The sequence below is a fragment of the Aeromonas rivuli genome, assembly GCF_000820045.1.
Lineage (GTDB): Bacteria > Pseudomonadota > Gammaproteobacteria > Enterobacterales > Aeromonadaceae > Aeromonas > Aeromonas rivuli.
Genome location: NZ_CDBJ01000027.1, coordinates 331247 through 443975, shown reverse-complemented (window position 1 = coordinate 443975; position 112729 = coordinate 331247). Strand labels below are relative to the sequence as shown.

Here is a 112729-nt window from a genome sequence, read left to right as displayed (position 1 = left end):
GGCGCCTGATGGCGCCGTTACTTGACAACATTTTACCCTGCTTGTCCGGCGTCAGCTGGCCAGCTGCAGGGCCATGACTTAGGCCTCGCAGGCTGACGCACTTACCCGAGCCTTACTTGAACCAGCTGGTCACCAGCAGGACGACATAGTCCCACAGACGGCTCATCAGGCCACCCTCTTGCACATCTTCCAGGGCAACCAGGGGCACTTGCTTGATCTCTTTGTCACCCTGCTTGAGGAAGACGGTTCCGACTTTTTGTCCCTTGGTCAGCGGTGCCTTCAGCTCGCTGTCGAGCTGGAAGTCCGCTTTCAGGTTGCTGGCCTGACCGCGGGTCACCACCACAGAGACATCCTGATCCACCCCCAGCTTCACCTCCGGCTTGTCACCCATCCAGATCTTCTGGCTCACCAGCTCGGTACCCGCTTTATAGGGGGTGGCGCTTTGGAAGAAGCGGAAGCCGTAGGTGAGCAACTTCTTGCTCTCGGCGGCGCGGGAGGCCTCGCTGTTGGCACCGAATACCACGGCGATGAGGCGCATGCCCTCATTGTTGGTGGCGGAGGAGACCAGGTTGTAACCGACCTGGCTGACGTGGCCGGTCTTGATGCCATCGACCTGCAGGGATTGGTCCCACAGCAGGCGGTTGCGGTTGTGCTGAGTGATGCCGTTGAACACGAACGACTTCTGGGAGTAAATCTTGTACTCCTCCGGCAAGTCGCGGATCAGGGCCTGGCCCAGGCGCGCCATGTCGTGGGCGGTACTGTAGTGCCCCTCGGCATCCAGACCATGGGGGTTCATGAAGTGGCTGTCGTTCATGCCAAGCTTGGCGGACCAGGTATTCATCAGGCTGGCGAAGGAGTCGGTGCTGCCTGCCAGGAATTCGGCCATGGCGACACAAGCGTCATTGCCGGACTGGATGATAATGCCCTTGTTGAGATCGTCGACGGAAACCTGTTTGCCAACCTCGATAAACATCTTGGACGAATCGGAGTAGTTCTTGGACCAGGCGTTTTGGCTGATGGTCACCATGTCGGTGCGCTTGATATTCCCCTTGAGCAGCTCCTGACCAATGATGTAGGAGGTCATCATCTTGGTCAGACTGGCAGGCGGCAGGCGCTCTTCGGCATTCTCCTCGGCGAGGATCTGACCACTGGCGTAGTCGATCAGGATATGGGCCTTGGCCGAAATGGTCGGCGCGGCGGGCACTACCACCGGCATGCTGTTGGGGGTGGGCAGTGCATCCGGCACCGGGGTATTGGCCTGGGCGGTTGCGCTGATCAGGGCGGCGAGGATAACTGAATGAGAAAATTTGGACATCGTGAAAATTCCTGCGGGCCTGGTCGGGGGGTGACCCCTGGTAAATGTAAATGAAAAAGCGGGGCTAACTATACCAGAAGCGCGCAGCGGTTATAGTCCGGCATGGCGATCGGGGGGGATTTTTTAACAATCCAGCTCAGCAAACGCGTCGTAATCAGGCGCGCCCCCGCCTTGCTGTGGTCGCGGGGGAGGGCCTGAAACGAGCGCATCAGGGGAGCAAGAAAGCCTGTTCGAATCCTGAGCTGCGTAACTGTTGCAGCAACTCAGCCTGCTTGGCCGCAGGGATGGGGCCCAGCAGCACGCGAAAGACGTGGCCGGCGGCCTCAATCTGATGAGGTACCCCATATTGTTTGCCGAGGCTCTCGGCCAGGCTCTGGGCCCGCTGCTGGGACCCGCTGGCGAGCACCTGCATCCGCTTGTCAGACCCTGTCGCCGGGGTTGCCGCCGTGCTGGCCACAGGTGTCTGGGCCTTCACCGCCGGTTTGGCTGGGGGCGCGACTGGAGGCTTGGCCGCTATCAGGGGCTCGGGGGCCTGGGCCGCGAGGGTGTCCGTCATGGGAATGTCTGCCACCCGTTCAATCTGTTGATCCGGGGTATCGGTGATGAGATCCAGCCTGACTCGCGCCGTGCCGTTATCGACCATGCCGAGTTGATGGGCGGCGGCATGGGAGAGGTCGATGAGTCGCGATGGCGTGAAGGGACCACGGTCGTTGACCCGCACTATGGTCTCTTTGCCATTGTCGAGGTTGGTGACCCGTACATAGCTCGGCAGCGGCAGGTTGCGGTGGGCCGCACTGAACTGGCTGCTGTCCATGATGTCACCGTTGGCGGTCTTGTTGCCGTCGAGCCCCTGGTCGAGCCAGCTGGCGGAGCCCTCCTCGCTGTAGTCCTTGATGTCGCGCCACACCTGATACTTCTGCTTGCCTATCCAGTAGTCGCGGTTGCCGCTCGCGCTCAGGGGCTCATGGCGCGGTATGGCGCCAGTGGCCTGGGGGAACTCGATGACCGGCGGTTTCTCCACCTGCACTGGGGGGGAAGGGGGGGCCGGGGGCTGCTCGGGTTGGCTGCTACAGGCGGCCAGCAACAAGGTCAGGCTGAGAAGGAGGGCTTGGTTGTGCTGCATAGGCATCCTGAATGGCTTGGCTGAGTTGATAGACCGCCATGCCGTACAAGGGGCTGCGGTTGTAGCGATTGATCACGTAAAAATTGTGGCGGGCGACCCAGTAGCTGGGGCCGTCCGCCTTATCGAGGGCTAGCAGACGGACCCTGGTATTGGCATCCGGTGGCGTGGCGAGGCGCAGCCCGGCATCAAACAGGGTCTGCCATGACAGGGTCGGTTCGGGGGCTTTGCCTATCAGAGACTCGGCGACCGGCAGGGTCGCTTCGGCGGGCTCGACCACGGGCTCCTGCCAGCGCCAGCCATGCTCGGCAAAATAGTTGGCCACGCTGCCGATGGCATCGGCCTTGTTATTGAAGAGATCCCGTTTGCCATCACCATCAAAATCCACGGCATAGTGGCGGTAGCTGGAGGGCATGAACTGACCCATGCCCATGGCGCCCGCGTAGGAGCCCTTGAGGGTCTGGAGGGACAATCCCTCCTCCTGACCGAGCAGCACCAGCTGGGCAAATTCCTTGGCGAAAAAATCGGCCCGTTCCGGGTAGTAGAAACCCAGGGTATAGAGACTGTCGAGTACCCCGTGGCGGCCCATCTGCTTACCGTAGGCCGTTTCTACCCCCAGGATGGCGGTGATGAGGGCGGCGGGGACTCTGTAGGTCTGTTCCGCCTGGCTGAGCTGGGCGTGGTTTTCTTGCCAGAAGCGCACACCGGCCTGAATGCGTTGTTCGGTGACGAACAGCGCTCTGTACTGATACCAGGGCTTGGCCTCCCAGGGACGCTGCATCAGCGCCAGTATCTCGGGATTGAGTCGGGCGGCCCCGGCGGCAGCCTGCAAGTCGGCCAGAGGAACGGCCTGACGTTCGGCCAGGGTGGTGAGGGTGGCCATGCTCGGCGGCGCAGTGGCGACGGGAGCCGCCATGGCTGGCAAGGTCACTGCCAGCAACAGCAGGCGGGAGGCGCGCCGCAGCATCAGGCCAGCAGCCTTCTGTGAGTCTGAATGGACATCAGGATGCCGAAGCCGGCCATCAGGGTCACCATGGAGGTGCCGCCGTAGCTCACCAGCGGCAGCGGCACGCCGACCACCGGTAGTATGCCGCTGACCATGCCCATGTTGACGAACACATAGACGAAGAAGGTGAGGGTCAGGGCGCCGCCAAGCAGGCGCTCGAAGCTGCTCTGGGCCTGCATCGAGATATAGAGGCAGCGGCTGATGATGTAGAGATAGAGTGCGAGCAGCAGCGCGACGCCCACCAGGCCGAACTCCTCGCTGAACACCGCGAAGATGAAGTCGGTGTGGCGCTCTGGCAGGAACTCAAGCTGGGATTGGGTGCCCTGCAGCCAGCCCTTGCCAAAGACGCCGCCGGAGCCGATGGCTATCTTGGACTGGATGATGTGGTAGCCGCGGCCGAGGGGGTCTTTCTCCGGATCGAGCAGCATCAGCACCCGCTGACGCTGGTAGTCGTGCATCAGGAAGAACCAGAGTACCGGCATGAAGGCCGCCGCCAGCAGCACGGCCAGGCCGATGAGCCACCAGCTGATCCCCGCCAGGAAGATGACGAAGAAGCCGGAGGCCGCCACCAGGATGGAGGTGCCAAGATCGGGCTGAGCCGCGATGAGCAGGGTCGGCAGCAGCACCATGATCAGGGCGACTATCACGTGGCTGAGTTTGGGAGGCAGCGAATGCCGGCTGAGCCAGGTCGCCACCATGATGGGCATAGAGACCTTCATCACTTCGGAGGGCTGGAACTTCATGAAGCCGAGATCCAACCAGCGCTGCGCCCCCTTGCCGATATGACCAAAGACATCGACCGCGATCAGCATCAGCACCACCACGGTGAACACGGGGATGGCCCAGCGGGCATAGAGGGTCGGTGGCAGCTGGGCCAGGGCCAGCATCAGCACGAAGGCGAGGCCGCCGCGCACCAGCTGGCGCACGATGGAGTCCATGTCCTGACCCGAGGCGGAGTAGAGCACCACCATGGAGAGGGCCATGAGGCAGAGCAGACCGATCAGCAGGGGCAAATCGATATGCAGCCGGTACCAGAGGCTGTTCTGGCGGGCCGAGTTACTCATGGGGGCTTACCTCTGTGGCGTTGGCATCGGTCGGTTTGGCTGCCGCCGCTTTGAGCGGGGCCGGGGGCAGTTCGGGCTCGGGGGGCAGCAGATAGGAATCGAGCATCTGACGTGCCACAGGGGCTGCGTTCTTGCTGCCGCCACCGGCGTTCTCCAGCACCAGGGCCACCACGGCCTTGGGCGCCTCGAAGGGGGCATAAGCGACAAAGAGGGCATTATCCCTGTGCTCCACCTTGGTGGTGGCCGCGTTATAGATCTGGTTCTCCTTCAGACCGACCACCTGGGCGGTGCCCGATTTGCCACCGGAGACGTAGGGGGTATGGGCAAAGGCATGACGGCCACTGCCTTCCTTGCCCTGGTTGACCCGCCACATGCCCTGCTGGGCAACTTGCCAATAGCTGTCGCTCTTGGTCTTGAGCGCCACCTTGGTATTGATCGGCGCAGGCACCGAGCCATCCAGGGAGACGGTGCTCTTGAGCAGGTGCGGCGTCACGTCATGACCATTCTGGGTCAGGATGCTGATCGCCTTGGCGAGCTGGATGGGCGTGGCACTCCAGTAGCCCTGGCCTATGCCGATGGAGATGGTGTCACCCTGATACCAGGGTTGGCGCCAGCGTTTCATCTTCCACTCCCGGGAGGGCATGACCCCTCGGGTCTCCTCGTAGAGATCGACGCCACTGTACTGACCGAAACCGAACTGGGTCATGTATTCGTGGATCTTGTCGATGCCGACCCGGTAGGCGAGATCGTAGAAATAGGTATCCGCCGATACTTCGATGGCGCGATACACATCGAGCCAGCCATGGCCCCAGCGACGCCAGTCCCGGAACTTCTTGGTGGTACCGGGAATGGAGAAGGTGGGTCCGCCAAAGTAGCGGTATTGGGGGGTGATGGCCCCCTCGTTGAGCCCCATCACCGACATCATCGGCTTGACGGTGGAGGCGGGGGCATAGATGCCCTGGGTGGTGCGGTTGACCAGCGGGCGGGCCGGATCGTTGAGCAGACCCGAATAGTTGGTGGTGGAGATGCCAGTCACGAACAGGTTGGGGTCATAGCTCGGGCTCGACTCCATGGCCAGGATGGCACCGGTCTTGGGATCCATCATGACGATGGCCCCCCGCTGGCCAGCCAGCAGTTGCTGGGCACGTAGCTGCAGGCGGATGTCGATATTGAGGTAGATGTCCTTGCCGGGCTGGGGGGCCTGGAACTTGAGGGTACGCACCACCCGGCCACGGTTATTGACCTCGACCTCCTGGTAGCCAGCGACGCCGTGCAACTGATCCTCGTAGAACTTCTCCACCCCCTGCTTGCCGATATCCTTGGTGGCCGCGTAGTTGGCGAGTTTGTCCTCTTTATCGAGACGCTCCACATCCCGGGTATTGATCTTGGCCACATAACCCAGGGCATGGGTGAGGGTATCGCCAAAGGGGTAATAGCGCTTGAGGTAGGCCTCGATGCTGGCCCCCGGATAGTTGTGCTGATCGACGGAGAAGACCGCGACCTGCTTCTCGGTCAGCTTCTCATAGAGGGAGACCGGCTTGAAGCGACGCTGACGCTTGACCTCCGCCAGGAACTTCTCCTTGGTCCCTTCCGGCAGCCCCAGCAGGGCAATGAGTTCATCGGCCATCTTGTCGATGTCCCCGGCCTCCTCCGGCACGATTTCCAGGCTGTAGACCGGGCGGTTTTCCGCCAGCAGCACGCCATTGGTGTCATAGATGAGGCCGCGCGGAGGGGCCACCGGCACGACCCTGATCCGGTTGTCATTGGAGCGGGTCTGGTAGGTGTCGAACGATTCTACCTGCAGGTAGTAGAGATTGCCGAGCAGCACCAGCATCAGGGCGACCATGCCCAGGTAGGCGACCAGGGTGCGACGGAAGAAGAGGTTGCCCTCTGCACTGTGATCGCGCATCTCGATGCGTTGGTTCAGCATGGGGATGCCTCAACCTTGGGGGGGAGCGAAAACATAAAGCGCTATTCCCTGTGATAAGGGTGGTTGGTGGTGATGCTCCAGGCCCGGTAAAGGCTCTCGGCCACCAAGACCCGCACCAGGGGATGGGGCAGGGTGAGTGGCGAGAGGGACCAGCTCTGCTCGGCAGCCGCCTTGCATTCAGGGGAGAGCCCCTCGGGGCCGCCTACCAGCAGGGCGACGTCGCGGCCATCCAGCTTCCAGGCTTCCAGCTGGCCTGCCAGCTGCTCCGTGGTCCAGGGCTTGCCGGGAATATCCAGGGTGACGAGGCGTGAACGACCCGCAGCGGCCAGCATGGCTTCCCCCTCCTTTTGCAGGATACGGGGGATGTCGGCATTCTTGCCGCGTTTGCCTGCGCTTATCTCGACCAGCTCAAATGGCATGTCTTTGGGAAAGCGGCGGCGGTATTCCTGGAAGCCGTGCTCGACCCAGGCGGGCATCTTGGTGCCCACGGCAATTAACTGAATCTTCATGGGGATCAGGCTTGTACCGGAGCACTGCCCCAGAGTTTCTCCAGTTGGTAGAAGTCGCGATACTCGTCTTGCATCACATGCACTATGACGGAGCCCAGATCGACCAGCACCCACTCGCCGGTCTGTTGTCCTTCCACGCTCAGCAGATTGAGCTTGGCATGGCGCGCCTCGCTCGCCAGGTTACTGGCGATGGCACAGACATGACGACTGGAGTTGCCGGAGCAGATGATCAGGGTATCCGTGATGGTGGATTGACCGCGCACATCCAGGGTAACGATGTCGCGGCCCTTCATGTCATCGATCTTGTCGATGATGAAGGCGTGCAGTTGTTGCTCTTGCAATAGTGTTTCTCCTCTGGATCCGGCGCGGCTTGCTTGGGCATGGGGCGGCGGATTATATCATGGGTGGCTTCATTTCCTACCAGGCTGGGTAGGGGAAGCAAGGGGGATCTTTGCGCTGGCGCGATAGAGCCCTTGTTGATCAATATAGTGCGCGACAGAGGCTGGCAACAGATAGCGGGGATCCTGTCCCTTGGCCAGCAACTCCCGCAGCGCCGTGGCAGAGAGATGGATGGGCAGGTTGTCTGCCAGCCAGATATGACCGGCCAGGTGCTGGTGCAGGGCACCGGGATCCCGAGTCTGATGGCGGGCCAGCAGCTCGGCCACCGGGGCGGGGTAATCCGGCTGCCAACCCGGGCGGCCGCTCACCACCAGATGGGCATGGTCGAGCAGTGCTTGCCAGCGATGCCAGCTCGGCAGACTGAGCAGGGAATCCATGCCCATCAGAAAGCAGAGTGGCGTATCGGGCAGCTCGCTCCTCAGCTCGATAAGCGTCTCTATGGTGTAGGAGGAACGCTCTCTCCTCAGCTCCCGCTCATCGACCACAAACCCCGGATTCTCTGCCGCCGCCAGCCTGACCATGGCTAGGCGCTGCTCGCTCGAGCAGAAGGGGTTGGCCCTGTGGGGGGGGATATGGTTTGGAATGAGCCGGATCTCGGCCAGTGACAGCGCCTGTTGCGCCTCGATGGCTGGGCGCAGATGGCCGATATGAATGGGATCGAAGGTGCCGCCGAGCAGGCCGATAGCTGGATTCAACATGCTGCCCACCCCTGTGGCACTGTCCTGATCGTCGGGGGCCGATGACAAGTGGACTCGAAGGTGGCCTTTGTCGCGCGCAGGCCGATTGGTTTGCTTAGCATGCGGCTGCCTCTGGCAACGGCAGCGGCGCACCATCGCGAAATCCCAGGGCCAGGGTTTGCAACAGCAGCCAGGCACGCTGTGTCTCGAAGTGGCTCAGGGCGGCGTCGAGCTGGCTCATCAGCTGCCAGAGCTGCTGCAACTTGGCAAAGGGCAAGCGGGTCAGTGCCTGCTGGATCAGCTGCTGGCGGCTCTGCCAGATACGCAGGCGGGAGAAGTGCTCCCCCAGGGGTTGGCCACTGCGCATGGCCAGCGACAGCTCGGTGAGCTGTTCCAGCTCGCGAGTCAGGGTCCAGGCGAGCATGCCGGGCTCGGTGCCCTCGGCGCGCAGGGCCTGCAAGATGCGCTGGGCCCGGTTCACTTTGCCCTCCAGCAGGGTATCGATCAGCTGGAAGGGGGTGAAGTGGGCGTGACGAATGATGGTCTCTTGCAGATAGGGAACGCTGATCGGCTGAGGTGGATCCAGCAGGGTCAGCTTCTCAATCTCCTGACTCGCCGCCAGCAGGTTGCCCTCATAGGCATGGCACATGAAATTGATGGCATCGGGCAGGGCCTTGAGGCCGAACTTCTGAAAACGGGCCCCCATCCAGCGCGGGAAGAAGCGCGGCTCCGGGTGGTTGACCGGCACATAGGTTCCAAGTTGGTAGAGCTTGTCGAACCAGGCTGCCTTCATCTGGGTCTGGTTGAGCCGGCCACCGCTCAGCACCAGCAGCAGGTCGGGATGCAGCTGCTTGCCGATTTCGCTGATGCGGGCGGCGAGATCCTTGTCGACCTTGGGGGGGAGCTCCAACTCGATGAGCTGGCGGGCCGAGAACAGGCTCATGGCCTGGCAGGCATCGTAGACCTGGTTCCAGTCAAGCCCCGGCTCGACCACGAAACTGTGGCGCTCATCGAACCCCAGCTTGCGTGCGTGCTGGCGGATGCTGTCGATGGCCTCCTGTTTGAGCAGCGGCTCGTCACCAAAGACGAGATAGCAGGGCCTGAGCCCTGTCTTGAGATGATCCGCAAACTGCTCGGGGTAAATCCTCATCAAGATACTCTCATCAGAACTGGCTCTGGCTGGGTCGATGGATGGGCAAGGTCGATGGCCTGCTCTGCTGTCTCGAGCCGCGGCTCGGCACCAAAGACGAGATAGCAGGGCCTGAGCCCTGCCTTGAGGTGATCCGCAAACTGCTCGGGGTAAATCCTCATCAAGATACTCTCATCAGAACTTGACCTGGCTCAGCTGCCGCACTATCAGGCTGGCGGCCTGTTCCTGCATCTCCTTGCCGAGCTGCTCCTGCTCACGGGATGAGGCAAGGGCCGCGTCCGGTTTGTTCAGGAAACTGCGGTTGAAGGTGATGGGGAAGATCTGGGTCGGTTGACCCGGCATGGAGATGGTAAAGCTGGTGCTGTAGCCGAGCACATACTCCCTGTCCTGACCGAGGGCATCGACCGAGGCGACCTCGCTGCTGTTGCCGATGCTGCCCAGGGTCAGCACCGGAATGCCTTCCTTGTCGTCCAGCACGACCCCTGACGCCTTGAGGCGGGTGGTCACCAGTCGATAGAGATCGCTCTTGGTGTCACCGACCACCTTCATGGTCATCAGTTCGGGGGGAATGGCCTGGCCGCGCATCTGGAAGCCGCAGGCCGAAAGCAACAGTGTGGTCAACAGTATGCTGATCCAGCGAATGAGGGGCGAACCCATGGCATGTCCTCTCCAACAAGGAGGCGGCGCGCACCGGCGAGCCGCCTCCTTTGATTATACGAGGGTGCGCGACCTTGCGGCCTTGCACCCGGTGATGGCATCGGGAAGGATGCCTGATCAATCAGTTAGCGACTATGTTGAGCAGCTTGCCCGGGATATAGACAATCTTGCGCACCGTCAGGCCGTCGATGAACTTCTGCACGCTGGCATCATTCATGGCCTGGCGCTCGATCTCGGCCTGACTGATGTCGGCGGGCACCGTCAGCTTGCCGCGCATCTTGCCGTTGATCTGCACGACGACCAGCTTCTCGGTCTCGACCATGGCGGCCTCGTCGGCCACCGGCCAGACGGCGTGGTCCACATCGTCACCCTTGCCCAGCATCTTCCACAGCTCGAAGCCGATGTGCGGGGTGATGGGGTAGAGCATGACCACCACGGCTTCCAGCGCTTCTTGCATCAGGGCGCGGTCTTGCGCATCCGAACCCAGCTTGGCCAGGTTGTTCATCAGTTCCATGATGGCGGCGATGGCGGTGTTGAAGGTCTGGCGGCGACCCACGTCATCGCTCACCTTCTTGATGGTCTTGTGCAGTTCACGGCGCACCGCTTTCTGATCGCCGGTCAGGGCGGCCAGGTCCAGCGCAGGCACGGCACCGGCCGAGACGTGTTCGAAGGTGAGGCGCCACAGACGACGCAGGAAGCGCTGGGCCCCTTCGACGCCGGAGTCGGACCACTCCAGGGTCATGTCGGCCGGGGAGGCGAACATCATGAACAGACGGACGGTATCGGCGCCGTAACGCTCCACCATCAGTTGCGGGTCTATGCCGTTGTTCTTGGACTTGGACATCTTGGTCATGCCGGAGTGGATCACTTCGCGGCCTTCCAGATCGACGGCCTTGGTGATGCGGCCCTTCTCGTCACGCTCGAGCTTGACCTCGGTCGGGCTGACCCAGACGTTGCCGCCCTTCTCGTCCTTGTAGTAGAAGGCGTCGGCCAGCACCATGCCCTGGCAGAGCAGGCGCTTGAACGGCTCACTGCTGTTGACCAGGCCCGCATCGCGCAGCAGCTTGTGGAAGAAGCGGGCGTAGAGCAGGTGCATACAGGCGTGTTCGATACCGCCGATGTACTGATCCACCGGCAGCCAGTGGTTGGCGGCAGCGGGATCCAGCATGCCCTTGTCGTAGTCCGGGGAGCAGTAACGGGCGTAATACCAGGAGGACTCCATGAAGGTGTCGAAGGTATCGGTCTCGCGGAACGCTTCCTGGCCGTTGTAAGTGGTCTTGGCCCAGTCGGCATCGGCCTTGATCGGGCTCTGGATGCCGTCCATCACCACGTCTTCGGGCAGCAGTACCGGCAGTTGATCTTCCGGGGTCGGCACCACGGTGCCGTCGGCCAGAGTCAGCATGGGGATGGGGGCACCCCAGTAGCGCTGACGGGAGACACCCCAGTCGCGCAGGCGGAAGTTGACGGTGCGTTTGCCGCGGCCCAGCGCCTCGAGCTTGTTGGAGATGGCATCGAAGGCGGCCTGGAATTCGAGGCCGTCGAACTCGCCGGAATTGAACAGCACACCCTTGTCGGTGTAAGCGGCGTCGCTCACATCCACCTCGCCATCGGCAGGCTTGATGACCGCCTTGATGTCGAGGCCATATTTGGTGGCAAATTCATGGTCGCGCAGATCGTGGCCGGGGACCGCCATGACGGCGCCGGTGCCATAGTTCATCAGTACGAAGTTGGCGACCCAGACCGGCACCTTATGGCCGCTCAGAGGGTGAATGGCGTACAGACCGGTGGCCATGCCCTTCTTCTCCATGGTCGCCATCTCGGCTTCGGCCACCTTGGTGTGCTTGCACTCTTCGATGAAGGCGGCCAGTTCCGGATTGGTGGCAGCAGCTTGCAGGGCAAGCGGGTGACCGGCCGCGATACCAACGTAAGTCACGCCCATCAGGGTGTCGGGACGGGTGGTATAGATGTCGAAGGAGGCATCGCTATCGGCGACCTGGAAGGTCATGTTGACCCCTTCGGAGCGGCCAATCCAGTTGCGCTGCATGGTCTTGACCATCTCGGGCCAGCCATCCAGGTTCTCTATATCGTCCAGCAGCTCCTGGGCATAGTCGGTGATCTTGATGAACCACTGGGGGATCTCTTTCTGCTCCACCGGGGTGTCACAACGCCAGCAGCAGTTGTCGATCACCTGCTCGTTGGCGAGCACCGTCTGATCGTTCGGGCACCAGTTGACCGAGGAGGTCTTCTTGTAGACCAGGCCCTTCTCATGGAGCTTGGTGAAGAACCACTGCTCCCAGCGGTAGTAATCCGGCTTGCAGGTGGCCAGCTCCCTGTCCCAGTCATAGCCCAGACCCAGCATTTTGAGCTGGTTCTTCATGTATTCGATGTTTTCATAGGTCCAGGGGGCCGGCGCCGTGTTGTTCTTGATGGCGGCGTTTTCGGCGGGCAGACCGAAGGCATCCCAACCGATGGGTTGCAGCACGTTCTTGCCATTGAGCCGTTGATAACGGGAGATCACATCACCTATGGTGTAGTTACGCACGTGCCCCATGTGTAGACGACCAGACGGATAAGGGAACATGGAGAGGCAGTAGAACTTCTCTTTGTCTACTTTCTCCACTGCCTTGAAGGTTTTCTTGGCATCCCAGTGCTGTTGCACTGCTGGTTCTATGGACTGGGGAACGTATTGCTCTTGCATTTGGTGACATCCGGATCTGTGAAATGGGTAGATAAATCGGCTGGGAAATCCCGATAGAATACCCATATCCTGCGGCGGCAACAACCGTCAGCGTCCCGGGTTATCAGTCGGGCAAAGCATCCATCCGTCATTCGAGAGGAGTAATGCCATGGACAAACGTCGAAAAGGTTATGAGGCCTTCATCGCCCAGCTCAGGCAGCAGTGGGAGGAGACGGAAGCCTTTCAGGGCGAGCGCCTCAATCGCATGATTGCCAAGGTACAGGCTTATATGGAAGCCGCCGGTGACCTGACCCAGGATGAGCTGGCCCTGATCGCCGAATACGTGAAGCGGGATCTGGGCAACTTTGAGGCCGGTCGGGCCGAGGCACCGGAGTCGGCCTTCATGCTGGCGCTCAAAGATACCGCCTGGTCCTGGCTCGCCGATGTGACCGACCGATCCCAGGTGGAATGGCAGGAGCTGGCCGACGAACTGGAGCACAAGGGCGTTTATCGTGTTGGTGATTGGGTCGGCCTCGGGGTGGTGGTGTGCGAGGATTGTGAGTGGCGCCATACGGTGCTTCATCCGCAGCAGCTCGGCCCCTGCCCGGAATGCGGGGCGAGCGAGTTCCATCGCGAGCCCCTCTCGCCCTGAGAGTCCGCATATCCCAGACATAGAAGAAGGCGCCCTTTGGGGCGCCTTCTTCATTTATCGTTCGGCTATCACAGTTCACGAGCCCAGGGGTGGGCGCGGGGTCTCAGCACCAGGGCCAGCCCCAGCCCCAGGGCGCAGAACGCGTAGAGGGGCCAGCTGCCAAAGCGGTGATAGGGAGTCTGACCATGGGCGGGACGCACTTCACTGCGCAGCACCTTGGCTTCGAACTGCGGGATCTGGCCTGTGATGCTGCCATCGATCTCGGTGGTGATGGTGATGCCGTTGTTGGTGGCACGCAGCAGCGGGCGAGCCAGTTCCAGGGCGCGCATGCGAGCGATCTCCATGTGCTGCCAGGGACCTATGCTGCTGCCAAACCAGGCGTCATTGGAGACGGTCAGCAAGAAGTCGGTGTCCGGCTGGACGGTGCGGCGCAGCTCCTCCGGGAAGATGATTTCGTAGCAGATGGCCGCTGCCAGCTTGAACCCCTTGGCGATCAAATTGGGTTGCACCTCATCCCCTGGGCTGAAGGAGGACATGGGCAAATTGAAGAAGGGGGCTATGGGGCGCAACCAATCTTCGAACGGCACATATTCGCCAATGGGCAGCAGATGATACTTGTTGAAGCGGTTCTCATGCTCATAGTGGTAGCTCTGCTTGCCGTCCGCATCCTGTACCCCCATGCCGAGCACCACGTTATAGAAACGCTGCTGCTTGGTGTCGTAGTTGATGATACCGGCCAGCAGGGCGGTATCATTGATCTTCATCGCCTTGTCCAGGCTCTCCAGATAGTTGCCCATCTCTTTTTCGAGTGCTGGAATGGCGGATTCCGGCCAGATGATGATGTCGGCATCCTGGTTGTCGCGGCTGAGATCCTGATAGGTGCGAATGGTGGGCACCAGAGCCTCGGGATCCCACTTGAGAGACTGGGCTATGTTGCCCTGCACCAGCGCCACCTTGACCGGCTCGCCCCGGGTCACCCAATTGAGCTGCATCAATCCATGGGCGCTGGCGACCAGGGCGACCGGCAACAGCAGCCAGGCCGGTTTGCGACTCTGCCACAGCAGCCAGAGGGCTGAGGTACAGAGCAACAGCGCGAGGGTGATGCCCTGCACCCCGAGGATGGGGGCAAAACCCTTGAGGGGGCCATCAATCTGGCTGTAGCCAAACCAGAGCCAGGGGTAGCCGGTCATCACCCAGCCGCGCAGCCAGTCGGCGATGAGCCAGAGCGCCGGGAAGGCGAGCAGCCAGCGGCTCCAGTGGCGGGCGGTGAAGAAGCGGGCGAACAGCCAGCAGGCCAGGGTCGGGTAGAGGGACAGATAAGCCGCCAGTGCGGTTAATAGCAGGAAGGCCGCTGGCAGGGGGATGCCACCAAACTCCGTCATGCTGACATGGATCCACCACTGCCCCGGCAGGAACATCCCCATGGCGTAACCAAAACCGCGCCAGGCGGCTTGTCTGGGGTTGGCCTTGTCCAGCAGGGCATAGAGGCCAAGCAGGGAGGGGACAACCACGGGCCAGTAACCGAAGGGCGAGAAGGCCAGCACGGCGAGGGCGCCACAGGCAAAGGCACAGAGGCTTGTCAGGAGTTTTGATTTCACGGGTAATTGGGGCTCAAATTGGGCTTCAATGATATTGGCCGCTATCTTAACCCGTAATGGCGGGCAACGGCGAGCCCGGGGGCTCGGCATTGACCGATCGCCAACGAAAACGCCCCGCGGTGCGGGGCGTTTTTTACAGTCAGCCAGGGCAGAGTGCGCCGGCTTACTGGGTCTCGGATTGTGCCGCGATATGATTTTCGGGGATCCTGACCTGCAACTGCTGCAGACGACGACGGTCGGCGTGCATCACCTTGAACAGATAGCCATCGAGCTCTATCTCTTCCCCTTTCTTGGGCAGGTGACTGAAGGCGTGCATCACCAGGCCGCCCACCGTATCCACCTCTTCATCGCTGAACTGGGTGCCGAAATAGTCGTTGAAATCTTCTATCTCGGTGAGGGCGCTGACCGCGAAGACCCGCTTGCTGATGCGGCGGATCTCATCGGGTTCGTTGTCGTCATCGTCGAACTCGTCATCTATCTCGCCGACGATGAGCTCGAGAATGTCTTCTATGGTCACCAGACCCGAGACACCGCCGAACTCGTCCACCACTATGGCCATGTGGTAGCGCTCCTCACGGAACTCCTTGAGCAGACGGTCGACCCGCTTGCTCTCGGGTACTATCACGGTCGGGCGCAGGATGTTTTCGAGCTGCAGGGGCTCGCTGGCGTGGTGAGAGCCAAAACCGAATGGCAGCAGATCCTTGGCGAGCAAGATGCCCTCCACATGATCCTTGTCTTCGTTGATCACCGGAAAACGGGAGTGACCAGATTCTATGATGACAGGCAGCAGTTCATCCACGGATTGGGATTTTTCGATGGTCACCATCTGGGAGCGGGGGATCATGATATCGCGCACGCGCAGCTCGGCAATTTCGAGCACACCTTCAATCATGTCCTTGGTGTCCTGGTCGATGAGGTCGCGCTCTTCGGCGTCGGCAATCACATCTACCAAATCATTGCGGTCTCTTGGCTCGCCCTGGAAGAGTTGGCTGAGTTTATCGAGCCAGGTTTTCTTCGGCGAGCCGGTACTAGGGTGATCGTCGGTCATGATGTCTCTTGATTACTCATTAAAGGGTCAGCGACCCGAATAGGTCAGGCCCGAAGGCCTGCGTCGTCAACGGGGTTGACGTCAGTCGCCGTTATGCTCGTCACCGAGTATATCGTCCTGATAAGGATCTGGGAAACCGAGCTCGGCCATGATGTCGCGCTCAAGCCCCTCCATCTCTTCGGCTTCCTCATCCTCGATATGGTCATAACCTAGCAGATGCAGACTGCCGTGCACAACCATATGGGCCCAGTGGGCTTCCAGGGTTTTACCTTGCTCTGCGGCCTCGCGCTCCACCACCTGACGACAGATAACGAGATCGCCGAGCAGGGGCAGCTCCATGCCTGGTGGAGCCTCAAACGGGAAGGAGAGCACATTGGTGGGCTTCTCCATGCCGCGATAGGTGTGGTTGAGCTGCTGGCTCTCGGCCTCATCGACGATGCGGACCGTCACCTCGGCCTCTGGCTGGAAGCCGAGGATGGTGCCCTCCAGCCAGCCTTGCAGCTGGGCTGCACTCGGCAGACCCGTCTCTTGCTCAGAGGCCAGTTGCAGATCCAGGGTCAGGCTCATTGGGCGCTCTCTTGTTTGGCGTTGGCTCTATTGGGTTTGGCAGTGGCGGACTCGGCCTGCGCGGCGTCGAACGCCTCGTAGGCTTGCACTATGCGGGCCACCACCGGGTGGCGCACCACGTCTTTGGATTCGAAGAAGTTGAACGACAGGCCATCGACCCCCTGCAGCACCTCCAGCGCGTGGCGCAGGCCGGACTTGGTGCTGCGCGGCAGATCCACCTGGGTGATGTCACCGGTCACCACCGCCTTGGAGTTGAAGCCGATGCGGGTCAGGAACATCTTCATCTGCTCGGTGGTGGTGTTCTGGGCCTCGTCGAGGATGATAAAGGCATCATTCAATGTTCTTCCGCGCATATAGGCGAGGGGCGCCACCTCGATGATGTTGCGCTCGATCAGCTTCTCCACCCGCTCGAAGCCCAGCATCTCGAACAGGGCGTCGTAGAGCGGACGCAGGTAGGGGTCCACCTTCTGGGAGAGATCCCCCGGCAGGAAGCCGAGCTTCTCCCCCGCCTCCACCGCCGGGCGGGTCAGCAGGATGCGGCGGATCTCCTGGCGCTCCAGGGCGTCCACCGCCGCGGCCACGGCGAGATAGGTCTTGCCGGTACCGGCCGGGCCAATACCGAAGCTGATGTCGTGGCGCACTATGTTGGCGATGTACTGCGCCTGATTGGGGCTGCGGGGCTTGATGAGGCCGCGCTTGGTCTTGACCGTCACCTCCTTGCCATGGGGCTGGCTCGGGGTCTCCTCATCTTCCTGCTCCAGCACTCGGGACTCCTGCACCGTCAGGTGCACCATCTCGGGGGTAATGTCGGTCACCTTGCCCCCCTTGAGCGCCTGGGTCTCCACATAGAGATGCTTGAGGATGACGGCGGCGGCATCCACCTGGGCCTGTTTGCCGAGCAGCTGGAAGTGGTTGTCACGGTAGCTGATTTCGACGCCGAGGCGGCGCTCCAACTGTTTGATGTTGTCATCGAAGGGGCCGCACAGGCTGGCGAGACGCAGGTTGTCGGCGGGTTCCAGGTGCAGGTTCAGGGTCGAGATGTGTCGGCTCAAGGTGTCCTCGTATCGGCTGTTCCCCCCGCCCTCGGGAGGGGGAAGAAAATTAGTGGGGCCTGAAGGCGGCGACGCCCAGTTCATTGGGCAGGTTGTCGGGCCGACGGGCCAGGATGTCACTCGGCGCGGTGGCGATGCGCAGATTCATTTCGTCCTCGCCGCGGATGAAGCGGCCACGCAGGGAGTAGGGGCGCACGTCGGTGATCTCCACGTCGGCGAAGCCGCCGATGAGGCGGTGCGGCCCCTCGAAGTTGACCACCCGGTTGTTCTCGGTGCGGCCACTGAGCTGCATGGGATCCATCTTGGAGGGGCCCTCCACCAGGATGCGCTGCACCGAGCCCAGCATGGCGCGGCCGATGAGCATGGACTGGTGATTGATCTGGTTCTGCAGGCGGGTGAGGCGGGCCTTCTTCACCTCCATGTCGACGTCGTCCGGCAGATCGGCGGCCGGGGTGCCGGGGCGCGGGCTGTAGATGAAACTGAAGCTCATGTCGAAGTTGATCTCCTCGATGAGCTTCATGGTGGCCTCGAAATCCTCGTCCGTCTCGTTCGGGAAGCCGACGATGAAGTCGGAACTCATGGTGATGTCGGGACGGGCGGCGCGCAGGCGGCGGATCTTGGACTTGTACTCCAGCACTGTGTGCGGGCGCTTCATCATGGTCAGGATGCGATCCGAGCCGCTCTGCACCGGCAGGTGCAGGAAGCTGACCACTTCCGGCGTGTCCTTGTAGACCTCGATGATGTCGTCGGTGAACTCGATGGGATGGCTGGTGGTGTAGCGAATGCGGTCGATGCCGTCGATGGCGGCCACCAGGCGCAGTAGCTCGGCGAAGGTGCAGTCATTGCCATCGAAGGTCGGGCCCCGGTAGGCGTTGACGTTCTGACCGAGCAGGTTCACCTCGCGCACCCCCTGCTGGGCGAGCTGGGCGATTTCGTAGAGCACGTCGTCGAGCGGTCGGCTCACCTCCTCGCCGCGGGTGTAGGGCACCACGCAGAAGGAGCAGTATTTGGAACAACCTTCCATGATGGAGACGAAGGCGCTGGCTCCCTCGGCACGGGGTTCCGGCAGGTTGTCGAACTTCTCGATCTCGGGGAAGGCGATGTCCACCTGGGCACCACGCCCCTCCTGGACCTGCTTGATCATGGCGGGCAGGCGGTGCAGGGTCTGGGGACCGAACACGATGTCCACATAGGGCGCACGTTGGCGCAGGGCTTCCCCTTCCTGGGAGGCGACACAGCCACCTACGCCGATCACCAGTCCCGGTTTTTTCAGCTTGAGCTTCTTCCAGCGACCGAGCTGGTGGAACACCTTCTCCTGGGCCTTTTCACGGATGGAGCAGGTATTGAGCAGCAGGACGTCTGCCTCCTCGGGCTCTTCGGTCAGCGTGTAGCCATTGCTGGCGTCCAACAGGTCGGCCATCTTGGACGAGTCGTACTCGTTCATCTGGCAGCCCCAGGTCTTGATGTGAAGTTTCTTGCTCATTGCTACTCTTGACGGTTTTTGGCTGTTTCTAAAATTTGACAGGGTCAAACGACCGAGCATTTTACTCCGCAATGGGGACGCTGACCAGTTAATATCCAGCTGGCACCAGGCTTGGCGTGATGGAACTTGCCCTGTTGCCATGACCGGGCCCTGGCGAGCCAGGTCACTGCTTGCCACCGCATCTTGGGGTATCATGGCCACAGCGACGCTTGGCCGGTTGCCAAGCCTTTGTCACAGAGCCCACCCTCGTCGGTTGGCGCCGCGCCTCTGGGCGCCCGTTTTCAGGAAGCACCCATGTTTGCAAAGTTAGATGTCCCCAGCCAACGGCCCAATGACGCCGATGTGATCATCGTTGGGGCCGGCATGGTGGGCGCCGCCATCGCCTGTCTGCTGGCGAGTCAGGGGCGCTCGGTGCGGCTCATCGAGACGCGCCTGCCCGAACCGTTCAGCCCAGAACAGCCATTGGACTTGCGAGTCTCCGCCATCAGCCAGGCTTCGGTGGCGCTGCTGGACAAGGCCGGTGCCTGGCAACACCTGCAACAGATGCGGCTGTGCCCCTACCGCCGCTTGGAGACCTGGGAGCAAGCGGGTTGCGCGACCCGTTTCTCGGCCGAGGAGCTGGGCCTGCCCCAGCTCGGTTACATCATAGAGAACCGCCTCATCCAGCTCGCTCTGCTGCGCCGCATCGAGGATTTTGCGAACATCCAGACCCATACCCCGGCGGCGGTGCAGAGTCTGCAGCAGAACGGTGATCACGCCACCTTGCTGCTCGATGATGGTACCGAGTTGCAGGCCAGCTGGGTGCTGGCCTGCGACGGTGCCGAGTCCCTCACCCGGCGCCTGGCCGGGATAGGTGTGTCGCGCTTCGAGTACCGCCAGCACTGCATGCTGATCAATATCGATACCGAGTTCGAGCAGGAAGATATCACTTGGCAGCAGTTCACCCCGAGTGGCCCGCGCGCCTTCCTGCCGCTGCCGGGTCAGCACGGCTCCCTGGTCTGGTATGACAGCCCGGCCCGGATCCGCGCCCTGTCGGCCCTGGATAACGAGGCCCTGGCCGCCGAGGTGCGTCAGCACTTCCCGACCCGGCTCGGCGGTTTCAGGGTGACCGGCAAGGGCAGCTTCCCGCTGGTACGCCGTCATGCCAACGACTATCACGCCGGGCGGGTGGTGCTGCTCGGCGATGCCGCCCACACCATCAATCCGCTGGCGGGTCAGGGGGTCAACCTCGGCTTCAAGGACGTGGCCTGCTGGAGTGAACTGCTAGAGGCGGCGGGAGACAATTGGCAAGATCCTGCCTTGGCAAGGCGTTATGAGCGGCGCAGGCGCCCGGACAATATGTTGATGCAGTCGGGGATGGATCTCTTCTACGCGGCCTTTAGCAACGACATAGGGCCGCTGCGCCTGGCGCGCAATCTGGCTCTCAATCTGGCCGACAAGGCGGGCCCCCTCAAGGAGATGGCGCTACGCTACGCACTGGGGCTGGTGTAGGCCACTCGTTCACATCTGGAGACGCAACCATGACAGACAAGGCACTGCTGGTCATCGATTTCATCAAGGATCTCGCCCACCCGGATGGCAAGATAGCGGCCTCTGCCCGCCACGTGCAGGAGCAAGACGCCATCACTCATGCCAATCAGGCACTGAAATATGCCCGGGCCCATGGTTGGCTGGTGATCCAGGTCAAGGTAGGTTTTGAGGCCAACTATCATGTCCAGCCCAAGGGCTCCCCCATGTTTGGCCGCGCGCAGGCGTTTGGTGCCCTCTGCCTCGATGGCGAGGGGTGCGAGTTTCACCCGGAGCTTGATGTGCAACCGACCGATCTGGTGATGGAGAAGCCAAGGGTCAGTCCCTTCTATGGCACTCTGCTTGAGCCTGCCCTGCGGGCCAATCGCATCGAACATCTCTACCTGTGCGGGCTGAGCAGCAGCTGGGCCATCCAGGCCGCGGCGCGGGATGGCCATGACAGGGATTACCGCATCACCATTTTGGAAGATGCCTGCGCCGCGGCGGATGCCAACGAGCACCATGCATCCTTGCGGATGCTGAGCCGCATCGCCGAGGTCATCAAGGTCGAACAGCTAACGGCGGATGGGCAAGGCTAACGCCTCTGGGCGGCTTTCGCTCATAACAGAAGGCCGATCCTCATGCTCGGCCTTCTGTTTTTGCGGGTGGGCATGAGGGCAACTGCACCTACCGGGATTGCTGGGCTGCCCGGTAGAGGGTCCACTCTTCCATGACGGTGCCATCTGGCAGATGGCAATATCCCACTGTCCCCCCCGCTTCTTCTTCTTCTTCTTCTTCCATGACTAACTTGCCATCCTGCTCGGTGCAATAGACCGAGGCTGGATTGGCCATGCCTATCTTGGCTGGTGTGGGTGCAGGGCCCTGCTGGGCGCAGCCCGCCAGGGTCAGCAAGGGGAGCAGGGGCAGGGCGTTGTGCCATCTCAATTTCATATCAAACCTCTTGGCAGTGTCAGTGTCGCAGACGATACACCCAGGCTTGGCCGGGTCGCAACTCAGGCATCCCCGGATCTCGTCACTGATCCCGGGCGCTGTGGTGCCATGGTCGTCATCATTTTCAAGAAGTTATCCCGGATGGGATCATGGAAACCCGGGTTCCACACCAGGCTTATCTCCCATGCGGAGTGGGGACCCGAGAGGGGATAGAGGGTCACATTGGGGCCAGCGATGAAGCTGACACTCCTCGGTAATATCGCATTGCCGATGCCGGCGGCGACCAGGGCCACCAGGGTCTGGATATCTTCCGCCTCTTGAATGGTACCTGTCAGCCGATTGGCGCCGAGGAAGCTGGCAATCTGCTGGCTCAGGCCCGGACAGCGATGCCCCACCATCTGCAGCAGCGGTTGCCGAGTCAGCGCCTGTTCCACATCCAGCCCGGTAGCGTCACCCTGAATGCTTTGGGTGGGCACCGCCAGTACCAGCCGATCGGTCAGCAATGGGATCTCGTGAAGCTGTTCACGTTGAGGGCGGCGCATGAAGCCGAGTTGCAATTGCCCCGACAGCAGTTGTTCATGCTGGACGGCCGAGGGCATGTCCCGCAGATGGACAAGCACTTCGGGGGCGTGCTGGCGAAAGCGAGCGACCAGAGTTGGCGCCAGTTCGAAGCTCGACAGGCCGAAGCCAATATTGAGCCGTCCGGCGATGCCGCTGGCCAATGCCAGGGCGTGGCGCTCGAATCCCTGTCCATGCTCGACCAGGGCGCGGGCCTGGACGAGCAACTGGGCGCCGATGGCGGTTAACGCTGCCCCGTGGCGACCGCGATTGAACAGGCTGGCCCCCAGCATCAGCTCCAGCCCCTGGATCTGCTTGGTCAGGGCCGGTTGCGTGATGAAGAGGCGTGCCGCTGCCTCCCGGTAGTTGGCGCTCTGGGCCAGGGTCACGAAGGCTTGTAGCTGTTTGAGGTCGAATTTCATTCCGTTTGATTATCGAATGTTGAGTTTTATTGATTATAAATTATCTATTGCCCTTGTTCTAATGGTCTCGAAACGGGCCTGTTGTCCGTCACGCTGCCCAGAGGGAAGAGACCATGAGCACAGAAACGTATCTGTTATTACGCAAAGAAGGGACTGTGATCGCTCAGCCCCTGGCGGCCCCGGAGACGGGAGAGCTGCTGGTCAGTCTGTTGCAACAGGGATTTGTGCTGGATCCCCGGCAGATCCTGGCGGGCAACAGTCGACAGGCGTTGGCCTGCCATGAACAGGAGATAGGGGAGCTGCCCGGCATTCAGGGCACCCCCAGGGCGGGACGCCCGTCATGACCGGGCTCACGTTGCAGGCGGCGGCGCTGCTGCTCGACATGGACGGTACCCTGGTTCACTCCACCACCGAAGTGGAGACGGTGTGGCGGCTATGGTGTCGACGCCACCGGCTCGACCCCGACCCCATCCTGGCCGCCTGTCATGGGGTGCGATCCTTTGAGGTGATCCAGGCCCTGGCGCCCGACCTGGATCTGGCCCGGGAGATAGCCCTGCTCGATGAGATGGAGATCCAGCATACAGGGGCCGCCGAACCGCTGGCGGGTTGTCGCGCCGTCTTGCAGGGGCTACCCATGACCCGCTGGGCGCTGGTGACCTCGGCCAGCCGTCGGGTGGCCTTGCACCGTCTGGCCTCGGCGGGTTTGCCCGTGCCGCTGCAACTGATTGGTGCCGCCGAGGTAGCCAGAGGCAAGCCGGATCCCGAACCCTATCTGCTGGGAGCCAAGAGCCTGGGAGTGGCGCCTGCCGACTGCCTGGTGTTTGAGGATGCGCTGGCTGGAATACAGAGTGCTATCAGAGCGGGTTGCCGGGTCGTGCAGATCGGTGGAGATCGCGCGCTCGATCCTGCGGTGGCGGCCCGAGTGCGGGATTGGCGGCAGATAAAGGTGACAGAGCAAGAGGGAGGGCTGGCGATCAGCCTGCACGCTGACAGCAGCTGGTGGTAGTGCACATCCTGCCAAAGCGAGTGTTCGCCGCTGCAGAGATCGGCTTGGGGAGACGATGGACAGTGGCAAGCGGTTGATGCAGAAGGGGGCCCATGGGATGGGCACAGAGTCCGATGAGAATGGGTTGTGAGCCCCCTCATGGGAGGGGGCGGTGGATCTCAACCAAAGACGCGGAAGCGCTCGGCATCATCCATAAAGGTCTTGTCGCCGGCGGGCTGCTCTATGCTGCCAAAGGGCATCTGGGCACGCAGCAGCCAGCTGGCGGGGAGCTCCCAACGCTGATGAACCTGATCGTCAATGATCGGGTTGTAGTGTTGCAGTGAGGCGCCAATGCCTTCCTGGGCCAGGGCGCTCCAGACTGCAAACTGGGCTATGCCGGTGGCATGTTCGGACCAGATGGGGAAGTTGTCGGCATAGAGGGCGAACTTCTGCTGCAGCTCCTTGATGACGGCGGTGTCTTCGAAGAAGAGCACAGTGCCAAACCCTGCACGGAAACTGCCGTTGATTTTGTTTTCCGTCTGGGGGAAGGCCTCGGTGGGAACGAGTTTGCGCAGCGTCTCCTTCGTCAGGTCCCAGAGGGCGTGGTGCTGATCACCAAAGAGAATGACCACCCGGGAACTTTGGGAGTTGAACGAAGAGGGACTCTGCTTGACCGCCTCTTGAATGAGGGCGGTCAACGCGTCCTGACTGTGGGAAACCTTGTCCCCGAGTGCATAGATGGTGCGGCGTACTTTCATCAGTTCGATAAATGAATTGCTCATAACCTCTCCTTGCGTAACGAAAATGCGTGGTTCAACGGCATGGCGGACCCAAGGGCCAAGCTGGCCTCGTGCGCAGCCAGTGTAGCGCCGCCATCAAGCTCTTCCTAGCCCATCCATCCATAGCGTTTGGAGATCCCGCAGGTTCAGGTCATGCCCGACTGGGCCCCTTACCGACAGGAGTTGACCGATGACGAATGACGTCAGGGAGGGGATGCAGGATGAGCTGGCAGGCGTTATCGAGAACTATTCATGACAATTCAAAGAGTTAAACGATGACCCATTCAGGCTCAGTCAAGCTTTGTCGTCTGGAAGGGGGAGGGGCTATGGCGCGCGTTACCGACTCTCATCATAGTGCAGGGGAAAATTAATCAGCTGGACAGGAGTATCCCATGGGAATGAACAGACAGACGCTGCGTTCCTTGGCGTTGTTGGGGCCTCTGTTGTTGGCCTGGCTGCCGGCGCAGGCCTCCGAGACGGTCAATACCATACTCGGCGGTGGTGTCGGTGGCGTGGCGGGGACCATGCTTGGCAAGCAGCTTGGTGGTGATACCGGTGCCCTGGTTGGCGCGGCCCTGGGGGGCGCGGCAGGTGGTGCCGCGACTGCCAATCGCGGTAACAAGAACGAAGCCGCCATCGGCGGCGCCGTGGGGGCCCTGGGTGGGGCGGCCATCGGCAAGAGCCTGAGCGGTGATACCGGTCAGTTGATCGGTGCAGGCATAGGTGGTGCCGGTGGTTCGGCTATTGGCGCCCGCACCGGGGACGGTCACGAATCCCGTGATGATGACAGGGGCGGTCGCCGCTACGATGGACGTCGCTATCATGACGATCGCCATTATCACCACCACAAGCACAAGAAAAAATATTACAAGAAGCACCGCAAACACGGATGGCATGACGACGACTGATCTCATTCGTGTGCCGAGCAAAGGATCAGTGACAAGCATGCCAGTCTGTCAGACTGGCATGCTTGATTGCATTCTGTCTGCGGTATGCGGGCCGTGGCATGTCCGGCCTGTTGATCCATCGCCCTCCCTGGAAGAGAGACGAACAAGAGAATGGCAACAACATCAGTCATATTAATTTTTTAGAAATATAAAGGAGTTAGCTTAGCCGGACCTCTTACTCAACAAGGTTATGCTCATGTCTATCCCAACACCTCGCCTCCTTAGCCTGGTGCTCTTTTCTCCCCTGTTGCTTTCGGCCTGCAATGACAATGAGTCGACATCCCAGCCTGATACCCCACCACACCTGTTCAACGAGCCCAGGGCCTTCGATCTAGAGGCGCATCGTGGCGGCCTCGGCCTCGTCTCGGAAAGCACCCTGGCCGCCTTCACCAATGCGCTGGAGATGGGGGTCACCACCCTGGAGATGGACACCCAGATCACCCGGGATGGCATAGCGGTTGTGACCCATGATCGCAAGATCTCGGACAAGAAGTGTCTGGATACCCAGCCCGCCAGCGAGGGAGATCCCCTGTACCCCTACGTGGGCAAATACATCAAGGATCTCACCCTGGCCCAGGTGAAGACCCTGGATTGTGGCTCCCTGCCGCTGGCCGATTTTCCCGAGCAGGTGCAGGTCCCCGGTGCCACCATGCCGACCCTGCAAGAGGTGTTAGCCCTGGTGAACGCCTACCAGGCCGATCAGGTGCTGCTCAACATCGAGACCAAGGTCGAGGCGGGCGCACCGGAGGAGACGGCCCCCCGGGAGATCTTCGTCAAGACGGTGCTCAAGGAGATCCGTGACGCCGGTCTGATGCGGCAGGCAACCATACAGAGTTTCGACTGGGGCTCACTCATGCTGGCGCGGGAGCTCGAACCCAGCCTGCCCATCATAGCCTTGACCAATGGTCAGCAGTTCCTGCAGGTTGGCATGCCGGGTGCGTCTCCCTGGCTGGGGGGGCTCGACATCGATGACTTCAATGGGGATCTGGTGCAGGCCGTGGCCTCTTTCGGCGCCGATGCCATCTCTCCGGTGCACGGGGATCCCCAGGGGGGACGTTACGGGGATCCCGGCTATGTGGAGTACACCACTCCGGATCTGGTCGATGCCGCCCATGCCGAGGGCATCAAGGTGATCCCCTGGACGGTCGACGATGAGGGCACCATGAATCGCATGCTGGAGAACGGGGTCGACGGCATGATCACCGACTACCCGGATCGACTGCGGGTGGTGATGGAGGCGCGGGGGATCCCGCTGCCGCCCCCTGTCTCCCCACGTTGAAATGCAGGGCGTCTGCAGGCATGAGCTCGCCCATGTGCGGATAGTGCAGAGATAGGCTCAGAGACAAGTGCAAGGATAAGTGCAACAAGACGAGCTGCAGCCGCAGCTTGGTCTCGACCCCGGCTCTTACCGGGAACAATAGAAGAGGGGAGGCATGGTGCCTCCCCTCTTCCTGCCGTTTCACTATCGCCGCTGTGTCGCCCTCCGTGGGAACCGATATGCCTCGTGTTCATTCGCCTTGAGCGTCCTGGGTCAGACCAGCCGGTGCTGGCGTCTCCCGGCGGCAAAGGCGTTGATGTTGTCGATCAGCTGATCGGCCAGGCGCTGCATCGACTCTTCGCTGGCCCAGGCCACGTGCGGGGTCAGGATGAAGTTGGGATATTGCAGCGCCCGCATCAGCGGGTGATCCGGAGGGGGCGGCTCCTGGCTGGCCACATCGAAGCCGGCGCCGCCGAGCCGGCCGTTCCCCAACGCCTCCAGCAGCGCCTGCTCGTCCACCAGGCCGCCACGGCCTACGTTGATCAACAAGGCCGTCGGTTTCATCAGTGCCAGCTCACGCTCCCCGATGAGGTGGCGGGTGTAGGGAGTGAGCGGGCAGTGCAGGCTGATCACATCCGAGCTGGCCAACAGCTCATCGAGGGGCAGGCGATCGCCTGCTGCCTCACCGCCTATCTGGCTCTGGGCATAACGCACCTCCATGCCGATGCCAAGCGCCCGCTCGCCCAGGGCCTGGCCCAGGGTGCCCTTGCCGATGATGCCGAGCCGCTTGCCGTGCAGATCCATGATGGGGTGATCGAAGAAGCAGAACTGGCCGCTCTGTTGCCAGCGCCCCTCCAGCAGGGATTGGCGCCAGGCGAACAGGTTGCGTGACAGGGCCAGCATCAGGGCCATGGCATGCTCTGGCACCGAGGGGCCCGAATAGTTGCGGATGTTGCACACGGCGACGTTGGCGGCGCGGCACGCCTCCAGATCCAGGTTGTCGCTGCCGGTGGCGGCCAGGGCGATTAAGCGCAGCCCTGGCAACGCGGCCAGTTCGGCTTTGCCTATGCGCACCTTGTTGATGATGGCGATGCTGGCCTCACGCAGGCGAGGCACCACCTGATCCGGTGTCGTGGTCGGGTAACTCAACCAGTGATGGGGGAAGTCGGGGCGATGCAGTCGCACGCCCGCATCCAGGGTATCGCTGTCGAGGAAGACTATCTGCTGCATGGGGCCTCCGGCTATGGAGTCCCATGATGCCAAAGAAAGGGGGCGGAGGGCCACTGCCAATCGCCCTTGGCAGCGAGATCCCGCTCTGGGGCCGGATCCGCTATTTCATCCCCTGGCATCAGAGCCGTCAGAGCCAGCCAAGGTGAGTGAGCCAACCCTGGATGCGCCCCGGCGCCTCATCGAGTTCCATCAGGGCATAGGGGCGGTAGTTGAGATTGTGACTGCGCCGACTCTCCTCACGGCGTTGCTCGGCGGCCTGCAGTGGCCAGTTCCCCCCCTGCTCCTGATAGAGATCCAGCGTGGGTATGGTGCCTTGGGCGACCTGCTTGGCCAGGGTCTGGTTGCTCTGGGAATTGGGGAAGAAGCCGTCGAGCAGCACCAGGGCATCGGGGGCGGGCAGCTGCTCGCTGGCAATGAGGTTGCTGACCCAGGCGGCGCTGGTGCCCTGAGCCAGCAGCAGCTTGAAGCCCCCCGCCTGCCACTTGGCGTCACCGAGTTGGACGATGCGCTCGGCGAACTGTTTGCGAAAGGCATCTATGCCCTGCTGCTTCTTCTCGGCCGTGGGATCTAGCTCGGTTTGATTTGGGGAGGGCAGCAGCAACAGGGTATCGAAGCCGACGCGGGTCAGCTGGCGTGTCAGTTGCCACAACTGACCACTGCGCTGCCAGTCTGGCAGCAGGATGGCCAGACCCAGGTAGCTGTTGCTGTCATGTTTGGCAAAGAGCACCGTCTGTTTCTCCAGCTGACTGGCGCCGGGCAGACCTTGCCAGTCACGACTCTGCCAGTGATCCGCCGGAGGGGGCGGGGTCAGCTCGCTGGCAAGGAGAGGCCCACCGCTCAGGCTGCACAGGCTCAACAACAACGGTAGCGATACTCTGGCCATAGGCCCCTCTTGGCTCACCCTGGGTGCGGGTCTTACTGTTAGCGGCGGCCTGGGGCATTCCTGAAGGGGAGTCGAGGGATTAGGGGGTCATGGGCTGGGATCGCCAGACAGGCGGAGGAAGGTCGGCCAATAAAAAAGCGAGCCAGGGGCTCGCTTTTTTCAACACTGGCCTAAGCCGTCACATCAGTTGACGCGACGCTTGAACTCACCGGTGCGGGTATCGATTTCGATCTTGTCACCGATCTCTACGAAGGCGGCAACGGCCAGCTCGTAGGTGGTGCCCTTCAGACGGGCAGGCTTGGTCACTTTGCCGGAGGTGTCGCCACGGGCGGCCGGTTCGGTGTACTCGACTTCGCGGACTATGGTGGTCGGCAGTTCGACGGAGATGGCTTTCTCGTTGTAGAAAGTCACTTCGCAGATGTCTTCCATGCCGTCAACCATGTAGTTCAGGGCATCACCCAGGTTGTCTTTCTCGACATCGTGCTGGTTGTACTCGGTGTCCATGAAGACATACAGGGGATCGGAGAAGTAGGAGTAGGTGCACTCTTTACGCTCCAGCTGAACCACGTCCAGCTTGTCGTCGGCCTTGAAGACGGTCTCGGTGGCGCTGCCGTTGAGCAGGCCCTTCAGCTTCATCTTGACCACGGCGGAGTTACGGCCGGATTTGTTGAACTCGGCCTTCTGTACCACCATCGGCTCGGTGCCGATCATGACGACGTTACCAGCGCGGATTTCCTGTGCGGTTTTCATGTAAAAAATTCCTGTGCAATATGTGCGTATAAGGGGATAAAAACCGCCAGATTATATACGGCTTTCCAGAAATTTCACCAATCGCGTGAGGAGATCCCCATCCCTCAGCAACTTCTGTGACCAGTCTCCCCCATGTTGCCGCAAAATAGCGTCATATTGCGGCCATTTGTCCCAGAGCTCCCTCGTGCCATCCCCTTGATTAAGCGCATGGTTGAAGGCCCGTAGCCATTGACTGACCTCGGGTGGCAAGTCGGCCAGGTAATGATCGAGGAAGCCGTCCAGCTTGACCATGTGGGCCTGCTCCTCCTGGGGATAGATGTGCCAGAGGAAGGGACGCGCCGCCCACTGGGCCCGCACGAAAGAGTCTTCGCCGCGCACTAGATTGAGATCGCAGCTCCACAGCAGCCTGTCATAACCGGCCTGATCCGTCATCGGCAGCAGCTTGACGCTGAGGTTGCCCCCTCGCAACAGATCACCGGCCTGCACGGCCTGGCCCTCACAGCCCAGGCCCCGTAGCACGTCCGCCACGGCGCGGCCCAGCGGCAGCAACAGGGTGACCGGGGTTGGGCTGGCCTGCCAACCCTCGACCAGGCTGATGAGTGCCTCGCTCTCATAGGCAAACAGGCTGATGCGCCGCTCATCTTCCCCTTGGGGCGGCAGGCCGAGACTGGCCCAGTAGGCGACCAGTCCGGCCTCATCCTGTTGCCAGGCGTCCCGTGCCTGGATCAGTCCGCGCTCGCACAGCAGGCCACCGGTGCTGGGGGTGAAGCCCGGGAAAAAGAAGTATTTATTGAGGCTCAGCTTGCTCACCCGCTGGGGGGAGGCGAGGCCGTGGCAATCCTCGACCCAGGCTTCGGCACTGAGGTACTCCAGATTGATCCAGCAGGGGGGCGGGCTCTGCTCGGCCATGGCCTGTACGAAAGGCGTAGGCAGTTCGCAGGCAAAGGCTTCGATCACGACCCTGGCCGGGATGACATCGACGGGCAGGGTATAGTGCCAGTGCTGGATGTGGATCCCCTCAACCCACTGGCGATCCAGCGCAGGATCCAGCCCCGGACAGATGCGGGCGAAGCTGGCCAGATCGTCCACCCAGAGCCGTACCTGTCCATGACCCTCCTGCTCCAGCTGGCGGGCCAGCCGCCAGGTGACGCCTATGTCGCCGAAGTTGTCCACCACGGTGCAGAAGATGTCCCAGTCAAAGGGGGGCAGGGGGCTTGTCATGGCTCGGGGTTCCAGATGCAAAAAAAACCGGTGCGCAGGGTAGCACACCGGTGGGTTGGCTTCTAACCGTCAGCGGCGCGTTACTCCTTGCCGTAGACGTTGTTCTCTTGTTCGCGCACCCGGATAAAGGTGGTGAGCTTGGTCAACTCCTTGAGCTGGCTGGCGCCGACCCAGATAGATGCAGGTGGAGCAAACACAATGGGAGCGGGTTTACTCCTTGCCGTAGACGTTGTTCTCTTGTTCGCGCACCCGGATAAAGGTGGTGCGCTTGGTCAACTCTTTGAGCTGGCTGGCGCCGACGTAGGTGCAGGTGGATCGCACGCCGCCGAGGATGTCGCGCACCGTGTTCTCGACCGGGCCGCGATAGGGCAGCAGCACGGTTTTACCCTCGGAGGCGCGATAGTCGGCGACGCCGCCGGCGTGCTTGTCCATGGCGCTGGCCGAGCTCATGCCATAGAACTTCATGAAGGCGTTGCCTTCTGACTCGACGATCTCGCCGCCGCACTCCTCGTGGGCCGCCAGCATGCCCCCCAGCATCACGAAGTCGGCGCCGCCGCCAAAGGCCTTCGCCACGTCTCCCGGGCAGGCGCAGCCGCCGTCACCGACGATCTGGCCGCCCAGGCCATGGGCCGCATCGGCGCACTCAATGATGGCGGAGAGCTGGGGATAGCCGACCCCGGTCTTGACCCGGGTGGTGCAGACCGAGCCCGGGCCTATGCCGACCTTGACGATGTCGGCGCCGGAGAGGATCAGCTCCTCCACCATCTCGCCGGTGACCACGTTGCCGGCCAGGATGACGTGGTTCGGGCAGGCTTCACGAGTCTTGCGCAGGAATTCGACGAAGTGCTGGGAGTAGCCGTTGGCCACGTCCACGCAGATGAAGCGCAGGGCCGCCGACATGGCCAGGATCTGGCGGGTCTTGATAAAATCCTCTTCCGAGGTGCCGGTGGAGACCATCACATGGCCGAGCAGGGCCGGATCGGTTTCGCTGACGAAGGTTTGCCACTGGGCGAGGCTGTAGTGCTTGTGTACCGCCGTCATCATCTCGAAGCCCGCCAGGGTACGCGCCATGGCGAAGCTGCCGACGGTGTCCATGTTGGCGGCGATGACGGGCACCCCCTGCCACTGGCTCTGGGTGTGCTTGAAGGTGAACTGACGGGTCAGGCTGACTTGGGAGCGGCTCTTGAGGGTTGAGCGCTTGGGGCGAAACAGCACGTCTTTGAAACCGAGCTTCAAGTCTTCTTCGATACGCATGACATTTCCTTAATGAGCCTGGTCGAGGGGCCAGGAGCCCTGTCTGGATAAACGGCAGGCACAAAAAAACCGCAGGTTTTCGAGGCCTCCGGTTTACAACAGTCTAGTCAGAAATCCCTCCGGAACAAGACTGATAATGGCAGATCTTTTGTGGTAGCCTTTGGCGTCACAACCTGGGTTTTCCCCCGCGACGTCTCCCTCAGTTCCTCCGTTTACATCGCCTCGTCCCGTTGTCATTATTTTGTCGAAAGATGTCCGAATTTGTCGGAAGATAGCTGCCACTTTCCCGATCTTATCCCGGATGCACCGCGCCGCATTGACGGGGGCAACATCAAGCTTCAAGCTGGAACCGATGACGGGCAGGGGCCCGGCATAGATCAAAGAGGGTGAGCGACAGGATGAAACATCAGAACATTGCGCTGTGGGGCTTGCTGGCGCTGTCGCTGAGCACCTCGCAGGCCCAGGCCGACAGCGACCATGTCTATGGCTGGGTCGAGAAAGGGGTGATCATGCCAAGCGGGGTGACGGTCAAACTCAAGCTGGATACCGGTGCGCTCACCTCCTCCATGGATGCGCGAAACCTGACCCGCTTCGAGCGCGATGGCAAGGAGTGGGTGCGCTTCAATCTGAATATGAAAGATGTGGAGACAGACAAGCAGGTCAAGCAGGAGATAGAGCGGCCCGTGCTGCGCCGCGTGACGGTGAGTGGTGCCGGTGGCTCCGAGCAGCGGCCTGTGGTGCATATGTCCATTTGTATCGGTGAGACCCTCTACAAGGAGGAGTTCACCCTGCGATCCCGGGCGAACATGGTTTACCCGGTATTGCTGGGACGGCGCCTGTTGGCGGAGTTGGGTCCTGTGGATGCAGGGCGGACGTTCACCACCCAGCCTGAGTGCCCCTGAGCGGCCTCAACCACAAGGCTGCGCCCTGCCCATGCAAAGAGGGCCACGCCGGCAGGTGTGGCCCTCTCTGTTTTGGTGTCCCTGGGGTGTCCCGAGCCCGCTTGTGCGCCTGCTGCCGGGTCGGAGCGGCGTCACATCCAGATGTGCGCAGATGCGCGGCTTTATGGGGTTCCGTCGAGGATCACCCTGACCACCAGGCCCCCCTCGGCGCCATTGTGAATATCGAGCTCGGCGCGATGCAGCTCGGCGATGCTGCGCACTATCGCCATGCCAAGCCCGACGCCATCTCCCTGCTGGGGGTTGACCCGAAAGAAGCGCTCGCACAGTCGGGCCATGGCCTCGGCCGGAATGCCGGGTCCATTGTCCCGGACCTCCACCCGTACCCGCTTGCCGAGTTGCTCGACTCGCACGCTTATCTCCCCCTTGGCCTGGGTATAGCGCAGGGCATTGTCGATGAGATTGCTAAACAGCAGGTCGAGCAGGGTGGGCTGCCCCATGACCTCCGTCTGGCCCTCGACATCGAGGGAGAGTTGCTGATCCTTTTGCAACGCCAGGGGGGCCAGAGTGGCCAAGCTGCCCTGTAGCAGCTGGCCGAGATCGACGCGCTCCAGCACGGGATCCTGCTGATTGTCGATGCGGGCCTGGGTCAGCAACTGGCGCAACAGGCGATCGCTGCGATCCAGGGCGATCAGCATCTTGCCGAGGGAGTGGCGCCGACTCGCCTCATCCTGGGCCGCCAGGGCGTTCTCGCTATGGATGCGCAATACCGCCAGGGGGGTTCGCAGTTCATGAGCCGCCTCATTGGTGAACTGTTTTTCCCGCTCCAGGGTGTCGGCCAGGGTGTGCATCAGCCGGTTGATCTCGTTGGTGAGCGGCGTGATCTCTTGTACCTGGAGTTCGAGGTCGAGGGGATCCAGGTTGGCGGGGTGGCGCTCGCTGACGGCTTTCACCAGCTGGCGCAGTGGTGCGAGACCACGGGTGATCAGCCACCAGAGCAGGCCGAGCAGGAAGGGCAGGGTGATGAAGAGCGGCAGCATGGTGAGGGTGGCCATCTTGCTGGCCAGCTCGCCGCGTTCGTCGTCCCGCTCGGCGACAATGAGCCAGGTCTGCTGCTTGTCGTTATAGAGGGTGAAAGTGCGCCACTGATGCCGGTCGATATGCATCGTCTCGAAGCCGATCGCCAGCTTTACCATAGGGGTCACGGGAGCGCTGGGGGAGCGCAGCAGTATGACGCCGTCACTGTCGATGAGCTGGAAGGTGAGGTTGCGCTCGAATTCGTGGCCATAGGGGGTGGTATCCCTGTCCTCGCCACTGAGATTCATCCCCTTCTCATGGGGGCGAGTGCCCGGATTGCGCTGCTCCCAATCCTCATAGATGGTGCCATCGGCAGGCAGCGTCTTGGTGTGATTGATGTAACTGATCAGCAGTTGATTGGTGATACGGGACGATTGGGCCAACCGGGCATCAAACAGCTCCTCCATCTCGTGGCTCGCCTCGAGATAACCAATGAAGGCGCTGAGTACCAGGCTGCCGCCTACCAGAGTCAGTATGCCGGTGAGCAGGAAGCGACGAATGGAGCGCTGTGGTTTCATGAGAGCAAGATCTCGCAAGGAGGAGTGGTGACCATCAGGGGAGGGACTCTTTGAGCGGCACTATGTAGCCGACGCCACGGATGTTGCGAATGAGGTCCGAATAGAGCTTTTTACGCAGGTGGTGGATATGTACCTCGACCGCATTGCTCTCGGCGCCTTCATCCCAGCCATAGAGGCTCTGTTGCAGCTGCTCCTTGCTGAGCACTCGACCCGTCTGAGTCAACAGTTCCTGCAACAGCTTGTATTCATGAGGGGTGAGTCGCACGGCTTCCCCCCGATAGGTGACCTGCTGTGCATCCGGATAGAGCAGGATATCACCATATTCCAGCACCGACTGGGCCTGCCCCTTGCTGCGCCGCACCAGGGCGCGCAGGCGGGCGTTGAGCTCCTGCAGGGCAAACGGCTTGACCAGGTAATCGTCGGCACCGGCATCCAGGCCGAGCACCCTGTCATCCAGGGCATCCCGGGCGGTGAGGATCAATACCGGCAGGCTGTGCCCGGCGCGGCGCAGTTGGCGCAGCAGGCTGATGCCATCTATATCGGGCAGGTTGAGGTCCAGGATCAGGGTGGCGAACTCTTCGCATTTGAGCACGGACAGGGCAGGCAGGCCGAGCTGCAGCCAGTCCACGGTGTAACCGCTGCTGCGCAGGGCATCGCGCATGCCGTCACCCAGCATGAGATCGTCTTCCACCAACAGTACTCGCATACACAACTCCGGGTCAGCAAGGCCTCCCAGTATGTCTGCTGGCGAGCGCAGTTTAAACAAAGAATTCCACGGGTTAACTCACCCGCTTGGACAGGTTCTTGCGGGAGGAGAGAGGGCGGATTGCAGCCGCCCTCTCGGGTATGCCATGGCGTCAGAGTTTGGCAAGCAGCCCCTTGGCTTCGGCCCGTCGGCCCTGATCGGCCAGGGCGCGCCCCGGTCTGTCCGGTGCCTTGAGGGCGTGTTCCAGATAAGGCCTGGCTTCAGCCTTGCGGCCTTGATCTATCAGGAAGTCGCCATAGAAGAAGTTGGGGTCTATGCCGTCTGGATTGAGAGCAAGCGCCTGCTTGAGCAGTTGCTCCGCCTTTTCGTCATCGCCAAAACCCACCGGCCAACCCGGCACCTTGTAGTAGAGGGATCCCAGACTGGTATAAGCGGAGCCGTCGAGCGCCTTGGGATCCTGCTTGATGGCAATCTCCAGTTTGGTCTTGGCCGCCTTGACCAGACTCAGCGCCCCCAGCCCCCCCTTGGCACCGGCCCAGCTGCTCTGCACTATGGCAGACCAGATCAGCAGATCCGTGTTGAAGGGCGCCGCGGCGCTGGCCTCGGCTGCCTCGCTGTTCAACTGCTTGAGGCAGGTTTCCTGGTTGTCGCCGCTCTGCTGGTACTGACACTGGGCCCAGGCCTGTTGTATGCCACCGAGATCCAGGGGGGCGGCCTGGGAGAGGCCGGGGGTCAGTGCGAGCAGGGCAAGGGTGGCTATCACTGTCTTTTTCATTGTGTTTCTCCTTGATCCTGTTGCTTTTTTTGTTCGGTGTTGAGGGTCTGTCGTTGGCGGGCATGGCGTGCTATGACGGCATGTTGTTTGGCAAGGGCCCAGTCGACCAGGGCGGGTAGCAGGCCGTTGAGCCGCACAAACAAGGCCTCGGGCCAACCGAGCCAGTAGTTGCGCCCCTCCCGCATCAGGGCGTGCAACGCCGCCTCGGCCACGGCTTCCGGGGTATCGGTTTTGGTCCCAAGTTCAGCATTCATGGCATAGGCTTCGGTCGAGTTGAGTCGGGTGCGGGTCGCCCGTGGGGCGAAGTGGATCACCTTGATACCAGAGCCTTTCAGCTCCCTCCCCAGGGCTTCGCTAAAGCCGTGCAGGGCAAACTTGCTGGCGCAGTAGACGCTGTAGCCCGGGTAGCCGATGGCGCCGAAACAGGAGCCCACATTCATGATGAGGCCAGGGTGATTGAGCCTGGGCAAGAGGGCGCGGCAGAGCTGAACAGGGGCCTCCAGGTTAAGGCGCAGCTGGCGTTCGACCTGCTCGCTGCTCTGATCTTCCAACCAGGCAAACTCGTTGCAACCGGCGTTGTTGATCAGCACATCGATGGGCTCATCCAGTGCCGGGTGCTGCAGCAACTGAGCGCGGCCCGTTGCCGTCATCAGATCCGCTACCAGCAGTTGATGGCGGTCAGGGTTGGGTAGCCCCTTGCGCAGCCGCTCCAGGGCGCTGCTGCGGCGTCCATGCAGCAACAAGATGGCTCCCTGTGCTGCCAACTCCTGAGCCAGGGCCTCCCCGATGCCGCCGCTGGCACCGGTGAGCAGTATGCGCTTTGCGGAAAGATTCATGACGAGCGCTCCCCGGGTGAAAGAGAACAGATGACAGCCATCAATGGCGCTCCGTCAGGCTGTAGAGCATGTCGCCGTAGAGGCGGTAGACCACCTTGGCGGCATGAACAATGGCCCCCTGATCGGCCGGGTTCTCGACCCTGTCCATCAGGGATGCGAAGAACTTGAGGTGTTCCTGATCCAGGGCGCCGTGGGAGCTGAGATAGCTCATCGCCTGGGGTGGCAGACCCAATCCGCTCTTGAGCTGGTCGGCAATGGTGGTCGCGATGGCCACGCTGGTGCCTTCCAGCACCTGCACCATGCCGAAGAAGGCCATGGGATTGCCACGGGCTATCTGGTCATAGAGGAAGGCCACCATCAACTCGATGGGCTGCTCGGGCTGGCCGTGGCGCACCGCCTCTGCATCACCGCCGCAGGCGCGGATGTCGCTTAAGATCCACTCCTGATGACCGTACTCCTCGTCGATGTACTCCCGGATGGCGCCGCGCACCCACTCATACTCCTGTCCCAGCTTGCCGCCGGTGGCCATCAGCAGCGGCACGGTGTGGCGCACATGATAAAAGGCCTGGGCCAGGAAGGTGAGATAGGTCTGGCGGCTGATCTCGCCGCGGCGACAGGCTTCGATGATGGGCGCGCTGAGCAGATGTTCGCGCTCATGTGCGGTGGCGTGTTGCAGGGTCTGATAGAAGCTCATGAGGTCTCTCCTGTGAGGCCTTGGGTCAGGCATTGGTCGATCTGCCGGGAAAAGTGGTGATAGATCTCGTTGCGGCGGGGGCGACCGTTGGCGGTCAGCAGGCCGGGATGCTGATCCAGCGCCACCGGCAGCCAGTGGTGGATGCGGGCGTAATCGGGTAATTGCTGGTTGAGTTGCTCGATCTGTTGCGCCAGCTGGGTATGGCTGCCGGGCAGCGCCTGGATCAGCGCCACGTTGGCGGGCTGACCGTCGCCAAATACCACGATGCGGCCGATGGCGGGACAGAGCTGGGCCTCGGCCTCTATCCATTCGGGGGAAAAGTTGCGACCAAAGGCGGTGATCTGGACATTTTTCTTGCGCCCGGTGAGGTGCAGATACCCCTCCTCGTCCAGTTGGCCGAGATCGCCTGTGGCAAGGGGGCCCTGGTTGCACTGGGGGTCACCCAGGTAGCCGAGCATGGTGGCGCCCTCCACCATGACCTCGCCATCCAGGGCAATGCTGACTCGGCAGTGGGCCAGAGGCCTCCCCACGCTGCCCACTTTCATCTGATCCGGGCCATTGAGCGCCACGACAGAACCGCATTCGGAGAGGCCATAACCCTCATAGACGGGCAAGCCGAGGGCGCGGGCACGCAGGATCAGTGCAGGGGCCACCTTGCCGCCACCGACGGCAATGAAACGTACCTCCCCGGCGAGATCTGGCTGGTTGGCGCGCAGGCCGACCAGCAGGCGCAGCAACTCGGGCACCAGCACCAGGCTGTGGCTGGGCCAGCGTGTGAGTGCCTCGGCCAATATCATGGGGTCCAGCTTGCTGGAGCCGGAGAAACCGAGCTCGACCGGGGAAGGGATGCGGCTGCAGGCGCCGGTGAGCAGTGGCACATAGAGGCCGGTAAGATTCTCCAGCAGGGTGGCCAGGGGCAACAGGGTCAGGTGCCGTTCAACCCCGGCTGGCGCGACCCGTTCGGCCAGGGAGTGGCACACCCTCATCAGATGGGGTCAGGAGAGGCAGACTCCCTTGGGCTGCCCCGTGCTGCCGGAGGTGTAGGTTATCTTGGCGGTACCCTCTGGCAGGGCTGGGACCTGAGCTGGCTGGCAGCGCCACAGCGTCAGTTCGGCGCCGAGCAGGGTGAGGGGGTGATCCGCTTGCCAGCCATCACGGGCAGGGCCGACCAGGGCATCGGCCCCGCTGCTCTGGAACAGCCAGGCCTGCTGCTGCGCACTAAAGAAGTGGGGCACGGGGATCACGACGATGTTGGCCAGGGCGCAGGCCAGGTCGATTAGCGCCCAGGGCAGGCCATTATCGAGTTGCAGGGCGAGGCGGCGCACCCCCGCGTCTTCCAGATGCCAGGCCAGGCTGCGTATTTGAGGCCAGAGTTCGCCATAACTCAGGCTCTGCTGGCTGTCACACAGGGCCGGGCGGTGCGGATCCTGACAGGAGAGATCGAACAGGGTGTCGAACAGGCTCATAAGGATGCCCTCATCTGGCAGGGAAACAGGGACGGCATCGGCCCCAACAGGGAGATCAGCAGACTGTTCTGGCTCAACACCTGGCGCCCCAGGCCGAGATCGCCAGCCATGACTCTGGGCTGGCACTGGTAATAGGCCCCCCAAGCCTGAGCGTCTTCACCGACCCGGTGCGGCTCGGCGCTCGCCAGCTCAACGGGCTCGAGGTGCAGGCGATGGAAACTGTTGCGCAGCTTGGCGGTGCCGGTGAAGACCACCACATCCAACGCATTGTCACAGAGCAGGCAGGTGAGGGCGGCGAACATCAGGCGCGCATTGCCCGGGGTCAGGCAGGCGAAGTTGCCGACCTCTATGATGCGCTCTCGCCCCGTCTGGATGCCGAGGCCGCAGGCGATCGCATCTTCAATCGGCTGCTCCAGATACTGCTCCAGATAGAGGGGCTCATCCCTGGCAAGCTGGAGGCCACAGGCCCCCACCAGCAGACCATCGGCGCGATAGAGACCGACGAGGCAAGAGAGAAAGTGGGGTATGGTGGCATCGAATTCACGCTGATAGGCGTGCTGGATATAGGCTTGCAATTCGGCCCTCTGCTGCGGCTGCTCGGCCAGCACGAGCCGATAGGGGGCTTGGATATCTGTCGTCATGGGCCATCTCCTCATCGTCAATGAGTGCAGCCTAAAAGAGCAAACTTAAGACACCATTAAGAAGATGAAAAAATAGGCTCCGATAATGTCCGGTCATGACGCAGTCGCACTCCGCCCTTGCCATGGCGTCTGTGGGCAGGCACATTGCTCGCCGACCAAGATCGCGCTTCATCCCGATACAAGTAAGGAGTCTGTGTGGAACTCTGCGCCTGCCCCCTGTGCGGCAGCACCCGGCACTATGCCTTGCCGGTGGCTGACAAGCTGTATGGCCGCTGCCTCGACTGTGCCCTGGTGTTCATGGCGCCGGTTCATCGGCTGGATGATGCGACCGAGAAGCGGGTCTATGACGGCCACCAGAACGAAGTGGATGACCCCGGCTACCGCAGGTTTCTGATGCGCGCCTTTGGTCAGGTGCTGGCGCAGATCCCGGCGCCCGCGAGCGGGCTGGATTTCGGCTGTGGCCCGGGACCTGCGTTGCTGGCCATGGGGCGCGAGTCGGGTTACCAGATGGCCGGTTATGACAAGTTCTATGCCGACCAGCCCGCCCTGTTGACCCGGCAATATGACTTCATCACCAGTACCGAGGTGATTGAACATCTGGCCGAGCCAGGCGCCGTGCTCACCCAGTTGTGGGATTGCCTCAAGCCCGGTGGCCTGCTGGTGTTGCAGACCCAGCGGGTGCTCAGCGACGAGCGCTTTCGGCATTGGCGTTATCGCCACGATCCCACACATATCGTTTTTTTCGCCGACGCCTCCTTTCACTGGCTGGCAGCGCGGCTCGGCGCACAGCTGAGTCTGCCTCACCCGGATGTGGCCGTGCTCGCCAAGGGCAGGATTCAGCCCTAGGGACGCCCTCTTCAGCGGGGATCGCGTCCACATGGTGTGAGCCCGGTTTTCATCCGGGCCACTTTTGGGCATGCTGGGGATCCACTCTCCCGAGGCCATCCCCATGTCTGCCATTCATCTCAGTGTTCAGGATGCCCGTCATCTGCAACTCGCAGCCCAGGGTCTGCTGGCGCCGCCCAGGCGCAAGGCGGGCCCGGCCGATGTGCTTGCCACGATCCGCCGCATGGCGCTGCTGCAGATAGACAGCATCTCTGTGGTGGCGCGCAGCCCCTATCTGGTGCTGTTCAGCCGGCTCGGCCACTACGATCCCGCCTGGCTGGAGCAGTTGCTGGCCGAGGGGGATCTCTTCGAATACTGGGCCCACGAGGCCTGCTTCGTCCCTCGCGAGGACTACCGGCTGCTGCGCCATCGCATGCTGGATCCCGCCGCCATGGGCTGGAAGTTCTCCGCCCAGTGGCTCAAGACCCACGGCGGCGAGATAGAGCAGATAGTCGAGCGCATTCGCCAGCAGGGCCCGGTGCGGGCCATCGACTTCGAGCGCAAGGGGGGCAAGGGCAACGGCTGGTGGGACTGGAAGCCGGAGAAGCGCCACCTGGAGGTGCTGTTTACCGCAGGGCGCCTGATGGTGCGCGAGCGGCGCAACTTCCAGCGGGTCTACGATCTCGCCGAGCGGATCATGCCCGAGTGGGACGATGGGCGGGATCTGCCGAGCCCTGAGCTCGCCCAGCGAGACATGGTGCGGGCCAGCTGCCGGGCGCTGGGGCTGGTCAAGACCGGCTGGGTGGCGGATTACTACCGGCTGCGGCGCGGCAAATACGACGCCCTGCTCCATCAGCTGGCGGACGAGGGGGAGCTGTTGCCGGTGCGGGTGGAGGGCTGGCAGCACGGCGCCTTCGTGCACGCATCGCTCTCCGATGAGCTGGCCCGGGCCCAGGCTGGCACTCTCAAGGCGACCCACACAGCCGTGCTCTCGCCCTTCGATCCCCTGGTGTGGGATCGCAAGCGGGCCAGCGAACTGTTTGGCTTTGACTATCGCATCGAGTGCTACACCCCGGCGCCCAAGCGTCAATACGGCTACTTCGTGCTGCCCTTGCTGCGCCGGGGCCAGCTGGTGGGGCGTCTGGATGCCAAGGCTCATCGCAAGGAGGGGGTGTTCGAGGTCAAGAGCCTCTACCTGGAGGATGGGGTCAGGGTGAGCGCCAGCCTGGCCCAGGATCTGGAGAAGGCGCTGCAAAAACTGGCCGACTGGCACCAGACTCCGCTGCTTCGCCTCGGCGCCATGCCGTCACCCTTGCAGGGCCTGTGGCCGGAGCCGCGCCCTTAGCCCGCAGGCTAAACGACAGCCAAACAAAAACCGGGCACTGGGCCCGGTTTTAGCATCTGTTGCTGGCAACTGAAGGATTACTGGAGTACCAGCACCATCAGCAGGCCGATTGTGATGGCGGACACCAGGAAGGCGAAGCCATAGAACACATAGTGGTGCAGCTTGGTGGTGTGGATCCCAAGGTCATGCAGGCCGTGGTAGATGCGGTGCATGCCGTGCCAGATGGGCAGGGCGATGATCACCAGCAGTATGCAGGCACCCCACCAGGAGCTGGCGAAGTCGTGCACGCGCTCGAAGCTCATGGTCTCCACGTCCATGATGCCCATGGGCACCAGCAGACCGGTAATGAGGACAATCACCGGCAGCAGCATGGCAACCACCATGCCACCGGCACCAAAGAGTCCCCAGTAAATGGGTTCGTCAGAACGTCTCATGATTTTTCCTCATATAGCGCTACCGGCACCAAACAGACGCCAATAAATACGGGCTCGTCAGAACGTCTCATCATTAATCTCCTCAGGCCACGATGATCAGGACAAGCAGGGATACCACCGCCAGCGCCACATACTGGACGATGACGATCGGCTTCTCCGGCAGCAGGTCTTCACCACGGAAGATGCGCATGGCCTTGGGAGCCAGGGCGAACCAGGTCTTGGCGTGGAACAGGCAGGCTGCCAGCGCGATGACGTGGAACAGGATGGCTATCGGGCTCTGCAGGGATTCCAGCCAGCCGTTGAACGCCTCCTGACCCTGAACCAGTCGCAGCAGACCCCACATCAGCACCACGGCGTAGATGGAGACGAAGATGCTGGTGCCTTCGCGGATCATGTAACCGGTGTAGAAGGCGTTCTTCAGCCACCAGTCTTTCTTCATTTCGCGCACGTAGGGCTTACGTTTGCTCTGGGTGTTGTTCATGGTCTCACTCCTGATCTCAATCTGGCTTGAACATGGCGATCATGTAGTCCTTGGCGCTCTCGACCTTGCCAAGCTGGATGGCTGCGGCCGGATCCACGCCCTTCGGACAGACATCGGAGCAATAACCCACGAAGGTACAACCCCAGACACCCTCATCCTGGCTGATGATCTTCATCCGCTCCTTGGACGCGCCATCGCGGTTGTCGGCGTTGTAGCGATAAGCCAGCGCCAGGGCCGCCGGGCCGGTGAACTTCTTGTTGATGCCATACTGCGGGCAGGCGGCGTAGCACAGACCACAGTTGATGCACATGGAGAACTGGTGATATTTCGCCATGTCAGCCGGGGTCTGGGTGTACTCGCCGTCGCACAGGTTGCGCGGCTCAGACGGGATGATGTAGGGCTTGATGCTCTCCAGCTTCTCGATGAAATCGGACATGTCGACCACCAGATCGCGCTCGATCGGGAAGTTGTTGAGCGGTTCGATCTTCATCTTGCCCGGCAGGTAGTCCCGCAGGAAAGTCTTGCAGCCCAGCTTCGGAATGCCGTTGACCATCATGCCGCAGGAGCCGCAGATCGCCATCCGGCAGGACCAGCGGAAGCTTAAGGTAGAGTCCAGCTGATCCTTGATGTACTGCAGGGCATCGAGCAGGGACATCTCTTTCAGATAAGGCACCTGGAAGGTCTGCATCCAGGGCTCGTTGTCCTGCTCCGGGCGGTAGCGCAGGATCTCAATTTCGATCATCTCAGCCATGTTTGTTAGCCTCGTCTTGTTTCTCACCCTCGGAACCGTGCACCTGTTCAGCTACCGGTTGGGATGCCATGGTCGCGGCCTTTTTGGCCTTGTCCTGCTGTTCACCCTCGGAGCCATAGACGCGTTTTGCCGGTTGGGATTTAGTGATCTTCACATCGGAGTAGTCGATGGTCGGGGCGCCTTGCTGGTTATAGAAGGAGAGGGAGTGCTTGAGGTAGTTCAGGTCATCCCGCTCCTCAAATCCATCCAGCCGCTGGTGGGAGCCACGAGACTCTTTGCGGTTGATGGCGGAGTGGGCCATGGCTTCGGCCACGTCCAGCATGTAGCCCAGTTCGATGGCGTACAGCAGATCGGTGTTGAAGACAGAGGACTTGTCGTTGATCTTGACCTTCTTGTAACGGGCCTTCAGCTCGTTGATCTTGTCGATGGTGCCTTGCATCAGCTCTTCGGTACGGTAGATACCGACCCCGGCTTCCATGGACAGACCCAATTCGTTGCGGATATCGGCCGGGTTTTCGGTGCCGTCGATGTCGAGCAGAGAGAGGTGCTGCTTGATCAGTTGCTCGGCCTTGGCGGCGAGGGCCTGGGTGTCGCCATGGGTCTGGGTCTTGGCAAATTCACCGGCGTGTTCACCGGCCACCTTGCCGAACACCACGATTTCGGACAGGGAGTTGGAGCCCAGCCGGTTGGCGCCGTGCAGACCGACGGAGGCACACTCGCCGAGGGCATAGAGGCCCGGCATGCGGGTGGCGCATTGGCCGTTGGTCTCGATGCCACCCATGGTGTAGTGGGCGGTCGGACGAACCGGGATCGGCTCCTTGACCGGATCCACACCCACGTAGGCCTTGGCCAGTTCGCAGATGAAGGGCAGGCGCTCTTTCAGGTACTTCTCGCCGAGGTGGCGCAGGTCGAGGTGCACCACGTCGCCCATGGGGCCTGGGATGGTGCGGCCTTTCTGCTGCTCCTGCCAGAATGCCTGGGAGAGACGATCGCGGGGGCCCAGCTCCATGTACTTGTTCTTGGCCTCGCCGACCGGGGTTTCCGGGCCCAGACCGTAATCTTGCAGATAGCGGTAACCATCCTTGTTGACCAGGATGCCACCTTCACCACGACAACCTTCGGTCATCAGGATACCGGTGCCCGGCAGGCCGGTCGGGTGATACTGGACGAACTCCATGTCCCGCAGGGGCACACCGTGACGGTAGGCCAGGGCCATGCCATCGCCGGTGACTATGCCACCGTTGGTGTTGTAGCGGTAGACACGACCGGCGCCACCAGTGGCCAGAATGACGGACTTGGCCTGGATGAAGCGGGTGATGCCGTTCTGGATATCGAAGGTCAGGACACCCTGCACGCGGCCATCTTCCACGATCAAGTCCATGCAGAAGTGCTCGTCGAAGCGCTTGATGGTCGGGTACTTGATGGAGGTCTGGAACAGGGTATGCAGAATGTGGAAACCGGACTTGTCGGCGGCAAACCAGGTGCGGGGGATCTTCATCCCGCCGAAGCGGCGCACGTTGGCCTTGCCGTCCGGTTTGCGGCTCCAGGGGCAGCCCCAGTGCTCCAGCTGGACCATCTCCTGGGTACAGTTTTCGACGAAGTAATCGACCACGTCCTGCTCGCACAACCAGTCGCCACCGGACACGGTGTCGTTGAAGTGGTTTTCGAGGGAGTCATCGTCGCGGACAACACCGGCGGCGCCACCCTCTGCGGCCACGGTGTGGCTGCGCATCGGGTAGACCTTGGAGATCAGGGCGATCTCCAGATCCGGGTGGGCTTCTGCTATGGCGATAGCGGCACGCAGGCCACCACCACCGGCACCGATGATGGCGACATCGGTCTTGATAATATCCACATCTGCCTCCTTAGGGATAGATTTGCTAGGCACGATTTTGCTCTATGAAAAAAAATCAGGCTTGATACAAGTCAAACTGCTCTGTTTTAGTGCGTGGCAATGGTGACTTTTATGCAAATCACCCCATTCCATGGACAAAACTGCCGTATTCATCGCCATCCTTCAGTCAGCTCGGATTAGCCGCATTGCGGATCGTTGTCATTTAAGTCCAAGATTGTACGTAGTTTTCTGTCAAAAAAATGAGAAACACCTCTCTTTTTAGGTATTAACCCTAACGTTTTTAAGTTTTTTATCAAAAATATTTAATAATAATTATTCGCATGGTCTTGTGCCAAAAAGGCGTCAAAAAAGTAATGCGAATATAACTGAGTGGGGACTTGTATGAGTAAATTCGTTGCCTGGATGGAGAGCGAGCTCACAGCGAGGTGGGGGGAAAGGGAATGATGGCCACAGAAGCAAAAAGAGTTCATCAAACAAAGGGGCCTGAATGGCCCCTTTGTTTTTTTCAACGCGCTCAGATGCGGAACATGCCGACCTGATTGCTCAATTCTCCCGAGATGTTCTTGAGTTGGGCGGAGAGGTTGCGGGAGCTATCCGCATCCTCGGCCAGCTCGTCCGAGACATCCTTCACCGCCTGTATGTTGCGGCTCACCTCGTCGGTGACGGCGCGCTGTTCCTCGGCGGCACTGGAGATCTGGGTCGCCATGTCGGAGATCTGATTGATGGAGGCGGTGATCTGCTCCAGCGCCAGGGTGGCGTTGCTGGCATCATCCACGCTGTTCTGGGCGAGCAGTTGACCCTCGTGCATGGTGCTGACCGCCCCCTGGGTGTTGCGCTGCAGGGTCTCTATCATGCTGCGGATCTCGACGGTGGAGCTGTGGGTGCGCTGGGACAAGACTCGCACCTCGTCGGCGACCACGGCGAAGCCGCGACCCTGTTCACCGGCCCGGGCGGCCTCGATGGCGGCGTTGAGCGCCAGCAGGTTGGTCTGCTCGGCGATGCCCTGGATGGTGGAGAGGATGGTGTTGATCTCCTGAGCGTTCTTCTCCAGCTCCTGAATGATGCCGGAGGCTTGCTTCACCTGGGTGGCGAGATCGGTGATTGATCTCTGGTTGCGGGCAATCACCTGCTTGCCGTGCTCACAGCTGTTGGAGGAGGTGCGCGCCGCATCGGCGGTCTGCTCGGCGTTGCTGGCCACCTCGACGGCGGTGGCGGACATCTCGTGTACCGCAGTGGCAATCTGGGAGATCTCGTTCTGCTGGCGGGCCAGCCCCTGGCTCGATTTCTCCGCCATGTTATGAGAGGAGCTGGCCTGCTGATTGAGCTGACCCGAGGAGTTGGAGATGTCCTGCACCATGACGTGGATGCGATCGATGAAGGTGTTGAGGTGTTTGGCAACCGTACCCACCTCGTCTTCCCGCTCAATCTTGACCCTGCGGGTCAGGTCACCATTACCACGGGAGAGGTCGGCGATGGCCTCACCCAGGGTCTGCAAGGGGGAGAGCGCGCGGCTGATGGCCAGGGAGGAGAAACCCGCCACTATGAGGATGGTGAGCAGTCCCTGCAGCAGGGTGGAGGTCACCATGCGCGACACCGACTGATAGGCCACCGCCTCATCCACCACTATGCCGAAGTACCAGCTGGAGTTGGGAATTTCGGTCAGGTCGAACACGCTCAGTTTGCCGCCGATCACCATGTCGGAGATGGCGCCATCATGGGCCAGTTCGTTGACCTTGGCAGGGGTCAGCTCGGGGGAGATCTCGGTGGCTGGCTTGAGGGCCAACGCCTTGTCCGGGTGGGCGATGATGACGCCACTCTTGTCGACCAGCACGGCATAGGTACCTTCCTGGTTCATGGCCAGGATATCGCGCACCAGGCTGTCGATGGAGACGTCACCGGCGATGACGCCCTGGGTGTTGCCCCGGGTGAAAGGCTCGGCGATGGTGATGATGAGCTGGCCCGTGGTGATGTCGGCATAGGGCTCCGTGATGATGAGCTTGCCGGCGGCGATGGCTTCCTTGTACCAGGGGCGCTGGCGAGGGTCATAGCCAGCGGGCAGGTCGGTCGGCTTGCTCTGGATCATCTTGCCATCCTGAGTCCCGGCGTAGACGAGGTCGAAGTTGCCGGCATTCATGGCCTGGGCCAGGTGGCTGATGGGGGCATCCTGATCGGTGAAGGCCTCCTTGGCGGAGGTGACCATGCCGATGCGCGAGTCGAGCCAGCGGGAGATCCCCTTGACGTTGGAGGTGGAGCTCTCGTCGATGATGTTCCAGACCAGGCGCTGGGTTTCACTCTTGAGCTGGCTGGTGTTGTACCAGACCTGCAGCCCGGTAATGATCAGGATGATCAGGCCGACGGCCAGTACCAGCTTGTTTTTGATAGATAGGTTCATGGGTACATCCTTGTGAGCGTCTGTCTGCGTTAGTCAGAATGGATTATTTTATTGTTATGGTCCCTTAGGTTATCGGCCGATTTCCGGCTTCTTTATCCCCTCGACCCCTTTATTTTCGTGGTCTGTGGCGTTTTGACCCAGCTCAGGGTCCTGCAGCATCCGCTCGGGACTGTTGGTGAAGATTCCATCGACCCCCCATTCATGTAATTGCCGGGCATCTTCCAACTGATCGACCGTATAGATCAGCACCTTGAATCCGCGATCATGGGCATCCCTCACCAGGGCTTCATCCACGAAATCGAGGTCGCAGTTCAGTGACCAGGCATTGAGTGCCTCGGCGGCATGGGAGAAGGCCAGGGGGCGATTGGCGATGAGGGCGCCGAGCCGGATCTCGGGGCGCAGTGCGCCGAAGCGGGCCAATTCGGGGTGATGGAAGGAGGAGATCAGCCACTGGTCCGGGGTAAAGCCGAGATCGCGCTCGGCACGTCGGGTGAGGGCCGCGACCCCCTCTGCCGTATCACTCCCCTTGAGCTCGATATGCAGCTCACAGCGTCCCTTGAGAAGCGTCATGACTTGCCACAGGAGGGGAATGGGCTCCCCCTCACCGGCATCCAGGCCATGCAAGTAGTCGGCACGTTGTCGGCTCAGCACCCCATGACCATTGGTACAGCGTTCCAGGCGACGATCGTGGAATACCCACAGTTCGCCATCGGCTTGCTGCACGTCTATCTCGATGGCAGGGGCACCCAACTCGAGGGCAAGGCGTATGGCCTTGAGGGTATTTTCCGGGGCCAGGCTGCTGGCCCCGCGATGGGCGATGATCTGCATTGGCGGGCTCCTGTTGTCGGTGTTGGTGCACGGCGCGGCGCTTGTTGCACCCTACCAGCCCCGCAGGGTGCAATGAACAACGTGAATTGCATCGCTATCCATATCATCCCCGACTCATCCGAATGTCGATTTGTTGGTGAGGCAGATGCATGCCTAACTGATGCAGTTTTTCCAGGATGGCCGAGTGGACCTCGTGGGTGATCGGCATCCGGTGATCCATGTTGTTGACGTAGAGCCGGATCTCGTAGATGAGCGCCGAGTCGGTGAACTCGATCAGGAACACCTCGGGGATCGGGGTATCCAGCACCAGGCTGGATTCACGCACGCACTGCTCGAGCAGCTGCTGCACCCGCTTGGGATCCTGGGTCAGGCCGATGCGGATACGCAGCTTGACCCGGGTGATGGCATCGGACAGGGACCAGTTGATGAACTGTTCGGTGATGAAAGCCTTGTTGGGCACAATGATCTCTTTCCTGTCCCAGTCCACGATAGTGGTGGCCCGGGTCTTGATCTTGGAGACTGTCCCGGTCAGATCGCGGATGGTGACGGTATCGCCGAGCCGGATCGGCTTCTCAAACAAGATGATCAGGCCGGAAACGAAGTTGGCAAAGATCTCCTGCAGGCCGAAGCCCAGCCCCACCGAGAGCGCCGCCACCAGCCACTGGGTCTTGGACCAGTCGATGCCGAGCATGGAGAAGCCGGTCAGGGCGCCTATCAGGATCACCATGTATTTGCTGACGGTGGTCAGTGCAAAGCCGGTGCCGGGGGAGAGGCTCAGGTGTTGCAGCAGGGTGAGCTCCATCAGACCCGGCAGGTTGCGGGCCGTCATCACCGTCAGGATGAAGACGAACAGGGTCAGCATCAGATCCTGCAAGGTGATGGCCGAGAGCTGCTCTATGCCCGCCACCTTGCTGCTTACCTGCCAGACCTCGATGTTGCTCAGGAAACTGAAGGCCGAGTTGAGATCGGACCATTGCACCACCACCAGTATGGTGAAGCCCAGCATCAGCAAGGTGCGGATAAGGCCGAGGGACTGGGCACTGATGGTGTCCAGATCCAGCTCCTGCTCCTCCACCACATCCGGGATCTCGGAACTGAGGTCATCTTGTTCTTCCCGCTCACGCTGGGCCAGGATCTCGGCCCGGCGGCTCTTGGCGCGCTCGAAGGCGAGTCGCCTGCGCTGGATCAGCATCCAGCGCCTTGCCAGGTAGTAGACCAGCAGGCAGCCGAGCCCCATCAGCAGGCTCACTTCCAGTTGGCGCAGCAGGATGCGGGAGGTGTAGAAGTAGCCGAGCAGGGCACCGGTCACCGCCACTAGGGGCGCCAGCATGAGGGCGTTCCAGATGAAGTGGTGCAACAGGTGTGGCTTGTTCATGTCTGCCTGTCCCCAGGTGAGCGGCAGCCGCTCATGATTGAGGCGCACGAAGAAGAGCAGCAGCCAGAGCGCACCCACGATGAAGGCGAGTCGCCCCAAGGTGTCGTAGAAGGCGTGCTCTTGATAGCTGTCGGCCATGCCCTGCACGAAGAAGCTGGGGATCAGGATCAGCAAGAGGGTGCGGAACTGGCCCCAGACGCGGGTCACTTGCACACCACTCCAGCCGAAGTGGTGAATGAGTATGCCTTTCTCCAGGGTGAGATGGCGCACCAGCAGCAGGGCCAGCAGCAGGAACCAAATCTCGCCGAGCCCCTTGGCGACGGCGATGGCGAAGGGATATTGCCAGGCCCCCTCCAGCTGGTAGCGCAGTAGCAGTGCCATGGCGGGCAGGGGCAGGGCGGCGACCAAGGATCGCAGCAGCAAACGACTGGTCAGGCTGAATTTGTCCTGGGTTACCTTGCCGACCCGTGAGGCTATCTGCTGGCTGAAATTGCTCAGATGGCGGGCCAGCCGGATCCAGAGCCCGAATAGCAGCAGCAGGGTGAAGACGATGAAGGTGAGGCGGGTGGCGCCCTGTTCGGCCAGGGCCAGGGGCAGTTGCCACCAGTTGGCAGGATCGAATGCCAGTCCCAACGCGGCAGGCACCCCGAGCAGGACGGCCGGGGTCAGGGGAGGCACATCTGGCAGCCAGAACAGATGGCTGGCGCTGAGATCGCGAATTTCGTCTATTTTGCTGTTCTGGCGGATGTAGAGCAGCTTGAGCCTGGTCTGCTCCTGGATTAGGGTATCGGCGGCATCATTGAGCCGGGTCAACAGCAGGCGACGGGTCTTGAGCAGGTTATCGAGCACTGTGATCTGGGTGCGGTCGAGCTTGTTGCTCTCCTCTTCGAGCAGTCTATCCCGGACGTGAGCCGGATCCTTGAGCCCCTCCTGCTCCCCTTCATAACGGTATTTGGCGATGCGCGACTGCACTATGGCCGATTCGAGCTTGTCGAGGGGGAAGTGGGCGGGCAGGTCGGCCAGTTTGCTGCGCAGGTTTTCACCGTAAGCATTGCTTATCTGCAGCCATTCGAGCTGTTCGCGTACCGAATCGACCAGGTCATTGAGGTGGGAGAGGCTGTTGTCCAGATCCCGCTGCTCGTCTTGCACCCTTTCTATCTGCTCTTCCAGGGTACCGAGCTGGATGGAGAGCGTCTGGTTCTGCTGTTGCTGCTCCTGCAGCAGCGGCATGTCGGCGGTGAGCTGGGCCTTGAGCCGTGCGCTCTGGGCCAGGGTGCGTTCGGTATTCTGGCGTCTGAGCAGGTTCTGCTGGCCGATGAGGGCATTTTGCCACTCGTCTTCATCCGTGATGGCGAGGTTGAGCCCCTGTACCTTGAGCTTGGCAAGATCGCTGCGCTGCTGGGCGGAGAGCTGTTCCAGCTCCAGCATCTGGATCCGGTCAGACAGCGCCTGCTCCTTGAGGCGGGTCATCAATTGCAGTGCCTCATGCTGACGATCCGACTCGCCACTGAAACTCATCCGATCGAGCTGAGCGCGGGTCTGTTGCAGCTGCTTGCGCAGCTCATCGATACGCAGGTGAAACTCCTGGCCGGTGATCTCCTGCTGATTGAGGTTGTCGATCAGCTCCTGACGCTCCTTGCGCAGGTTGAGCTGGCGATTGTTGCTCAGCCCCAGTGCCTGACGCAGGGCATCCTCGCTCAGGCTAGCGAGGGGCACCCGGTTGGCGGGCTGGTAGTTGTGCAGGGCATCTTTGAGCCGTGCCGACTCATTGGGGTAGTCGATCATCAGCTGTTGATAGGCTTTACCCTGTGCCCGGTAGCGTTCCGCATCCCGGGCGTATTGCAGTGCCTGCTGATAGCTTTCCCGCAGCTTCTGATGCTCAGGCGCATCGCCCTTGGGCACGCTCTGGAGCAGTTCCTCTATCTGCGAGGTGGCGTCATCGGCCTGGGAGAGCAGGGGAAGGCAGAGGAAAAGCAGGGGGAGCAGGCGTTGCAACATGAGGCGCGTTTCCGTTCGAGAGAAGAGTCCTAGCCTAAAGCAGGGCTCTGGGCGGGTAAAGTTTTACATATTAATGATTCGTAACATAAATAACGGGTAGGGGTGGCTTTGTTTGGCTATTATTCTGCCCCCTCCTGTTTCGTTGTTGAGAGTCCTATGTCGACCCTGGATCTGGGCACTGCCCCACTCGGCCGTCTGTTCTTGCGCTATGTCACACCGACCGTGGCCGCCATGCTGGTCACGGGGATTTATGTCACCATAGATGGCATTTTCGTCGGCCACATTCTAGGCCAGGACGGGCTGGCGGGCATGATGCTCGCCTATCCTATCTGCGCCGTGCTCTATGCGGTAGGTGCCCTCATCGGCATGGGCGCCAGCGCCCGGGTCTCCTTCTTGCAGGGCAAGGGGGAGTCGGAACTGGCCCGGTTGATTGTCGGCAATGCCTTGCTGCTGGTGCTGCTGGCATCCTTGCTGCTCAGTGGCATCGGTCTCATCTATGGGGATGCGCTGCTGCGCTGGATGGGGGCCGAGGGCGCCGTGTTCGAGGCCGGCATTGCCTACCTCGACTGGTACGCTCTGCTTGGGTTCTTCGCCGTGCTCTCCATGGCCTTTACTGCCCTGCTGCGCAACGATGGCCGTCCAGGTCTGGCTACCTGGATCCTGGTGGCCGGAGGCGTGCTCAATGTGCTGCTCGATTATCTGCTGATGGTCGTGTTGCCATGGGGGCTGGCGGGGGCCGCCATCGCCACCATGCTCTCACAAGCGATGACGGGGGGGCTTTGTCTGTGGCACTTCCTCGGCCGCCGCAGCCAGCTACGCATTCGTTGGGACAGCCTGCGTCCGGATTGGGGTCAAATTGGCCAGACGTTGCAACTCGGCTTCTCCAGCTTCCTGATGTATCTCTATCTCTCCGTGGTGTTGGCCATGCACAACAAGGCCCTGCTGGGGGTGGGCACCTCGTTGCATGTGGCCGCCTATGGGGTGATCAGTTACACCGAGGCCTTCTTCTATCTCATCTTCGAGGGGATCGCCATGGGCATCCAGCCCATCGCCAGCTTCAATGCCGGGGCCGGTCTGTGGCACAGGGTCATTCGCGTTCGCAACCTGGCGCTCGGTGCGACCCTCGCTATCGCCTTGGTGGCCCTGTTTCCGCTCTACCTCTGGCCAGAAGGGGCCGTTTATCTGTTTGCCGGTGACAATCCTGGGTTGTTACCTGTGGCGACGCTGGGGATCTGGCTCTACTTCTGGGGCCTGCCGCTGGAGGGATTGCTGCTGGTGGGCGCCACCCATTTTCAGGCCATAGGGCGAGCCCGGTTGGCATCCCTGCTCACCGGCGGCAAGCTGGTGCTGATCGGCGGCTTCTTGTGGCTATTTTCCACCCTGTGGGGGGTGGCCGGTGTCTGGCTGGCCCTGCCCAGCAGCAGCGCCCTGCTGGTGGCCATCATGATCTGGGCCATGGGCCAGGAATCTGCGCTGCATGGCCGCGCCACTCCTTGAACCCAGGGCACGGATGAATGACAGAAAAAAGGCAGCCGATGGCTGCCTTTTTTCTGTCTGTTCGATAGTCGAGGTCAGGGTTTGAACGCACCGATAAAGATGGCGGGATCGACCCGGCTGTCGTTGAGGCTGACGTTCCAGTGCAGATGGGGACCTGTGGCGCGGCCAGTTGAGCCGACTCGACCGAGAATGCCGCCCCTGGGCAGGCTCTGACCCACAGTCACATCCACCTTGGATAGATGGCAGAACATGCTGATCAGCCCCTGGCCGTGATCGACAAAGACGGTGTTGCCATTGAAGAAGTAGTTACCGACGAGGATGACCTTGCCCGCCGCGGGAGCCTTGACGGGGGTGCCGGCACCGACCGCAAAGTCGAGCCCGGAATGGGGATTGCGCTCCTCGCCATTGAAGAAGCGCCGCAGTCCGAATGGGCTGGAGAGGGGTCCCTGTACCGGCTTGTCGAACAGCAAGTTGCTCGGCTGGATGGGGCTAAAGGTCTGATAAGCCTGGGTCTGCTCGGCCAGCTCGCGCTGGATGCGGGCGAGATCATCCGGGTTGGGATTGACCTGACGCTTGTTGTTGAGCTTGATGTGCTGCTCGCGGTAGTGCTTGTCTTCGACCTTGAAGGCGAGGGTGCGGCCATCGGCCAGGTCGAGCTGATGCCCACCGAGTTTGCTCTTGAGCGGAATGCCGACGATGGCGATCCACTGTTTACCTTGTTCCTTGACCACCAATACGGGTTTTCCCTCATAGCGAGGAGCGGGTGTCTGGCTACCCTCATCGAGAGGGATTACGGCAACGCCACCGGGAACGGGTTGATTGAGTAGACGGCTGATAAAGCTGGGTTCAGCCTGCAAGGCTGCACTGCACAGCAGCAGACAGAGGGGGAACAAGAGGCGCATGACCACTCCGGATAGGGGAAAATTGCAAAGGGGTTATGATGCCACATCCTCGTTTATCTGTCTGACATCTCCAGGTTGAATAGTGCTTCCCCCTGAAACAAGGAATGGTTCACTTGGGGCTTTCTCTATATTTGGCCTGCGACAGGCACCGCGCCACAGGTTGTGCTATTTACTAATAAGTCATTAATTTTCGGTCGTTAAATGACACCCATCAAGGATGATGTGCCGGAGATAGAAAACAGAGCATTGCCAGCACACCGAGTTGAGCTATCCCAACGGGTTAGGTGGAGGTTGTGATGAAAATAAATCTTCTTGCGGCTCTTGGACTCTCGGCCAGCTTGCTGGCCTCGGGGTCTGTCTTGGCCTTCAATGGCACCATAACGATCACTGGGGAGGTCACGGCGGGAACCTGCGACATTTCTGTCAACGGTGGCAGTGCCTCGGCAATTGTGACCCTGCCCACCGTCAGTACCAATGCGCTCTCCGGTCTCGGAGTAACCGCCGGCGCGACAGGTTTCAATCTGGAGCTCACCAGTTGCCCGACGACGGGCTCGGTGCGAGCCTATTTCGAGAACTTTGGCGTGGCCCAGAGCACCGGCAACCTGAGCAACAAAGCGGTGGCGTCCGGGGGCAAGAATCCGGCAGCGAATGTGGAGGTGCAGATCCTCGCGTCCGACAGTACGCCTATCGATCTGAGAGATAACACGGGCAACGATGTGCTGGTTGATTTCAATGCGACCGGTGATGCCACCCTCTATTACAGCGCCCAATACATTGCCACCGGGGCTGTGGGGGCAGGGTTGGTGTCCGCTGATCTCATTTACTCGCTCGACTATCACTGAGATCAGCCCCATGAGCATGGCATGGCGTCTGGCCCGTCTGGGTGGCATGTGCGGCCGGTTTCTGCTCCCTGGGGTGGTGATCTTGCCCATGTTGGCCTGGGGCCAGGTCCAGATATCTGGCACCCGGGTCATCTATCCCTCCACGGCCCGTGAGGTGACGCTGGAGCTGACCAATAAGGGCACGCTGCCCGCGTTGGTACAGATCTGGATGGACAGCGGCGATCGTCGGATCCGACCCGGTGCCGACAGATTGCCATTCCTCATTACTCCCCCCATTACCCGAATAGAGGCCCTGCGAGGCCAATCCCTGCGCCTGGCTTATGTGGGGCAAGGGTTGCCATCCAACAAGGAGTCGGTGTTCTGGCTCAATGTGCTGGAGGTGCCGCCCAGCGCCAAGTCTGCCGTGGCGGGTCAGAATCTGGTGCAACTCGCCTTTCGCTCTCGCATCAAGCTGTTCTACCGGCCCCAGGGGCTAGCCGGTGACATCCAGAAATCCGCCAATGGTTTGCAGTGGCAACTACTGCATCAGACGAGTGGCTATGTGCTGCGTGCCAGCAACCCGAGCAGTTACCACGTCAGTATCAGCCATCTCGATTTGACGACGGTTCAGGCCGGGCAGTATGCCAATCGCAGTGGTGGCATGGTGGCGCCTGGGGCCAGCTTTGATTTTCCTCTGGAACGATTGAGCGGGCCAGTGCAGGCCAAGACGGTGACCTTCTATTGGCTTAATGATTATGGTGCCCGCGAGGTGGGCCGATTCGCGTTCAACTGACGAGCACCGGGCCGGGGGAGTAAGTTCGGCATCAGGTCTTCCCGCATTCGATGTCAGTCTGTATCTGGAGGGGGTGCGCCGTGATTGCCAGTGATCTCCCTGCCGCCGTGCCGATGACTGGCCATCATGTTTACCTCCCCCCTTGCCGGATATCTTGCCGGGTTACACGTATTTTCCTGCTTATAATGCTGCTCATCGGTCATGTCGCAATGGCCGCTGAGACCGTGCAAACCAAGGCGGTAGCGGCTCCCGAACCGGTGGAGTTCAATAGTCAGCTGCTCGATGCGCTTGGCATGGACATCGACCTGACCCGCTTCTCCCGCGCCGACTTTGTGCCACCAGGCATGTATCAACTCGATATCATCATTAATGGCCAGGACAAGTTGAGCCAGCAGCTGGAAGTGAGGGCGAGCGCGGATCCCCAGTCACCCCGTTTCTGCTTCAAGGCGGGTCAGGTCGAGCAGTGGGGCTTGCTGATAGACCAACTTCCTGATCAGGAGACAGTTAACGCCCTGCTGCAGAGCGATTGCATCGAAGTCGACGCTTTGGTGCCTGAGGCCCGTTTCACGCTGGACCTACCCAGCCTGACGGGTGCCCTCAGCCTGCCACAGGCCTATGTCGGGCGAGTGCGCCGCAATTATGTGGGGCCGGATCAGTGGGTGGAGGGGATCAATGCCGGTTTTGTCGGTTATAACGCCAACCTCTACTACAGCGACCAGCAAGGCGCATCAGACCGGCTCAGCAGCAACATCAACCTCAATACCGGCCTCAATCTGGGAAGCTGGCGTTTACGTCATAACGGCTCCTTTCAGAGCGAAGGGGACTATCAAGCGCTCAACAGCTATGCCCAGCGGGATATCACGGTGCACAGAGCCCAGCTCACCTTGGGAGAGTATTTTACCCCGGGGGACAGCTTTGACAGTGTGCCCTTCACGGGGGTGCAGCTGGCCAGCGATGATGCCATGCTGCCGGATTTTGAACGTGGTTTCGCCCCTGTGGTACGCGGCACCGCCGAAACCAATGCCAGGGTCACCATCCGTCAGGGAACGGCGCTCATCTATGAGACCCAGGTTGCCCCTGGTGCTTTCGCCATCGACGATCTCTATGCCACCAGTTTTGCGGGGGATCTCGATGTGACCATCACAGAGGCGGATGGCCGTGAGCGCAGCTTCACCCTGCCATTCTCCTCCGTGGTGCAGATGCTGCGCACCGATGCCTCCCGGTTTAGCCTGACCCTGGGACAATATCGCAATGATGAAGGGGCGGATGGCCCCAATTTCTTGCAAGGTACCTACAGGCGTGGCCTCTCCAATACCCTGACGCTCTATGGCGGCACTATTGCGGCGCAAGATTATGGCGCCCTGCTGGGGGGATTGGCGGTGGGATCCGATTATGGTGCCCTGGCACTCGATCTCACCGGTTCCTGGGCGCGGGATCTTCCCCCCGAGTCCGGATTAGCCGGGGATCTGTCGGGGCAGAGTTATCGGGTGACCTACAGCAAGCAGCTGGACTACACCCGTACCTACTTCACTCTGGCCGCATACCGATTCTCGAGTGAGGGGTATCTGGATCTTGATGATGTGGCGGCATTGCAGGGGGATCGCCTCAATGTGTTGCAGCGGGAGCGCAACCGCTTCCAGCTCAACATCAGCCAGCCGGTGGGAGAGCTGGGCGATCTCTACTTCAGCGGCATCGCCCGCAACTACTGGGGGGGAGAGCCGAACAACAGCAGCTTCCAGCTGGGTTACAACAAGGGATTTAGCTGGGGCAGTCTCTCCCTCTCGGTCAGTCACTCCCTCAATGAAGATGACGGCGGGGATCAATATGTACTGAGTCTCAGCATTCCCATCGGTGAAGCGCTCGGCGGGCCAAGACTGAGTAGCACCCTCTCCTATCAAGAGGGACAGGGCTACAGCGCCCGTGCCGATCTCAATGGTGGTGCGCGTGATGGCTTGCTCTATTACGGGCTCTACGCCAGCAAGAATGGGGGCGGGGCACCCAGCCACTATGGCTATGGCGGCAACTTGCAGTATCAGGGGGCGGCGGCTCAACTTGGGGCCAGTACCAGCCAGGGAGATGGTTACTCCCAGTACGTTGCTTCGGCCAAGGGGACCTTGCTGGTACATAAAGATGGGTGGGTACTGGGGCAGACGCAGGGGGAGACAATGGCGCTGGTGGAAGCCAAGGGCGCCCAGGGGGCCAAGATAAGCCATGGTATCGGCAGCGAGGTCGATGGGGATGGTTATGCGGTATTGGCCGGGCTCAATCCCTATCGTAACAACATCATCAGTCTGGATCCGGGCGGCCTGCCGGTGGACGTGGAGATAGATGGCAGTGCACAGATGGTGGCCCCGAGGCGCGGCGCCATCGTCAAACTCGACTATGAGACCCATATTGGCCAACCCTTGCTGGTGCAGGCCCAGCTACCGGATCGGATGACGCTGCCGTTTGGCGCCGATGTGATCGATAGCAGTGGCCGCTCGGTGGCCGTGGTCGGCCAGGGGGGGCTCATTTTCGTGCGTGGTGAGCAGGGTCAGCTCCACGTGCAGTGGGGCAAGGAGGGAAGCCAGCGCTGCCGTCTGGACTATCGACAACCCAAGCCGGACCCTGCCATTCCCTATCAGCAGGTGACCGCGCTCTGCCAGCCGGAGGAGACACCATGATGCAAAGAGGCGGGCTCTATTGTCTGATGCTGTGCTCGCTCCTCCTGTGGGGAGAGCAGGGGTGGGCAGCCATCAATCTGATGGCGACGCGTCTCATCTATCCGGGCGGGGCACCGGAAGCCAGTCTCAGGGTGTTCAACGATGACCAGCGGTCCAGCTTGTTGCAGGTCTGGGTCGATGAGGGGGATGCGCAGCAGGGACCGAGTCAAAGCAAGGCGCCATTCCTGGTGACCCCTCCCATGATGCGGCTGGGGGGAGGCAAGGGCCAGACGCTGCGTGTTTACGGGACTGATACCAAACGTCTGGTGCAGGATCGCGAATCCCTGTTCTGGCTCAATGTGCTGGGTCTGCCCCCCAATGCGGTCACTGACGGGGCCAGGGTGCAGCTCGCTTATCGCACTCGCATCAAGCTGCTCTATCGACCCGCTGGCCTGCCTGGTTCAGTGAGGGAGGCGGTGACTCGGCTGAATTGGCAAACCGGGCCGGGGCTGGGGGTGACTGTGTTCAATCCCGGTGGGTTTTATATCAGCCTGAGCGAGGTGTTGATCTCCCATGGTAAAAAGCCGCTGGTCTGGCAAGAGGCCGCCCTGATCCCGCCTCTGGGCAAGCTGTTCCTGCCCATGGCGGGGGGGAGTGAGGCCCCATTGCAGGGTGCCCATGGCCGAGTGCGCTGGATTGATGATGATGGCAACTATCATGAGCAGGATTTTCGATTGGGGCAGGGGGCAGGATGATAAGTTTCAAAAACCATACGGGGGTGAACTGGGCCCGGCTGGCGATTCGGCGAGTGGGTATGCGGGGAGCGGTCTTGCTCGGCGCGCTGTGCTGCCTGCCCGAGGCAAACGCCGTCAACGGCCAGTGCACCAGCGCCTTCTTGGCAACAGTCCCGGTGACCAACCCCGCCAGCGTCTATCAACCGGGGGATACGGCCACTGGCAGTTTTGCCACCACCAGTACGGCGACCTGCGACTGTACCGGCATCGGTATTGGTCTCTTGATGACGGTTTACTACCAGGGGACCACCACCTTGCCGACCATTGCCGACCCCCTGGGCACCCTGATCAAACTCAATGACTATTTCGGTCTCAAGGCGGAGTTCAATGTGGGTGGGGGGTATAAAACCGTTCCCTTCAACGACACAACGGCAGGCCTGCTGGCCGTCTGTGTGGGTGGACTGCTAGATGTATCTTTGTTGGGGGGGATCAGCGTCAATGGTGGGCGATATACCCTCAAATTGCTCAAGGGGATTACGGGGACCCAAACCTTCAGCGGCACTGTCGCCAGCCTCTTCGTGCGCCGCGCCGCTATGCCCAGTACCGCGGTTGGCAACGAGTTCAGCCGGTTGGCCATGAATATCAGCATCACCTCGACTCCGAGTTGTCAGTTTCCGGCGGGCACCAGCATTCCCCTGGATCTCGGCGCCGTGGCCCAGAGCGCCTTCGTCGAGGGGGGCGTGCCACAGGGTTATGCCCCGCGCAGCGTCAACGTGAGTGTGACCTGCAGCCAGATCCCTAGCGACTATGTGACTCCGCTCAGTTACCGTTTTGGTGGCGCCCTCACCAGTCAGGGCAACTTCATCAGCACCAGCCTGGCGGGGGTCGGTATTGGCTTGTTCCAACAGGATACGGATACCCCTATTCCATTTGATACAGCCATCGGGGTACCCTATTCGCAAAGCACCCATAAGACTGACTACAGGGTGAGGGTGTATCCGACCAAGCTGCCCGGTCAGCCGGTACGAACCGGGCCCTATACGGCCACCGTCATGGTGACGGTGACTGTGCCCTGAGCCGCCCTCTGCCCGCCCATCCGATCGAGGCAACATGATGAGTACCCAGAGCGCCCTGCGCACCGAACCCCAGCGTCATCCCATAGGACGTGGCTGGTTATGGATCCGTAGCGGATTCGATATCTTCAACAAGGGCATGGGACTGAGCGTCGCCATGTTGCTGCTCTGGCTGGGGGTTGGCCTGCTGATCGAACAGCTGCCCGCAGGAGGCTTCATCTCCCAACTGCTCTACATGGTGTGGATGGCCGGCTGGATGGTGGTGGCCAAGGGGGGGGATGAGCAGGGGCGCTTGACCTTCTCCGACCTGTTCGCAGGCTTTCGCCATCGCTTGACGCCACTGATCATGGGGGGGCTGTTTGCTCTTGGTCTCTTCACCCTGATCGCCATGCTCTGTTTCGGACTGCTCTCATTGTGGGGGCTGAGTGATCTGTTCAGCCAGGATCCCGAACAGCTCTCCCTGACGGTGGAGCAGGCCAGGGGCGTGCTGCTCTGCGTACTGCTGGGGATGCTGCTGCTGGTGCCGGTATTGATGGCGGTGACCTTTGCCCCCGCCCTCATCTATTTCCATGATGTCGGAGCCTGGCAGGCCGCCAAGCTGAGCTTCATCGGCTGTCAGCGCAATATGTGGCCCTTCCTCTGGTGGGGCTTGCTGGGCTGCGTGATGTTGCTACTCGGCACCCTGCTGATGCTGATTGGCCTGCTGGTGGTGTTGCCTGCGCTCAACTACTCCATCTATATGGCATACAAGGATATTTTCCTCATCGAGCAAGAGGGGGAAGAGCCAGTGGTGCTGACCGGCTTCGAAGCCTGATCCTTCTTTTTCCTATCAGGGGCCGCAAGGCCCCTTTTTTATCGCCAGAGTGGATCGGCTGCCATGCGCGCGACCATGAAGTCGAGGAAACTGCGCAGCAAGGGAGACATCTGCTTGCGGGTACCATAGACACCGTAAACGCCCATTTGCTTGGGTTGCCAGTCGGGCAGCAAGGCCACCAGCTCACCTCGCTCGAGATGCGTTTTAACCGAATAGTGGGGCTGCAGGCTGATGCCTGTGCCCGCCAGCGTGGCGGCCAGAAGCAGATTGGAGATATTGGCGCTCAGATTGCCGCTGACGGGGACCGACTGGGGACCCTGTTGACCATCAAATTGCCACAGGCTCTTGCCGAAGTAGGTGTAGGTGAGGCAGTTGTGCAAGGCGAGATCTTGCACCTGTTGCGGTACCGGATGGCTGGCGAGGTAAGCCGGGCTGGCACAGACCACCGAGTGGCAGGTGCCGAGCCGACGGGCGACCAGATTGGGGTCCAGATCGTTGGTGATCCGCACGGCCAGATCGATGCGCTCCTCCACCAGATTGACCGTTCTGTCCAACAGCAATATGTCGATGGCGGTGCCTGGATAACGGGCCAGATAGTCATTGGCGATATTCACCAGCAAGGCCTCGGAGAGGGAGTAGCTGCTGGTGATGCGCAGCAAGCCCTTGGGGGCATCCTGGTTCTGCACTGCCAGCTGCTCCATCTCTTCGCCCAGGGTCAGCATGGTACGAGCTCGCAGCAGCGCCTCCTCACCCGGGCCGGTCAGGCTGAGGCGGCGAGTGGTCCTGTGTAGCAGTCGGGCTCCCATCCAGCGCTCCAGCTCGGCCAGGTAGCGTGACACCATGGCCCGCGACATCTCAAGCTGCTCTCCCGCGGCGCTCAGGCTGCCCTGCTCCACCACGCTGACAAAGACCCGCAAGGCGGTCAGTCGATCCATGTTTGCCTCTATATGCTCGATTCATGCAACAGTTAAGTGACTATTATGCGGTATTTGCAACTCAACCGTTCTAATAAACTCTGTTCATCCCGAATCCATCATTAGGAATGACGCAATGAACAAGCACGCACTTCGCAACCTGACCCTGGCCACCACACTGCTCAGCGGCGCCGCACTAGCTGCCCCTCTGACGGTGACTGTCTACAACCCGGGCGAGCAGGGGATTTTCCCGGTCTCTTCCGAGATAGTGGCAGGAGACAAGGAGGCCATACTGGTCGATGCCCAGTTCGGGGTCGGTGATGGTCAGGCGCTGGTCGAGTTGCTGCACAAGAGTGGCAAGACGCTGACCACCATCTTCATCAGTGGTGGCGATCCTGACTTCTATTTCGGTCTTGAGCCTCTCAAGGCCGCCTTCCCGAACGCCAAGATAGTGGCCAGTCAGCACGTGGTTGACCATATCAAGGCGACCAAGGATGCCAAGCTGGCTTACTGGGGCCCCATACTGGGCGACCAGGCGCCCAAGAGCCTGATAGTCCCCGAGGTGATGACGGCATCCCACCTGACGCTGGAAGGCGAGCGGATCGAGATCAAGGCAATGAATACCCCGAGCGCCTATCTGTGGGCTCCCTCTATCAAGACCGCATTGGGTGGTGTGCCTGTTTATCACGGAGTGCATGTCTGGATGGCAGACAGCCAGACCAAGGCGGCGCGGGCGCAGTGGGTCAAGACCCTCAATGAGCTGCTGGCGATGCAACCTGCTCGCGTGATCCCGGGCCACTTCCTGGGCGCCGAACCCAAGGGCACCGAGGCGGTGACCTTCACCCGCGATTATGTGCAGCGCTTCGAGCAGGAGCTGGCCAAGGCCAAGGGCTCAGACAGCCTGATCCAAAGCATGAAGCAGGCCTTCCCGGCCCTGCCTGCCGATGACGGTCTGGCTATCGGCGCCAAGGTCGCGACTGGCGAGATGAAGTGGTAAAGCAATAAGCCTGCTTCCCTGTGTTTTTTACCGGGCCCTTGGCCCGGTTTTTTCAAGTTGGATACGATGCCATGAAGATGAATGAAACGACACTGCACTACATCTATGACCCCCTCTGCGGTTGGTGTTATGGCGCGGCCCCCCTGCTTGCAGCGGCCGCGAGGCAGGCCGGGGTGAGGGTCAAGTTGCACCCGGGAGGCCTCTGGCTCGGCGATCGGTGCCAGCCGATGGGAGCGGCTCTGCGCGACTATGTCAGGCCCCATGATGAGCGGATCCAGGCCTTGACCGGTCAGCCTTTTGGCGAGCGTTATTTCAATGAACTGCTGATCAGGGAGGGGTTGCTGCTCGATTCGGCCCCTCCCATTCGCGCCATACTCGCGCTCGGATCTCTGGGGGGCGACGAGTTGACCATGTTGCAACGGATCCAGGAGTCCCACTATCGGGATGGCCTCTGGGTCGGGGACGTGGCGCGGCTGGCCGGTCTCGCCGCCGAACAGGGGGTGGACGAGGTTGCCTTCCATCATGCCTATGAGGCCCAGGCGCTGGAGCCAGCCCTGCAAGAGAGTCAGCGCTGGCTAACCCGGCTCAAGGGTCAGGGGTACCCGACCCTGGGGTTGGCGCGGGGCGAGACGCTGGAACGGCTCGACATTGCTCCCTATCTGGGAGATGTGTCTGGGTTTCTGGCGCGATTGGCCGACTAGGTTGCCTTGTTCTTCAAGTACTTATTGGGCATGCTAGGGGTCGATTTTTGCCCGTCAGCAGTGGGGATATATGAACCTTCGCGATCTCGAATACCTGGTAGCGCTGGAAGAGGAGAAACATTTTCGCAAGGCGGCGGAGCGCTGCTTCGTCAGCCAGCCGACCCTGAGTGGCCAGTTGCGCAAGCTGGAGGATGAGCTCGGGGTGATCTTGATCGAGCGAACCTCCCGCAAGGTGCTCTTTACCCCCGCCGGTGATGCCATGGCCCAGCAGGCTCGCAAGGTGTTGCGTGAGGCGCGCGAGCTAAAGAACATCGGCCAGCACTTCGCCGAGCCCATGTCAGGGGAGATCCACATCGGCCTCATCCCCACGGTGGGCCCCTATCTGTTACCCCATATCATCCAGGATCTGCGTGAGCATTTTCCCCAGCTCGAGTTCTACCTCTACGAAGAGCAGACTCAGGTATTGATGAAGCGTCTGGAGGAGGGGGAGCTGGACTGCGTCATTTTGGCCGAACTGGATGGCATGGAGGGTTTTGGTTCACTGCCGCTGTACCAAGAGCCCATGTGGCTGGCGGTACCCCGACTGCACCCCGAAGCCCACGCCAAGGCTGTGCCGCTTGGCAACCTCAAGGGCAAGAAGCTGCTGATGCTGGCCGACGGCCACTGCCTGCGGGATCAGGCCATGGGTTTTTGCTTCGCAGCCGGGGTGGGGGAGGATGTGCGTTTTCAGGGAACCAGCCTGGAGACCCTGCGTAACATGGTGGCGGCAGGCAGCGGCATGACGCTGATCCCGCGCCTGGCCGTGCCTGCCAACCGCGACGAGGGGGGGGTGAGCTACAGGCCCGTGATTGACCCCGTTCCCGGACGCGCCATCTCACTCTTCTATCGCCACTATTCGGTGCGTCGTCCCTGTTTTAACGAGCTGGCGACCCGCATCCGCGCCCTGATGAAGGTGCAGTTGGCCAGTTGAGCCATGAACAGCACAAAGCGCAGCTCAGTGTGTGAGCGGCAATAAAAAACCGGCGCCTCTGCGCCGGTTTTTTTGATTGCCATAGGCCCGCCTGGCGGGCCTGGATCAGAACAGATCGTCGGTCGAGACGGGACTGTCGCCATCACCGAAATAGCCATCCTCCCCATAGACTCTGTTGCCGTTCGAGACGGGCGCCGAGTAACGGGTTGGCTCCGTGCCCTCCTTGAAATACTCGGTGGTGGCATTGCCGCTGTGGGTCAAGAGACCCGTGCTGGCGTCAACCGGCAGCTTGATGATGCCTTCGGGGACCGGCATCGGTTGCTCGGGTACCTTGTTGAGGGCCACCTTCATGAAGTCGATCCAGATAGGCTGGGCGGCGTTGCCGCCAAATTCACCACCGGCCGTCTGGTCGCGTCCCATGTTGGCGTTGTAGGCGACACGGCCCAGGGCCCGCTGATGATTGTCAAAGCCTATCCAGGCGGTCGCCACCAGATTCGGGGTATAGCCAGAGAACCAGGCATCCCGCGATTCGTTGGTGGTCCCCGTTTTACCCGAGATATCGTGGCGCTTGAGGTCGCGGGCCGCACGCCAGCCTGTCCCCATCCAGCCACGTCCACCCCAGATGGCCGTGGTCAGGGTATCGGTGATGAGGAAGGCACTCTGGGCACTGATGGTTTGCGGGGCCAGGTTGTTGGGCACCACAGGGTCGATGGCACACTGAGCACGCCAATCACCTTCCACATTGAGGTAGGCCTCGGGAGCATTCATGTCGGCGGCAGCCAGGGCGCCACAACCCCGGCATGCGGCGGCCGGATTAGCGGCAAACAGCAGGGTTTCGAAACTGTCTCTGACTTCGCTGATGAAGTAAGGGGTGACCTGATAACCGCCGTTGGCGAGCATGGAGAAACCACGCACCACTTCCATCGGCGTAAATTCAGCGGCACCCAGTGCCAGGGATTCATTGCGCTGGATGTGTTCGCGAGGGAAGCCGAACTTGACCAGGCCATCCATGTAGGTATCGAGACCGATGGCGCGCATCAGGCGCACCGACATCACGTTCTTGGATTTGGCCAGACCAATGCGCAGCGGCGTCGGACCATCGTAGACGGCCGGTGAGTTCTTGGGTTGCCACATGGGGCCCTTGGAGGGATCCCACTGGTTGATGGGGGCATCATTGATGATGGATGCCAGGGTATAACCCTGCTCAAGGGCGGTGGCGTAGAGGAATGGCTTTATGTTTGAGCCGATCTGGCGACGTGCCTGTTCGACCCGGTTGAATTTGGATAGTTCGAAGCTGAAACCACCCACCAGACCTTCGATGGCGCCATCGGTCGGGTTCATGGCGACCAGGGCCGCGTTGACGTCAGGGATCTGCGCCAGGATCAGGGTCTCACCCTGTTCTCGTACCCAGATCTGGGCGCCGACTTTCAGCACATCCCTCGCCGCCCTGGGGGCATTGCCCTGGCGCGAGTCGGTGATGAAGGCGCGAGCCCATTTGATGCCATCCCAGTTCAGTTCGGCCTGCTTGCCGTTCTTGAGCACTATGCTGGCGCTCTTGTCGGCGAGTTTGGTGACCACGGCCGGGATCAGGGGATCGTAGGCAGGCTCCTTGTTGAGGTGCGCGACTATCTGGTTGTAGTCCCACTGAGCCTCACCCTCTTTCCAGAGCTGGGCGCTGGGGCCACGGTAACCGTGACGGGTGTCGTAATCGGTGATGCCATCGAGCAGTGCCTTCTTGGCTGCCCGCTGGCGGTCGGCGCTGACCGTGGTGTAGACATGCAAGCCCATGGTGTAGGCGTCTTCACCAAACTGGTCCACCATCTTCTGGCGCACCATCTCGGCCAGATAGGGGGCATGGAGCGTGGTCTCGGCGCCATGGTAGCGCGCCTTGATGGGCATCTTGCTGGCTTCGTCATACTGGGCCTGGGTTATCTTGCCAGTATCCAGCATGCGACCCAGTACCACATTGCGGCGAGCGAAGGCGCGCTCTGGCGAACGGATGGGATTGAGCATGGAAGGCGCCTTGGGCAGACCGGCGATGATGGCGATCTCATCCAGGGTCAGCTCTTTTACATCTTTGCCAAAGTAGACTTGGGCGGCGGCGCCGACCCCGAACGAGCGATAGCCGAGCGGTATCTTGTTGAGATAGAGCGTCAATATCTCGTCTTTGGTGAGATTCTGTTCGATACGCCAGGCGAGGAAGACCTCCTTCACCTTGCGCACTATGGTCTTTTCATTGGTCAGGAAGAAGTTACGAGCCACCTGCTGGGTGATGGTGCTGGCGCCCTGTTGGGGTTTGCCCGAGACGGCCCAGACGGTGGCGGCACGCAGGATCCCGATGGGGTCTATGCCTGGATGCTCGTAGAAACGGGCATCTTCGGTGGCCAGCACGGCATCAATCATGGACTGAGGAATGTCGTTCAGTTGCAGCGGGATGCGACGGATTTCGCCAAACTGGGCGATCAATTCGCCGTCGCGGCTGTACACCTTCATGGGGGTGGCCAGCTTGACGTCACGCAGGGCCGACACATCCGGCAACTGGGGTTTGATGTAGAAGTAGATACCGATGAGGCTGGCGACGCCAAGTACAGCACCCAACATCATCACTATTAACAGGCGTACGAGCCATTTCTGCATGGAAGAACTACCAATCGTCTTAAAAGTAACCAACAGGCGCAGAGTATACCCACACTGCCCAGGAAAATTCGACATTTCCAAGCAGGGGATCGGCTGGCCAAAGAGCGCTCAGATTAGCATCTCGGGCCCTTTTCACCAAGCTGCGCCAAAATGGCGATTGTAGTGGCGATATAGTGAAGATGTGTTATGGCTCTGATAATTAGACAATTCTAAGTTGTGGCGCCGCTCAATATGGAATTAGCTGTTCTACAATCAAGACCACAACCCAATAACGCATGGATGTGTATATGGTTGGGCTATTCAAGAATGGAACTCTGATCCCCATGATAGGGGTGGATTTTGGCAGCCAGTCCCTCAAGGCTGTCACCCTGAACGGCACGGCGAGCAAGCCCAGGCTCGAGTCGATTGCCGATGTCCAAATGCCCAAAGGGGCCTTGATCGACTATCAGGTGCAGGACATAGAGAGGGTCAGTCAATCTCTCAGAACCCTCAAGCGTCAGCTGGTTGGCAGCAATCAGAATGTCGCGACCGCCGTCACCGGATCCAATGTGATCACCAAGGTGATACTGGTCGATGCGGGCCTCAGTGAAGGAGAGCTGGAAGATCAGGTGCAGCGGGAGGCCGAGCAGCTTATCTCCTACCCTCTCGATGAGGTCAGTCTGGATTTCGAGGTGTTGGCTGGTACCCCCGAGGCTACTCGTCAGCGAGTATTGCTCAGCGCCGCCCGTACCGAGAGTGTCAGCGGCAGGGTCAGCGCACTGGCTGAGGCCGAGCTCACGACCCGAGTGGTGGATGTTGGGGCCCATGCACTGGTTCGCGCCGTATTGGCCTGTCAGCCTGAGCTTGCCAGTTTGGAAAAGCCTGTGGCCGTCATCGATATCGGGGCGAGCACCATGACTTTCGCCTCGGTGCAAAAGGGGGAAGTGACCTACTTTCGCTTGCAGAATTTTGGTGGTGACCAATACAGCCAGGCGATCTCCTCCTTCTATAACCTTCCCTTGGATGAGTCTGAACTTGCCAAGACTCAGAACCAGTTACCTCAGGATCATGAGATTGAGGTACTGCAGCCGTACTTGCAGAGCCTGTTACAGCAGGTACGTCGCAATATTCAACTTTTTGTCAGTTCGTCCGGACAGCGGGATCTCGCCAAGCTGGTACTGACCGGGGGAGGGAGTCTGGTAGCCGGGCTGGCAGATATGCTGCATCAGGAATTCTCTCTGGAGGTGCTACACCCGGATCCGTTTGTCCTGTTTGGTCATACTGGCGGTGATGGGCGTGGTCATGGCGCCAAGTATATGACCGCGTTTGGCTTGGCCTTGCGGAGCTTCACACCATGTCAAATATAAACCTGCTACCTTGGCGCGACGCTAAGCAAAAGCGTGAAAAGGCGCAGTTTGGTATGCTGTTTGGGGTCTGTCTGGCGGTGACAGCCTCTCTGGGGTTTGCGGTTGACTGGTTCGTGAACCAGCAAGTTTCTCAGCAGCGTGGCTTGAATCAGCGCTTGGTGCAGGAGATGGTCAAGCTGGATGCCCAGCTTGGTGAGATCCGTCTCATCAAGGATAAGCGCAAAGGGTTGCTTGAACGGATGGCGCTCATCGAGAGACTGCAGCAGCGCCGTAACTTACCCGTGCGCCTCTTCAACCAGTTGCCGCTTTTGGTGCCCAATGGCGTCTACCTCAATACGCTAGCGTTGAAGAGTGATGCCATTGATGTGAATGGCAAGGCCGAAGCCTATGGCCGGGTGGCGAGCATGATGCGGCGCATCGATGGTTCCGGCTGGTTGGGGGCGTCTCGCATAAGCACCATCTTTGCCTCGGATGTGGCTCCCGTTGCTCTCAGCCAATTCTCCATGATGTTCCAGGTCATCAAGTCGCCAGCCGATGCCGCGGGAGGTAAATCATGAACCTGCAACAACTCAACGATCTGGATCTGAACAACATAGGCGGCTGGCCTAAGGCGGCCAAGCTGGTGCTCATCCTGTTTGGCTGCGTCTTGCTCGGCGGTGCTATTTATTACTATGTGATAGCCAGTTCACTGACCGCCCTGACTCAGGAACAGAGCAAGGAGAAAGAGCTCAAGGCACAGTTTGAGAGCAAGGCGATGCTGGCCGCTAACTTGTCTGCCTATAAAAAGCAGCTGGTCGAATTGGAGCAACTGGTTGATACCCAGCTCAAGCAGTTACCCAACACCCATGAGGTCGCTGGTTTGCTTGATGACATCAGCTTCATCGCCACTGACAACGGTCTCAAACTCAATCGTATTCACTGGGAGGCCGAGACGCCCCATGAGTTCTCTACTGAACTACCGATGCGCATTGAGGTTGCAGGTACCTACCATGAGATTGGCAAATTTACGGCAGCCATGGCGGCACTGCCGCGCATCGTCATTCTGGACTCTTTTACCCTGAGCCATGGAACCAACAGCGACATCATCTCCATGTCCATGCTGGCCAAGACTTATAAATACAATGGCAATGCCGGGGGGCAGAAAAAATGAGGCAGCTCCCCAGATATTGCTTTGTGTTGTTGCTTGCGGGTTGTAATAGCCAGGAGAACATGGATGGCTACATCAGCCAGATCAGGGCCAGGCCCCCGGTTGCCATAGAGCCATTGCCCACCATAACGCCATTCTCTCCCCTGCATTACGAATCGATGGATAAACGAAACCCTTTTGTTGAGCCTCAGCCAGAGAGTCGTGCCGGCGTTGAACAAAAAGCCAAAGCTGATTGTGCCCAGATAGTGGCAGATAGACCCAAGGAGGTGCTTGAGAACTACTCGCTGGCGAGTTTGGCGATGCAGGGCACCATGGGCAAGCAGGGGCAATTGTGGGCACTCATTCGCACGCCTGATGGTCAATCCATGCGCATGGGGCTGAATCATTACATGGGGTTGGATCAGGGGCGGGTCATCAGGATCACCAATACGGCGGTGGATTTGCTGGAAACAGTGCCCGACGGCAAGGGATGTTGGGTAACGCGTGAAACGCAGTTGGTGATGGCCAATATAGAAGCAAAAAATAATCGGTGATGAGCATGAAGCATTGCCGCTGGTGATGGTCCATCTTCTTGAAGCGAAACGATAATCAGGGATGAGCGTCGATGAGAATAACAACAGCAATTACATTCAGGGTGGCTGCGCTGTTACTGGGCAGTTCGTTTCATCCGGTATGGGCGATCCCGACTTTGCAGGAGGTAAAAGTCAATCCCCTGTTGGCCGATCAACTCTTGCTGGAACTGAGCTTTAGCGAGCCGGTTTCGGGTTTTACCGACCGGCTTGGCTATCAACCCAATCAGTTGATGTTGCACATCCCGGGGGCGGTAGGGGCCCTGAAGGTCAACCCATTGCCCATCAAGCAGGAGGGGGTCGACAGCGTCAAGGTCGATGGTAAAGGAACAGGACTGGATATACAGATTGCACTGGACAGATTGATGCCTTATCAGGTGCATCAGCAAGGCAACAAGTTACTTATCTCTCTCGGTGACAAGGCGGCCAAACCGGAACCGACCCCTGTCGCCAAAGCACCCATGGTGTTGCCTGCCACCAAAGCCAATACCGAAGATGCCTATTTCAACTCGGTCAAGGGGGTCGATTTTCGCCGTGGCAAAGATGGCCAGGGTGAGTTTCTGGTGCGGTTGGATAACAGCTCGGCAGCCGTGGATGTCAGCAGTACAGGACAGAAAGTGGTGGCCAAATTTCACGGAACCCGGATCCCGGACGATCAGCTGAACCTCATCAATGTACAAGACTTTGCCACCCCGGTTTCCCAAGTGGAGGCATTTCGTCAGGGTAATGACACCCGATTCGAGCTATCGGTGAATGGCCAGTTCGATTTTCGCTACGATCAGGCGGACAAGCTGTTCATCATCGAAGTGAAAAAGCGTGCGCCGGTCGGCACTGTCGCCAAACAATATAAAGGCAAGCCCATCTCCCTGAATTTCCAGGACATACCGGTACGTACCGTGTTGCAGCTCATCGCTGACTTCAACAACCTCAATCTGGTGACCACGGATTCAGTCTCCGGCAATATCACTCTGCGCCTCGATGGTGTGCCCTGGGAGCAGGCCCTCGACATCATTCTCAAGGTGCGTGGTCTCGACAAGCGCCTCGATGACAACATCTTGCTGGTCGCGCCGGCAGAAGAGATAGCGGCCCGGGAGAAACAGCAGCTGGAGAGCCGCAATCAGGTGGCAGATCTGGCACCGCTCTATACCGAATATATGCAGATCAATTACGCAAAGGCGTCGGAAGTCGCGGCCCTGCTCTCCTCCGAGAGCACCAAGCTGCTCTCGGCAAAAGGCGCGGTGAGCGTGGATGAGCGCACCAACGTGCTGGTGGTGAAAGACACGGCCGATGTCATTAGCAACATCAAACGCATGTTGGATATCCTCGATATCCCGGTCAAACAGGTGGTGATCGAGGCCAGGATGGTGACCATAGATGACGGCTTCGACGAGGCACTCGGGGTGCGCTGGGGGGTGACCAAGAATGATGGTCATGGCAATAGCACATCGGGTTCGATAGAGGGGAATGATGGTTCGGGTAATGGCACTGGCACCAATACCAGGCCCGGAGTTGAGGATCGCCTTAACGTCAATCTGCCGGTCACCAATGCCGCAGGCACCCTGGCCTTCCAGGTGGCTCGCCTCGCCAACGGAACCTTGTTGGATCTCGAACTGTCGGCGCTGGAGAAAGAGAGCAAGGCGGAGATCATCGCGAGCCCAAGAGTTACCACGGCGAACCAGAAACCGGCATTGATTGAACAGGGTACCGAGATCCCCTATGTGGAATCATCCTCCAGCGGTGCGACCTCGGTTACCTTCAAAAAAGCGGTACTGAGCCTGAAAGTGACACCGCAGATTACGCCGGACAACAGGGTCATCCTCGATCTCACTGTGACCCAGGATACCAAGGGCGAAACGGTTCCTACCGGGACCGGGGATGCGGTCTCCATCAATGCCCAGTCCATCACCACCCAGGTGCTGGTCAACAATGGGGAGACCTTGGTACTCGGCGGTATCTATCAGCAGACCATCAAGAACGATGTCAGCAAGGTCCCCCTGCTCGGTGATATCCCGGGCCTTGGCATCCTGTTTCGCAAGACCACCAGCGAGAACAAGAAACGCGAGTTGCTGATTTTTGTGACGCCAAGGATAGTTACCGACAAGTTTTGAATGCTTTACATATCAGGGTAAAACACATATAACCTTACGCCCCGATGAGGCTGGGGCGTAAGGTCTGCGGTTGCCAGTCCTGATTTCTATTGAGATAATCCCCCTCCTGATCCATCGCAAGACAAGGTTCATAGGTACCCCGATCCATAGTTCATCGGGGTCGTACAGTTTGTAATTACTAATGAAAAGACATGGCTGAGAAACGCAATATTTTCCTGATAGGTCCCATGGGTGCGGGCAAGAGCACCATAGGTAGACATCTGGCAGAACAACTGCATATGGAGTTTTTCGACTCAGATCATGAAATTGAGCGCCGCAGTGGTGCCGATATCAGCTGGGTGTTCGATGTTGAAGGCGAAGAAGGTTTCCGGATTCGCGAAGAGAAGGTGATCGGCGATCTGTCCGAGCAGCAAGGCATAGTGCTGGCGACGGGCGGTGGTGCAATCAAGAGCCGCGAGACCCGCAACAAGCTCTCTGCCCGCGGCATAGTCGTTTACCTCGAAACCACCATTGAAAAGCAACTGGCGCGCACACAGAGAGACAAGCGCAGGCCCTTGCTACAGACCGAAGAGCCGCCCCGTGAAGTATTGGAGCGTCTGGCGTACGAGCGCAATGCCCTCTATGAGGAAGTGGCCGACTTTGTTATCCACACCGATGATCAGAGTGCTAAAATCGTCGCCAATCAAATCGTCAAGCTAATCGGTATGTAATGTCGAGGACGTCCATGGAAAGGTTGAAGGTCGAACTGGGTGAGCGTTCTTACCCGATAGAAATAGCGGCTGGACTGCTGCAGCACCCCGACGTGCTGACTCAGGCCATCAAGGGTAGACGGGTCATGATAGTGACCAACACCGTGGTGGCTCCCCTCTATCTGGAGCGGGTGAGTCAGCTACTGGCGGACTATCAGGTAGAACACCTGATCCTGCCGGATGGTGAGGCACACAAGACGCTGGCGACTTTCGAACGCATCATGTCTGCGCTACTTGAGACCAACCATGGACGTGATACTACCCTGATCGCCCTGGGTGGGGGCGTGATAGGGGATGTGGTGGGCTTTGCGGCCGCCAGCTTCCAACGCGGTATCCCCTTCATCCAGGTCCCCACCACACTCCTCTCCCAAGTCGACTCCTCTGTTGGCGGCAAGACTGCCGTGAATCACCCCCTCGGCAAGAACATGATCGGTGCCTTCTATCAGCCCAAACTGGTCGTCATAGATACTGAATGCCTGCAGACCCTGTCCGAGCGTGAATTTGCCTCAGGCATGGCAGAGGTGATCAAGTACGGCATCATCTGGGATGCAGATTTCTTCAGCTGGCTGGAGCAAAACATGCCTCGGCTACAGCGGCAGGATCCGACTGCGTTAGCCTATGCCATTAAGCGTTGCTGCGAGATCAAGGCCGAAGTGGTTGCCGAGGATGAGACTGAGCACGGTGTGCGGGCGCTGCTCAATTTGGGTCATACCTTTGGTCATGCCATCGAAGCAGAACAAGGCTATGGCAACTGGCTGCATGGCGAGGCTGTCGCTGCGGGTATGATGCAAGCGGCGGCCACGGCCCGGTTGCGTGGTCAGGTGAGCGGCGAACAGCAGGAGCGGATCCGTGCCTTGCTGCTGGCGGCCAAGCTGCCGGTGAAGGGGCCTGCCGATATGAACTTCGATGCTTACCTGCGTCACATGCGCCGTGACAAGAAGGTGCTGGCTGGCAAGCTGCGTCTGGTATTGCCGGTGGGAATAGGCCATGCCGAAGTGGTGGCCGATGTGTCTGATGCTCAATTGCAATCGGTGATCGAGTCCGAATGTGAGTAAGTTGCTTCAGTTTCCCTCTCAGCGGCAGCTGGTCGAACGGCTGCTGCATCTGATTGAATTCAATCATCCTTTTATATTTCTATCCGGTCCGGCCGGCAGCGGCCGCGCCACCCTCTGCGAGCTGTTGCTGACCCGCCTGCCTGAGAAGGTGCAGGTGGTGAGCCTGATCGGCCGTCCCGACATGAAGATGGGCGAGGTGCGTCAGCTGCTGCTTGAGCAGATAGTTGATAAACCCCTGTTCAATCCTCAAGATGCCTTGGCTGACAGCTTCTTTCGCATGATGGAAGGAAAGCCTGCAACGCTGTTGTTGCTGATCGAGCGTGCGCACGAGTTGCCTGCCGAGGTGCTCAGCGAGCTTTGGACCCTGTGTCGTCACAATGACACCCTGACCAAGCCTCATCAGTTGGCGACCCTGTTGACCGCTGATGACGCCTGGTGTCGCACTGTGCGCCCGGGTCTCAAGGGGCGAGCCATGCCCTCCCTCGAGCTGGAGGTCGCCCCCCTGAGCGCCCCTGAGCAACGCATCTTCCTGTATGAGAAAGCAAAAGCGCAGAAGATACCGGCGACCCTCTTGCCCAAAGCCAAGGTAGAGGAGATCCTGAGCCAATCGAAAGGACAGCCGTCCATCATCATGCAGGCACTGGAGGATATCATGACCGACAGAAGACCCAAGAAGTCGCAACCCAAGCTGCCCATCAAGCAGGTCGTCCTGGGTTTTGTTGCCGTCATCGGCATCTTGCTGGCGCTCACTTACCTGCTTCCCCCGCTGTTTTCAGACAAGCCGGAGGGCCAGGAGATGGCGAAACCGGTGAGCACAACACTGCCAGCCCCCATTCCGGGGGAGAGTCCGGCTGGGGCTGTGAACCAGGCAGATACTCAACTGGGAGCAGCCAGTAATGACAGCGGCGCTCTGGTACGGGATTGGAAACCAGAGAGCCAGGTCTTGCCCAAGAAAGTGGAGAGCGAGACGGTGACTGCCGAGTCAGGCAATTACGAGGGTCGCCGGATAGTGATCTCCGACGACGTGGTCGAGAAGCTGATGACAGGGCCCAGCGTCAGCGGCGCCCTGCCCAGCGAGGTGGTCAAGGAGCTGACCGGTGACGCGTCAAACGTGGCCCCGTCCAATGGGCAGGCAGGCTCGCAAGCCAAGCAGGCGACAGGCAATCAGGCTGCCACGACAGCCCCAGCGAGCCAGACAGGCCCTGCCAAGATTGTCGAGCAGGCCGCGTCAGCCCCCCGGGTTGCCCTGACCCCGGTAACCACCTTGCAGCAGAAAGCCAAGACCCATTACAGCGTGCAGTTGATGGGGGCGAGCAACCGGCCAGCGGTCGACAGCTTCGTGGCGGAGAACCAGCTGTCGGGCAAGGTCTGGGTCTATCAGACCCAATTCCGCGGCAGTCCCTGGTTCGTGGTGCTGCAAGGCGATCATGCCAGCCTCCAGCAGGCGAAGGCGGCCATCCGCCAGTTACCACCCGCCCTGGTCAAGGGGCAGCCCTGGCCCAAGTCGTTCGCCCAGGTACAAAAAGAGCTGAAGCCATAGCAGCAGGTCGGATAAGGGGGTAGAATCGTCCCCCTTTTTGGGTTGCTGCCTTCTTAACGCCGGATTTCCATGAAGAAAACACGCGCTTTTTTAAAATGGGCCGGGGGAAAGTATTCCCTGGTTGAAGAGATTGCCGAGCGGTTGCCAGCAGGGCGTGTGTTGCTGGAGCCTTTCGTCGGTGCCGGATCCGTGTTTCTCAACACCGATTACGATGCCTATGTGCTCAACGACATCAATCCGGATCTGATTGCCCTCTATAACCATCTCAAGCTCACACCTGAGCAATTGATTGCCGAGGCGCGCAAGCTGTTTGTGGCCGAGAACAATCACAAGGCGGCTTATTACCGGTTGCGGACTCAGTTCAACCAGACAGAGGGCAGCTTCGAGCGCGCCCTGCTGTTCCTGTTCCTCAACCGCCACGGGTTCAACGGCCTGTGCCGATACAACAAGAAGGGGGGCTTCAACGTCCCCTTTGGCTCTTACAAGAAGCCCTATTTCCCGGAAAAAGAGCTGTGGTTCTTCGCTGAGAAGGCGCAGAAGGCGACCTTCATCTGCGAGAGCTATGCCGATGCCATCAAGCGGGCGCAGGCCGACTGGGTCATCTATTGCGATCCCCCTTATGCCCCTCTCTCTACCACGGCCAGCTTCACCAGCTATTCGGCCGGGGGCTTTACCCTGGACGATCAGGCGGTGCTGGCGCGGCTGGCGCGGCACACGGCTGCCGAGAAAGGGGTTCCCGTGCTCATCAGCAACCACGACATCGAACTGACCCGCGAACTCTATCGTGGTGCCAGGCTCGATGAAATCCTGGTCAAACGCACCATCAGCCGCAATGGCGGCACCCGCAACAAGGTGGCCGAGCTGCTGGCGCTCTATCCTCCCGGCATAGCGCCGGAGCAGGGGTGGTATCCAGGGGATCTGGTCGAGGTTGGCACCAGCGTCTAGGCAGGGCCGCTGAACGGCTAAGCGAGCACCCAGCTCACCAGTAGCCAGAGGCTGCCTAGCATCAGGGCGATCAGTAGCACTCCCATCAGGATGAAAGCCAATGGCGAGCCGTCGGCAAAATCTCGCTGGCGATTGCGCTGGGATTGCACCCCGAACAGGGCGGCGAGGGTGCTGGTGAGCGTGTGCCACAGGGTGAGTCTTTGGTTCATGTGCGCCTCCTGGCTCCCTACAGCCTAGCCAGCTTTCGCCAAGAGAGCCCCTTCCGTCCCTCATCACTCTGCGCTGTATGTTGTTCATCCCATCATGGGAGATGGTCTCTATTTGCCCTGATGAGGGTGATATGAGTCGAGATTGGAGGCTGGAGACGGGTTGAGCACTCTCAACTTCCCGGCCCGGGGGGCGCCCATATCTCCCCATATCCGGGAAAATGGGTCTCCCGTGGGCCATGAGGCGCGGTAAGCGGCAATCAGTCTCGTTTCCTGAGCCAGTTTGGGGTAAAATTGCGCCGTTTTTTCGCCTAGCTGCCAATGGATGACGTGATGAAAGACTTTCTGATAGCTCCCTCGATCCTCTCCGCCGATTTTGCCCGTCTGGGCGACGATGTTGCCAAGGTATTGGCAGCGGGTGCCGATGTGGTGCATTTCGATGTGATGGACAATCACTATGTGCCCAATCTGACCATAGGCCCCATGGTCTGTCAGGCCCTGCGTGACTTCGGTATCAAGGCGATGATCGATGTGCACCTCATGGTCAAGCCGGTGGACAGGATAGTCCCTGATTTTGCCAAGGCGGGTGCCAATCTCATCACCTTCCACCCGGAAGCGTCCGATCACGTCGACCGCACCCTTGGGCTCATCAAGGAGCAGGGCTGCCAGGCTGGCCTGGTGCTCAATCCGGCCACGCCGCTCTCTTGCCTCGAATATGTGATGGACAAGCTGGACGTGATCCTGCTGATGTCGGTCAACCCCGGTTTCGGTGGTCAGAGCTTCATCCCCGGCACCCTCGACAAGCTGCGCCAGGTGCGCCGTCTGATAGACGAGAGTGGCCGTGACATTCGCCTGGAGATCGATGGCGGGGTCAAGGTAGACAACATTCGTGCCATTGCCGAGGCCGGTGCCGACATGTTCGTGGCCGGTTCTGCCATCTTCAGCCAGCCAGACTACAAGGCGGTGATCGACCAGATGCGTGCGGAGCTTGCCCATGTCCAGCGTTAATCGTCCCTTCGATCTGGTGCTGTTCGATTTGGACGGCACCCTGATCGACAGTGCTTCCCAGCTGGCGCTGGCGGTCAATCGCACTCTCACCGATCTGGGTCTGGCCGAGGCCGACGAGGCCGTGGTTCGTACCTGGGTCGGCAATGGTGCCGATAAGCTCATCTCCCGCGCCCTGGATTATCGCGGTGCTGGCGAACAGTTCAGCCAGGCCCGCGGCCTGTTCGATCGGCACTATCAGGCTTGTCTGCTGGAAGGGCTGGCCATGTATGACGGGGTCGAGCAGAGCCTGCGCCGTTTACAAAAACTGGGTTACCGCCAGGCCGTGGTGACCAACAAGCCGAGTCACTTCGTGCAGCCGATCCTCGATGCCCTCGGCATTGCCGATTGCTTTGCGCTCTGGCTGGGCGGCAACTGTGTGGAACCAAAGAAGCCGAGCCCGACACCGCTGCTGCATGCCTGCCATGAGCTGGGTGTCAGCCCGGCGCGCACCCTGATGGTGGGTGACTCCGAAAATGATGTGCTGGCCGCCCAGGCCGCCAGCATGAAGGTGGTAGGGCTCACCTATGGCTACAACTATGGCCGCCCCATTGCCGACTCCAATCCAGACTGGGTGTGCGAGCATTTCTGTGAGCTCGATGCCCTGCTGGTCGAATAAGAACAAGGACTCCTCTCCATGGCCAAACCAATAGTACTGAGCGGTGCCCAGCCCTCCGGGCAGCTCACCATAGGCAACTACATGGGCGCCCTGCGTCAGTGGGTCAAGATGCAAGATGACTTCGATTGCCTCTATTGCATCGTCGATCTCCATGCCATCACCGCCCGCCAGGAGCCTGCTGCCCTGCGCAAGGCCTGCCTGGATGCCGCCGCCCTCTATCTGGCAGTCGGGATTGATCCCGCCAAGAGCACCGTCTTCATCCAGTCTCATGTGCCCCAGCACGCCGAGCTTGGCTGGATCCTCAACTGCTACACCCAGATGGGTGAACTGTCGCGTATGACCCAGTTCAAGGACAAGTCCGCCCGTTTCGAGAATAACGTCAACGTCGGTCTGTTCGGCTACCCGGTGCTGATGGCGGCGGACATCCTGCTTTATCAGGCCAATCAGGTGCCGGTCGGCAACGATCAGAAGCAGCATCTGGAGCTGACCCGCGACATCTGCACCCGTTTCAACAATCTGCATGGCGAGGTGTTCACCCTGCCCGAACCCTTCATTCCCGAAGAGGGTGCCCGGGTGATGAGCCTGCAGGATCCGACCAAGAAGATGTCCAAGTCTGACGACAACGAGGCCAACTTCATCGGTCTGCTGGAAGATCCCAAGCAGATAGTGAAGAAGATCAAGCGGGCCGTCACCGATTCGGACGAGCCGGCCGTGGTGCGCTTCGATCCGGTCAACAAGCCTGGGGTGTCCAACCTGCTGACCCTGATGTCTGGCGTGACCGGCCGCCCCATCCCTGAGCTCGAGCAGCACTTCGAAGGCAAGATGTATGGCCATTTGAAAGGTGAGTGCGCCGAGGCCGTGGTTGCCCTGCTTGAGCCGCTACAAGCCCGTTTCCATGCCCTGCGTCAAGATGAGACTCATCTGCAGGCCATCCTCGCTGCCGGTGCACAAAAGGCCCGGGAAAGGGCTGAAAAAACCCTGGCCAGCGTATATGATGTGGTTGGCTTCGTTCCCAGAGCCTGATATATCGGATTGTGGTGTAACCGTAGGAAGCCGGGTATCAACCTGGCTTTCTTTGTTTTCCCCCTCGGTATCTGTGATCCCCGGATCCTGAATTTAAGTGGACCCCGAGTCCCAAGAGTGAGCATGTCCATCCAAGAAAAAATCTCCATAGACGAGCTGGGCGACAAGGGTCACTGGCTGCGCAAGTTTCGCAAGGCCAAGAACCTCAATACCCTGCAACTGATGGTCTCCAATGCCATCGACAAACACCATGCTACCCCGGCCATCGCTGCCGCCATCTACCTCGCCGAGTGTCAACGAGAGCGCGAGATGGAACAAGGCCGCTACCTGGATCGCTGAGGCGCACCTCCGGGCTCCGCCTATCCGCGGTGGTTCTGCCCACGTAATCTCCCTGACAGTGCGCGCCAGCCCCAGGGCGCCCTGCTCTCTCCTGCTTGTTCTCATCCCCCGTTTCCTTGCTGCAGAGATGAAAAAACCCGGACGCCGACGCGCCCGGGGTGGGTTCATCACGAGTGCGACCGGCATCCATGCCCGTCGCACAGAGGCATCATTTGATCAGTCCCATCGCCTGGGGCAGCGCCATCGAGATGGCTGGTACATAGGTCACCAGCATCAGCACCAGCGCAATGACCGCGAAGAAAGGCAGCAGTGGCTTGATGACCCCTTCAATTTTTATCCCCCCGATCTTGCATCCGGTGAACAGTATGGGACCAACCGGTGGCGTGATGGTGCCAAGGGAGAGATTGAAGATCATCATGATGCCAAATTGCACCGGATCCATGCCGAACTGGGTGCAGATGGGCAGGAAGATGGGGGTAAAGATGAGTACCGCCGGGGTGGGGTCCATGAAGGTGCCCACTAGCAGCAGTACCAGATTCATGACCAGCAGGATGATCAGGAAACTGTCGGTGAAGGAGAGCAGGGCCGATGCGATCAGTGCCGGGATCTGGGTGAACGCCATTACCCAGGACATGATGGATGAGGCGGCCAGCATCAGGATCACGATGGCGGTCATTTTGGCGGTAGCCAGGAAGATGGCGGGCAGATCGACGGCCTTGATGTTCCGGTAGCAGACACCGAGGATCAGCGAATAGACCACGGCAATGGCGGAGGCTTCGGTCGCGGTGAAGATGCCACCGAGGATGCCACCGATAACCACAACGATCATCAGCAGGCTGGGGATGGCATCTAACAACAGTTTGAGGCGCAGACCCTTGAGAGAGTTGTGCTCGGCCACATAACCACGGCGCTTGGCAATGAAGCCCGCCACCAGCATGACCCCCAGTCCCCACAGAATGCCGGGCACGTAGCCGCCCATGAACAGGGCCGTGATGGAGACACTGCCCGCCACAGTGGCATAGACGATCAGGGAGTTGCTTGGGGGGATCAGCATGCCAGTCGGTGCCGAGGCGATATTGACCGCGGCACTGAAGGCGGGATCGTATTTATCCTTCTTCTGGATAGGGGACATGATGCCGCCGATGGCCGCCGCCGAGGCGACGCCGGAGCCGCTGATGGAGCCAAACAGCATGTTGGCAACCACGTTGGTCTGGGCCAGAGGACCCGGCAGGAAGTTGCTGACTATCTTGGCGCAGTTGATCAAGCGGATGGCGATGCCGCCATTGTTCATCAGATTGCCGGCCAGGATGAAGAAGGGAATGGCCAGCAGGGCAAAGGAGTCCAGGCCGACGAAGACCCGCTGGGCCGAAGTCAGGATGGCGCCATCGAAAGGCAGGATGATCACCATGGCCAGGAAGGAGGGGAGCCCGATACTGATGCTGATAGGGGTGCCGATAAACAGCAGGACAAAGGCACCGATGAACATCACCAGCGCGACAACAACCGCAATATCCATGGTTATACCTTTTGCTTGAAGGAGAGTTGTCTGGCCAACCCGTATTGGTTGTACAGGCAATAGAAAACGGTCAGCACGCCGCAAAGAGGGATGGCGGCATAGATGACGCCGATGGGGATCTGCAGCGCCGAATCGAGCTGTCCCATCTGGCGGCTCATCCCGATGTAACCCCCCACGGTCAGTACCAGCAGGGCAAAGAGAGTGGTCGCCAGCTCACCGAGCATCTCCACCAGGATGCGCACATTGCGCGACATGCGATCGCGCATGAAGGTGATTGCCATGTGTTCGCGCAGGCCAAAGACATAGGCACTGCCGATCAAGACCAGCCAGATGAACAGGTAGCGGGAGAGCACCTCGCTCACGGCGCTTGGGCTATTGAGCAGGTAGCGGGTTGCCACCTGATAAGTGACCAGTAGGGTCATCACGGCCACGATGGCGATGCAGAGATAAGAGACCACCAGATCCACTCTTTGCTTGAACCCGGTCAGCGAGGCATAGAAGCCATGCTGAACGGATGGTTCGGAGAGGGTTGCTGGTTGTTGAGCGGGTTTCATAGCGGAACCTCATAGGAGGGGTTGCCATGGCAACCCCTGGCAACAACAGCCATTAGTTGGCCAATGCGCGGATCTTGTTGAAGATATCTTTCTGCTCCGGGGTGGTCAGCAGCGTCTCTTGCAGCGGCTTGCAACGCGCCTGGAAGGGGGCAATATCGACCTCAGTAAAGGTGGCGCCCTGGGCAGTGGCCGTCTGTTTGGCGGTTTCTAGCGCCTGGCTGAAGAGATCAAACTCGGTCGCGGTACTCTCTTTGGCCAGTTTGCGGAAGGTCGCCTGATCGGCGGCATCCATCTTCTCCAGGAAGGACTCATTGACCACCAGCAGATCGGCCACCATTACATGGCGGGTGTAAGAGAAATGGGGCGCCACTTCATACTGCTTCAGATCGGCGTAGGTGATCTCGTTGTTCTCGGCGCCATCAAGCACCCCCTGCTGGATGGCGGAGTAGACTTCGCCCTGACCCATGGGCACCCCGGTGCCCCCCATACAGGTCAGCATCTTGACCATGGTATCGGACTGCATAACCCGGATCTTCTTCCCTTTCATCTCTTCTGGAGTCTTGATTGGAGCCCCTTTGATATACATGCTGCGGGCCCCGGCGGTATAGGCGGTCAATACCTCAAAGCCGTTGCCCTTGGTGGAGCTGAACAGGCCATCGAGGAGATCACCGGTGAAGACTTTGCGCTGGTGATCCGGGTTGTCGTAGATGTAAGGCATGGCCAGCACGGAGAAGTTTTTGTTGAAGTTCTCGACCAGGGGGTTGGCGACGACGGCCAGTTGAATGGCACCGGATTGCACCAGTTCCAGTGCCGCTCGTTGATCTCCCAGCAGCTCGTTCGGGTGAATTTCCAGCTTGTATTTACCACCGGTCGCCGCTTCCAGCTTCTGGCTGAAATCTTCGAGCGCCTTGAACTGCGGATTGTGTTCAGACTGGTTGAACGCTGTCTTCAGGATCAGGGGGCCAGCAGCCTTGCTGTCTTCACCACATCCAGTCAGAAACAGACCCGCGGCGACCACTGTGCCAATCAGAGACAGTCTGGGCAGAGCATTCATTGTACGCATGTGTGTAACCCCTTTATGGACTTCGTTATTTTGATGCTGTTCATGCTACGTGAATCCGGCCGCATTTCAGTGATCAAAATCAAGTTAATGAAATGGCGTTCCATATTTGTGGAAATCAAAAATCAAGTTTTGTGATGGCCGTTTATTACACTGCGGCGATGCTGATGGAATAAGGCTTCAAACGAGTTTTTCGGTAAAAATAGGGGAGGGCAGATCCCACCGGAGCACAGTAGAGCGAATAGAAGATGGGGGAGGCGTGCTAAATGGTGCTGGCCTCCTGATCGGGAGTTCATGCCAAGGGGGTAGAGGCCGGCGACTCTTATTGGGCTGACAGCCACTCTTTGCAGATCTTGACCACGACTTTCTTAATCTGGGCAGGGGAGCCGACCTGGCAGGTGGGTCTGTGCACTTCACCGGGATAGAAGATGGCGAAGTCACCGGTGTCGAGCAACAGCCGGGTGGTGATCGCCGGGTTGTCCAGGAAGATGAGATCCGGTTTGGTTTCCTGATGGTCATGGGGAGCGCGGATTGTGGTGCTGAGGGCGATCGCCTCCTGCCCGGCCAGCACTATCTGGATATCCAGATAGCGATCGTGGAACTCACTCTTCAGATCCGCCTCCTGAGCCGTGATGGGGGAGGAGACGATGTAGAAGACGGCATCCTCGATGAGATCATATTTCCCCTCTGCCTGCTGTTGCAGGTTGTGCAAGGAGAGCGCGGGCCGGTTGAGAAGATGCCGCAGTGGGGATGGCAGCATGGCGATGTCCAGTTGCTGCAGATTACCAACGATCATGGGTAGCTCCTTTGATTGAACCGGTGGCTGAGGTCGATGGCGAACCGGTCGAGGCTGGAATGATGGGCCCGTGAGACGGGCCCCGGCCGATTTAGAGGGCGGCCATGGCTTCCTTGGTCAGGGCGCCGATCTTGTCCCATTCGCGATTGTCGATGAGGTTGGCAGGCACCATCCAGGTGCCGCCACAGGCGAATACCGCAGGCAGGGCAAGATAGTCCTTCACATTGCTCGGGCTGACGCCGCCAGTGGGCATGAAGGAGACCGGGTAGACGGCGCTCATGGCCTTGAGCATGCCCAGCCCACCGGATGGCTCTGCCGGGAAGAACTTGAGGGTCTTCAGACCCAGCTCCATCGCCTGTTCGACCAGGCTGGGGTTGTTGACGCCGGGAATGATGGGAACGCCGCGCGCCTGGCAATATTGCACGATGCGCGGGTTGAGCCCGGGACTCACGATGAAGTCGACCCCCGCCTCGATGGCCTGATCGACCTGGGCTGTGGTCAGCACTGTGCCGGCACCAATGATCATCTCGGGAAAGGCTTCCCGCAGCCGGCGGATGGATTCGGCCGCCGCCGGGGTACGGAAAGTGATCTCGGCACTGGGCATGCCGTTTTCCAGCAGGGTGCGGCCAAGGGCGACGGCATCATCGGCGTCTTTGATGGCAATGACGGGGATGATCTTCAGGGCACAGAGTCGTTCAAGCAATGCTGACATGGGAAGCCTCATTGTATGGGTGATCAGGGGTGATGGGGTGCGGCATGGCCGTCAGGGGGATGATGGCGCCACGATGTTGAATGACGGTGCTCGCCAGCCGATGGGCATAGCGGGCCGAGTCGGCCATGGACTGCCCCGCCAGCCGGGTGGCGAGGTAACCGGCGCTAAAGGAGTCGCCAGCTGCCGTGGTGTCGATGATCTGCTCTTTCGCCAGGGGAACGGCCAGCACCTGGTCGCTGTACCCAGGCTGCACGATGAGACAGGCCTCGGCCCCGCGCTTGATGACGATCTCGTTCACGCCACATGCAAGGGTGCGGGCCAGGCACTGGGAGTCGTCGCTGTCCCCCCAGAGGGCGACCTCGTCATCCAGGGTCAGGAAGGCGAGATCGGTTAGCGCCAGCATGGCGGCATAGGTCTGCCGGGCCGCGGCCTGGCTCTCCCACAAGCGGGGGCGGTAGTTGTTGTCAAAGGCTATCCTGGCCCCGCCAGCCCGGCACTCGGCCAGCCTGTTCAGCAGGGTCAGCCGGTCATCTTGTGACAGGATGGCGAGGCTGATCCCGCTCAGGTAGAGGTAATCGAAATCGTGCAGTCGCTCACCGATCCGCTCGGCCTCTGGCGTCTGCAGCCAGTAGCGGGCCGCAGAGTCGCTGCGCCAGTAGTGGAAGGTGCGTTCACCTCGATCATCGGTCTCGATGAGATAGAGACCGGGCAGCTTGTGGTCAAGGCGCTGCACCAGCTCGGTGTGTATTCCCTCTTGCTGCCACTGGGTCAGCATGGCCCCACTCATGGGATCCGTGCCCAGGGCACTCACGTAATGCACAGCGATGTCCGGGTTGGCGCGGGTCAGGTAGACCGCCGTGTTGAGGGTGTCCCCGCCAAAATGGCGCACTATGTTGGCCCTGCTTTCGGACAGCTCGATCATGCATTCGCCAATGACGGCGACCTTGATAGGCATAGCGCTTCCCCTGTTTTCCGCGTTGATGATGGCGCTATTCTATTTAACTAACGGAGAATAAAAAACAATTGAAACATCATTTCATTAAAAATGTGATGATTGTCTTGTGTTGATGACTCGCAGGGTGGAGGCAGGGGAAAGTGGCCGTGAGCCAGGGGTTATAAAGACTATCGTCGCCACCTCTGCGGCGAGGTGCGGGTGAATAGTCGCGTGAGCGAGACCACATTCTCTATCCATGAGTGGATGATTTGACTGGATAAGTGGCTCTGTCACTATGAGGGCCAGCTCATTTCAAATACAATGAAACAATCAATCATTTTTTTTGGACGTAAACAATGTCGATGATAGACAACTCGCCCGAATCGGTGTCATCGGTACTCAAGGTGTTCGGCATACTGCAGGCGCTGGGGGAGCAGAAAGAGATCGGGGTGACCGAGCTGTCCCAGCGGATCATGATGTCCAAGAGCACCGTCTACCGTTTCTTGCAGACCATGAAGACCCTGGGTTATATCACCCAGGAGGGTGAAACTGACAAGTATGCCCTTAGCCTCAAGCTGTTCGAGCTGGGCGCCAAGGCGCTGGAACATCAGGATCTGGTGCAGATCGCCGATGAACAGATGTACCGTCTCGGCAAGCTGACCAAAGAGACCCTGCACCTTGGGATGCTCGATGAAGACAGCATCGTCTATTTGCACAAGATTGACTCTGAATACAACCTGCGGATGTACTCCCGTATCGGTCGTCGCCGTCCGCTCTACAGCACCGGCCTTGGCAAAGTGATGATGGCCTGGCTGCCCGAGACCGAAGTACGCGCCATGCTGGCCGGGGTGACCTTCGAGCGCTTCACCGAGCATACCCTTGCCGATGTCGATGCCCTGCTGGTGGAGCTGGCCCAGGTGCGCGAGCAAGGTTATGCCGAAGATCGGGAAGAGATGGAACACGGTCTGCGCTGCTTCGCCGTCCCCATCTACAGCCGCATGGGGCGGATCATCGCGGGGCTCTCCCTGTCGTTGCCCCTGGTGCGCTTCCATGAAGAGCACAAGGCAACCCTGGTGGCCCAGCTACATGAGGCGGCGGCCAATATCTCTGCCGGGCTGGGTTTCCACGACTATCCATTTGGTACTCACTCCTCACGCTGATTGAGTATCTCGTCTCAAAAAGAGCAGGCTTGGCCTGCTCTTTTGCATGTCAGTTCCCAGCGACAATGACCCGTTGCCCGTGATTGGCCCCGCAGGCAGGGTGGTTCACCCCTCGATGTCCTGCGGGGCGGCCTGGTAGAGCTTGAGGATGGTGTAGCCATTGATGACGAAAAAGATGCTCTCCTGCAGGATGCCACCGATGGATCCCGCCCAGATATTGTGGGTCAGCCAGCAGAGGGTACTGCTCAGCATGCACAGTCGTAGGGCAATGCCGTTGAGGCGAAACAGGGCGAAGGTGCTGAGGGTGGTGCCGAGCAGGGTCAGCATCTGGACCGGGTGTTCGATCCGGGGGATGACCAGCAACCAGGCCAGGGCGAGGAACAGCAGCATCACACCGAGGCCGCGATAGTAACCGGAGACCCAGTTGCGCACGGCACAGAGCAGGCAGTTGATGGCGGCAACCGAGGAACCCAGCAGCAAAAAATGCAGCCCCATCAGGGTGCCATTGAGGGTGAGCTGGACTCTGAGCTTGCTGTCCTGGCGCTGCATGAACGCCGTGGCACCCACGAGGCAGGCCAACAGGCCGATTGATTGGGCAAACCAGAGACTGTCGAGCAACATAGGGTCTTCCTGTCAGGAGACAACGGCAAAAGGCGCCTCGTGGCGCCTGGTCATAGTGAACTGAATTAACGGGCCAGCCAGCCGCCATCGACGGCGATGGTGTAACCGTTGATGTAGTCGGAGGCGGCAGAGGCCAAGAATACGACCGGGCCCATCATGTCGTCCGGCACCCCCCAGCGGCCTGCCGGGATCCGTTCAAGGATGGCGGCATTGCGGTCATCATCGGCACGCAGGGCCGCGGTGTTGTTGGTCGCCATGTAACCGGGGGCGATGGCGTTGACGTTGATCCCCTTGCTGGCCCACTCGTTGGCCAGCAGGCGGGTGATGCCCATGACGGCGCTCTTGGAGGCGGTGTAGGAGGGCACGCGGATACCCCCCTGGTAGGAGAGCATGGAGGCGATGTTGACGATCTTGCCGCCCTGGCCCTGGGTCATGAACTGCCTGGCCACCGCCTGGGACATGAAGAACACGCTCTTGATGTTGATGTTCATCACATCGTCCCAGTCCTTCTCGCTGAAGTTGATGGCGTCTTCCCGGCGGATGATGCCGGCGTTGTTCACCAGCACATCGACGCGGCCGAAGTGGGAGACCGCCTGATCGACCAGGGCTGGCAGGGTGTCTACCTTGCTGACGTCCGCCTTCAGGCTCAGGAAGCGGCGGCCAATGGCTTCGATTTTGGCGATCGTTTCGGTCGGCTCGACGATATTGATGCCGACGATGTCGCAGCCCGCCTCGGCGAGCCCCAGTGCCATGCCCTGACCCAGACCGGTATCGCAACCGGTGACGATGGCGACCTTACCTTTCAGATCGAATGCATTAAGAATCATATTGTTACCTCTAAGCCGTGGGCCAATGTGGGGTGAAGTGTCGGGCAGGAGCCGCCATGGCGGCTCGGGATGGGGAAGCCGGTTAGCGCAGATCTTGAACAGCGACATGGTCCATGTCACCGAACACCTGGTTCTCGCCCACCATGCCCCAGATGAAGGTGTAGGCCTGGGTGCCGACGCCGGAGTGGATGGACCAGCTCGGGGAGATGACGGCCTGCTCGTTGTGCACCAGCAGGTGACGGGTCTCGTCCGGCTTGCCCATCATGTGGAACACGGCGGCGTCCTCTTTCATGTTGAAGTAGAAGTAGACCTCCATGCGGCGCTCGTGGGTGTGGCAGGGCATGGTGTTCCACAGGCTGCCCTCTTCCAGCTGGGTCATGCCCATCACCAATTGGCAGGTCGGCAGCACGTCCGGCACCAGGTACTTGTAGATGGTGCGACGGTTGCTGGTGGCGGCATCTCCCAGGGTTGCCGGCGAGGCCTGGGCCTGGGTGACCTTGCGGGTCGGGTAGCAGGTGTGGGCGGGAGCGCTGTTGTAGTAGAACTTGGCAGGCTGCGAGGCATCGACACTGGCAAAGCTCAGGGTGCGGGCTCCCTGGCCGACGTAGAGGGCCTCGGCCTTGTCCACTTCATAGGTAGTGCCATCCACCACCACCACCCCCGGGCCACCGATATTGATGAGGCCGAGCTCGCGCCGCTCGAGGAAATAGCTGACCCCAAATCCCTTGCCGAGTTCATCGGAGAAGGTCAGGGGAGCATCCACCGGCATGATGCCACCAAACACGATGCGGTCGATGTGGCTGTAGGTCATGGTCAAGGTGTTCGGGGTGAAGATCTCTTCGACCAGAAACTCACGGCGCAGACCCTGGGTGTCCAGTTGCTTGGCATGATCGCTGTGGATGCTTTGACGAGTTTGCATAATGAACCTCAATTCCGGGCCGCACGCGGCATCAATGACAATGTGTCGGGAAATCCTGTCGTTGAAGGCACGATAGCAAAATGAAAAACCGCGATCAAACTAAAATGAAACTTTGTTTTGTTTTTTGTGATTCACATTTAAAGTTTTATTTTAACGCGGTGAGCGAGGGTGGCGGCAGGAGCGGGATCGCGGTGTTGTATCGAGAGCCCTCTTAGCAGGGGCGACAGTGTGAGGGGGGCTGGGAGGAGGGGCATAGCGCAGATGATATGAAGGAGGCTGAGTGGGTTTTCTTCAATGGGGGGTGTCCGTATTGTCTGGCGCGAGCCGAAGATGGCATTGATGGGCGAGGGTGGCCCCAGCCACGGGTATCTGGTGGCAGGCGTTTATTAACCGGGGCAGACGTGCCAGAATGCGCGACTCGCCAGCCAACGAGCAGGCGAGTTACCCTAGCCTCGATCTCAATCCTGGGTGTTTGCATGCTGCTACTCATCGATAACTACGACTCCTTTACCTGGAACCTGGTGCAGTACTTCGGTGCGCTGGGGGAGAAGGTGGTGGTCAAACGCAACGATGAATTGACCCTGGCGGACATTGAAGCCATGGCCCCCGATCGCCTGGTGATCTCCCCTGGTCCCTGTACCCCCAATGAGGCGGGTATCTCCCTGGCCGCCATCGCACATTTCGCCGGTCGATTGCCTATTCTCGGGGTCTGTCTCGGCCATCAATCCCTGGCTCAGGTGTTTGGCGCCGAGGTGGTGCGGGCCAGGCGGGTGATGCATGGCAAGACGTCTCTCATCCGTCATCAGGGGGAGGGGGTGTTCGCGGGGCTCAACAATCCGCTGCGGGTGACCCGCTACCACTCACTCGTAGTCAAGGCGCAGACCCTGCCGGACTGCCTGGCGGTGACCGCCTGGAGCGAGCACGAGGATGGCAGCGTCGATGAGATCATGGGGCTGCGCCACAAGACACTGGCGGTGGAGGGGGTGCAGTTTCACCCGGAGAGCGTCCTGAGTGAGCAGGGTCATGAGCTGCTTGCCAATTTTCTGGCTCGGGGCTGAGCCATCCCTGCCCAATTTTTCACTGCTTTTTCCTCTTTACCCGCATCATCTGCTGATGAACGGCCTCGGTTCCCATCCATGGCAGCGCGGCGCCGATCGGCAGCATAAAAGCCTGTCTCAGCGGTAAAGCAGGGTTTCGTTCGACTAGACTTATTCACCTTTCCCACCCCGGGATCCAGGGGGATTTCGCCCTGCTCCGGCTCAAAAACGTGATGAAAATCCCATTTCCATGGGATGGGCGAAATTTTTTTCTCTGACGGTTTATTCACCCCCGCACCAGTCGAAATTATCTCTTGCCAACAGCCTCTGAGCCGTTATGCAATGGGGCTGCCTAAAATCTCACGGGCAATCGAAGATTGTTCCTTGTAGGCCGTCAAGTTACAGACTTTTTACTTTTTTTCTGTGACAATACCGTCACGTTTACACGGATTTAACTTTTAGGCGGTGGATTATTCTGTCGCCATCTGGAAGGAGAGCAAGTATGTCAGAGTTGTTGGCAGTGACACGTGAAGTGTTCGATGAAGTGATGGTTCCCAACTATGCGCCCGCCAATGTCATCCCGGTGCGTGGTGAAGGATCACGTGTCTGGGATCAGGCTGGACGTGAGTATGTGGATTTCGCCGGCGGTATTGCGGTCAATGGCCTGGGCCATTGTCATCCCAAGCTGGTCGAAGCCCTGAAGACTCAGGGTGAGAAGCTGTGGCATCTCTCCAACGTCATGACCAATGAGCCGGCCCTGCGTCTGGCCAAGAAGCTGGTCGCCGCCACCTTCGCCGACAAGGTCTATTTCTGCAACTCCGGCGCCGAAGCGAACGAAGCGGCCCTCAAGCTGGCCCGTCGTTATGCCATCGACAAGTTCGGGGCCCACAAGACCCAGATCATCGCCTTCCACCAGGGTTTCCACGGTCGCACCTTCTTCACCGTGAGCGTCGGTGGTCAAGCCGCTTATTCTGACGGTTTCGGCCCCAAGCCTGCCGACATCACTCACGTGACCTACAACAACCTGGCCGAGCTGGCCGCCGTCATCTCCGACAATACCTGCGCCGTGGTGATGGAGCCGCTGCAAGGGGAAGGCGGCATCATTCGTCCCACCGACGAATTTGCCAAGGGTGTGCGCGAGCTGTGTGACAAGCACAATGCCTTGCTGGTCTATGACGAGGTGCAATCTGGCGTCGGTCGCACCGGCGAGCTGTTTGCCTACATGGGTCTGGGCGTCACGCCGGACATCCTCACCAGCGCCAAGGCGCTCGGCGGCGGTTTCCCCATCGGCGCCATGCTGACCACCACAGAGATAGCCGCTCACCTGAAAGTGGGCACGCACGGCTCGACTTACGGCGGCAACCCGCTGGCGTGCGCCGTGGCCGAGGCGGTGATCGATGTGGTCAATACGCCAGCAGTGCTGGCAGGGGTCAAGCAGCGCGAAGCCCTGTTCCGCGCCGGTATCGAAGCCATCAACGCCAAGTATCACTGCTTCAGTGAAGTGCGCGGCCAGGGCCTGCTGCTCGGCGCCGTATTGAACGATGACTTCAAGGGCCGCTCCCGTGACTTCTTGCTGGCCTCCATCGATCAGGGGCTGATGGCCCTGGTGGCCGGTACCAACGTAGTGCGTTTTGCCCCCTCCCTGGTGATCCCGGAAGCGGACATCCAGGAAGGCCTGGCTCGCTTCGAGCTGGCCGTGGCTCAGGTCGTTAACGCCTGATCCCGAATTGAGGTGGGGAGCCCTCCCGGCAGGAGCCGGGACCCCACCTGTCGTCAATGAAAGGGAGTTGTCATCTATGTTGTTAATCCGTCCTATCGAACAGAAAGATTTTGCCGGTCTCAAGACCTGCGCCATCGAATCCGGTACTGGCATGACCTCCTTGCCGGTCAACGATGAGCTGCTACAGCGCAAAATCGACGCCTCCACCCAGACATTTTCGGACAAACCCGCGGGAAAGGGCGACTGCCTCTATTTCTTCGTGGCCGAGGATCTGGACACCGGGGACATGGTCGGCACCTGCGCCATCGATGCGGCCGTGGGTCTGTCCCAGCCGTTTTATAACTACCATATCGGCAAGGTGGTGCACTCTTCCCCCAAACTCGGCATCTATAACGTGGTCGAGACGCTGACCCTGTCCAATGACTACACAGGTAACTCTGAGCTGTGCACCCTGTTCTTGCGCGAATGCGCTCGCGAGGGACTCAATGGTCGGCTGCTCTCCAAGCACCGTTTCCTGTTCATGGCCGAGCACCCCGAGCTGTTTGATAAAACCGTGTTCGCCGAGATGCGCGGTGTCTCCGACGAAAAAGGTCATAGCCCCTTCTATGAGTGGCTGCAAAAGCACTTCTTCTCGATGGATTTCCCCACCGTCGACTATCTCACCGGGATTGGTAAGAAGCGCTTCATCGCCGAGCTGATGCCCAAGTACCCCATCTACGTCAATCTGCTCAGCAATGAGGCGCGGGCCGTGATCGGCAAAACCCACGACAAGACCCGGCCTGCCATCAAGATGCTGCAGGATGAAGGTTTCGTGAATCGCGGCTATGTCGACATCTTCGATGCCGGTCCCACGGTCGAGTGCGACGTGAACAACATTCGCAGCATCCGCCGCAGCAAGCGGCTGACCGTGGTGGTGGGCGAGCCTCTGGGCGGCCACACCTATCTGCTGTGCAACACCCGCTTCGAACAATACCGTGCCTGCCTTGGCAATATCCGGGTCGATCTGGACAAGCAGGAGGCCATAGTGCCCCCCAAGATGGCCGCGGCCCTCAAGGTGGAGAATGGCGATCAGGTCAGGGTCGTGGATCTGGACTGACAACATGGGGACAGTGCGATCCATTGTCCCCTTGAACATGATGAGCTGGCGGCCCGCATTGGGCGGCCTGGCAGGCGAGAGCCAAGCAACAAGGGATATGAGCAATGAGCGAATTAGTACAGCTGATCAATGGCAACTGGCTGGCGGGCGAGGGCAAGGCGTTCGAGTCGACAGATCCGGCCAAGAACCAGGTGATCTGGGGTGGGCAAGCGGCCAGTGCCGCTCAGGTCGATGCCGCCGTCAAGGCTGCGCGCTCCGCCTTCTACCACTGGGCGGATCTCTCCTTGACGGCGCGCAGTGCCATCATCAGCCGTTATGGGGAATTGCTCGGCGAGCACAAGGAAGCGCTGGCGCTCACCATAGCCCGGGAAACCGGCAAGCCGCTGTGGGAGACCCGTACCGAGGTCGCCGCCATGCAGGGCAAGATCGCCATCTCCATCCGCGCCCATGAGGAGCGTACCGGCACGGTCGAAAATCCCATGCCTGGTGCCAAGGCATTCGTGCGCCACAAACCCCATGGTGTGGTTGCGGTGTTCGGCCCCTATAACTTCCCGGGTCATCTGCCCAACGGCCACATAGTGCCTGCACTCATCGCCGGCAATACCGTGGTATTCAAACCCTCGGAGCTGACCCCCATGGTGGCCGAGGCCATGCTCAAGATCTGGCAGGAGGCGGGTCTGCCTGCCGGTGTCATCAATCTGGTGCAAGGAGAGGTCGATACCGGCAAGGCCCTGGCGAGTCATGGGGACATCGATGGTCTCTTCTTCACCGGCTCGTCCCGTACCGGTCACTTCCTGCATCAGCAATTTGCCGGTCAACCGGGCAAGATCCTGGCGCTGGAGATGGGGGGAAACAACCCGCTCATCGTCAAGGACGTGAGCGATGTGGACGGCGCCGTGCACGCCATCGTCCAGTCTGCCTTCATCACCTCGGGCCAGCGCTGCACCTGCTCCCGCCGTCTGTTCGTGGAACAGGGGCCAGCCGGAGATGCACTGCTGGCACGCCTCATCGAGGTGGTCGGCAAGATAAAGGTGGGTCATTACGATGATGCGGATCAGCCCTTCATGGGGGCGATGATCAGCGAACGCGCCGCCCTCGGCATGGTCGAGGCCCAGGCCAAGTTGCAATCCCTGGGTGGCAAGAGCCTGCTCGCACTCAAGCATCTGGAGCCGGGCACCGGTTTTGTCTCCCCTGGCATCATCGACATCACTGCCGCACAAGGATTGCCGGATGAGGAGTACTTCGGCCCCCTGCTGCAGGTGACTCGTTACCAGGATTTCGATGCCGCCATCGATCTGGGCAATGCCACCAGCTTCGGGCTCTCGGCTGGTCTGCTCGGGGACAACGAAGCGGACTGGAACCACTTCTTCAAACGCATTCGTGCCGGCATCGTCAACTGGAACAAGCCCATCACCGGTGCCTCCAGTGCCGCGCCGTTCGGCGGCATCGGTGCCTCCGGCAATCACAGAGCGAGTGCCTACTACGCCGCCGACTACTGTGCTTATCCGGTTGCCTCGGTGGAAGACAGCAAGGCTGCCATGCCGGAGCAGCTGTCGCCCGGCCTGACGTTCTAGGAAAGAGGCAGAAATGAACAGGCAGGTGCTGGCCGACTACTGTCCCCATTGCCCGGTCGCCTCGGTGGAAGACAGCAAGGCCGCCATGCCGGAGCAGCTGTCGCCCGGCCTGACGTTCTAGGAAAGAGGCAGAAATGAACAGGCAGGTGCTGGCCGACTACTGTCCCCATTGCCCGGTTGCCTCGGTGGAGGACAGCAAGGCCGCCATGCCGGATCAGCTGTCGCCCGGCCTGACGTTCTGACAACCCAACCATAAAAGGGCAGCTCAGGCTGCCCTTGTCTGACCCCGCAAGCAAAGGAAAGAGAGATGCAAAAGGATATCGAAACCCTGTTCGGTCATCTGTGGGATAACTACGTTCAAGTCACCCCGAGTGCCCTCAAGGTCCACCAGTTACTGGGCGGTGGTGCCCCCATCGTCAATGACCATGTGGCGTTTCGCACCTTCAACCTGCCCCAGGTCGGCCTCGAGACCTTGGCCGCTCATTTTCGGGCGCTGGGTTATGAGGAGAGGGACGAGTATGTGTTCAAGGCCAAGAAACTCTATGCCAAGCACTTCGAGCATGCGGATCCGGATGCTCCCAAGGTGTTTATCAGCGAGCTGAAGGTGGAGGAGCTCTCCGAGGGCGCTCAGGCCATCATTCACAAGCTGGTTGCCCAGGTGCCAACCCATCTGACCGACACCAGCGCCTTCCTCCATGCGGGGGCTCCCTGGCAGGTCTCGGGGGCCGACTACCAGACCCTGCTTGCCGAGAGCGAGTATGCGGCCTGGATGGCGGCATGGGGCTATCGCGCCAACCACTTCACCGTCAGCATCAATCGTCTGGCCGAGTTTGACACCATAGAGGCGGTCAACGAGACGCTGAAAGCGGCGGGGTTTGTGCTCAATACTGCCGGGGGCGAGGTGAAGGGGGATCCCCAGGTGATGCTGGAGCAATCTTCCACCATGGCGGACAAGGCTTGCGTGCCTTTCAGCGACGGGGTTCAACAGATCCCGAGCTGCTTCTACGAGTTTGCCCTGCGCTACCCGCGGGTCGACGGCACCCTCTACCCGGGCTTCGTCGAGGCCTCTGCCGACAAGATCTTCGAATCCACCAATAGCATGTAGCTGTGGGGGAGATTGAGGACAGCTTTCGGTCATTCGTATTGAAACGCCTCCGGTTGGGAGGCGTTTGTTATTTATATCGGGCAGTGATGGGTATTGGCTGGGGTTATTGGCAAGGCATTGTCGTTTAGGGTGAATACATCATGAGCCAAGGTCTATTTCATGAAGGGTTTGGTTAATTTCCAGAGGAAAAATGCCAACGCCCTCATAGTGGTACTACGCCGATTTAATCCTTCTTCCCAGATATGTTCAAGCAGTACCATCCAGTTTTTTGCGACCGTCTCTCTGGCGTATTCCCTCACTCGTTGCTTGCCATGCTCTACCATGTCCTGATATAGAACCGGATTGTTCTTAAGCATCATGGCCGTCTCTATAATGTCATCTTGGCTATGTGCAACAAGGTAATCCAATGGACTATTCTTTATTGCCTTGATCGCAGGCTCGTCATCACAAATCAATACACAGCCAGCCAACCAGGTATTGATGAGCTTGCTCGCTGGTTTGCGTGATAATCGATGGTCATGGTATTTTCGAAAACAGAGCACAATGTCTACATTCTGATAGTCAGTCCAGTCATTCAATTCTACTTTTAATGAAAGACCATGCGCCGCTAATTTTTCTTTGAATGCATCGCTTGCCAATTCGGGAGGGAAGCTGTCCATGCGACCAAAATAACCAATAGTCGTGATGGAACAACGCGCTTTATCTCTGGGTTTGAGGCCAGGTTGTGGCCAGTGTGAGATAAATATGCCGCCATTCTTCTCCGCTGACTTTATTTGCTCGACGACATAGTCGGCCCCAAAAAAATATGGCCTGTCTGCTCGGCAGACAACAGTCAGCCCACGCCATGGTTTTACTCTCGGACTGAAATCATCATAATGAAGTAAATTAATTCTGCCTGGCAGACATTCTGTGCCAAAGCTGCACTCTATTTCATCACCATAATAGTGGTTTAAATTGATAAGTGTTTGAAATGTCCAGACGGTACACCCACTCATACAAAGGGTTTGAGGGATCTCATCGGGGTGGATGCGGGCGTTGAGCAGAGATTGGACGTTTCTACCGTATTTATCCATGGCATTCTTACGGCAAATCACATGTATCTTTACTCTTTTCATTATTCTATAACGCCATTAATGTTATCTGGGTGTGGTTGTTTTGTTATTTTTTTGCGTTCTGGGTTGTAGGGTTGATATTTGGTTGAATCATCCCCACACCATAAAATAAATCAATGATTTATTTTATGGTGTTCGAATTAAAAGGGCAATGTGCGATGCCCGATGGCATTGCTGCGCGCCCCGCTATGTTATGGCAGCAAGCCAGTGAAACAGGCCGGTCTCTCAGACCCATTCAAGCACGCCCGCTATGTTATGGCAGCAAGCCAGTGAAACGGGCCGGTCTCTCAGACCCATTCAAGCACGCCCTCTGTCGCCAATATGGTTGCCATGCCCGCCGCCTTGCCAGCCTGAATGCCTATCTCGGTATCTTCAAATACCAGGCAGCGGTGGGGTGCGACCCCCAGCAGTTCGGCCACCTTGAGGAAGGTGTCGGGGTTGGGTTTATGGTTTTGCACATCATCGGCGCTGATGAGGACAGGGATAAGGGCATCCAGTCCGGTATTGCGCAGTATCTGCTGCGCCTGATCCCGAGGCGCCCCCGTGCCGATGCCCATGGGGATCTTGCCATATTGTGCCCTGACCAACTCCGCCATGGCCGGGAAGAGGGTGACTTCGCCGATGTGCTGCAAATAGAGGTCGATTTTTCGACGGACGAAGGCGTCAATGTCTATGGTCACTCCCTGCTGCTCGGCCAGCATGGCGACTATCTTGCGGGTAGGGATGCCGCCATAGCTGTTCAGCAGTGCGCGATCGAAGGAGAGCTGGAACTCATCGCAGGTGATCTGCCAGGCATCCAGATGCAGGGGCATGGAGTCGACCAGGGTGCCGTCCATGTCGAAGATCAGGGCATCATATTGTTCAAACAAGGGGTTGGCTCCGCACGGGGGAAAGGATCAGCCTAACATTATGCACATCGACCATGTTGGGATTAGTCTCATGCACGGCTTTCGAATATGCAGGGGGCGGATAGGGCTTGAGTGCCATCCGGCAGAAGGGAGGTCATGGCGAGGCCGCAAAGCGGTGAGGCGGGGATCCGCGAACCATGGGGCAGCCGCCGCCATAATATGGCACCATGTGAAACACTGAGCCCCCGTGGCCTACCCCTATGCGAGACCCCTGATGTCCATTTCGCCAAAAACAGTGTTCTCGAGTGTTGCCCTGGTCATTGCCCTGGGATCACTGGAGAAGAGCATTGTCACCACGCCTCTGCCCATGATTGGCGCCGATCTGAACGCCGGCTCGGCCCTGACCTGGGTGGTCACCGCCTACTTGCTTGCCGCGACAGCCGCGCTGCCGGTCTATGGCAAGCTGAGCGATCTGTTCGGCCGCCTGCGGATGCTCAACATCGGCATAGCACTCTTTCTGGCGGGTTCCCTCGCCTGCGGTTTAGCCCAGGATCTCCCTACTCTGCTGGCGGCCAGGGTACTGCAAGGGCTGGGCGGCGGCGGCCTGATCGCACTCGCCTTCACCGTGATTGCCGACAGCATACCGCCGCGGGAGGTGGGCAAGTATCAGGGCTATATCTCCATCGTCTATGCGGTCTCGAGCATCGCGGGTCCTCTGCTCGGTGGCTACTTTACCGAACAACTGAACTGGCGCTGGATCTTCTGGATCAATCTTCCCCTCGGCGCTCTGGCGCTCTGGCTGGTCAATCGCAATCTGCGCCATCTCAATGTGCGTCGCCACAGTCGCTTCGACTGGAAGGGGGCGGGACTGCTTATCACTGTGACCACCTTGTCGCTGTTGCTGCTCTCGCCGGACACGCCGCTGCCTGGCCTCTGGCTGGCCGCGGCACTCGGCACGGCATTGTTACTGCTCATCCTCATCGAACGGCGTGCCCATGACCCCATACTGCCTGCCCACCTGGTGCGACTGCCCGGTTATCTGGTCGCGGTGCTGCTCTCTCTGATCGCCCAATTGCTGATGTTTGCGGTGCTGGTCTATCTGCCCTTGCAGATGCAGTGGCAGAAGGGGATGAGCGCGAGCGAGAGCGGTCAGGACATGGTGATTTTCATGGTATTCATCACCCTTGGGGCCTTCGTCGGTGGCAAGTTCATCGCCCGCACCGGCCATTACAAGCGGTTCGTGGTGGTGGGCTTTGCCCTGGCGGCGGTGGCGTTGTGGCAATTGCACTTCGATGTCTGGGTGAGGCTGGCGCTGCTGTTTGCCGGGTTGGGGCTGGGACTGACCCTGCCTGCGCTCTCCGTGGTGGTGCAAAGTGCGTTGCCAGCCCAGGATCGCGGCATCGGCATGTCGCTGTTCAACTTCGGCCGTGAGCTGGGCGGCGCCATCGGTGTCGCCGTCTGCTCGGTGCTGTTTCATGCCTCCCTGTCCACCCGCTCGGAGGGTGGATTGGATAAGCTCAGCCCGGCCGAGCTGGCGCCGGGCTTCAGTGCGACTTATATCGGCATGGCCGCCATCGCCAGCGGCGCATTGCTGCTCACCCTGCTTGCCCTCAAACGCCATGAGCTGTCGAGCCGCACCCACTAGGTCTGATCGGGATGGCGGGCTTTATTGATATGTCACAAGATGCTGCCAGGGTGACTGTGCTCTGATGGAGTCCGCTGTCGTGATGATGAGCGCGCGGCAGATGGGATAGAGAGGGAGGAGAGTTCGTTGAATTCCGAGTTGGTCTGGGTGCTCTGCCTGCTGTTGGGTGCCATCTATCTGTTCGTCAGCAACAAGGTGCGCATGGATGTGACGGCCTTGCTGGTGCTGATCCTGTTCGTGCTCAGCGGCACCTTGACCCTCAGTGAAGCGCTGGCTGGCTTCAGCGATCCCAGCGTGATCCTGATAGCGGCTCTGTTCGTGGTGGGGGAGGGGCTGGTGCGCACCGGCATCGCCTATCAGGTGGGGGATGCCCTGGTCAAGGTGGCTGGCAACAGCGAGACCCGGCTGCTGGTGCTGCTGATGGTGGCGGTCGCCGGGCTCGGTGCCGTGATGAGTTCGACTGGGGTGGTGGCTATCTTCATCCCCGTGGTGCTCAGCGTCTCTAATCGCATGGGCATACCAGCTGGAAGGCTGATGATGCCGCTCGGCTTCGCCGGCCTCATCAGCGGCATGATGACCCTGGTGGCGACGCCGCCCAATATGGTGGTCAACAGTGAGCTGGTTCGCCATGGGATCCCGGGATTTGGCTTCTTCAGCTTCAGCCCCATGGGACTCATCATATTGGTGCTTGGCATCGGCTATATGCTGCTGGTGCGCGGTACCCTGGTCAAGGATGCGGCGCCCGGCCGCAACAAGGGATCGCGGCGCAGCACATTGCGCGAGCTTATTCGTGACTATCGGCTGACGGGGCGGGCGCGGCGTCTGGCGATCCGCCCGGGCTCTCCCTTGATAGGTCACACCCTGGACGAGCTGCAACTGCGAGCCCGTTACGGTGCCAACGTCATCGGGGTGGAGCGCTGGCGCAAGTTCCGGCGGGTCATGGTGAGCGTGTCCGGTATCTCGGAGTTTCAGGCGCGAGACGTCTTGCTCATCGACATGGCGGATCCCGAGGTGGATATCCGCACCTTCTGCAGCGAGGCCATGCTCGAGCCCATGATACTCCGAGGGGACTATTTCTCGGATCAGGCGCGGGAGGTGGGCCTGGCCGAGATCTCTCTCATTCCCGAATCCAGCCTGCTCGGCAAGAGCCTGCGGGAGACGACCTTTCGCAGTCAGTATGGGCTGAGCGTGGTGGGGCTGCGGCGCGGCAGTGAGGCGCTGACCGGGCGGCTGGTCGATGAACCCTTGCAACTGGGCGACAGATTGCTGCTGGCGGGCAACTGGAGTCTCATTCGCCAGCTACACGCTCATCAGAGGGATTTTTTGCTGCTGGGGCTGCCCGCCGAGGTGGACGAAATGGCCCCGGCCCGCAGCCAGGCGGCCTATGCGCTGTTCTCGCTGGGGGTCATGGTGCTCCTGATGGTGACAGATCCTGTGCCCAATGTGGTGGCTGCCCTGATAGCCTGCCTGCTGATGGGCCAGTTTCGCTGTATCGATCTGGAGAGTGCCTACAAGTCTATCCATTGGCCGACCCTGATCCTCATCGTCGGCATGTTGCCCTTTGCCCTGGCGTTGCAGAAGACAGGGGGCGTGGATCTTATTGTCGGCGGGCTGATGGAGCTGGTCGGCGACATGGGTCCCAGGGTCATGCTGGCCAGCCTGTTTGCCCTCTGTGCCCTCACCGGGCTCTTCATCTCCAACACCGCCACCGCGGTATTGATGGCTCCCATCGCTATCGGCGCGGCGCAGCAGATGGCGGTCTCTCCCTATCCCTTTGCCATGACCATTGCCATTGCGGCCTCGGCGGCCTTCATGACGCCGGTCTCGTCGCCGGTCAATACCCTGGTGCTCGGCCCTGGCGAGTATCGCTTCATCGACTTTGTGCGCGTGGGAGTGCCTTTCACCTTGCTGGTCATGGGGGTGAGCGTGGTGGCCATTCCCTGGTTCTTCCCGTTCTGAGCAGTCTTGGGTGGAATGAACGCAGGAAGATGGACAGATGCGGCCTACGGGCCGCTTTTTATCGGCGGCATCATGAATACTGAGGCAGATCCAGCCATGAGGGACGTGGCTGTGCAGGAGAAATCAGGGATGTGAGCAGGGCATGAAGAGGCGGGGAGCTGACCCGCGGGCACAAAAAAACCAGCCTGAGCTGGTCTGTTTGGTACTGCTGTAATGGTGCGGAAGGAGAGACTCGAACTCTCACGCCTAGGGCGCCAGAACCTAAATCTGGTGCGTCTACCAATTTCGCCACTTCCGCAAACTATATGGTGGCTATGACGGGATTCGAACCTGTGACCCTCGCATTATGAGTGCGATGCTCTAACCAACTGAGCTACATAGCCGTCTTGTATCCGACATTGTCGTGTACAAGTAAAATGGCTGGGATACCAGGCTCTGAACCTAGGTGCGTTGACGAGGTAAAAACCACTCACGCTTATCACAGCACGTCATCGGCGATGCCAATGACAGTAAAAATGGCTGGGGTACTAGGATTCGAACCTAGGGATGGCGAGATCAAAACCCGCTGCCTTACCGCTTGGCGATACCCCAACAGCGCTCCTCAACAGTCGTGAGACTGGCAAAGAACTTTTAAAAATGGCTGCGGAACCAGTATTTGAACCTAGGCACATTGACGAGATCAAAATCTCTCAATGCTTTCCTCAGCTTGCTACCGACAGGTGAACATCGATAACCAGAATTAATGGCTGGGGTACTAGGATTCGAACCTAGGAATGGCGAGATCAAAACCCGCTGCCTTACCGCTTGGCGATACCCCAACTGCAACTAGAAATGGTGGCTATGACGGGATTCGAACCTGTGACCCTCGCATTATGAGTGCGATGCTCTAACCAACTGAGCTACATAGCCGTCTTGTGCCGACGTAGTCGATACAAGTAAAAATCGCTGAGATACCAGGCTCTGAACCTAGGTTCGTTGACGAGATCAAAACCTCTCACGCTTATCACAGCACGTCATCGGCGAGGCCAATGACAGTAAAAATGGCTGAGATATTAGGCTCTGAACCTAGGCGCATTGACGAGATCAAAACCTCTCACGCTTATCACAGCACGTCATCGGCGATGCCAATAACAGTAAAAATGGCTGGGGTACTAGGATTCGAACCTAGGGATGGCGAGATCAAAACCCGCTGCCTTACCGCTTGGCGATACCCCAACTGCTATTCCCCATCAGCCAGCTAGCCGCTAAAGAACCTTTAACACTTGCCTTGATGCCAGTCACTCACCGGCTGCATTGACGTGTTCAGATTGTCACTGCTTTCATGGCTTGTCATCGACGATGTCAACGACTGAAATAATGGCTGGGGTACTAGGATTCGAACCTAGGAATGGCGAGATCAAAACCCGCTGCCTTACCGCTTGGCGATACCCCAACTGCAAGATAAATGGTGGCTATGACGGGATTCGAACCTGTGACCCTCGCATTATGAGTGCGATGCTCTAACCAACTGAGCTACATAGCCAACCTAGCGTCCAGTGAGTCGTTACCTCGTCACTGTGCGGCCCGAATTATGCGTATCTGGCTTTGGGGCGTCAACCCTTTTTTTGCCAGAAAATCCGAATTTGGGTGCGTTTGACCAGATATTGCGCTCTGTCGTGCAAAAGCCCAACAATCTGGTTTTTTTAAACTCATGGCAGGGATGGCAAGGGCCTGAACCATGAGCAAAAACAGGCCAGCAAATGCTGACCTGTCATGGGGTTAGACGTTGAACAGGAAGTTCATGATATCGCCATCTTTGACGATGTAGTCTTTCCCTTCTGCGCGCATCTTGCCCGCTTCCTTGGCGCCTTGCTCACCCTTGTAGGTGATAAAATCATCAAATGCGATGGTTTGTGCGCGAATAAAGCCTTTTTCGAAGTCGGTGTGGATCTTGCCTGCCGCTTGCGGGGCGGTGGCGCCGACCGGAATGGTCCAGGCTCGCACCTCTTTCACGCCGGCGGTGAAGTAGGTCTGCAGGTTGAGCAATTCATAACCTGAGCGGATCACCCGGTTCAGGCCCGGCTCTTCAATACCCAGATCGGCCATGAACTCGGCGCGATCTTCGTCATCCAGTTCGGCAATGTCGGACTCGATGGCGCAGCAGACTACGACCACAACCGCATTCTCGGCGGCGGCGATTTCACGCACCTTGTCGAGGAAGGGGTTGTTCTCGAAGCCATCTTCCGCCACGTTGGCGATGTACATGGTGGGCTTGAGAGTCAGGAAGTTGAGGTGGCTGACGGCGGCCAGCTCCTCTTTGTCCAGCTTCATGCCGCGGATCATCTGACCCTCTTCCAGCACGGTCCGAATTTTTTCAAGGGTCTCCACTTCCAGCTTGGCATCCTTGTCGCCGCCCTTGGCGCGCTTGGACTGGCGGTGGATGGCGCGCTCGCAGGCGTCCAGATCCGACAGGGCCAGCTCGGTGTTGATCACCTCGATGTCATCGGCCGGGGAGACCTTGCCGGCGACGTGGATGATGTTTTCATCCTCGAAGCAACGCACCACGTGACCGATGGCTTCGGTTTCGCGGATGTTGGCCAGGAACTGGTTGCCCAGACCTTCACCCTTGGAGGCGCCCGCGACCAGACCGGCGATGTCCACGAACTCCATGGTGGTCGGTACCACGCGCTGGGGGTTGATGATGGCCGCCAGGGCATCGAGACGGGGATCCGGCATGGGGACCACACCCGTGTTGGGCTCAATGGTGCAGAACGGGAAGTTGGCGGCTTCGATGCCGGCCTTGGTCAGCGCATTGAACAGGGTGGATTTACCTACATTGGGCAGGCCCACGATACCGCATTTAAAACCCATGGATAGTTACCTTACGTGATGGATGCTGTTGAGGGCCGCTTAACCTGTTCACGCTCTTACTGCGAGGCCGTGATCAAGGCTCATGTGCTGCTCGGAATCCTCACGTATGCCTATACGCTCCGGTTCCTGCGCTGCGCTTCACCTTGCTGACGACCTCTCGTCACAGTGCGTGGACAGGTTCTCGGGCGACCCTGTCATATTGTGCGAGCCTGACGCGTGTCAGGCATCTGTATTCAGACTTTTTCGGCCTTGAAGCTGTGCAGGCGGTTCATGGCCTTGGTCATATCCTGTTTGAACAGGATGTCGGTGGCACGCAGGGCTTCGTCCAGTGCGGCATCGATCAGACTCTGTTCACTGCTGGGTGCCTTGGTGAGCACGAAGCCGGCGACCAGCTCTTTGGCGCCGGGGTGGCCGATGCCGAGCCGTAACCGGAAGAATTCCTTGTTATTGCCCATCTTGGCGATGATGTCTTTGAGGCCATTGTGACCCCCATGACCGCCGCCCTGTTTGAACTTGGCGATGCCGGGGGGCAAATCCAGCTCGTCATGGGCGACCAGCATCTCTTCGGGCGCTATCTGGTAGAAACGGGCCAGGGCAGCCACCGCCTTGCCGGAGAGATTCATATAGGTGTTGGGGATGAGCAGACGCACATCCTCTCCCTCGACCAGGATACGGGCAGTGTGACCGTGGAACTTGGGCTCTTCACGCAGGCTGGCGTTGTGCCAGCGGGCCAGTTGTTCCACATACCAGGCGCCCGCATTGTGGCGGGTCTTGGCATATTCGGCACCCGGATTACCCAGACCGACGATCAATTTGATTTGGCTTGTCACGCTCAGTCTCTTCACTCGCTGCAGCCCGAAACGGTGTGCCCGGGGCAATAGGACGCAATATTCTAGCCGCCGCGTGGCGATCACTCAACCAATGCCGTCCCGGCTTGCCATTTGTTCTGCTGTCAGGGCCGTGGCTGCGGGCCCTTTGCCGCGTGCAGAAAAGAGAAAAACCGCCCTGGGGCGGTTTTTCTTATCTGGCCTGCCAGTAAGCTGGCGGGCCGGCATCAATGCTCGAACATGGCAGAGATGGACTCTTCGTTGCTGATGCGGCGAATGGCCTCGGCCAGCACGGTAGAGAGGGTCAGCTGCTTGACCTTGCCGATGGCCTTCATCTCTGCGGTGAGCGGGATGGAGTCGGTGATGATCAGCTCGTCGATGACGGAGTTTTTGATGTTTTCGACGGCGGAGCCGGAGAACACAGGGTGAGTTGCGTAAGCAAATACCCGCTTGGCGCCACGCTCTTTCAGCGCTTCGGCCGCCTTGCACAGGGTGCCACCGGTATCGATCATGTCATCGACGATGATGCAGTCGCGGTCGGCGACGTCACCGATCAGGTGCATGACCTGGGAGACGTTCGGACGGGGACGACGCTTGTCGATGATGGCGATGTCGGTGTCGTCCAGCAGCTTGGCGATGGCGCGGGCACGGACTACGCCGCCGATGTCCGGGGAGACAACCACAGGGGACTCGAGGTTCTTGGACTTCATGTCTTCGAGCAGCACCGGGCTGCCGAACACGTTGTCAACCGGGACATCGAAGAAGCCCTGGATCTGCTCGGCATGCAGGTCAACGGTCAGCACGCGATCCACACCCACGCTGGACAGGAAGTCGGCGACGACCTTGGCGGTGATGGGTACACGGGCGGAGCGGACGCGGCGGTCCTGACGGGCATAACCAAAGTAGGGGATGACAGCCGTGATACGGCCAGCTGAAGCACGACGCAGTGCATCCACCATGACGATCAATTCCATCAAATTGTCGTTGGTCGGGGCACAGGTGGATTGAATGATGAAGATATCGCCACCACGTACATTCTCATTGATCTGTACGCTGATCTCGCCGTCGCTAAAGCGACCTACGGCAGCATTGCCGAGTTTGATAAACAGGCGATCTGCGATCTTCTGGGCTAGTTCCGGCGTTGCGTTACCAGCAAACAGCTTCATGTCAGGCACGGTTTGAAACCTCGGGGTTGCATCCAGTATGTGGGTGAGTCCGTAATCGAACCCATATCGTTCGCTAGCAAACGATTTAGCAAGCTGACGGGGCAGGGCAATGGGCCCGGGTCGGCAGACCAACCGAATGAACTATGCAGAGACCTTATAACAGAGGAGAGGGGGTCGAAGCCATGACGCTAGTCTGTCTTCGGTAATCCTTCCCATGGGTCAATGATGGCTGGGGTACTAGGATTCGAACCTAGGAATGGCGAGATCAAAACCCGCTGCCTTACCGCTTGGCGATACCCCAATCATTGAGTCTGTTGCAATGTCACGAAGAGTGGTGATATGTTCTCGCCCTTGGCGACAAATCCCCCCCACTCTCTCGGTACCTTGGCCAACACCTTTCGAGCACTCACTTCGTCTTCAAACTGAGCAAAGACGCAGGCTCCTGTGCCCGTCATTCTTGACGGCGCGTATTCTAGCAACCAGCCGAGCGCATTGGCAACCTCGGGGTGGCGCTTTTTCACCAGCGGCTCGCAATCGTTTTTCCAAACCCCGTCCAGCAGGCTGTTCAATGCCAATTTGGGGGTATTGCGTGGCAAGTCCGGATCCTGAAAAACCTCGGCGGTGCTGACGTGGCACTCGGGTTTGAGTACCAGATACCAGGCTTCGGGCAGGGTGACGGGTTGCAACCGCTCGCCCACCCCTTCGGCAAAGGCGGCGCGCCCGCGCACAAACACCGGCACATCGGCCCCCAGGCTCACCCCCAGCTCGGCCAACTCATCCAGACTCAATCCCCCTTGCCAGAGATGATTGAGGGCCACCAGGGTGGTGGCGGCATCCGATGAACCGCCGCCGATACCGCCCCCCATGGGCAGTACCTTCTCCAGCCTGATATGGGCCCCCATGGGACGGCTCAACCTGGTTTGCAGCAGCCGGGCGGCACGGATGATGAGATTCTGCTCATCGGGTACGCCGGGAATGGCCGGGCTCAGGGTGAGCTGGTCGCTGTCCGGCAGCGGCTCGAATTCGAGCCAGTCGCCGTGATTGAGGAAGATGAACAGGGTCTGCAGCTCGTGATAGCCGTCCGGGCGACGGCCATTGATGTGCAGGAACAGATTGAGTTTGGCCGGGGCAGGCCAGCGAGTCTGGCTCATGGTTGCAGGATCCACTCGTTGATCTGCAACTTGAGGCGGCTCTGGGGGCCGGTCATGTTGAGCAAGTGGGGCAGGCGATAGCCATTCTGATCCCGGTAGTCCTGATAGTTGATCTGCCACTGGCCATCACGGACGCTCGCCAGGCTGTTGTCCGGGTTGAGGTTGTAGTCGGCTTTGCCGGGCAGCCCCTTGATCCACTCGGGCAGGCCGTCGATGGGCAGGTGCCAGCCGGTGAGCTGGTAGATGAGCGCCTCGGCATCCTGACTCTGGTGCAGCTTGCCCTCGTTGTCGGTCAGGCTGACCTGGCCTTGCACCCGGCTCAGCTCCAGGATGCTGGTGCCGATCAGGCTGGTGAGATTCAAGCGATAATCATCACCGGTTTGTTGCCAGTTGAGGCGAGCGCTGCCCTTCTGCTGGGCGGTGATGATGGCCATCTTGCCCGACAGTTGCCAGTGATCGAGCCGCTCTAATCGGGTCCGTTCTTGCTGCCAATCGACTTGCTGGCGCTGGGGTTGGGTGACAGTACAACCGGCGAGCAGTAGCAGGCCGAGCAGGGGGAAAAGTCGCAAGAACAAGGTCGTGCTCCGGATAAGAGGTTTGCCACAGTATAAGGGGCGGCCGTATTGCTTTTAAAGCCTTACCCTTTCTCGTACAATTGACGGCCTTATACACCCTGTGCCCAAGAAACGATCAGCGCCCACTCATGAGTCTGCTTGCCCTCGGAATCAACCACAACACCGCCAGTGTCGCCTTGCGGGAACGGGTCGCCTTTGGCCCGGATTGCATCGACCATGCCCTGCGGGAGTTGGTGGCGCAACCCGGGGTGAGCGAGGCGGTGATCGTCTCTACCTGCAATCGCACTGAGCTCTACTGCGCCCTGGAGCAGGGCCATGGCGCCCAGGTCGCCCAGTGGCTGCAGCAGTATCACGGTCTGGATAACGCCGAGGTGGAGAAGGCCATCTACCAGCACCATGACGAGGAGGCGGTACGCCACCTGATGCGGGTCGCCTGCGGGCTCGACTCCCTGGTATTGGGAGAGCCGCAGATCCTGGGGCAGATCAAGCAATCCTACGCCCATGCCCAGCAGGCCGAGGTGCTCAAGGGCTCCCTGGAGCGCCTGTTCCAGAAGGCGTTCTCCGTGGCCAAACGGGTGCGTACCGACACCGAAATAGGCGCAAGCGCCGTGTCGGTCGCCTTCGCGGCCGTGAGTCTGGCGCGGCGTATCTTCTCGGATCTCTCCCAGACCAAGGTGCTGCTGGTCGGGGCCGGCGAAACCATCGAACTGGTCGCCCGCCATCTGCGCGAGCAGAACGTGCGTCAGATGATGGTGGCCAACCGCACCCTGCAGCGTGCTCATACCCTGGCCGAGGAGTTCGGCGCTCAGGTGATGACCCTCGAAGAGATCCCGGATTATCTGCATGAAGCGGACATCGTCATCAGCTCCACCGCCAGCCCCTTGCCCATCATCGGCAAGGGCATGGTGGAGCGGGCACTCAAGGCGCGTCGCTTCAAGCCGATGTTTCTGGTCGATATCGCCGTGCCCCGCGACATCGAGGCGCAGGTGGACGATCTTTCCGATGCCTACCTCTACACGGTCGATGACCTGCAGGGCATCATCGAGCAGAACCTGGAGACCCGCAAGCGGGCGGCCACCCAGGCCGAGGTCATCGTCCTGGAAGAGCGCGACGAGTTCATGGACTGGTATCGCTCCTTGCATGCGGTCGATCTCATCCGCGACTACCGCGCCCAGGCCCAGCAGTATGCGGAAGAGGAGCTGGCCCGTGCCCTGCAAGCCCTTGCGCAAGGGGAATCTCCCGAGGCGGCGGCGCGCGCCTTGACCCACAGACTCACCAACAAGCTGATCCATGCTCCGACCCAGGCCCTTCGTCAGGCGGGGGCGAGCGGGGATCGCGAACAGCTGATCCAGCTGCGTCAGGTCCTTGGCCTGTCAGCGGACTAACTTTGCCCGGGCAGGCCATGCCGCCCCGTCACCATTGAGATATCGGGAACTATGAATCCGTCACTGATCAGAAAGCTGGAAGGCCTCATCGAGCGCCACGAAGAAGTACAGGCCTTGCTCGGCGAGCCGGGGGTGGCCTCGGATCAGGACAGATACCGCGCCCTGACCCGGGAGTATTCCCAGCTGGAAGACATAGTGCACGCCTTCCAGCGTTTTCGCGGCGCCGAAGACGAGCTGGAAACCACCAAGCTGATGCTGGAGGACAGTGACACCGACTTGCGCGAGATGGCGCAGGAGGAGCTGCCCCTGGTCAAGGCCACGCTGGAAGATCAAGAGCAGGCGCTGCAGGTGATGCTGTTGCCAAGGGATCCCCGGGATGACAACAACTGCTACCTGGAGATCCGCGCCGGAGCGGGCGGGGATGAAGCGGCCATCTTTGCCGGGGATCTGTTTCGCATGTACTCGCGCTTTGCTGAACGTCAGGGCTGGCGCCTCTCCATCGTCAGCTGCAACGACGGCGAACATGGGGGCTACAAGGAGGTGATCGCCAAGATTGATGGCGAGCACGTCTATGGTCGCCTCAAGTTTGAATCCGGCGGCCACCGGGTGCAGCGGGTGCCAGAGACCGAATCCCAGGGCCGGGTGCACACCTCCGCCTGTACCGTGGCGGTGCTGCCGGAAGTACCGGAAGCCGAGCAAGTCGAGATCAATGCGAACGACCTGAAGATAGATACCTTCCGCGCCTCCGGGGCCGGTGGTCAGCACGTCAACAAGACGGACTCCGCCATCCGCATCACTCACCTGCCCACCGGGCTGGTGGTGGAGTGCCAGGATGAGCGTTCCCAGCACAAGAACCGCGCCAAGGCGATGTCGGTGCTCTCCGCCCGCCTGCAGGCGGCCGAGGATGAACGCCACCGCGCCGCCGAGCAGAGCACCCGCCGCAATCTGGTGGGCTCTGGCGATCGCTCCGAGCGTATTCGTACCTATAACTACCCCCAGGGGCGCCTCTCCGAGCACCGCATCAACCTCACCCTCTACCGGCTGGGCGACATCCTGGAGGGGGATCTGGACTGCGTCATCACGCCGCTGGTACAGGAGTATCAAGCCGATCAGCTCGCCTCCCTGGCGGACAATGGTTAATCGCCAGCAGAGGAGTGTGTATAGGATGGCAACCCAGAGAGAGCCGCACTGATGCAGATCCAGCAAGCCCGGGCCCATATCATGGCGACCCTGGCCTCCGGGGAATCCCCCCGCGCCGACGCCGATGCGCTGCTCTGCCATCTGCTGAGCTGCCGGCGCAGTTACCTGATGACCTGGCCGGAGCGCACTCTCGATGCCGCGCAGCAAGGGACGCTGCAAGCGTGGCTGGTGCGTCGCCTGGCCGGTGAACCCATCGCCCACCTTATCGGCGAGCGGGAGTTCTGGTCGCTGCCCCTCAAAGTGAGCCCGGCGACCCTGATCCCGCGCCCGGATACCGAGCTGCTGGTCGAACAGGCACTCTCCCGCTTGCCCGCAGGCCCCTGCCGTGTGCTCGATCTGGGTACCGGCACCGGTGCCATTGCCCTGGCGCTCAAGTCGGAGCGCCCCGATGCCGATATCTGGGCCCTGGATCTCATGCCAGGTGCCGTGGCCCTGGCCCGGGAGAACAGTCAGACCCTGTCATTGCCGCTGACGCTGCTGGCGGGCAGCTGGTTTGCCCCTCTGGCCGAGCTGGCCACGCCGCCGCGTTTTGACCTGATTGTCTCCAATCCGCCTTACATAGACCCGGATGATGAGCATCTGGCGCAGGGCGATGTGCGCTTCGAACCGCTTTCTGCCCTGGTGGCCGACGAGCAGGGATTGGCTGACTTGCGCCAGATAGTGGCGCAATCCCCGGACTATCTGCAGGCGGGCGGCTGGTTGCTGCTCGAACATGGCTGGCAACAAGGGGAGGCGGTGCGCAACTTGCTGTCGCAGCAGGGTTATCAGGGGGTGGCGACCATACGTGACTATGGCGATAACGAACGGGTGACCCTGGGTTGCTGGCACCCTCATGATTGATGGCGGGCCAGGCCCGCATCTTGTTCAAGGATAAGTGATGTATTTTGCTCTCAAACATCTTCATCTGCTGCTGATCGCGGCTGCCGTGCTGATGTTCATACTGCGTTTCTACTGGCAACAGACGGGTTCTGACCGAGGGAGAGATCCCCGCACCCTGCAACTGAGTGGCTGGTGCAATGGCCTGGTGGTACTCACCGGTGTGGCCCTGTGCATGGTGCTGGATCTCAATCCGTTCAATAATGTCGTGCCCTGGCTGAGCGAGAAGCTGGTATCCATTCTGGTGGTTGCCTTCCTGGGTCTGATGGCATTGCGTCTGGCCCGAGGCAATATGATCCGCTGGTTTGCCTTCCTGGGCACCCTGGGTTGGGTCTATTTCGTGGCCAAGCTGGCCATACTCAAGCACTCAACGCTGTTCGGTTAAGGCCCATGATGCCCGCAATTGATAAATGGACTGAGGTTGCCTGCATGCGGCTAGCCGCCTGCGATCTCGTGCCTGGGGGAATAAGCTGATGTTTCGCATCGATGAGTGGACGGATTTTGAGGCCCAGGATCTCGTCTTGCTGGCCCTGAGCGTCAGCGAGGAGATCAATCAGCATGATGGGGAAGGATCCCTGCGGGAACTGGAGCTGCTCGATGAGTGGCTCAATGAGACCCTTCAGGAAGGCACGGCCGATGAGGTGCGCACTCAGCTGATCCATGGCTTCTACCAGAGTCTGGGTTTTCACGGCGACTGGCAGGACTTTTTCTCCTCAGGTAACAGCGACATTGCCACTGTGCTGACGCGGCGCCAGGGGATCCCGGTCAGCCTCGGCATACTGCTTATCCAGCTTGGGCGACGGGTCGGTCTGGATGTGGAGGGGATCTGCTTCCCCGGTTACTTTCTGGTGAGTTTTGCAGGGGACGAGGGGGAGGTCTATGTCGATCCCTTCAACGGCGAGGTGCTGAGCCACCACCGTATCGAGCTGCTGCTGCGCGGCTCCCTCGGGGATCTGGCAGCCCTGAAACCGGATCATCTGCAACCTTCGGGGCAGTGGGAGATCATCGAGCGCCTGATCAACGTCAGCAAGAGTGCTTTGCTGCGTGAGAATCGCATGGCGGAGGCGCTGCGCGCCAGCGAGTTGCTGCTGCGCATGAAACCCGGCGATCCGCTGGAGACGCGGGACAGAGGCTTCATCTACGAGCAGCTCGACTGCCCCCGCTTCGCCGCCGACGACTTTGAATATTTTATTGAACAGTGCCCGGACGATCCGGTGGCCGATGTGCTCAAGATGCAGCTGGCCGCCCTGGATCTCAGCCCCAAGCCCCTCCATTGAGGGCGTCTGGGGAAGCCCCTTCACTTAAGGATGCCTGGGAATTGAAACAGAAGAATATCAAGATCGATGTGCTCAAGGCGCAGCGGACTGATTTGGATTCAAGCCCCTTCACTTAAGGGGGCCTGGGAATTGAAACAGAAGAATATCAAGGCCGACGTGCCCAAGCCCCTTCACTTAAGGATGCTGAGATGGAACAGAAGAATATCAAGATCAACGCGATCGACGTAGCCAATGACAAACCCTTCGTGCTGTTTGGTGGCATGAACGTGCTGGAATCCCGCGACATGGCGATGGCGGTGTGCGAGAAGTACGTGGAAGTGACCAGCAAGCTGGGCATCCCATTCGTGTTCAAGGCGAGCTGGGACAAGGCGAACCGCTCCTCCATCCACTCCTACCGCGGCCCGGGCCTGGAAGAGGGGATGAAGATCTTCCAGGAGCTCAAGGCGACCTTCGGCATGCCGGTCATCTCCGATCTGCATGAGGTGCATCAGGCCAAGC

Annotated in this window: 104 protein-coding genes, 9 tRNA genes and 2 pseudogenes (1 of these 115 only partly in view); 48 read left to right on the top strand and 67 right to left on the bottom strand. The window is 60.0% G+C overall.

Translation table 11 applies throughout. The annotated features are described in order from the left end of the window. Positions 1-112 precede the first annotated feature (112 nt). From BN1130_RS06330 to leuS, 11 genes are all read right to left on the bottom strand, one after another. On the bottom strand, positions 113-1315 hold the full coding sequence (locus BN1130_RS06330; protein WP_042040916.1) for a D-alanyl-D-alanine carboxypeptidase family protein: 1203 nt from the start codon (positions 1313-1315) through the stop codon (positions 113-115). Positions 1316-1523: 208 nt separating this feature from the next. Further along, positions 1524-2438 (bottom strand): septal ring lytic transglycosylase RlpA family protein, encoded by a 915-nt coding sequence (locus BN1130_RS06325; protein ID WP_042040915.1) that lies wholly within the window; start codon positions 2436-2438, stop codon positions 1524-1526. Continuing rightward, positions 2383-3402: a lytic murein transglycosylase B gene (gene mltB / locus BN1130_RS06320; protein ID WP_042040914.1), complete on the bottom strand. Its 1020-nt coding sequence runs from the start codon at positions 3400-3402 to the stop codon at positions 2383-2385. Before mltB ends, BN1130_RS06325 begins: the two co-directional genes overlap by 56 nt. Beyond that, positions 3402-4505: a rod shape-determining protein RodA gene (gene rodA, locus BN1130_RS06315; protein ID WP_042040913.1), complete on the bottom strand. Its 1104-nt coding sequence runs from the start codon at positions 4503-4505 to the stop codon at positions 3402-3404. The genes mltB and rodA overlap by 1 nt, the downstream gene beginning before the upstream one ends. Further along, positions 4498-6435: a penicillin-binding protein 2 gene (mrdA, locus tag BN1130_RS06310; RefSeq protein ID WP_042040912.1), complete on the bottom strand. Its 1938-nt coding sequence runs from the start codon at positions 6433-6435 to the stop codon at positions 4498-4500. The genes rodA and mrdA overlap by 8 nt, the downstream gene beginning before the upstream one ends. 41 nt (positions 6436-6476) lie before the next feature. Continuing rightward, entirely contained in the window at positions 6477-6944 is a 468-nt protein-coding gene (rlmH, locus tag BN1130_RS06305; RefSeq protein WP_005894642.1) for a 23S rRNA (pseudouridine(1915)-N(3))-methyltransferase RlmH, read from the bottom strand. 5 nt (positions 6945-6949) lie between these two features. After that, positions 6950-7285, bottom strand: coding sequence for a ribosome silencing factor (gene rsfS / locus BN1130_RS06300; RefSeq protein ID WP_042040911.1), 336 nt, complete (start codon positions 7283-7285; stop codon positions 6950-6952). Between the two features lie 69 nt (positions 7286-7354). Then, positions 7355-8041 (bottom strand): nicotinate-nucleotide adenylyltransferase, encoded by a 687-nt coding sequence (gene nadD, locus BN1130_RS06295; protein WP_042040910.1) that lies wholly within the window; start codon positions 8039-8041, stop codon positions 7355-7357. Positions 8042-8135: 94 nt separating this feature from the next. Then, entirely contained in the window at positions 8136-9170 is a 1035-nt protein-coding gene (holA, locus tag BN1130_RS06290; RefSeq protein ID WP_042040909.1) for a DNA polymerase III subunit delta, read from the bottom strand. A gap of 174 nt (positions 9171-9344) precedes the next feature. Continuing rightward, positions 9345-9827, bottom strand: a complete 483-nt coding sequence (locus tag BN1130_RS06280) for an LPS-assembly lipoprotein LptE (RefSeq protein WP_042040907.1) — start codon at positions 9825-9827, stop codon at positions 9345-9347. A 121-nt stretch (positions 9828-9948) separates the two neighbouring features. Beyond that, positions 9949-12525 carry a leucine--tRNA ligase gene (leuS, locus tag BN1130_RS06275; protein WP_042040906.1) on the bottom strand — a complete coding sequence of 859 codons (2577 nt, stop codon included), beginning with the start codon at positions 12523-12525 and terminating at the stop codon, positions 9949-9951. A 148-nt stretch (positions 12526-12673) separates the two neighbouring features. Here leuS and BN1130_RS06270 point away from each other — a divergent pair, with 148 nt between their 5' ends. Next, positions 12674-13156, top strand: coding sequence for a zinc ribbon-containing protein (locus BN1130_RS06270; RefSeq protein WP_042040905.1), 483 nt, complete (start codon positions 12674-12676; stop codon positions 13154-13156). 68 nt (positions 13157-13224) lie between these two features. Here BN1130_RS06270 and lnt read toward each other — a convergent pair whose 3' ends face one another. From lnt to miaB, 5 genes are all read right to left on the bottom strand, one after another. After that, positions 13225-14754 carry an apolipoprotein N-acyltransferase gene (gene lnt / locus BN1130_RS06265; RefSeq protein ID WP_042040904.1) on the bottom strand — a complete coding sequence of 510 codons (1530 nt, stop codon included), beginning with the start codon at positions 14752-14754 and terminating at the stop codon, positions 13225-13227. A 163-nt stretch (positions 14755-14917) separates the two neighbouring features. Then, complete coding sequence (corC, locus tag BN1130_RS06260; protein ID WP_042040903.1) at positions 14918-15802, bottom strand: CNNM family magnesium/cobalt transport protein CorC; 885 nt, start codon at positions 15800-15802, stop codon at positions 14918-14920. 81 nt (positions 15803-15883) lie between these two features. Then, a complete protein-coding gene (ybeY, locus tag BN1130_RS06255; protein WP_042040902.1) occupies positions 15884-16369 on the bottom strand; it encodes an rRNA maturation RNase YbeY in 486 nt (161 codons plus the stop codon). Beyond that, positions 16366-17421, bottom strand: coding sequence for a PhoH family protein (locus BN1130_RS06250; RefSeq protein ID WP_042040901.1), 1056 nt, complete (start codon positions 17419-17421; stop codon positions 16366-16368). The genes ybeY and BN1130_RS06250 overlap by 4 nt, the downstream gene beginning before the upstream one ends. Positions 17422-17470: 49 nt before the next feature. Next, positions 17471-18904, bottom strand: coding sequence for a tRNA (N6-isopentenyl adenosine(37)-C2)-methylthiotransferase MiaB (miaB, locus tag BN1130_RS06245; protein ID WP_042040900.1), 1434 nt, complete (start codon positions 18902-18904; stop codon positions 17471-17473). A 294-nt stretch (positions 18905-19198) separates the two neighbouring features. Here miaB and BN1130_RS06240 point away from each other — a divergent pair, with 294 nt between their 5' ends. Together BN1130_RS06240 and BN1130_RS06235 are read left to right on the top strand one after the other, a co-directional pair. Then, positions 19199-20395: an FAD-dependent monooxygenase gene (locus tag BN1130_RS06240; protein WP_042040899.1), complete on the top strand. Its 1197-nt coding sequence runs from the start codon at positions 19199-19201 to the stop codon at positions 20393-20395. Between the two features lie 29 nt (positions 20396-20424). Further along, positions 20425-21009 carry a cysteine hydrolase family protein gene (locus BN1130_RS06235; RefSeq protein ID WP_042040898.1) on the top strand — a complete coding sequence of 195 codons (585 nt, stop codon included), beginning with the start codon at positions 20425-20427 and terminating at the stop codon, positions 21007-21009. A gap of 88 nt (positions 21010-21097) precedes the next feature. On the opposite strand, the gene BN1130_RS06230 is transcribed toward BN1130_RS06235, so the two are convergent. Both BN1130_RS06230 and BN1130_RS06225 read right to left on the bottom strand, forming a co-directional pair. Further along, positions 21098-21361: a putative hemolysin gene (locus tag BN1130_RS06230; protein WP_042040897.1), complete on the bottom strand. Its 264-nt coding sequence runs from the start codon at positions 21359-21361 to the stop codon at positions 21098-21100. A 62-nt stretch (positions 21362-21423) separates the two neighbouring features. Then, a complete protein-coding gene (locus BN1130_RS06225) occupies positions 21424-22341 on the bottom strand; it encodes a LysR family transcriptional regulator (protein ID WP_042040896.1) in 918 nt (305 codons plus the stop codon). A gap of 113 nt (positions 22342-22454) precedes the next feature. Between BN1130_RS06225 and BN1130_RS06220 the strand changes: the two genes are divergently transcribed. Then, on the top strand, positions 22455-22685 hold the full coding sequence (locus tag BN1130_RS06220) for a hypothetical protein (protein ID WP_042040895.1): 231 nt from the start codon (positions 22455-22457) through the stop codon (positions 22683-22685). Next, complete coding sequence (locus tag BN1130_RS06215; protein WP_042040894.1) at positions 22682-23347, top strand: HAD-IA family hydrolase; 666 nt, start codon at positions 22682-22684, stop codon at positions 23345-23347. The genes BN1130_RS06220 and BN1130_RS06215 overlap by 4 nt, the downstream gene beginning before the upstream one ends. Positions 23348-23505: 158 nt before the next feature. On the opposite strand, the gene BN1130_RS06210 is transcribed toward BN1130_RS06215, so the two are convergent. Continuing rightward, positions 23506-24108, bottom strand: coding sequence for a nitroreductase family protein (locus tag BN1130_RS06210; RefSeq protein WP_042040893.1), 603 nt, complete (start codon positions 24106-24108; stop codon positions 23506-23508). A gap of 389 nt (positions 24109-24497) precedes the next feature. On the opposite strand from BN1130_RS06210, the gene BN1130_RS06205 reads away from it, so the two are divergent. Next, a complete protein-coding gene (locus BN1130_RS06205) occupies positions 24498-25013 on the top strand; it encodes a YMGG-like glycine zipper-containing protein (RefSeq protein ID WP_042040892.1) in 516 nt (171 codons plus the stop codon). A 235-nt stretch (positions 25014-25248) separates the two neighbouring features. Then, positions 25249-26331 carry a glycerophosphodiester phosphodiesterase gene (locus BN1130_RS06200; RefSeq protein ID WP_042041015.1) on the top strand — a complete coding sequence of 361 codons (1083 nt, stop codon included), beginning with the start codon at positions 25249-25251 and terminating at the stop codon, positions 26329-26331. A 252-nt stretch (positions 26332-26583) separates the two neighbouring features. Here BN1130_RS06200 and BN1130_RS06195 read toward each other — a convergent pair whose 3' ends face one another. After that, the gene (locus BN1130_RS06195; protein WP_042040891.1) at positions 26584-27540 is read right to left on the bottom strand and encodes a D-2-hydroxyacid dehydrogenase; all 957 of its coding nucleotides are present in this window, start codon (positions 27538-27540) and stop codon (positions 26584-26586) included. Between the two features lie 23 nt (positions 27541-27563). Between BN1130_RS06195 and BN1130_RS23010 the strand changes: the two genes are divergently transcribed. Continuing rightward, positions 27564-27686: a hypothetical protein gene (locus BN1130_RS23010; RefSeq protein ID WP_259235476.1), complete on the top strand. Its 123-nt coding sequence runs from the start codon at positions 27564-27566 to the stop codon at positions 27684-27686. Here BN1130_RS23010 and BN1130_RS06190 read toward each other — a convergent pair. The 4 genes from BN1130_RS06190 to BN1130_RS06175 form a co-directional block, all read right to left on the bottom strand. Then, positions 27668-28423: a DUF3530 family protein gene (locus BN1130_RS06190; RefSeq protein WP_042040890.1), complete on the bottom strand. Its 756-nt coding sequence runs from the start codon at positions 28421-28423 to the stop codon at positions 27668-27670. The genes BN1130_RS23010 and BN1130_RS06190 overlap by 19 nt on opposite strands. Before the next feature lie 183 nt (positions 28424-28606). Then, positions 28607-29173, bottom strand: coding sequence for an elongation factor P (gene efp, locus BN1130_RS06185; RefSeq protein ID WP_042040889.1), 567 nt, complete (start codon positions 29171-29173; stop codon positions 28607-28609). Between the two features lie 51 nt (positions 29174-29224). Next, positions 29225-30394 carry an elongation factor P maturation arginine rhamnosyltransferase EarP gene (gene earP / locus BN1130_RS06180; RefSeq protein WP_042040888.1) on the bottom strand — a complete coding sequence of 390 codons (1170 nt, stop codon included), beginning with the start codon at positions 30392-30394 and terminating at the stop codon, positions 29225-29227. Positions 30395-30604: 210 nt separating this feature from the next. Further along, positions 30605-31648, bottom strand: coding sequence for a GMP reductase (locus BN1130_RS06175; protein ID WP_042040887.1), 1044 nt, complete (start codon positions 31646-31648; stop codon positions 30605-30607). Positions 31649-32046: 398 nt separating this feature from the next. Here BN1130_RS06175 and rloA3 point away from each other — a divergent pair, with 398 nt between their 5' ends. Beyond that, positions 32047-32550, top strand: coding sequence for a retropepsin-like aspartic peptidase RloA3 (gene rloA3 / locus BN1130_RS06170; RefSeq protein WP_042040886.1), 504 nt, complete (start codon positions 32047-32049; stop codon positions 32548-32550). A 161-nt stretch (positions 32551-32711) separates the two neighbouring features. Here the strand turns inward: rloA3 and BN1130_RS06165 are convergent, their stop codons facing one another. The 7 genes and pseudogenes from BN1130_RS06165 to BN1130_RS06135 all read right to left on the bottom strand — a co-directional run bounded on the left by BN1130_RS06165 (position 32712) and on the right by BN1130_RS06135 (position 39260). Next, positions 32712-34142 (bottom strand): ATP-binding protein, encoded by a 1431-nt coding sequence (locus BN1130_RS06165; RefSeq protein WP_042040885.1) that lies wholly within the window; start codon positions 34140-34142, stop codon positions 32712-32714. A 34-nt stretch (positions 34143-34176) separates the two neighbouring features. Then, positions 34177-34848 carry a response regulator gene (locus tag BN1130_RS06160; RefSeq protein WP_042040884.1) on the bottom strand — a complete coding sequence of 224 codons (672 nt, stop codon included), beginning with the start codon at positions 34846-34848 and terminating at the stop codon, positions 34177-34179. A 151-nt stretch (positions 34849-34999) separates the two neighbouring features. After that, positions 35000-35623, bottom strand: a complete 624-nt coding sequence (locus tag BN1130_RS06155) for a tetratricopeptide repeat protein (protein WP_042040883.1) — start codon at positions 35621-35623, stop codon at positions 35000-35002. Further along, positions 35620-36459, bottom strand: coding sequence for an SDR family oxidoreductase (locus BN1130_RS06150; protein ID WP_042040882.1), 840 nt, complete (start codon positions 36457-36459; stop codon positions 35620-35622). Before BN1130_RS06150 ends, BN1130_RS06155 begins: the two co-directional genes overlap by 4 nt. Positions 36460-36499: 40 nt before the next feature. After that, a complete protein-coding gene (locus BN1130_RS06145) occupies positions 36500-37153 on the bottom strand; it encodes an iron-containing redox enzyme family protein (protein WP_042040881.1) in 654 nt (217 codons plus the stop codon). Continuing rightward, positions 37150-38619: pseudogene (locus tag BN1130_RS06140) on the bottom strand (AMP-dependent synthetase/ligase). The gene BN1130_RS06145 and the pseudogene BN1130_RS06140 overlap by 4 nt, the downstream one beginning before the upstream one ends. Further along, entirely contained in the window at positions 38616-39260 is a 645-nt protein-coding gene (locus BN1130_RS06135; RefSeq protein ID WP_042040880.1) for a thermostable hemolysin, read from the bottom strand. Before BN1130_RS06135 ends, BN1130_RS06140 begins: the two are co-directional and overlap by 4 nt. Before the next feature lie 195 nt (positions 39261-39455). Here BN1130_RS06135 and BN1130_RS06130 point away from each other — a divergent pair, with 195 nt between their 5' ends. Next, the gene (locus BN1130_RS06130) at positions 39456-40106 is read left to right on the top strand and encodes a class I SAM-dependent methyltransferase (protein ID WP_042040879.1); all 651 of its coding nucleotides are present in this window, start codon (positions 39456-39458) and stop codon (positions 40104-40106) included. A gap of 103 nt (positions 40107-40209) precedes the next feature. Then, a complete protein-coding gene (locus BN1130_RS06125) occupies positions 40210-41430 on the top strand; it encodes a winged helix-turn-helix domain-containing protein (RefSeq protein ID WP_042041014.1) in 1221 nt (406 codons plus the stop codon). 77 nt (positions 41431-41507) lie between these two features. Here the strand turns inward: BN1130_RS06125 and frdD are convergent, their stop codons facing one another. The 7 genes from frdD to mscM all read right to left on the bottom strand — a co-directional run bounded on the left by frdD (position 41508) and on the right by mscM (position 51544). Further along, positions 41508-41864 carry a fumarate reductase subunit FrdD gene (gene frdD / locus BN1130_RS06120; protein WP_042040878.1) on the bottom strand — a complete coding sequence of 119 codons (357 nt, stop codon included), beginning with the start codon at positions 41862-41864 and terminating at the stop codon, positions 41508-41510. 82 nt (positions 41865-41946) lie between these two features. Then, complete coding sequence (locus BN1130_RS06115) at positions 41947-42345, bottom strand: fumarate reductase subunit C (RefSeq protein ID WP_042040877.1); 399 nt, start codon at positions 42343-42345, stop codon at positions 41947-41949. A 16-nt stretch (positions 42346-42361) separates the two neighbouring features. After that, the gene (locus BN1130_RS06110) at positions 42362-43096 is read right to left on the bottom strand and encodes a succinate dehydrogenase/fumarate reductase iron-sulfur subunit (protein ID WP_042040876.1); all 735 of its coding nucleotides are present in this window, start codon (positions 43094-43096) and stop codon (positions 42362-42364) included. Continuing rightward, a complete protein-coding gene (gene frdA, locus BN1130_RS06105; protein ID WP_084218143.1) occupies positions 43089-44951 on the bottom strand; it encodes a fumarate reductase (quinol) flavoprotein subunit in 1863 nt (620 codons plus the stop codon). The genes BN1130_RS06110 and frdA overlap by 8 nt, the downstream gene beginning before the upstream one ends. 514 nt (positions 44952-45465) lie before the next feature. Then, positions 45466-47343 carry a methyl-accepting chemotaxis protein gene (locus tag BN1130_RS06100; protein ID WP_042040875.1) on the bottom strand — a complete coding sequence of 626 codons (1878 nt, stop codon included), beginning with the start codon at positions 47341-47343 and terminating at the stop codon, positions 45466-45468. Between the two features lie 69 nt (positions 47344-47412). Beyond that, complete coding sequence (locus BN1130_RS06095; RefSeq protein ID WP_042040874.1) at positions 47413-48171, bottom strand: glycerophosphodiester phosphodiesterase; 759 nt, start codon at positions 48169-48171, stop codon at positions 47413-47415. A 103-nt stretch (positions 48172-48274) separates the two neighbouring features. Next, complete coding sequence (gene mscM, locus BN1130_RS06090) at positions 48275-51544, bottom strand: miniconductance mechanosensitive channel MscM (protein ID WP_042040873.1); 3270 nt, start codon at positions 51542-51544, stop codon at positions 48275-48277. 156 nt (positions 51545-51700) lie between these two features. Between mscM and BN1130_RS06085 the strand changes: the two genes are divergently transcribed. Next, complete coding sequence (locus BN1130_RS06085) at positions 51701-53041, top strand: MATE family efflux transporter (RefSeq protein ID WP_042040872.1); 1341 nt, start codon at positions 51701-51703, stop codon at positions 53039-53041. 74 nt (positions 53042-53115) lie between these two features. Here BN1130_RS06085 and BN1130_RS06080 read toward each other — a convergent pair whose 3' ends face one another. Further along, entirely contained in the window at positions 53116-53943 is an 828-nt protein-coding gene (locus BN1130_RS06080; RefSeq protein ID WP_042040871.1) for a M23 family metallopeptidase, read from the bottom strand. A gap of 296 nt (positions 53944-54239) precedes the next feature. On the opposite strand from BN1130_RS06080, the gene BN1130_RS06075 reads away from it, so the two are divergent. From BN1130_RS06075 to BN1130_RS06050, 6 genes are all read left to right on the top strand, one after another. Continuing rightward, positions 54240-54785, top strand: a complete 546-nt coding sequence (locus BN1130_RS06075) for a fimbrial protein (protein WP_042040870.1) — start codon at positions 54240-54242, stop codon at positions 54783-54785. A 10-nt stretch (positions 54786-54795) separates the two neighbouring features. Continuing rightward, positions 54796-55557, top strand: coding sequence for a fimbria/pilus periplasmic chaperone (locus BN1130_RS06070; protein WP_052448199.1), 762 nt, complete (start codon positions 54796-54798; stop codon positions 55555-55557). 209 nt (positions 55558-55766) lie between these two features. Continuing rightward, positions 55767-58220, top strand: a complete 2454-nt coding sequence (locus BN1130_RS06065) for a fimbria/pilus outer membrane usher protein (RefSeq protein WP_232301934.1) — start codon at positions 55767-55769, stop codon at positions 58218-58220. Beyond that, a complete protein-coding gene (locus BN1130_RS06060; RefSeq protein ID WP_232301933.1) occupies positions 58217-58954 on the top strand; it encodes a fimbrial biogenesis chaperone in 738 nt (245 codons plus the stop codon). Before BN1130_RS06065 ends, BN1130_RS06060 begins: the two co-directional genes overlap by 4 nt. Then, positions 58951-60009 carry a fimbrial protein gene (locus BN1130_RS06055; protein WP_084218142.1) on the top strand — a complete coding sequence of 353 codons (1059 nt, stop codon included), beginning with the start codon at positions 58951-58953 and terminating at the stop codon, positions 60007-60009. Before BN1130_RS06060 ends, BN1130_RS06055 begins: the two co-directional genes overlap by 4 nt. A gap of 37 nt (positions 60010-60046) precedes the next feature. Beyond that, positions 60047-60820 carry a BPSS1780 family membrane protein gene (locus BN1130_RS06050; RefSeq protein ID WP_042041009.1) on the top strand — a complete coding sequence of 258 codons (774 nt, stop codon included), beginning with the start codon at positions 60047-60049 and terminating at the stop codon, positions 60818-60820. A 38-nt stretch (positions 60821-60858) separates the two neighbouring features. Here BN1130_RS06050 and BN1130_RS06045 read toward each other — a convergent pair whose 3' ends face one another. Further along, a complete protein-coding gene (locus tag BN1130_RS06045) occupies positions 60859-61755 on the bottom strand; it encodes a LysR family transcriptional regulator (RefSeq protein ID WP_042040868.1) in 897 nt (298 codons plus the stop codon). A gap of 115 nt (positions 61756-61870) precedes the next feature. Between BN1130_RS06045 and BN1130_RS06040 the strand changes: the two genes are divergently transcribed. The 3 genes from BN1130_RS06040 to oxyR all read left to right on the top strand — a co-directional run bounded on the left by BN1130_RS06040 (position 61871) and on the right by oxyR (position 64402). Next, positions 61871-62731 carry a Vmh family MBL fold metallo-hydrolase gene (locus tag BN1130_RS06040; protein ID WP_042040867.1) on the top strand — a complete coding sequence of 287 codons (861 nt, stop codon included), beginning with the start codon at positions 61871-61873 and terminating at the stop codon, positions 62729-62731. Positions 62732-62802: 71 nt separating this feature from the next. Beyond that, positions 62803-63432: a DsbA family protein gene (locus BN1130_RS06035; RefSeq protein WP_084218141.1), complete on the top strand. Its 630-nt coding sequence runs from the start codon at positions 62803-62805 to the stop codon at positions 63430-63432. A 70-nt stretch (positions 63433-63502) separates the two neighbouring features. Further along, the gene (oxyR, locus tag BN1130_RS06030; RefSeq protein ID WP_042040866.1) at positions 63503-64402 is read left to right on the top strand and encodes a DNA-binding transcriptional regulator OxyR; all 900 of its coding nucleotides are present in this window, start codon (positions 63503-63505) and stop codon (positions 64400-64402) included. 105 nt (positions 64403-64507) lie between these two features. Here oxyR and BN1130_RS06025 read toward each other — a convergent pair whose 3' ends face one another. After that, positions 64508-67039 carry a penicillin-binding protein 1A gene (locus BN1130_RS06025; protein WP_042040865.1) on the bottom strand — a complete coding sequence of 844 codons (2532 nt, stop codon included), beginning with the start codon at positions 67037-67039 and terminating at the stop codon, positions 64508-64510. A 287-nt stretch (positions 67040-67326) separates the two neighbouring features. On the opposite strand from BN1130_RS06025, the gene pilM reads away from it, so the two are divergent. The 9 genes from pilM (at position 67327) to BN1130_RS05980 (ending at position 76498) form a co-directional block, all read left to right on the top strand. Beyond that, on the top strand, positions 67327-68385 hold the full coding sequence (pilM, locus tag BN1130_RS06020; RefSeq protein ID WP_042040864.1) for a type IV pilus assembly protein PilM: 1059 nt from the start codon (positions 67327-67329) through the stop codon (positions 68383-68385). Next, the gene (gene tapN, locus BN1130_RS06015) at positions 68373-68942 is read left to right on the top strand and encodes a PilN family type IV pilus biogenesis protein TapN (RefSeq protein WP_042040863.1); all 570 of its coding nucleotides are present in this window, start codon (positions 68373-68375) and stop codon (positions 68940-68942) included. Before pilM ends, tapN begins: the two co-directional genes overlap by 13 nt. Continuing rightward, entirely contained in the window at positions 68939-69535 is a 597-nt protein-coding gene (gene tapO / locus BN1130_RS06010) for a PilO family type IV pilus biogenesis protein TapO (RefSeq protein ID WP_042040862.1), read from the top strand. Before tapN ends, tapO begins: the two co-directional genes overlap by 4 nt. After that, the gene (locus tag BN1130_RS06005) at positions 69532-70065 is read left to right on the top strand and encodes a pilus assembly protein PilP (RefSeq protein WP_042040861.1); all 534 of its coding nucleotides are present in this window, start codon (positions 69532-69534) and stop codon (positions 70063-70065) included. Before tapO ends, BN1130_RS06005 begins: the two co-directional genes overlap by 4 nt. A gap of 71 nt (positions 70066-70136) precedes the next feature. Next, positions 70137-72209, top strand: a complete 2073-nt coding sequence (locus BN1130_RS06000; protein WP_042040860.1) for a type IV pilus secretin PilQ — start codon at positions 70137-70139, stop codon at positions 72207-72209. Between the two features lie 191 nt (positions 72210-72400). Continuing rightward, positions 72401-72919, top strand: coding sequence for a shikimate kinase AroK (gene aroK / locus BN1130_RS05995; RefSeq protein WP_005909680.1), 519 nt, complete (start codon positions 72401-72403; stop codon positions 72917-72919). A gap of 14 nt (positions 72920-72933) precedes the next feature. After that, a complete protein-coding gene (aroB, locus tag BN1130_RS05990; RefSeq protein WP_042040859.1) occupies positions 72934-74013 on the top strand; it encodes a 3-dehydroquinate synthase in 1080 nt (359 codons plus the stop codon). Next, positions 74006-75553 (top strand): SPOR domain-containing protein, encoded by a 1548-nt coding sequence (locus BN1130_RS05985; RefSeq protein WP_042040858.1) that lies wholly within the window; start codon positions 74006-74008, stop codon positions 75551-75553. Before aroB ends, BN1130_RS05985 begins: the two co-directional genes overlap by 8 nt. A gap of 69 nt (positions 75554-75622) precedes the next feature. Continuing rightward, positions 75623-76498, top strand: a complete 876-nt coding sequence (locus BN1130_RS05980) for a Dam family site-specific DNA-(adenine-N6)-methyltransferase (RefSeq protein WP_042040857.1) — start codon at positions 75623-75625, stop codon at positions 76496-76498. A gap of 17 nt (positions 76499-76515) precedes the next feature. Here the strand turns inward: BN1130_RS05980 and BN1130_RS05975 are convergent, their stop codons facing one another. Then, entirely contained in the window at positions 76516-76707 is a 192-nt protein-coding gene (locus tag BN1130_RS05975; RefSeq protein ID WP_042040856.1) for a DUF2970 domain-containing protein, read from the bottom strand. Positions 76708-77037: 330 nt separating this feature from the next. Here BN1130_RS05975 and rpe point away from each other — a divergent pair, with 330 nt between their 5' ends. The 4 genes from rpe (at position 77038) to BN1130_RS05955 (ending at position 79729) form a co-directional block, all read left to right on the top strand. After that, positions 77038-77712: a ribulose-phosphate 3-epimerase gene (gene rpe / locus BN1130_RS05970; protein WP_042040855.1), complete on the top strand. Its 675-nt coding sequence runs from the start codon at positions 77038-77040 to the stop codon at positions 77710-77712. Next, a complete protein-coding gene (locus BN1130_RS05965; RefSeq protein ID WP_042040854.1) occupies positions 77699-78367 on the top strand; it encodes a phosphoglycolate phosphatase in 669 nt (222 codons plus the stop codon). The genes rpe and BN1130_RS05965 overlap by 14 nt, the downstream gene beginning before the upstream one ends. Positions 78368-78385: 18 nt before the next feature. Further along, the gene (gene trpS, locus BN1130_RS05960) at positions 78386-79390 is read left to right on the top strand and encodes a tryptophan--tRNA ligase (protein WP_042040853.1); all 1005 of its coding nucleotides are present in this window, start codon (positions 78386-78388) and stop codon (positions 79388-79390) included. Between the two features lie 123 nt (positions 79391-79513). Next, complete coding sequence (locus BN1130_RS05955; protein WP_042040852.1) at positions 79514-79729, top strand: hypothetical protein; 216 nt, start codon at positions 79514-79516, stop codon at positions 79727-79729. Between the two features lie 208 nt (positions 79730-79937). On the opposite strand, the gene BN1130_RS05950 is transcribed toward BN1130_RS05955, so the two are convergent. The 6 genes from BN1130_RS05950 to kdgK all read right to left on the bottom strand — a co-directional run bounded on the left by BN1130_RS05950 (position 79938) and on the right by kdgK (position 85322). Continuing rightward, positions 79938-81245 (bottom strand): TRAP transporter large permease, encoded by a 1308-nt coding sequence (locus BN1130_RS05950; protein ID WP_042040851.1) that lies wholly within the window; start codon positions 81243-81245, stop codon positions 79938-79940. Between the two features lie 2 nt (positions 81246-81247). Next, positions 81248-81799, bottom strand: coding sequence for a TRAP transporter small permease (locus BN1130_RS05945; protein WP_084218139.1), 552 nt, complete (start codon positions 81797-81799; stop codon positions 81248-81250). Between the two features lie 52 nt (positions 81800-81851). Further along, positions 81852-82862, bottom strand: coding sequence for a TRAP transporter substrate-binding protein (locus tag BN1130_RS05940; protein ID WP_042040850.1), 1011 nt, complete (start codon positions 82860-82862; stop codon positions 81852-81854). Between the two features lie 319 nt (positions 82863-83181). Further along, the gene (locus BN1130_RS05935; RefSeq protein WP_042040849.1) at positions 83182-83655 is read right to left on the bottom strand and encodes a NanQ anomerase/TabA/YiaL family protein; all 474 of its coding nucleotides are present in this window, start codon (positions 83653-83655) and stop codon (positions 83182-83184) included. Between the two features lie 91 nt (positions 83656-83746). Continuing rightward, positions 83747-84367 carry a bifunctional 4-hydroxy-2-oxoglutarate aldolase/2-dehydro-3-deoxy-phosphogluconate aldolase gene (locus BN1130_RS05930; protein WP_042040848.1) on the bottom strand — a complete coding sequence of 207 codons (621 nt, stop codon included), beginning with the start codon at positions 84365-84367 and terminating at the stop codon, positions 83747-83749. Further along, positions 84351-85322: a 2-dehydro-3-deoxygluconokinase gene (kdgK, locus tag BN1130_RS05925; RefSeq protein WP_042040847.1), complete on the bottom strand. Its 972-nt coding sequence runs from the start codon at positions 85320-85322 to the stop codon at positions 84351-84353. The genes BN1130_RS05930 and kdgK overlap by 17 nt, the downstream gene beginning before the upstream one ends. A gap of 335 nt (positions 85323-85657) precedes the next feature. Here kdgK and kdgR point away from each other — a divergent pair, with 335 nt between their 5' ends. Then, the gene (kdgR, locus tag BN1130_RS05920; protein ID WP_042040846.1) at positions 85658-86461 is read left to right on the top strand and encodes a DNA-binding transcriptional regulator KdgR; all 804 of its coding nucleotides are present in this window, start codon (positions 85658-85660) and stop codon (positions 86459-86461) included. Between the two features lie 105 nt (positions 86462-86566). Here kdgR and BN1130_RS05915 read toward each other — a convergent pair whose 3' ends face one another. From BN1130_RS05915 to kduI, 3 genes are all read right to left on the bottom strand, one after another. Then, entirely contained in the window at positions 86567-87082 is a 516-nt protein-coding gene (locus BN1130_RS05915; RefSeq protein ID WP_042040845.1) for a YgjV family protein, read from the bottom strand. Positions 87083-87147: 65 nt separating this feature from the next. After that, a complete protein-coding gene (kduD, locus tag BN1130_RS05910) occupies positions 87148-87909 on the bottom strand; it encodes a 2-dehydro-3-deoxy-D-gluconate 5-dehydrogenase KduD (protein ID WP_042040844.1) in 762 nt (253 codons plus the stop codon). A gap of 82 nt (positions 87910-87991) precedes the next feature. Beyond that, positions 87992-88828, bottom strand: coding sequence for a 5-dehydro-4-deoxy-D-glucuronate isomerase (gene kduI / locus BN1130_RS05905; RefSeq protein ID WP_042040843.1), 837 nt, complete (start codon positions 88826-88828; stop codon positions 87992-87994). A gap of 476 nt (positions 88829-89304) precedes the next feature. On the opposite strand from kduI, the gene BN1130_RS05900 reads away from it, so the two are divergent. The 5 genes from BN1130_RS05900 to BN1130_RS05880 all read left to right on the top strand — a co-directional run bounded on the left by BN1130_RS05900 (position 89305) and on the right by BN1130_RS05880 (position 95360). Continuing rightward, positions 89305-89886: an aminodeoxychorismate synthase component II gene (locus BN1130_RS05900; protein WP_042040842.1), complete on the top strand. Its 582-nt coding sequence runs from the start codon at positions 89305-89307 to the stop codon at positions 89884-89886. Between the two features lie 481 nt (positions 89887-90367). Then, positions 90368-91585 carry an aspartate aminotransferase family protein gene (locus BN1130_RS05895; protein ID WP_042040841.1) on the top strand — a complete coding sequence of 406 codons (1218 nt, stop codon included), beginning with the start codon at positions 90368-90370 and terminating at the stop codon, positions 91583-91585. A gap of 76 nt (positions 91586-91661) precedes the next feature. After that, positions 91662-92681, top strand: a complete 1020-nt coding sequence (astA, locus tag BN1130_RS05890; protein WP_005899872.1) for an arginine N-succinyltransferase — start codon at positions 91662-91664, stop codon at positions 92679-92681. Positions 92682-92785: 104 nt separating this feature from the next. Then, a complete protein-coding gene (gene astD, locus BN1130_RS05885; protein WP_042040840.1) occupies positions 92786-94255 on the top strand; it encodes a succinylglutamate-semialdehyde dehydrogenase in 1470 nt (489 codons plus the stop codon). Between the two features lie 307 nt (positions 94256-94562). Beyond that, positions 94563-95360 carry a DUF1338 domain-containing protein gene (locus tag BN1130_RS05880; protein ID WP_042040839.1) on the top strand — a complete coding sequence of 266 codons (798 nt, stop codon included), beginning with the start codon at positions 94563-94565 and terminating at the stop codon, positions 95358-95360. 152 nt (positions 95361-95512) lie between these two features. Here the strand turns inward: BN1130_RS05880 and BN1130_RS05875 are convergent, their stop codons facing one another. Together BN1130_RS05875 and BN1130_RS05870 are read right to left on the bottom strand one after the other, a co-directional pair. Next, positions 95513-96475 carry a glycosyltransferase gene (locus BN1130_RS05875; protein ID WP_042040838.1) on the bottom strand — a complete coding sequence of 321 codons (963 nt, stop codon included), beginning with the start codon at positions 96473-96475 and terminating at the stop codon, positions 95513-95515. A gap of 284 nt (positions 96476-96759) precedes the next feature. Then, positions 96760-97341: an HAD family hydrolase gene (locus BN1130_RS05870; protein WP_157013915.1), complete on the bottom strand. Its 582-nt coding sequence runs from the start codon at positions 97339-97341 to the stop codon at positions 96760-96762. Positions 97342-97594: 253 nt separating this feature from the next. On the opposite strand from BN1130_RS05870, the gene BN1130_RS05865 reads away from it, so the two are divergent. Next, entirely contained in the window at positions 97595-98965 is a 1371-nt protein-coding gene (locus BN1130_RS05865; protein ID WP_198135235.1) for an MDR family MFS transporter, read from the top strand. Positions 98966-99091: 126 nt separating this feature from the next. Continuing rightward, the gene (locus tag BN1130_RS05860; protein ID WP_042040837.1) at positions 99092-100924 is read left to right on the top strand and encodes an SLC13 family permease; all 1833 of its coding nucleotides are present in this window, start codon (positions 99092-99094) and stop codon (positions 100922-100924) included. A 214-nt stretch (positions 100925-101138) separates the two neighbouring features. Here BN1130_RS05860 and BN1130_RS05855 read toward each other — a convergent pair. From BN1130_RS05855 to lolB, 14 genes and pseudogenes are all read right to left on the bottom strand, one after another. Continuing rightward, positions 101139-101222, bottom strand: a tRNA-Leu gene (locus BN1130_RS05855). A gap of 8 nt (positions 101223-101230) precedes the next feature. Beyond that, positions 101231-101307, bottom strand: a tRNA-Met gene (locus BN1130_RS05850). A 133-nt stretch (positions 101308-101440) separates the two neighbouring features. Further along, a tRNA-Gln gene (locus BN1130_RS05845) sits at positions 101441-101515 on the bottom strand. 152 nt (positions 101516-101667) lie between these two features. Then, positions 101668-101742 (bottom strand) — tRNA-Gln (locus BN1130_RS05840). A 14-nt stretch (positions 101743-101756) separates the two neighbouring features. Then, positions 101757-101833, bottom strand: a tRNA-Met gene (locus BN1130_RS05835). 231 nt (positions 101834-102064) lie between these two features. Then, positions 102065-102139, bottom strand: a tRNA-Gln gene (locus BN1130_RS05830). A 142-nt stretch (positions 102140-102281) separates the two neighbouring features. Then, positions 102282-102356: transfer RNA gene (locus BN1130_RS05825), tRNA-Gln, on the bottom strand. Between the two features lie 13 nt (positions 102357-102369). Continuing rightward, positions 102370-102446: transfer RNA gene (locus BN1130_RS05820), tRNA-Met, on the bottom strand. A 236-nt stretch (positions 102447-102682) separates the two neighbouring features. Beyond that, on the bottom strand, positions 102683-103774 hold the full coding sequence (gene ychF / locus BN1130_RS05815) for a redox-regulated ATPase YchF (RefSeq protein ID WP_042040836.1): 1092 nt from the start codon (positions 103772-103774) through the stop codon (positions 102683-102685). A gap of 233 nt (positions 103775-104007) precedes the next feature. Then, complete coding sequence (gene pth / locus BN1130_RS05810) at positions 104008-104604, bottom strand: aminoacyl-tRNA hydrolase (RefSeq protein WP_042040835.1); 597 nt, start codon at positions 104602-104604, stop codon at positions 104008-104010. A gap of 224 nt (positions 104605-104828) precedes the next feature. Further along, positions 104829-105776, bottom strand: a complete 948-nt coding sequence (locus BN1130_RS05805; protein ID WP_005907893.1) for a ribose-phosphate pyrophosphokinase — start codon at positions 105774-105776, stop codon at positions 104829-104831. 217 nt (positions 105777-105993) lie between these two features. Beyond that, positions 105994-106068 (bottom strand) — tRNA-Gln (locus tag BN1130_RS05800). Further along, positions 106048-106918, bottom strand: a pseudogene (gene ispE / locus BN1130_RS05795) (4-(cytidine 5'-diphospho)-2-C-methyl-D-erythritol kinase). Before ispE ends, BN1130_RS05800 begins: the two are co-directional and overlap by 21 nt. Further along, complete coding sequence (gene lolB, locus BN1130_RS05790) at positions 106915-107493, bottom strand: lipoprotein insertase outer membrane protein LolB (RefSeq protein ID WP_042040833.1); 579 nt, start codon at positions 107491-107493, stop codon at positions 106915-106917. The pseudogene ispE and the gene lolB overlap by 4 nt, the downstream one beginning before the upstream one ends. Positions 107494-107621: 128 nt before the next feature. On the opposite strand from lolB, the gene hemA reads away from it, so the two are divergent. From hemA to kdsA, 6 genes are all read left to right on the top strand, one after another. Continuing rightward, on the top strand, positions 107622-108878 hold the full coding sequence (gene hemA / locus BN1130_RS05785; protein ID WP_042040832.1) for a glutamyl-tRNA reductase: 1257 nt from the start codon (positions 107622-107624) through the stop codon (positions 108876-108878). A gap of 51 nt (positions 108879-108929) precedes the next feature. Next, complete coding sequence (gene prfA, locus BN1130_RS05780) at positions 108930-110018, top strand: peptide chain release factor 1 (protein ID WP_042040831.1); 1089 nt, start codon at positions 108930-108932, stop codon at positions 110016-110018. Between the two features lie 51 nt (positions 110019-110069). Next, positions 110070-110918, top strand: a complete 849-nt coding sequence (gene prmC, locus BN1130_RS05775) for a peptide chain release factor N(5)-glutamine methyltransferase (protein ID WP_042040830.1) — start codon at positions 110070-110072, stop codon at positions 110916-110918. Between the two features lie 37 nt (positions 110919-110955). Next, positions 110956-111339: a SirB2 family protein gene (locus tag BN1130_RS05770; RefSeq protein ID WP_042040829.1), complete on the top strand. Its 384-nt coding sequence runs from the start codon at positions 110956-110958 to the stop codon at positions 111337-111339. An 88-nt stretch (positions 111340-111427) separates the two neighbouring features. Next, positions 111428-112231, top strand: a complete 804-nt coding sequence (locus tag BN1130_RS05765; RefSeq protein ID WP_042040828.1) for a SirB1 family protein — start codon at positions 111428-111430, stop codon at positions 112229-112231. A 188-nt stretch (positions 112232-112419) separates the two neighbouring features. Beyond that, positions 112420-112729: the beginning of a 3-deoxy-8-phosphooctulonate synthase gene (gene kdsA, locus BN1130_RS05760; protein WP_042040827.1), read on the top strand. Its footprint extends 545 nt past the window's final position; 310 of the gene's 855 nt are visible here — the first part of the coding sequence; the start codon lies at positions 112420-112422; the stop codon falls past the right edge of the window.

Coding starts and splice junctions, on each gene's coding strand:
- rlmH (WP_005894642.1), bottom strand. CDS start 6,944: ATGAAGATTCAGTTAATTGCCGTGGGCACCAAGATGCCCGCCTGGGTC.
- BN1130_RS06035 (WP_084218141.1), top strand. CDS start 62,803: ATGAAGATGAATGAAACGACACTGCACTACATCTATGACCCCCTCTGC.
- BN1130_RS05955 (WP_042040852.1), top strand. CDS start 79,514: ATGTCCATCCAAGAAAAAATCTCCATAGACGAGCTGGGCGACAAGGGT.
- BN1130_RS06165 (WP_042040885.1), bottom strand. CDS start 34,142: ATGAAACCACAGCGCTCCATTCGTCGCTTCCTGCTCACCGGCATACTG.
- BN1130_RS06325 (WP_042040915.1), bottom strand. CDS start 2,438: ATGCAGCACAACCAAGCCCTCCTTCTCAGCCTGACCTTGTTGCTGGCC.
- astD (WP_042040840.1), top strand. CDS start 92,786: ATGAGCGAATTAGTACAGCTGATCAATGGCAACTGGCTGGCGGGCGAG.
- BN1130_RS06080 (WP_042040871.1), bottom strand. CDS start 53,943: ATGCGCCTCTTGTTCCCCCTCTGTCTGCTGCTGTGCAGTGCAGCCTTG.
- BN1130_RS06230 (WP_042040897.1), bottom strand. CDS start 21,361: ATGAAATTGAGATGGCACAACGCCCTGCCCCTGCTCCCCTTGCTGACC.
- BN1130_RS06330 (WP_042040916.1), bottom strand. CDS start 1,315: ATGTCCAAATTTTCTCATTCAGTTATCCTCGCCGCCCTGATCAGCGCA.
- BN1130_RS06150 (WP_042040882.1), bottom strand. CDS start 36,459: ATGAATCTTTCCGCAAAGCGCATACTGCTCACCGGTGCCAGCGGCGGC.
- aroB (WP_042040859.1), top strand. CDS start 72,934: ATGGAAAGGTTGAAGGTCGAACTGGGTGAGCGTTCTTACCCGATAGAA.
- miaB (WP_042040900.1), bottom strand. CDS start 18,904: ATGAGCAAGAAACTTCACATCAAGACCTGGGGCTGCCAGATGAACGAG.
- ychF (WP_042040836.1), bottom strand. CDS start 103,774: ATGGGTTTTAAATGCGGTATCGTGGGCCTGCCCAATGTAGGTAAATCC.
- BN1130_RS06050 (WP_042041009.1), top strand. CDS start 60,047: ATGAGTACCCAGAGCGCCCTGCGCACCGAACCCCAGCGTCATCCCATA.
- BN1130_RS05935 (WP_042040849.1), bottom strand. CDS start 83,655: ATGATCGTTGGTAATCTGCAGCAACTGGACATCGCCATGCTGCCATCC.
- BN1130_RS06085 (WP_042040872.1), top strand. CDS start 51,701: ATGTCGACCCTGGATCTGGGCACTGCCCCACTCGGCCGTCTGTTCTTG.
- prfA (WP_042040831.1), top strand. CDS start 108,930: ATGAATCCGTCACTGATCAGAAAGCTGGAAGGCCTCATCGAGCGCCAC.
- efp (WP_042040889.1), bottom strand. CDS start 29,173: ATGAAAACCGCACAGGAAATCCGCGCTGGTAACGTCGTCATGATCGGC.
- BN1130_RS05875 (WP_042040838.1), bottom strand. CDS start 96,475: ATGAAAAGAGTAAAGATACATGTGATTTGCCGTAAGAATGCCATGGAT.
- BN1130_RS05950 (WP_042040851.1), bottom strand. CDS start 81,245: ATGGATATTGCGGTTGTTGTCGCGCTGGTGATGTTCATCGGTGCCTTT.
- BN1130_RS06225 (WP_042040896.1), bottom strand. CDS start 22,341: ATGAAATTCGACCTCAAACAGCTACAAGCCTTCGTGACCCTGGCCCAG.
- BN1130_RS06145 (WP_042040881.1), bottom strand. CDS start 37,153: ATGAGCTTCTATCAGACCCTGCAACACGCCACCGCACATGAGCGCGAA.
- hemA (WP_042040832.1), top strand. CDS start 107,622: ATGAGTCTGCTTGCCCTCGGAATCAACCACAACACCGCCAGTGTCGCC.
- BN1130_RS06060 (WP_232301933.1), top strand. CDS start 58,217: ATGATGCAAAGAGGCGGGCTCTATTGTCTGATGCTGTGCTCGCTCCTC.
- kduI (WP_042040843.1), bottom strand. CDS start 88,828: ATGCAAACTCGTCAAAGCATCCACAGCGATCATGCCAAGCAACTGGAC.
- BN1130_RS06045 (WP_042040868.1), bottom strand. CDS start 61,755: ATGGATCGACTGACCGCCTTGCGGGTCTTTGTCAGCGTGGTGGAGCAG.
- BN1130_RS05945 (WP_084218139.1), bottom strand. CDS start 81,799: ATGAAACCCGCTCAACAACCAGCAACCCTCTCCGAACCATCCGTTCAG.
- BN1130_RS06210 (WP_042040893.1), bottom strand. CDS start 24,108: ATGAGCAATTCATTTATCGAACTGATGAAAGTACGCCGCACCATCTAT.
- BN1130_RS06220 (WP_042040895.1), top strand. CDS start 22,455: ATGAGCACAGAAACGTATCTGTTATTACGCAAAGAAGGGACTGTGATC.
- BN1130_RS06070 (WP_052448199.1), top strand. CDS start 54,796: ATGAGCATGGCATGGCGTCTGGCCCGTCTGGGTGGCATGTGCGGCCGG.
- BN1130_RS05965 (WP_042040854.1), top strand. CDS start 77,699: ATGTCCAGCGTTAATCGTCCCTTCGATCTGGTGCTGTTCGATTTGGAC.
- BN1130_RS06155 (WP_042040883.1), bottom strand. CDS start 35,623: ATGAAAAAGACAGTGATAGCCACCCTTGCCCTGCTCGCACTGACCCCC.
- astA (WP_005899872.1), top strand. CDS start 91,662: ATGTTGTTAATCCGTCCTATCGAACAGAAAGATTTTGCCGGTCTCAAG.
- BN1130_RS06005 (WP_042040861.1), top strand. CDS start 69,532: ATGAGGCAGCTCCCCAGATATTGCTTTGTGTTGTTGCTTGCGGGTTGT.
- BN1130_RS06205 (WP_042040892.1), top strand. CDS start 24,498: ATGGGAATGAACAGACAGACGCTGCGTTCCTTGGCGTTGTTGGGGCCT.
- BN1130_RS06115 (WP_042040877.1), bottom strand. CDS start 42,345: ATGAACAACACCCAGAGCAAACGTAAGCCCTACGTGCGCGAAATGAAG.
- holA (WP_042040909.1), bottom strand. CDS start 9,170: ATGAGGATTTACCCCGAGCAGTTTGCGGATCATCTCAAGACAGGGCTC.
- nadD (WP_042040910.1), bottom strand. CDS start 8,041: ATGTTGAATCCAGCTATCGGCCTGCTCGGCGGCACCTTCGATCCCATT.
- BN1130_RS05765 (WP_042040828.1), top strand. CDS start 111,428: ATGTTTCGCATCGATGAGTGGACGGATTTTGAGGCCCAGGATCTCGTC.
- BN1130_RS06160 (WP_042040884.1), bottom strand. CDS start 34,848: ATGCGAGTACTGTTGGTGGAAGACGATCTCATGCTGGGTGACGGCATG.
- ybeY (WP_042040902.1), bottom strand. CDS start 16,369: ATGAGCCTGACCCTGGATCTGCAACTGGCCTCTGAGCAAGAGACGGGT.
- BN1130_RS06190 (WP_042040890.1), bottom strand. CDS start 28,423: ATGGCCAGAGTATCGCTACCGTTGTTGTTGAGCCTGTGCAGCCTGAGC.
- BN1130_RS06270 (WP_042040905.1), top strand. CDS start 12,674: ATGGACAAACGTCGAAAAGGTTATGAGGCCTTCATCGCCCAGCTCAGG.
- rloA3 (WP_042040886.1), top strand. CDS start 32,047: ATGAAACATCAGAACATTGCGCTGTGGGGCTTGCTGGCGCTGTCGCTG.
- corC (WP_042040903.1), bottom strand. CDS start 15,802: ATGACCGACGATCACCCTAGTACCGGCTCGCCGAAGAAAACCTGGCTC.
- BN1130_RS05930 (WP_042040848.1), bottom strand. CDS start 84,367: ATGTCAGCATTGCTTGAACGACTCTGTGCCCTGAAGATCATCCCCGTC.
- BN1130_RS06110 (WP_042040876.1), bottom strand. CDS start 43,096: ATGGCTGAGATGATCGAAATTGAGATCCTGCGCTACCGCCCGGAGCAG.
- BN1130_RS06075 (WP_042040870.1), top strand. CDS start 54,240: ATGAAAATAAATCTTCTTGCGGCTCTTGGACTCTCGGCCAGCTTGCTG.
- BN1130_RS06000 (WP_042040860.1), top strand. CDS start 70,137: ATGAGAATAACAACAGCAATTACATTCAGGGTGGCTGCGCTGTTACTG.
- BN1130_RS05940 (WP_042040850.1), bottom strand. CDS start 82,862: ATGCGTACAATGAATGCTCTGCCCAGACTGTCTCTGATTGGCACAGTG.
- BN1130_RS23010 (WP_259235476.1), top strand. CDS start 27,564: ATGATGCCAAAGAAAGGGGGCGGAGGGCCACTGCCAATCGCCCTTGGC.
- BN1130_RS06280 (WP_042040907.1), bottom strand. CDS start 9,827: ATGGGTTCGCCCCTCATTCGCTGGATCAGCATACTGTTGACCACACTG.
- BN1130_RS06235 (WP_042040898.1), top strand. CDS start 20,425: ATGACAGACAAGGCACTGCTGGTCATCGATTTCATCAAGGATCTCGCC.
- mltB (WP_042040914.1), bottom strand. CDS start 3,402: ATGCTGCGGCGCGCCTCCCGCCTGCTGTTGCTGGCAGTGACCTTGCCA.
- kdgR (WP_042040846.1), top strand. CDS start 85,658: ATGTCGATGATAGACAACTCGCCCGAATCGGTGTCATCGGTACTCAAG.
- tapO (WP_042040862.1), top strand. CDS start 68,939: ATGAACCTGCAACAACTCAACGATCTGGATCTGAACAACATAGGCGGC.
- pilM (WP_042040864.1), top strand. CDS start 67,327: ATGGTTGGGCTATTCAAGAATGGAACTCTGATCCCCATGATAGGGGTG.
- BN1130_RS05770 (WP_042040829.1), top strand. CDS start 110,956: ATGTATTTTGCTCTCAAACATCTTCATCTGCTGCTGATCGCGGCTGCC.
- aroK (WP_005909680.1), top strand. CDS start 72,401: ATGGCTGAGAAACGCAATATTTTCCTGATAGGTCCCATGGGTGCGGGC.
- BN1130_RS05900 (WP_042040842.1), top strand. CDS start 89,305: ATGCTGCTACTCATCGATAACTACGACTCCTTTACCTGGAACCTGGTG.
- BN1130_RS06065 (WP_232301934.1), top strand. CDS start 55,767: ATGGCCGCTGAGACCGTGCAAACCAAGGCGGTAGCGGCTCCCGAACCG.
- BN1130_RS06195 (WP_042040891.1), bottom strand. CDS start 27,540: ATGCAGCAGATAGTCTTCCTCGACAGCGATACCCTGGATGCGGGCGTG.
- BN1130_RS05865 (WP_198135235.1), top strand. CDS start 97,595: ATGTCCATTTCGCCAAAAACAGTGTTCTCGAGTGTTGCCCTGGTCATT.
- frdD (WP_042040878.1), bottom strand. CDS start 41,864: ATGAGACGTTCTGACGAACCCATTTACTGGGGACTCTTTGGTGCCGGT.
- rpe (WP_042040855.1), top strand. CDS start 77,038: ATGAAAGACTTTCTGATAGCTCCCTCGATCCTCTCCGCCGATTTTGCC.
- BN1130_RS06040 (WP_042040867.1), top strand. CDS start 61,871: ATGAACAAGCACGCACTTCGCAACCTGACCCTGGCCACCACACTGCTC.
- BN1130_RS05980 (WP_042040857.1), top strand. CDS start 75,623: ATGAAGAAAACACGCGCTTTTTTAAAATGGGCCGGGGGAAAGTATTCC.
- mrdA (WP_042040912.1), bottom strand. CDS start 6,435: ATGCTGAACCAACGCATCGAGATGCGCGATCACAGTGCAGAGGGCAAC.
- oxyR (WP_042040866.1), top strand. CDS start 63,503: ATGAACCTTCGCGATCTCGAATACCTGGTAGCGCTGGAAGAGGAGAAA.
- BN1130_RS06055 (WP_084218142.1), top strand. CDS start 58,951: ATGATAAGTTTCAAAAACCATACGGGGGTGAACTGGGCCCGGCTGGCG.
- BN1130_RS05880 (WP_042040839.1), top strand. CDS start 94,563: ATGCAAAAGGATATCGAAACCCTGTTCGGTCATCTGTGGGATAACTAC.
- BN1130_RS06095 (WP_042040874.1), bottom strand. CDS start 48,171: ATGCAGATCATCGCCCATCGCGGGGCCAGCAGCCTGGCCCCGGAAAAT.
- BN1130_RS06135 (WP_042040880.1), bottom strand. CDS start 39,260: ATGACGACAGATATCCAAGCCCCCTATCGGCTCGTGCTGGCCGAGCAG.
- BN1130_RS05915 (WP_042040845.1), bottom strand. CDS start 87,082: ATGTTGCTCGACAGTCTCTGGTTTGCCCAATCAATCGGCCTGTTGGCC.
- trpS (WP_042040853.1), top strand. CDS start 78,386: ATGGCCAAACCAATAGTACTGAGCGGTGCCCAGCCCTCCGGGCAGCTC.
- BN1130_RS06215 (WP_042040894.1), top strand. CDS start 22,682: ATGACCGGGCTCACGTTGCAGGCGGCGGCGCTGCTGCTCGACATGGAC.
- BN1130_RS06025 (WP_042040865.1), bottom strand. CDS start 67,039: ATGCAGAAATGGCTCGTACGCCTGTTAATAGTGATGATGTTGGGTGCT.
- leuS (WP_042040906.1), bottom strand. CDS start 12,525: ATGCAAGAGCAATACGTTCCCCAGTCCATAGAACCAGCAGTGCAACAG.
- BN1130_RS05975 (WP_042040856.1), bottom strand. CDS start 76,707: ATGAACCAAAGACTCACCCTGTGGCACACGCTCACCAGCACCCTCGCC.
- BN1130_RS06200 (WP_042041015.1), top strand. CDS start 25,249: ATGTCTATCCCAACACCTCGCCTCCTTAGCCTGGTGCTCTTTTCTCCC.
- kdgK (WP_042040847.1), bottom strand. CDS start 85,322: ATGCCTATCAAGGTCGCCGTCATTGGCGAATGCATGATCGAGCTGTCC.
- BN1130_RS06125 (WP_042041014.1), top strand. CDS start 40,210: ATGTCTGCCATTCATCTCAGTGTTCAGGATGCCCGTCATCTGCAACTC.
- tapN (WP_042040863.1), top strand. CDS start 68,373: ATGTCAAATATAAACCTGCTACCTTGGCGCGACGCTAAGCAAAAGCGT.
- BN1130_RS06240 (WP_042040899.1), top strand. CDS start 19,199: ATGTTTGCAAAGTTAGATGTCCCCAGCCAACGGCCCAATGACGCCGAT.
- prmC (WP_042040830.1), top strand. CDS start 110,070: ATGCAGATCCAGCAAGCCCGGGCCCATATCATGGCGACCCTGGCCTCC.
- BN1130_RS06175 (WP_042040887.1), bottom strand. CDS start 31,648: ATGCGTATCGAAGAAGACTTGAAGCTCGGTTTCAAAGACGTGCTGTTT.
- kduD (WP_042040844.1), bottom strand. CDS start 87,909: ATGATTCTTAATGCATTCGATCTGAAAGGTAAGGTCGCCATCGTCACC.
- BN1130_RS05895 (WP_042040841.1), top strand. CDS start 90,368: ATGTCAGAGTTGTTGGCAGTGACACGTGAAGTGTTCGATGAAGTGATG.
- mscM (WP_042040873.1), bottom strand. CDS start 51,544: ATGTTGCAACGCCTGCTCCCCCTGCTTTTCCTCTGCCTTCCCCTGCTC.
- rodA (WP_042040913.1), bottom strand. CDS start 4,505: ATGAGTAACTCGGCCCGCCAGAACAGCCTCTGGTACCGGCTGCATATC.
- earP (WP_042040888.1), bottom strand. CDS start 30,394: ATGACAAGCCCCCTGCCCCCCTTTGACTGGGACATCTTCTGCACCGTG.
- BN1130_RS06100 (WP_042040875.1), bottom strand. CDS start 47,343: ATGAACCTATCTATCAAAAACAAGCTGGTACTGGCCGTCGGCCTGATC.